96 protein-coding genes and 2 pseudogenes are annotated in these 115,343 nt (G+C 43.2%); 43 read left to right on the top strand and 55 right to left on the bottom strand.

The window, feature by feature from the left end; all coding sequences use genetic code 11:
* Positions 1-3 precede the first annotated feature (3 nt).
* From pstB to M2444_RS03660, 7 genes are all read left to right on the top strand, one after another.
* Positions 4-780: a phosphate ABC transporter ATP-binding protein PstB gene (gene pstB / locus M2444_RS03690; protein ID WP_094875773.1), complete on the top strand. Its 777-nt coding sequence runs from the start codon at positions 4-6 to the stop codon at positions 778-780.
* 118 nt (positions 781-898) lie between these two features.
* The gene (locus M2444_RS03685; RefSeq protein ID WP_094869099.1) at positions 899-1,501 is read left to right on the top strand and encodes a nitroreductase family protein; all 603 of its coding nucleotides are present in this window, start codon (positions 899-901) and stop codon (positions 1,499-1,501) included.
* 270 nt (positions 1,502-1,771) lie between these two features.
* A complete protein-coding gene (locus tag M2444_RS03680) occupies positions 1,772-1,951 on the top strand; it encodes a helix-turn-helix transcriptional regulator (RefSeq protein WP_094875826.1) in 180 nt (59 codons plus the stop codon).
* Between the two features lies 1 nt (position 1,952).
* Positions 1,953-2,420 carry a DUF6773 family protein gene (locus tag M2444_RS03675; RefSeq protein WP_094875775.1) on the top strand — a complete coding sequence of 156 codons (468 nt, stop codon included), beginning with the start codon at positions 1,953-1,955 and terminating at the stop codon, positions 2,418-2,420.
* Positions 2,421-2,503: 83 nt separating this feature from the next.
* Positions 2,504-3,220 (top strand): MBL fold metallo-hydrolase, encoded by a 717-nt coding sequence (locus tag M2444_RS03670; protein ID WP_094875777.1) that lies wholly within the window; start codon positions 2,504-2,506, stop codon positions 3,218-3,220.
* Positions 3,221-3,793, top strand: a complete 573-nt coding sequence (locus tag M2444_RS03665; protein WP_280786308.1) for a TetR/AcrR family transcriptional regulator — start codon at positions 3,221-3,223, stop codon at positions 3,791-3,793.
* Positions 3,794-3,820: 27 nt separating this feature from the next.
* Entirely contained in the window at positions 3,821-4,513 is a 693-nt protein-coding gene (locus M2444_RS03660) for an AlkZ-related protein (protein ID WP_280786340.1), read from the top strand.
* Between the two features lie 71 nt (positions 4,514-4,584).
* On the opposite strand, the gene M2444_RS03655 is transcribed toward M2444_RS03660, so the two are convergent.
* The 3 genes from M2444_RS03655 to M2444_RS03645 form a co-directional block, all read right to left on the bottom strand.
* Positions 4,585-4,767 (bottom strand): hypothetical protein, encoded by a 183-nt coding sequence (locus M2444_RS03655; RefSeq protein WP_042128123.1) that lies wholly within the window; start codon positions 4,765-4,767, stop codon positions 4,585-4,587.
* A 222-nt stretch (positions 4,768-4,989) separates the two neighbouring features.
* Positions 4,990-6,219, bottom strand: a complete 1,230-nt coding sequence (locus M2444_RS03650) for an aminopeptidase (protein WP_280786307.1) — start codon at positions 6,217-6,219, stop codon at positions 4,990-4,992.
* 50 nt (positions 6,220-6,269) lie between these two features.
* Complete coding sequence (locus M2444_RS03645; RefSeq protein WP_094875786.1) at positions 6,270-7,502, bottom strand: aminopeptidase; 1,233 nt, start codon at positions 7,500-7,502, stop codon at positions 6,270-6,272.
* Between the two features lie 177 nt (positions 7,503-7,679).
* Here M2444_RS03645 and M2444_RS03640 point away from each other — a divergent pair, with 177 nt between their 5' ends.
* Positions 7,680-7,955 (top strand): hypothetical protein, encoded by a 276-nt coding sequence (locus tag M2444_RS03640; protein ID WP_280786306.1) that lies wholly within the window; start codon positions 7,680-7,682, stop codon positions 7,953-7,955.
* 61 nt (positions 7,956-8,016) lie between these two features.
* Here M2444_RS03640 and M2444_RS03635 read toward each other — a convergent pair whose 3' ends face one another.
* Positions 8,017-9,363, bottom strand: a complete 1,347-nt coding sequence (locus M2444_RS03635; protein ID WP_280786305.1) for a TrkH family potassium uptake protein — start codon at positions 9,361-9,363, stop codon at positions 8,017-8,019.
* Between the two features lie 161 nt (positions 9,364-9,524).
* On the opposite strand from M2444_RS03635, the gene M2444_RS03630 reads away from it, so the two are divergent.
* The 3 genes from M2444_RS03630 to M2444_RS03620 are packed head-to-tail and all read left to right on the top strand — an operon-like array spanning position 9,525 to position 10,896.
* Positions 9,525-9,878: a VOC family protein gene (locus tag M2444_RS03630; protein ID WP_094869173.1), complete on the top strand. Its 354-nt coding sequence runs from the start codon at positions 9,525-9,527 to the stop codon at positions 9,876-9,878.
* 25 nt (positions 9,879-9,903) lie between these two features.
* Positions 9,904-10,332 (top strand): GNAT family N-acetyltransferase, encoded by a 429-nt coding sequence (locus tag M2444_RS03625; RefSeq protein WP_094869091.1) that lies wholly within the window; start codon positions 9,904-9,906, stop codon positions 10,330-10,332.
* Positions 10,333-10,356: 24 nt separating this feature from the next.
* A complete protein-coding gene (locus M2444_RS03620; RefSeq protein ID WP_280786304.1) occupies positions 10,357-10,896 on the top strand; it encodes a GNAT family N-acetyltransferase in 540 nt (179 codons plus the stop codon).
* A 30-nt stretch (positions 10,897-10,926) separates the two neighbouring features.
* Here M2444_RS03620 and M2444_RS03615 read toward each other — a convergent pair whose 3' ends face one another.
* Positions 10,927-12,252 carry a hemolysin family protein gene (locus M2444_RS03615; RefSeq protein ID WP_094869089.1) on the bottom strand — a complete coding sequence of 442 codons (1,326 nt, stop codon included), beginning with the start codon at positions 12,250-12,252 and terminating at the stop codon, positions 10,927-10,929.
* 113 nt (positions 12,253-12,365) lie between these two features.
* On the opposite strand from M2444_RS03615, the gene M2444_RS03610 reads away from it, so the two are divergent.
* From M2444_RS03610 to M2444_RS03550, 13 genes are all read left to right on the top strand, one after another.
* Positions 12,366-13,133, top strand: a complete 768-nt coding sequence (locus M2444_RS03610; RefSeq protein ID WP_280786303.1) for a DUF1836 domain-containing protein — start codon at positions 12,366-12,368, stop codon at positions 13,131-13,133.
* 91 nt (positions 13,134-13,224) lie between these two features.
* Positions 13,225-14,427, top strand: a complete 1,203-nt coding sequence (locus tag M2444_RS03605; RefSeq protein ID WP_179281530.1) for an MFS transporter — start codon at positions 13,225-13,227, stop codon at positions 14,425-14,427.
* A 142-nt stretch (positions 14,428-14,569) separates the two neighbouring features.
* Complete coding sequence (locus M2444_RS03600; protein WP_280786302.1) at positions 14,570-16,174, top strand: TerB N-terminal domain-containing protein; 1,605 nt, start codon at positions 14,570-14,572, stop codon at positions 16,172-16,174.
* 15 nt (positions 16,175-16,189) lie between these two features.
* Positions 16,190-17,509, top strand: coding sequence for an ATP-binding protein (locus tag M2444_RS03595; RefSeq protein WP_280786301.1), 1,320 nt, complete (start codon positions 16,190-16,192; stop codon positions 17,507-17,509).
* The gene (locus M2444_RS03590; RefSeq protein ID WP_280786300.1) at positions 17,506-19,704 is read left to right on the top strand and encodes a DEAD/DEAH box helicase; all 2,199 of its coding nucleotides are present in this window, start codon (positions 17,506-17,508) and stop codon (positions 19,702-19,704) included. The genes M2444_RS03595 and M2444_RS03590 overlap by 4 nt, the downstream gene beginning before the upstream one ends.
* Positions 19,705-19,883: 179 nt before the next feature.
* A complete protein-coding gene (locus M2444_RS03585; protein ID WP_094875797.1) occupies positions 19,884-21,575 on the top strand; it encodes a spore germination protein in 1,692 nt (563 codons plus the stop codon).
* A gap of 34 nt (positions 21,576-21,609) precedes the next feature.
* Positions 21,610-22,713: a GerAB/ArcD/ProY family transporter gene (locus M2444_RS03580; RefSeq protein WP_094875798.1), complete on the top strand. Its 1,104-nt coding sequence runs from the start codon at positions 21,610-21,612 to the stop codon at positions 22,711-22,713.
* Positions 22,706-23,896 (top strand): Ger(x)C family spore germination protein, encoded by a 1,191-nt coding sequence (locus tag M2444_RS03575; RefSeq protein WP_280786299.1) that lies wholly within the window; start codon positions 22,706-22,708, stop codon positions 23,894-23,896. The genes M2444_RS03580 and M2444_RS03575 overlap by 8 nt, the downstream gene beginning before the upstream one ends.
* 180 nt (positions 23,897-24,076) lie before the next feature.
* On the top strand, positions 24,077-25,450 hold the full coding sequence (locus tag M2444_RS03570) for an extracellular solute-binding protein (protein ID WP_094869080.1): 1,374 nt from the start codon (positions 24,077-24,079) through the stop codon (positions 25,448-25,450).
* Between the two features lie 76 nt (positions 25,451-25,526).
* Positions 25,527-26,417, top strand: coding sequence for a carbohydrate ABC transporter permease (locus M2444_RS03565; protein ID WP_094869079.1), 891 nt, complete (start codon positions 25,527-25,529; stop codon positions 26,415-26,417).
* 17 nt (positions 26,418-26,434) lie between these two features.
* On the top strand, positions 26,435-27,358 hold the full coding sequence (locus M2444_RS03560; RefSeq protein ID WP_256989727.1) for a carbohydrate ABC transporter permease: 924 nt from the start codon (positions 26,435-26,437) through the stop codon (positions 27,356-27,358).
* A gap of 77 nt (positions 27,359-27,435) precedes the next feature.
* Positions 27,436-29,217 carry a cache domain-containing sensor histidine kinase gene (locus M2444_RS03555; RefSeq protein ID WP_280786298.1) on the top strand — a complete coding sequence of 594 codons (1,782 nt, stop codon included), beginning with the start codon at positions 27,436-27,438 and terminating at the stop codon, positions 29,215-29,217.
* Positions 29,198-30,382, top strand: coding sequence for a response regulator (locus M2444_RS03550; RefSeq protein ID WP_280786297.1), 1,185 nt, complete (start codon positions 29,198-29,200; stop codon positions 30,380-30,382). The genes M2444_RS03555 and M2444_RS03550 overlap by 20 nt, the downstream gene beginning before the upstream one ends.
* Before the next feature lie 72 nt (positions 30,383-30,454).
* On the opposite strand, the gene M2444_RS03545 is transcribed toward M2444_RS03550, so the two are convergent.
* Complete coding sequence (locus M2444_RS03545; protein WP_280786296.1) at positions 30,455-30,772, bottom strand: DUF4190 domain-containing protein; 318 nt, start codon at positions 30,770-30,772, stop codon at positions 30,455-30,457.
* 24 nt (positions 30,773-30,796) lie between these two features.
* Positions 30,797-31,576 (bottom strand): GNAT family N-acetyltransferase, encoded by a 780-nt coding sequence (locus M2444_RS03540; RefSeq protein ID WP_280786295.1) that lies wholly within the window; start codon positions 31,574-31,576, stop codon positions 30,797-30,799.
* Between the two features lie 177 nt (positions 31,577-31,753).
* On the opposite strand from M2444_RS03540, the gene M2444_RS03535 reads away from it, so the two are divergent.
* The 3 genes from M2444_RS03535 to M2444_RS03525 are packed head-to-tail and all read left to right on the top strand — an operon-like array spanning position 31,754 to position 33,274.
* Positions 31,754-32,977 (top strand): MFS transporter, encoded by a 1,224-nt coding sequence (locus M2444_RS03535; protein WP_094869074.1) that lies wholly within the window; start codon positions 31,754-31,756, stop codon positions 32,975-32,977.
* Positions 32,974-33,129: a GrpB family protein gene (locus M2444_RS03530; RefSeq protein WP_256990370.1), complete on the top strand. Its 156-nt coding sequence runs from the start codon at positions 32,974-32,976 to the stop codon at positions 33,127-33,129. Before M2444_RS03535 ends, M2444_RS03530 begins: the two co-directional genes overlap by 4 nt.
* On the top strand, positions 33,119-33,274 hold the full coding sequence (locus M2444_RS03525; protein WP_280786294.1) for a GrpB family protein: 156 nt from the start codon (positions 33,119-33,121) through the stop codon (positions 33,272-33,274). Before M2444_RS03530 ends, M2444_RS03525 begins: the two co-directional genes overlap by 11 nt.
* Positions 33,275-33,285: 11 nt before the next feature.
* Here M2444_RS03525 and M2444_RS03520 read toward each other — a convergent pair whose 3' ends face one another.
* A complete protein-coding gene (locus M2444_RS03520; RefSeq protein ID WP_280786293.1) occupies positions 33,286-34,149 on the bottom strand; it encodes an AraC family transcriptional regulator in 864 nt (287 codons plus the stop codon).
* A gap of 253 nt (positions 34,150-34,402) precedes the next feature.
* On the opposite strand from M2444_RS03520, the gene melA reads away from it, so the two are divergent.
* From melA to asnB, 11 genes are all read left to right on the top strand, one after another.
* A complete protein-coding gene (gene melA / locus M2444_RS03515; protein ID WP_280786292.1) occupies positions 34,403-35,701 on the top strand; it encodes an alpha-glucosidase/alpha-galactosidase in 1,299 nt (432 codons plus the stop codon).
* A gap of 133 nt (positions 35,702-35,834) precedes the next feature.
* Positions 35,835-36,512 carry a M14 family metallopeptidase gene (locus tag M2444_RS03510; protein ID WP_280786339.1) on the top strand — a complete coding sequence of 226 codons (678 nt, stop codon included), beginning with the start codon at positions 35,835-35,837 and terminating at the stop codon, positions 36,510-36,512.
* 161 nt (positions 36,513-36,673) lie between these two features.
* On the top strand, positions 36,674-37,054 hold the full coding sequence (locus M2444_RS03505; RefSeq protein WP_094869071.1) for a GntR family transcriptional regulator: 381 nt from the start codon (positions 36,674-36,676) through the stop codon (positions 37,052-37,054).
* Positions 37,051-37,920, top strand: a complete 870-nt coding sequence (locus M2444_RS03500) for an ABC transporter ATP-binding protein (protein ID WP_094869070.1) — start codon at positions 37,051-37,053, stop codon at positions 37,918-37,920. The genes M2444_RS03505 and M2444_RS03500 overlap by 4 nt, the downstream gene beginning before the upstream one ends.
* Positions 37,913-38,548 (top strand): ABC-2 transporter permease, encoded by a 636-nt coding sequence (locus M2444_RS03495; protein ID WP_280786291.1) that lies wholly within the window; start codon positions 37,913-37,915, stop codon positions 38,546-38,548. The genes M2444_RS03500 and M2444_RS03495 overlap by 8 nt, the downstream gene beginning before the upstream one ends.
* Before the next feature lie 17 nt (positions 38,549-38,565).
* A complete protein-coding gene (locus M2444_RS03490) occupies positions 38,566-39,204 on the top strand; it encodes an ABC-2 transporter permease (RefSeq protein ID WP_280786290.1) in 639 nt (212 codons plus the stop codon).
* A gap of 83 nt (positions 39,205-39,287) precedes the next feature.
* Entirely contained in the window at positions 39,288-40,385 is a 1,098-nt protein-coding gene (locus M2444_RS03485) for a sensor histidine kinase (protein WP_280786289.1), read from the top strand.
* 146 nt (positions 40,386-40,531) lie between these two features.
* Positions 40,532-40,948: a MarR family winged helix-turn-helix transcriptional regulator gene (locus tag M2444_RS03480; protein WP_256989724.1), complete on the top strand. Its 417-nt coding sequence runs from the start codon at positions 40,532-40,534 to the stop codon at positions 40,946-40,948.
* A gap of 62 nt (positions 40,949-41,010) precedes the next feature.
* Positions 41,011-41,235 carry a DUF896 domain-containing protein gene (locus M2444_RS03475; protein WP_042188496.1) on the top strand — a complete coding sequence of 75 codons (225 nt, stop codon included), beginning with the start codon at positions 41,011-41,013 and terminating at the stop codon, positions 41,233-41,235.
* Between the two features lie 280 nt (positions 41,236-41,515).
* A complete protein-coding gene (locus M2444_RS03470) occupies positions 41,516-42,451 on the top strand; it encodes an alpha/beta fold hydrolase (protein WP_280786288.1) in 936 nt (311 codons plus the stop codon).
* A gap of 145 nt (positions 42,452-42,596) precedes the next feature.
* Positions 42,597-44,474, top strand: coding sequence for an asparagine synthase (glutamine-hydrolyzing) (asnB, locus tag M2444_RS03465; RefSeq protein ID WP_280786287.1), 1,878 nt, complete (start codon positions 42,597-42,599; stop codon positions 44,472-44,474).
* Between the two features lie 1,299 nt (positions 44,475-45,773).
* Here asnB and M2444_RS03460 read toward each other — a convergent pair.
* From M2444_RS03460 to M2444_RS03440, 5 genes and pseudogenes are all read right to left on the bottom strand, one after another.
* Complete coding sequence (locus M2444_RS03460; RefSeq protein WP_094877886.1) at positions 45,774-46,604, bottom strand: hypothetical protein; 831 nt, start codon at positions 46,602-46,604, stop codon at positions 45,774-45,776.
* A 467-nt stretch (positions 46,605-47,071) separates the two neighbouring features.
* Positions 47,072-47,245 (bottom strand): annotated as a pseudogene (locus M2444_RS03455) (S-layer homology domain-containing protein); the annotation flags it as partial.
* Between the two features lie 12 nt (positions 47,246-47,257).
* Positions 47,258-47,791 (bottom strand): hypothetical protein, encoded by a 534-nt coding sequence (locus tag M2444_RS03450; protein WP_094877884.1) that lies wholly within the window; start codon positions 47,789-47,791, stop codon positions 47,258-47,260.
* 784 nt (positions 47,792-48,575) lie between these two features.
* Complete coding sequence (locus M2444_RS03445; RefSeq protein WP_094877883.1) at positions 48,576-49,046, bottom strand: immunity protein YezG family protein; 471 nt, start codon at positions 49,044-49,046, stop codon at positions 48,576-48,578.
* Between the two features lies 1 nt (position 49,047).
* On the bottom strand, positions 49,048-49,389 hold the full coding sequence (locus M2444_RS03440; protein ID WP_280786286.1) for a DNA/RNA non-specific endonuclease: 342 nt from the start codon (positions 49,387-49,389) through the stop codon (positions 49,048-49,050).
* Between the two features lie 9 nt (positions 49,390-49,398).
* On the opposite strand from M2444_RS03440, the gene M2444_RS03435 reads away from it, so the two are divergent.
* Both M2444_RS03435 and M2444_RS03430 read left to right on the top strand, forming a co-directional pair.
* Positions 49,399-49,731 carry a hypothetical protein gene (locus tag M2444_RS03435; RefSeq protein WP_280786285.1) on the top strand — a complete coding sequence of 111 codons (333 nt, stop codon included), beginning with the start codon at positions 49,399-49,401 and terminating at the stop codon, positions 49,729-49,731.
* A gap of 1,736 nt (positions 49,732-51,467) precedes the next feature.
* Entirely contained in the window at positions 51,468-52,199 is a 732-nt protein-coding gene (locus M2444_RS03430) for a hypothetical protein (protein WP_280786284.1), read from the top strand.
* 802 nt (positions 52,200-53,001) lie between these two features.
* On the opposite strand, the gene M2444_RS03425 is transcribed toward M2444_RS03430, so the two are convergent.
* From M2444_RS03425 to M2444_RS03305, 25 genes are all read right to left on the bottom strand, one after another.
* Positions 53,002-53,712, bottom strand: a complete 711-nt coding sequence (locus M2444_RS03425; protein WP_280786283.1) for a dihydropteridine reductase — start codon at positions 53,710-53,712, stop codon at positions 53,002-53,004.
* Positions 53,713-53,942: 230 nt separating this feature from the next.
* Positions 53,943-54,470 (bottom strand): redoxin domain-containing protein, encoded by a 528-nt coding sequence (locus tag M2444_RS03420; RefSeq protein WP_280786282.1) that lies wholly within the window; start codon positions 54,468-54,470, stop codon positions 53,943-53,945.
* Positions 54,467-55,186 carry an ABC transporter ATP-binding protein gene (locus tag M2444_RS03415; RefSeq protein WP_280786281.1) on the bottom strand — a complete coding sequence of 240 codons (720 nt, stop codon included), beginning with the start codon at positions 55,184-55,186 and terminating at the stop codon, positions 54,467-54,469. Before M2444_RS03415 ends, M2444_RS03420 begins: the two co-directional genes overlap by 4 nt.
* Entirely contained in the window at positions 55,179-56,000 is an 822-nt protein-coding gene (locus M2444_RS03410) for an ABC transporter permease (protein WP_094877877.1), read from the bottom strand. Before M2444_RS03410 ends, M2444_RS03415 begins: the two co-directional genes overlap by 8 nt.
* Positions 56,001-56,002: 2 nt before the next feature.
* The gene (locus tag M2444_RS03405) at positions 56,003-56,560 is read right to left on the bottom strand and encodes a nitrous oxide reductase accessory protein NosL (protein ID WP_280786280.1); all 558 of its coding nucleotides are present in this window, start codon (positions 56,558-56,560) and stop codon (positions 56,003-56,005) included.
* The gene (locus M2444_RS03400) at positions 56,557-57,918 is read right to left on the bottom strand and encodes a right-handed parallel beta-helix repeat-containing protein (RefSeq protein ID WP_280786279.1); all 1,362 of its coding nucleotides are present in this window, start codon (positions 57,916-57,918) and stop codon (positions 56,557-56,559) included. Before M2444_RS03400 ends, M2444_RS03405 begins: the two co-directional genes overlap by 4 nt.
* Positions 57,919-58,492: 574 nt before the next feature.
* Entirely contained in the window at positions 58,493-65,281 is a 6,789-nt protein-coding gene (locus M2444_RS03395; RefSeq protein ID WP_280786278.1) for a stalk domain-containing protein, read from the bottom strand.
* Between the two features lie 109 nt (positions 65,282-65,390).
* Positions 65,391-66,332: a hypothetical protein gene (locus tag M2444_RS03390; protein WP_280786277.1), complete on the bottom strand. Its 942-nt coding sequence runs from the start codon at positions 66,330-66,332 to the stop codon at positions 65,391-65,393.
* A gap of 416 nt (positions 66,333-66,748) precedes the next feature.
* Positions 66,749-67,507 carry an ABC transporter permease gene (locus M2444_RS03385; protein WP_280786276.1) on the bottom strand — a complete coding sequence of 253 codons (759 nt, stop codon included), beginning with the start codon at positions 67,505-67,507 and terminating at the stop codon, positions 66,749-66,751.
* Complete coding sequence (locus tag M2444_RS03380; protein ID WP_280786275.1) at positions 67,504-68,247, bottom strand: ABC transporter permease; 744 nt, start codon at positions 68,245-68,247, stop codon at positions 67,504-67,506. Before M2444_RS03380 ends, M2444_RS03385 begins: the two co-directional genes overlap by 4 nt.
* A complete protein-coding gene (locus M2444_RS03375; protein ID WP_341109051.1) occupies positions 68,244-68,966 on the bottom strand; it encodes an ABC transporter ATP-binding protein in 723 nt (240 codons plus the stop codon). Before M2444_RS03375 ends, M2444_RS03380 begins: the two co-directional genes overlap by 4 nt.
* Before the next feature lie 83 nt (positions 68,967-69,049).
* Positions 69,050-70,054 (bottom strand): sensor histidine kinase, encoded by a 1,005-nt coding sequence (locus M2444_RS03370; RefSeq protein ID WP_280786273.1) that lies wholly within the window; start codon positions 70,052-70,054, stop codon positions 69,050-69,052.
* Positions 70,051-70,728, bottom strand: coding sequence for a response regulator transcription factor (locus tag M2444_RS03365; protein WP_280786272.1), 678 nt, complete (start codon positions 70,726-70,728; stop codon positions 70,051-70,053). Before M2444_RS03365 ends, M2444_RS03370 begins: the two co-directional genes overlap by 4 nt.
* A 160-nt stretch (positions 70,729-70,888) precedes the next feature.
* Positions 70,889-75,994 (bottom strand): golvesin C-terminal-like domain-containing protein, encoded by a 5,106-nt coding sequence (locus M2444_RS03360; RefSeq protein ID WP_280786271.1) that lies wholly within the window; start codon positions 75,992-75,994, stop codon positions 70,889-70,891.
* A 266-nt stretch (positions 75,995-76,260) separates the two neighbouring features.
* Positions 76,261-77,469: an SGNH/GDSL hydrolase family protein gene (locus M2444_RS03355; protein WP_280786270.1), complete on the bottom strand. Its 1,209-nt coding sequence runs from the start codon at positions 77,467-77,469 to the stop codon at positions 76,261-76,263.
* Positions 77,470-77,486: 17 nt separating this feature from the next.
* The gene (locus M2444_RS03350) at positions 77,487-79,718 is read right to left on the bottom strand and encodes an FAD-dependent oxidoreductase (protein WP_280786269.1); all 2,232 of its coding nucleotides are present in this window, start codon (positions 79,716-79,718) and stop codon (positions 77,487-77,489) included.
* An 87-nt stretch (positions 79,719-79,805) separates the two neighbouring features.
* A complete protein-coding gene (locus M2444_RS03345; protein WP_280786268.1) occupies positions 79,806-81,428 on the bottom strand; it encodes a response regulator transcription factor in 1,623 nt (540 codons plus the stop codon).
* Positions 81,425-83,164, bottom strand: coding sequence for a sensor histidine kinase (locus M2444_RS03340; RefSeq protein WP_280786267.1), 1,740 nt, complete (start codon positions 83,162-83,164; stop codon positions 81,425-81,427). Before M2444_RS03340 ends, M2444_RS03345 begins: the two co-directional genes overlap by 4 nt.
* Positions 83,165-83,451: 287 nt before the next feature.
* Complete coding sequence (locus M2444_RS03335) at positions 83,452-85,038, bottom strand: extracellular solute-binding protein (RefSeq protein WP_280786266.1); 1,587 nt, start codon at positions 85,036-85,038, stop codon at positions 83,452-83,454.
* Between the two features lie 66 nt (positions 85,039-85,104).
* Positions 85,105-85,974, bottom strand: a complete 870-nt coding sequence (locus tag M2444_RS03330; protein WP_094874417.1) for a carbohydrate ABC transporter permease — start codon at positions 85,972-85,974, stop codon at positions 85,105-85,107.
* Between the two features lie 13 nt (positions 85,975-85,987).
* A complete protein-coding gene (locus tag M2444_RS03325; protein WP_094874416.1) occupies positions 85,988-86,935 on the bottom strand; it encodes an ABC transporter permease in 948 nt (315 codons plus the stop codon).
* Between the two features lie 291 nt (positions 86,936-87,226).
* Positions 87,227-87,436, bottom strand: coding sequence for a hypothetical protein (locus M2444_RS03320; RefSeq protein ID WP_280786265.1), 210 nt, complete (start codon positions 87,434-87,436; stop codon positions 87,227-87,229).
* A gap of 18 nt (positions 87,437-87,454) precedes the next feature.
* Positions 87,455-88,036, bottom strand: coding sequence for a TetR/AcrR family transcriptional regulator (locus M2444_RS03315; RefSeq protein ID WP_094868944.1), 582 nt, complete (start codon positions 88,034-88,036; stop codon positions 87,455-87,457).
* A gap of 87 nt (positions 88,037-88,123) precedes the next feature.
* Entirely contained in the window at positions 88,124-88,531 is a 408-nt protein-coding gene (locus M2444_RS03310) for a fumarylacetoacetate hydrolase family protein (RefSeq protein ID WP_280786338.1), read from the bottom strand.
* Positions 88,532-88,595: 64 nt separating this feature from the next.
* A complete protein-coding gene (locus M2444_RS03305) occupies positions 88,596-88,826 on the bottom strand; it encodes a hypothetical protein (RefSeq protein ID WP_280786264.1) in 231 nt (76 codons plus the stop codon).
* A gap of 161 nt (positions 88,827-88,987) precedes the next feature.
* Between M2444_RS03305 and M2444_RS03300 the strand changes: the two genes are divergently transcribed.
* Entirely contained in the window at positions 88,988-90,010 is a 1,023-nt protein-coding gene (locus M2444_RS03300; RefSeq protein ID WP_280786263.1) for an MBL fold metallo-hydrolase, read from the top strand.
* A 306-nt stretch (positions 90,011-90,316) separates the two neighbouring features.
* Here M2444_RS03300 and cydC read toward each other — a convergent pair whose 3' ends face one another.
* From cydC to M2444_RS03270, 6 genes are all read right to left on the bottom strand, one after another.
* Positions 90,317-92,047, bottom strand: coding sequence for a thiol reductant ABC exporter subunit CydC (cydC, locus tag M2444_RS03295; RefSeq protein WP_280786262.1), 1,731 nt, complete (start codon positions 92,045-92,047; stop codon positions 90,317-90,319).
* Complete coding sequence (gene cydD, locus M2444_RS03290; protein WP_094878746.1) at positions 92,044-93,831, bottom strand: thiol reductant ABC exporter subunit CydD; 1,788 nt, start codon at positions 93,829-93,831, stop codon at positions 92,044-92,046. Before cydD ends, cydC begins: the two co-directional genes overlap by 4 nt.
* A 68-nt stretch (positions 93,832-93,899) precedes the next feature.
* Positions 93,900-94,916: a cytochrome d ubiquinol oxidase subunit II gene (locus tag M2444_RS03285; RefSeq protein WP_094868949.1), complete on the bottom strand. Its 1,017-nt coding sequence runs from the start codon at positions 94,914-94,916 to the stop codon at positions 93,900-93,902.
* Positions 94,913-96,280 carry a cytochrome ubiquinol oxidase subunit I gene (locus M2444_RS03280; protein WP_094868950.1) on the bottom strand — a complete coding sequence of 456 codons (1,368 nt, stop codon included), beginning with the start codon at positions 96,278-96,280 and terminating at the stop codon, positions 94,913-94,915. Before M2444_RS03280 ends, M2444_RS03285 begins: the two co-directional genes overlap by 4 nt.
* A gap of 537 nt (positions 96,281-96,817) precedes the next feature.
* Positions 96,818-97,669 (bottom strand): GNAT family N-acetyltransferase, encoded by an 852-nt coding sequence (locus M2444_RS03275; RefSeq protein ID WP_094878745.1) that lies wholly within the window; start codon positions 97,667-97,669, stop codon positions 96,818-96,820.
* A 39-nt stretch (positions 97,670-97,708) separates the two neighbouring features.
* A complete protein-coding gene (locus tag M2444_RS03270) occupies positions 97,709-99,556 on the bottom strand; it encodes a zinc-binding metallopeptidase family protein (RefSeq protein ID WP_094878744.1) in 1,848 nt (615 codons plus the stop codon).
* Positions 99,557-99,636: 80 nt separating this feature from the next.
* Between M2444_RS03270 and M2444_RS03265 the strand changes: the two genes are divergently transcribed.
* Complete coding sequence (locus M2444_RS03265; protein WP_179283793.1) at positions 99,637-100,272, top strand: TetR/AcrR family transcriptional regulator; 636 nt, start codon at positions 99,637-99,639, stop codon at positions 100,270-100,272.
* Positions 100,273-100,368: 96 nt separating this feature from the next.
* Here M2444_RS03265 and M2444_RS03260 read toward each other — a convergent pair whose 3' ends face one another.
* The 8 genes and pseudogenes from M2444_RS03260 to M2444_RS03225 all read right to left on the bottom strand — a co-directional run bounded on the left by M2444_RS03260 (position 100,369) and on the right by M2444_RS03225 (position 110,411).
* Positions 100,369-101,355 carry an alpha/beta fold hydrolase gene (locus M2444_RS03260; protein ID WP_280786261.1) on the bottom strand — a complete coding sequence of 329 codons (987 nt, stop codon included), beginning with the start codon at positions 101,353-101,355 and terminating at the stop codon, positions 100,369-100,371.
* A 295-nt stretch (positions 101,356-101,650) separates the two neighbouring features.
* The gene (locus M2444_RS03255) at positions 101,651-104,944 is read right to left on the bottom strand and encodes a chitinase N-terminal domain-containing protein (RefSeq protein WP_280786260.1); all 3,294 of its coding nucleotides are present in this window, start codon (positions 104,942-104,944) and stop codon (positions 101,651-101,653) included.
* Between the two features lie 379 nt (positions 104,945-105,323).
* Positions 105,324-106,592 carry a cytosine deaminase gene (locus M2444_RS03250; RefSeq protein ID WP_280786259.1) on the bottom strand — a complete coding sequence of 423 codons (1,269 nt, stop codon included), beginning with the start codon at positions 106,590-106,592 and terminating at the stop codon, positions 105,324-105,326.
* Complete coding sequence (gene codB, locus M2444_RS03245; protein ID WP_280786258.1) at positions 106,561-107,838, bottom strand: cytosine permease; 1,278 nt, start codon at positions 107,836-107,838, stop codon at positions 106,561-106,563. Before codB ends, M2444_RS03250 begins: the two co-directional genes overlap by 32 nt.
* Positions 107,839-108,474: 636 nt before the next feature.
* Positions 108,475-108,888 carry an alpha/beta fold hydrolase gene (locus M2444_RS03240; RefSeq protein ID WP_280786257.1) on the bottom strand — a complete coding sequence of 138 codons (414 nt, stop codon included), beginning with the start codon at positions 108,886-108,888 and terminating at the stop codon, positions 108,475-108,477.
* On the bottom strand, positions 108,878-109,258 hold the full coding sequence (locus M2444_RS03235) for an alpha/beta fold hydrolase (protein ID WP_280786256.1): 381 nt from the start codon (positions 109,256-109,258) through the stop codon (positions 108,878-108,880). The genes M2444_RS03240 and M2444_RS03235 overlap by 11 nt, the downstream gene beginning before the upstream one ends.
* 116 nt (positions 109,259-109,374) lie before the next feature.
* Positions 109,375-109,725, bottom strand: a complete 351-nt coding sequence (locus M2444_RS03230; protein ID WP_280786255.1) for a DUF1330 domain-containing protein — start codon at positions 109,723-109,725, stop codon at positions 109,375-109,377.
* A gap of 81 nt (positions 109,726-109,806) precedes the next feature.
* Positions 109,807-110,411: pseudogene (locus M2444_RS03225) on the bottom strand (DUF2239 family protein).
* Positions 110,412-111,090: 679 nt separating this feature from the next.
* Between M2444_RS03225 and M2444_RS03215 the strand changes: the two are divergent.
* Positions 111,091-111,666 (top strand): dihydrofolate reductase family protein, encoded by a 576-nt coding sequence (locus M2444_RS03215; RefSeq protein ID WP_280786254.1) that lies wholly within the window; start codon positions 111,091-111,093, stop codon positions 111,664-111,666.
* Positions 111,667-111,826: 160 nt separating this feature from the next.
* Here the strand turns inward: M2444_RS03215 and M2444_RS03210 are convergent, their stop codons facing one another.
* Genes M2444_RS03210 through M2444_RS03200 form a run of 3 tightly spaced genes read right to left on the bottom strand, consistent with a single transcriptional unit; the run spans position 111,827 to position 115,180 of the window.
* A complete protein-coding gene (locus M2444_RS03210) occupies positions 111,827-112,774 on the bottom strand; it encodes an ABC transporter substrate-binding protein (RefSeq protein ID WP_280786253.1) in 948 nt (315 codons plus the stop codon).
* A gap of 28 nt (positions 112,775-112,802) precedes the next feature.
* Positions 112,803-113,849, bottom strand: a complete 1,047-nt coding sequence (locus M2444_RS03205; protein WP_280786252.1) for an NAD(P)/FAD-dependent oxidoreductase — start codon at positions 113,847-113,849, stop codon at positions 112,803-112,805.
* Between the two features lie 26 nt (positions 113,850-113,875).
* Positions 113,876-115,180, bottom strand: coding sequence for an NtaA/DmoA family FMN-dependent monooxygenase (locus M2444_RS03200; protein WP_280786251.1), 1,305 nt, complete (start codon positions 115,178-115,180; stop codon positions 113,876-113,878).
* Positions 115,181-115,343 lie beyond the last annotated feature (163 nt).

Here is a 115,343-nt window from a genome sequence, read left to right as displayed (position 1 = left end):
TCGATGGGAACGTCGGCAACAGCAGTGCGAGAATCTTTTCAAACCGAGGACCTGAGTATTTTTTATGGAACATATGAGGCAGTAAAGGGGATTAGTCTTCCTTTTGCTGAAAATACGGTTACTGCACTGATCGGCCCATCCGGCTGCGGTAAATCAACCTTTCTTCGTTCACTGAATCGGATGAATGACGAAATCTCCGGATCAAACACCAAAGGAAGCATCTGGATTGATGGAGTGGATATTAATGCTCCGGGCACAGACGTTATCAAACTGCGTCAGAAGATTGGTATGGTGTGGCAGAAGCCGAATCCGTTCTACAAATCCATTTATGATAACATCGCTTTTGGTCCTAAGTATCATGGAATTAAAGGGAAAAAAGCACTCGATGAGATCGTAGAGAGCAGCCTTCGCAAAGCTGCCTTGTGGGACGAAGTGAAGGACCGGTTAAAAGATTCAGCATTAGCTCTATCCGGTGGACAACAGCAGCGCTTATGTATTGCAAGGGCGTTGTCGGTTAACCCACAAATTCTGCTCTTGGACGAACCCGCATCCGCACTAGATCCGGTTTCCACTGGTAAAGTAGAGGAGCTCATCAAGGAGTTAAAAGAAGAGCTTCGCATCGTAATCGTAACGCACAACATGCAGCAGGCTGCACGGATCTCTGATTATACGGCCTATTTTTATCTTGGATCCCTTATAGAATATGATAAAACGGATAAGGTCTTTACTAATCCTGAGAATCAAATGACACAAGAATACATCATGGGCCGTTTCGGCTGAAGCCTTTTAACATCGTTCTTTAGGGAACGGTGTTTTTTTTCTATTATTTGCAAAAGGCAGATCGATACTGTATCATTAATGATAATGATTATCATTATTACTATAGGGAGTGGATCTTATGACACAAACTCAATCGACTCAAAAGAATAGCGTAGCAGAACTAATTAAAGAACGGCGCTCTATTAAACTTTTTCAAAAAGATCCACTGCCACAAGGACTATTAGAGGAATTGTTAAATGTAGCGGTATGGGCGCCTAATCATGGGGTTCGTGAGCCGTGGAGATTCATTGCTTTTCAAGGTGAAGGTACAAAGTTCTTGGCTGAAGCAGCATTTGCCTTCGTGAAACGTGCCATAGCTGATCCTGAAGTGGCTGCCAAGCGCAAAGAATATATCTCAAATATTCCCTTAACGTTAATTGTGGTGATGCCTGAAGATCCTCGGCAGAGAGAGTGGGATGAGGATTTTGCAGCAGCGTCAGCACTTGTGCAGAACTTCCAGCTAGCAGCTTGGGAGCAAGGCGTGGGAACGATTTGGAAGACCGATCCTTATATCAATAATCCTGAATTCCGTAACAAAATTGGTGTGAAGCCAGGAGAGAAGATCATAGCTATGATTCATGCTGGATACCCGGAGACTGTGCCAGACAGCCGTCCACGCACGGATGCTTCTGAACTACTGAAGATCGTTGATAGCTATCCAGAGAACGATGTAGTGGAATAGAGAAGACTATAAGGGATTTGAATAGTAATCATTTAAAGCATCCATTGGGGTGCTTTTTTTCTTGCTTAGAATCTCTAGGAAAGAGGCAGGGAAAAGATAAGGAAAGTCGAGTAAAGATGAATCGAGGATGAGTAAAGTTGAGTTGAAGAAGTTTCGAAAATGTTTATAGCAATATATATTGTGCATAATGATTAGTATAGATTACAATTTAGTGTAATGAAACAATCTGTATAAGGAGGGAAAAGCGTGGGGGAGAACAAGAACATCAAGATGAAACTGGCTCGTGTAGAAAAAGATCTTTCCCAAGAACAGTTAGCGGAATTAGTAGGAGTTACAAGGCAGACGATTGGCCTAATTGAAGCGGGAAACTATAACCCGACACTTAAGTTATGCTTAGCGATCTGTAAGGCATTAGATAGATCATTAGACGATATTTTTTGGGGGGATTAAGGTGAGAGGGACAAGGATTAAGGATGAGCGGATTATCACAGAAGTTCAGAAGATTAGTACATACGGGTTTATGATAGTGCTTGTGGGCTTATTGGTTAGTCTCTTTGTAAAAGTGTTTATCCTACAATGGGACTTTAAGTATTGGTGGGATTCTTTCGTGATTGTGATGGTAGCGTGCTCGTATATTACTGTTCGTTGCGTCAAAGATGGAATATACCTGCTACCGAGTAATGAGGGGGCTGTCAGACAGTATAAGAAAAACAATTTTATAGGGGGAGTCGTCAGCACAATCATATGGGCTGCATTAATGATCTTATCTGATCTAAAAGAAGCGGGGGATTTGCAGATTGCTAAAAGTATCATGAGTACTCTTGTGGGTTCCGTCTTATTTTTTATTGGGATTACATGGATTCAGTGGTTCATCATCAAACGATCCAATAGAAATGCGGACAAAAAACTAGAGGGATAGAGGAATGGATAAATCGCTATTGCAAAACTAATACCATTAGTTTATATTTAAGCTAATACCATTAGTTTTGTGGAGGGATAATGATGAGAGTAACTCGTGAAGGTCATTTATTACAGCTGACTTGGATGCCAAAAGTGTTTCCTGTGAATTGTTACATCATAGAGGAAGAAAATGAATTAACTTTGATCGATGCGGCCATGCCGTTTAGTGTAAAGGGAATTATGGATACTTCAGCAAAGTTAAATAAGAAGATTACTCGTATTGTATTAACGCATGCTCATGGTGATCATGTTGGTGCACTGGATGAACTAAAAAAGCAGCTTCCAGAGGCTCAGGTGTACATTTCAGAAAGGGATTCCTCTTTATTAAGCGGAGATCGTTCCCTTCGTGAGGGAGAACCTCAGACCCCTATTAAGGGAAGTGTACCCGATAAGGTAACAACAAGACCAGATGTATTACTCTATGATGGCGATGTCATTGGTTCGTTGACAGCCATTCTAACTCCCGGTCATACCCCTGGCTCTATGTCTTTTATTGATTCACGAAGCAAAGCTGTTATTGTTGGCGATGCTTTTCAAACCTTCCGGGGAACCGCAGTTTCAGGAACCGTAATTCCTTGGTTTCCGTTTCCGGCTATGGCCACCTGGAATAAAGATCAAGCCTTAAAAAGTGCCATTAAGCTTCTAGAGGCTTCTCCGACTATACTGGCCACTGGACATGGCGACTTGCTTAGAAATCCAGTTCAAACCATGGAGAATGCCATACACAAAGCACAAATGAATCAAGGAAGGAGGAATTAAATGTCACCTAGAGCGGGATTAGATCGTCGTATGCTAGTTATTGCAGCAGCAGAAATTGCCGATCATGAAGGAATCGAGACCATAACTTTAGCTGCATTGGCTAATAAACTAGGTGTTCGATCTCCGTCGCTATACAATCACATTAACGGGCTACAGGATTTGCGTACACAACTAGCAATTTATGGACTAGGTGAGCTTTCTACGGTCATGATTAGCGCAGCTAAAGGACTTAGTAGAGATGATGCTGTACAGGCGATGGGGCGAGCGTACGTGGACTTTGCTAGAAGTCGCCCTGGTTTATATGAGACCACGCTGCGAGCGCCTGAACAGGCCAATACGGAGCTAGAAGCAGCAAGTGAACATATACTGAAGCTTATCATTCAAGTGATGAAGGATTATCAGTTAGGTGAGGAGGGTGAAATTCATGCAGTCCGCGGGTTACGAAGCATTTTGCATGGCTTCGCCTCTTTGGAACAAAAAGGCGGTTTCGGAATGGCGCTTGATACTAATGTAAGTTTATCTCGCCTCATCGGTACATTCATTGCTGGGATTGGAAATATGAAATCAAAATAATGGAGTACATAAGGAGATGATGTAGTGATGCATGAGGGATATGAAGAAGGTAGTGTCACCACTTTTGAGGAAGCTGTAGGCATTGTTGCCAAGGTTGGGATTTTACCGCTTGCAAACTTGATTCCTGATCACCCATCTTTAAACGGATTAACGAAAGCAGAAAATTGGCATACAGGAACAGAGCTAGATCCTTGGTCATGGCGTGTAAGGTTTCCCGGGGAAGGACTGGCTGGATACGGCAAGTTTATTAAGAAAAAAGCGATCTTGGTCTCTAGCGGGTGGTTTCCAGCATTTGTGGCAGCTGTTGGAAGTACAAAATCTATAGAAGAACGTTATAATGACGGATTGGCCAGCAGAGAAGCAGTAACTTTACTGCAAATTATCCGTGAACGTCAAGGGATTGATACACGCATCCTTCGTGCTGAAGCTGATATGAAGGCTAAGGAAAAGAAGACGGCATTCGATAATGCAGTTACGGAGCTTCAGGCATCGCTGGACATCGTTATTTCAGGTGTAAAAGAACGCCAAAATGCAGAAGGTGAGAAAAATGGCTGGAGCAGTACCTCGTTTGAGACTGTAAGCCACTGGACGGAAGATAACGGTCTTTCCTCATTTGAAGGCGATAGAGAAGAGGCCATAGCTTGGCTACATTCCAAAATGAATGGCATATGGTCGCCTACAGCAATAGCCTGGACGAACAAAGCACTCTCATGGAAATAAAAACGGCTAATCACTACTCCCATGAGAGTGATTAGCCGTAAGCGTTTTCTAATAAAATCATATCCATCACATTATTGTTCCAACATAGGTGCCAAGTAAGCAATCAGGAAATACAAGAATCCGAAAAACAGCATAACATAGGCGGTATATTTGATTGCATTAGATGCAACAATTCTTGAATCCACCGGTGCTTGAATTTCGAGCTGTTCTTCTTCAACGCTGTCAATTTCATTGGATATTGGGTCTCTCAACATGATAATCCCCTCCTTGGAAATTAGATCCTTAACTGTATTGTGACATATTTGTGAACGGAAATCAACAATAGTGTGAACAAATATTGAACTTTTATTCAAATTTGGACTATTTATTTACTGGATATTCTAGTGTGCAATAAAAAACAACCTGCTTGTGTCCCCGGAAGAGGAACCAAGCAGGTTGTTTGGCATTTTATTTATTCAATAATTTAAGCGAACAATTTAAGCCCAATCTCCATCACGGAAGATAGGTACGGTTGTTCCATCATCCTTAATACCATCAATGCTCATTTCAGGTGAGCCCATCATAAAATCAACATGTGTATGGCTTTGGTTCATTCCTTTTTCCTGCAATTGTTCTTTCGTCATTGTCGTACCCTCTTGAAGGGTAAAGGCATAAGCTGCACCTAATGCCAAATGGCAGGAGGCATTCTCATCATATAATGTGGTGTAATATAGAATTCCGCTCTCGGAGATCGGAGAGTGGAAAGGCACCAAAGCGACTTCTCCAAGATAAGCAGAGCCTTCATCTAACGCGATAAGGGAAGCAAGCGTTTCTGAACCTTTTTCAGCGGTGAAATCCGTTACTTTGCCGTTCTCAAAGGTGAGGGTGAAATTGTCAATCAGATTACCCCCATAGCTAAGCGGCTTCGAGCTGCTTACCTTACCATTCACACCAGACTTCAGTGGGGCAGTAAATACTTCTTCTGTAGGAATATTGGCTAGGAAAGGGTCTCCCTTGCCATTGACAGCTCCTGCTTGACACCAAATATGCCCGTCTGGCAGCTCAATCGTCAAATCGGTTCCAGGTCCTGTATAGTGCAGCTTGCGGAACTTATTATCATTCAAAGCAGTACAACGTGCTTTCAGACCATCTAAATGTTGACTCCATGCTTGAATAGGGTCAGCTTGATCCGCACGTGTGGCTTTAAAGATAGCATCCCATAGCAAATCAATTTGCTGATCAGGTGATGCTTCAGGGAATACCTTTGCCGCCCACGATGCTGACGGGAAGGCTACAATACTCCAGCTTACGTGATTCCCCATTAACAACTCACGATATGGAGCTAACGTCTGTCCAGAGATCCGCTGATTATCCGCAATTCTTTTGGACTCAACACCGCTCAATAGATCTGGATTCGTTGAAGTTATCGATAGAAATGCTGCACCTTTTTTAGCCAGGTCTTCCAATTCATCTGCTTGCCATTGTGGCGGTTCCAAAAAGGAATCGGATGGAGCGAGGTCATAACGAGTACGTGTAACAACCTCATCACTATAATTAACCTTGACGAGCTTCGCACCCGCTTCATAAGCTTTACGTACTACAAGACGCACTAGCTCTGCGGAAACGATGTCGGCATTTACAACAAGGGTCTGCCCAGGTTGGATATTAACCCCAATCTTTACTGCCAGCAATGCATAATTCTCCAGTTTTTGCTTGAAATCCAACATAGTTCCTACTCCTTTCAATATCTCTAGTCTTTATTTCAAATATGCAGTTATTAGAACGCCCAGTTTCCATTAATAAATACAGGTTCTTCTGTTCCATCAGCAGTAATTCCGTAAATATTCATCTCCGCAGAACCGATCATGAAATCCACATGGGTAACGCTATTATTCAATCCATGAGCAATCAGTTCGTCCGGAGTCATATCTTTACCACCTTCTAAACAGAAAGCATAAGCCATACCTATAGCTAGGTGATTGGAAGCATTCTCATCAAATAAGGTATTGTAATAAAGAATATTGGATTCTGAGATAGGGGACTTATGTGGAACTAATGCAACTTCACCGAGGTATTTTGCGCCTTCATCCATACTAATGAGGTGCTCTAGTGCTTCTTGTCCCTGTTCTGCACTAACACTAACAATTCGTCCGTTCTCAAAAGTAATAGAGAAGCCATCGATAATGTTGCCGCCATGGCTAAGTGGTTTGGTGCTTCGTACGGTACCATGTACACCAGTTTTTAGAGGGGCGGTAAATACTTCCTCGGTAGGCATATTGGCTACAAAAGAATGGCCTTTCGCATTAATGCTGTCTCCTTGTGCCCAAATATGACCTTCTGGAAGCTCGATGCTTAGGTCCGTACCAGGTGCTATGTAATGCAGTTTCTTATATTTTTTTGCGTTGAGTACATTTGCTTTTTGATCTAAGGTGTCGAGATGTTCTTGCCATGCAGCTACTGGATCTTCACGATCAAGGCGTACGGTGTGGAAAATAGCTTCCCAAAGCTTACTTACACGTTCTTCAGCTGGAACATCCGGAAATACTTTATCCGCCCAAGCCTGACAAGGTACAGCAACAATACTCCAGCTAACTTTGTCGGACATTTGCATTTCACGATATTTGGTGAGTGCGGCTCCCCGTACTTTTTGAAAATTTGAAATACGTACAGGATCAATACCTTTAAGTGCATCAGGATCTTCCGCAATCACGTTAAGAATAGCTGCACCCTTCTCGGCGAGTTCGGTCATTTCACCGGCGTACCAAGTAGGAGGCTCAGTGAACACTTCTGGAGCAGCATGTTCAAACTGCTGGCGTGTAATGCTCGCATCACTCCAGTTCACCTTCACTAAGCTTGCTCCAATCGCATATGCCTTGGCGGTAATCATACGAACGAAATCAGCTGCAAGAATCGGTGCATTCACCACCAGAATTTGCCCTGGCTGAACGTTAACCCCAATTTGCACAGCTAAATCTGCATATTTACTAAGCTTTGCCTCGAAATCAGTCATCGATATTTCCTCCAATTACTAATAGTTTGGTACTTTACAAGTATTGTACTAAATTATTAACCGCCGGATGAAAAAAGTCAATTACATGGAATTTACAGTGTAAATTGAGGAATTACATTCATTTCAATGCTATACTGAAAGGGGAAATGATTTGATGAATGGAAGGAAGATTAGCGGATGAATTTAGAGATCGTAAGTGCTGAAATGAGCCGTAAAGAGGATAAAAGCTATGTAGGGAGGACGATATTTACTCTCGAAAACCATAAGGCTCCATATGAGATTACTTTTTTCAGTACAAGAGGAACGGAATGGGATTACAGCCTAAGCTTTGCTGGTGAGCCTGGAAGTGAAGAGCAGTTCTTAGAAACTGATGCACTACTTGAAAATGATGACGATATATACAATCAATTGCTGGATGCCGCACTAGATAAACAAGAGATCGATGAAGAGTAAAACATACAAGTGTTGATTGATTACCAGCGGCAATATTCATTGCCGCTGGATACATCTCAACTTATCCGATGGTAATCTTACCTTCAGGATAGCGGTAAAGTTCCTTACTACCCCTAGGCTTGAGTGCATAAGCTAGAGTAAGCGGACCTGTCCGACCCAGAAACATTAGAATAATAATGAGCACTTTACCCGCAGTAGTTAGTTCTGGAGTAAGCCCCAGGGAGAGACCAGAAGTCCCGAATGCGGATACGGATTCAAAGAGTACAGCAAGAAAGTCAGCTTTTTCTGTCACGGATAACAACATCGTAGCGATGACCACTAACATTAGAGACATTAATGTCATCGTCACCGCTCTATAGACATCTTCTTTGGCGATCCGATGACGAAACATTACAATATCCTCTTTACCCCTTAGTCTTGCGGAAACCGCAGCCACTAGAACAGCGAATGTAGTAATCTTAATTCCCCCACCAGTAGATCCAGGCGCAGCCCCTATGAACATCAGGAGGATCATTAGAAATTGCGTTGATTCCCGCATAAGTGGAATTTCAATCGTAGTGACACCGCCTGAACGTGGTGTTATCGCTTGTAAAAATGTAGCCATCATCTTTCCACCTGCACTCAAGGGCTTCAGCGTAGAATTAAATTCTAGTAAGAAAAATAGAGCAGCTCCAATGACAATTAATATCACAGAGGTCGAAAGAACTACTTTAGAATGCAGAGTAAACTTTTTGCGTTTTGGAAAGTCAAAAACATCAGATAGGACAATAAAACCGACCCCTCCTAGAAAGATAAGGATCATGGAGGTGAAATTCACTATAGGATCATTTACAAAACGAGTAAGTCCACTAAAGGGTCCATGAATATCACCGAATAAATCAAAGCCTGCATTATTAAAAATAGATATACTGTGAAATATTCCATAATATACAGCTTTTCCGAAAGGCATATCCATCATAAACCTACCGGCAAACAAGATGGCACCTGTGAGCTGAATAACAAGGGAATAGATCAGGACTCTGCGGATTAACTGGACAATACCTTGCATGGAATTCTGGTTCATAGATTCTTGCATAAGAATTCGTTCTTTAAAGGATATTCGTTTATTAAGGACCAAAGTAATCAAGGTGGCCATCGTAATAAAACCCAACCCCCCAAACTGAAATAATACGAGTAGAACGACTTGTCCAAAAGTTGTTAACTGTGTGCCCGTATCAATGACTGCCAAACCTGTAACACAGGTTGCCGATGTAGCCATGAATAATGCATCAATAAAAGAAATATGCCCTTCTACGGAGGCTACCGGCAAACTAAGTAAAAAGGTTCCGGCAGTGATAAGTATTACAAATCCTAGTGATAAGACTTTAGGTGGTGTTAATTTCAATCCACCGAAGTTCAGATTAGCCAATTCAATTCTCCTGTCATACGTGAAATTAGATTAGTGCTCACAAAATTATAACATAACTTGCCAGACCTTCCCTAAGTGGAGGGAGGTAATTGACATATTTTATCGAATTATTCTAGAATAACACCCTATTCTGCAACTTTAAAGAGGAGGCTTTCTTAATGGTGATAAGTCCGATTCTGAATCAGATTGGTGCAGTTTTTATTCCGGTAAAGGATATTGAGAAATCAAAAGAATGGTATTGCCAATTGCTTGGTTTGCCTTTGGATGGTGAAGTATTATTCGGGCATTTATACGTCATCCCCATGCAGGGACCAGAAATCGTATTAGACAGCAAAATTTACACCTCTGAGTCTGTTCTTAATATCCCCTCTTTTCATCTAAATACCGAAGATATTGATGCTGCTTACGATTATGTGAAAGCAAATGGCGGAGAGATTCTTACGGATATCGAGCATGATCATTGGTTTAATTTTAAAGATCCGAATGGTAATGTTATCATGGTCTGTCGTTGTTAAGAATGATTAAGAAAGGAATAAACTAATGATAAGAGAGGCTGTTCCTGAAGACGCATTGTATATTGAAAATTTATATCGAATGTTGTTGCCTGAGCAAACAGCTATACAAGTGTCACCGGAACGACTGAAGCGGATAGCTGACAATACGGATAGTTTTCTTTATGTGTACGAAGAAGAAGGGACTATTGTTGGGACGCTCCATCTCCATCTGTGTATGGATGCTTTATGTGACGATCGACCCTTTGCTGTCATTGAAAGAGTCATCATATCACAAGAGGTGAGAGGGAAAGGTTACGGAGCGAAATTAATGAGATATGCTGAGCACGCAGCCACCTCTAGGGGCGCCCTTAAGATCATGTTATCGAGTGCAGTCAGTAGAGAGGATGCACATCAATTTTACGAACATCTTGGATACAATAGCAGCTCCAGTAAGCTGTTCAAAAAGTACTTATAGCTATTTACGATGGGAAGTGGGAATATGAGGGTTACATTGAGGGAGCTGGTGCCGGAGGATGCAGGTGAATTGCTTCGCCTTCAGCATCAGTTAGACCAGGAATCCAAATTCATGTTACTGGAACCGGATGAACGGCAATCCAGTCTAAATCAGGTCAAAGAGATGATCGAAAGCTTCGCTTCAGCCGATACTTCAATCCTTATTGGTGCAGAGGTTGATAACCAATTGATAGGTTTTATGTCGGTTAGAGGTGGAAGTGTTAGACGCAATCACCATAATGCGTACATAGTCATTGGCATCCTAAGACAATATCAAGGTAAGGGGATTGGTGCAGGTCTGTTCCGAGAGATGGATGTTTGGGCTAGGAATACTGAAATTGTTCGACTGGAGCTAACCGTCATGACACATAATGAACCGGCTGTGGCGCTATATATCAAAAATGGGTTTGAAGTCGAAGGGACGAAAAGAAAATCACTTGTGATCGATGGCCAATGGGTAGATGAATATTACATGAGTAAGATTTTGAAAAAAGAAAAAAGGACAGAGGATCAGATTTTAATCTGATAACTCTATCCTTTTTTTATGATTAAAAGCTTATGAATTCTCAAGCTCTGACGATTCAGTATCACCAGTAGACTCAATGATGACCTCAACCTTGCGTACACGGTATCTGTTCATTTCACGAATGATTAAGGTTACGTTATCATGTACAATGCTTTTGCCAACGGCCGGATCTGGGATATGACTGTATAACCAGCCTCCAATCGTTGTCACTTCCTCATGTTCGAAATCAAGACCGGTAAGCTCCTTGACCTCAATTAAAGATACCTTACCATCGAACAGATAATTTGTATCGCTTAGTTTCTCAATTTCTCTGCGCTCATCACCGTCAAATTCATCTCGAATTTCACCAACGATTTCTTCCAAAATATCTTCTATCGTGATGAGGCCAGATGTTCCACCATATTCATCAAGCAGCAGGGCGATATGCACCCGCTCCAATTGCATACGGGTTAAAAGATTCTTAACAGGTGTTACTTCAGATACAGTTAGGACAGGCTGAATCAAGCCTTTGAAATCAAAATCTGGGTTATTGTCATATTGCAAATAAAGCTGTTTGGTATTAATCATTCCGATGATATTATCCTTGCTGCCTTCTGCAACCGGGAAGCGAGTATATTGCTCCTTACGGATAATCTCGAAATTTTCTTTCAATGAATGATTGGTGAAAAGACATACCATATCGGTTCTTGGAACCATGATTTCTTTGGCCAACATCTCATCAAAAGTAAAGATACGGTTTACATAGCCATATTCAGCTTTATTGATTTTTCCACTTTCATAGCTTTCGGATAAGATCAAACGAATCTCATCTTCACTATGTGCGTCTCCATGCTCACTGGCAGGCTTCATCCCAAAAAGGCGAACAAGCAGATTTGCGGAACCATTCATAAACCAAATGAGTGGGTACAAAATTCTGTAGAACCAAATAATCAGCGGTGATGTAATTTGACCGATTTTTTCCGGAATGTTTATAGCTACTGTCTTCGGAGCAAGTTCCCCGACAACGACGTGTAGGAATGTTGCAATGACGAATGCGAATAAAAACGCAAGAGGGTGACTCACACTTGAACTAATGTTAGCCCAGTCGAATACCGGAAGGAGCAGCTGCTCAAACGCCGGCTCTGCTAACGCACCAATACCCAGCGCAGTGATTGTAATTCCGAGCTGACAAGCAGATAAGTACCCGTCAAGATTAGCAGACACTCGTTGTACAGCTAGCGCGTTCTTCTTTCCCTCGATCACCATTTGACTGATCTGGCTACCTCTAAGTCTCACCAATGCAAATTCCGTTGCTACAAAAAAAGCGGTTAAAATAATCAAAATAGCCACCAACGTCAAACTAAGTCCTATACCCATATAATCTTTACCATCCCTTTCGTTCCTAAAATAGGTTATACTCATATTATGAGTTCTTATGAACTATTCTACGAACTTTTCAGAAAAATATCAAATGGTGGAGGGAAACAGATATGGAATCATTTGCATTGACTCGTGTGGAGATGTCCAGTCTTCTGCTCTCATTGACCGGATTATCAGACCGGAAACCGCTGAATATCCTCCAAGAGGCATGGACCAAATTTCATCTTGATCAAATTCAAAAGGGGACTTCGTTACCCGCTTTTTTATCTACAGATGTTCCACCCATTTTACAAAAGATCATTAAGGGCGATAATGTTAAAGGCTTTTCACTTGGTGAAATTGCTTCATTAGGCCATCTTATAGAGTATTCCACGTTGACTGTGACTACTATGCAAAACTGGGTGAAGCGCGACTTTAAGGAGTACCTCGGTTCTCCAAGAGAGGGAAAAAAGTATTCAGTCAATCAGGCAGCACTTCTGTTTATGATTGATGATCTCAAATCGGCCCTGAATTTCGAAAGTATTCGTCAGCTATTCCAACTGATGTTCTTAAAGCCAGATCGCGACGATGATGATCTCATAGAACCGGCAAAACTGTATTTCGCATACGCTGGACTTTTTGAAGAGATCAAGAGCAATCCCACGATACAGACGCAATGTAAAGTAGATCAACTTTTACATAAGGAGTTCTCCTGGAAAGAAGAATCCCTGCTTAGAAGTTCTACAGATCGTGTGATCAATCGGCTGACGCATCTTACAAGATCTCAGAGAGAATCTGTGCGCAACATACTGCTGATCGCCACGATAGCTGTTCAGACCTGTTATTTTCAATCACTTGCCAGACAATACTTTAATGCGGCTTTATTTCTTGATTTTTGAACGCTTCAATTTTAAAATGTATGAGTGAAACAATCAAAAGTAAGTTTCATAAGATATATGTTGGATATAAGGGGGCTTAGAAGTGAATCAAATGACACTGCTGCGGAATCCGAAGCAGAGGAAATTACTCTTCAGTGCAGGCTTAAGCTGGATGTTCGACGCGATGGACGTCGGGATGATTTCTTTTGTTGTAGCGGCTTTAGCCAAGGATTGGAATCTGGGACCGGAGCAGATAGGCATATTAACAAGTATTAACTCCGTGGGCATGGCCGTGGGCGCTGCGGCGGCAGGGATATTAGCAGATCGATTCGGACGTAAACCGATCCTTCTATGGACACTCCTGATTTTCTCGGCTGCGAGTGGGTTATCGGCTTTTGCAACAGGCTTCGGGATACTCTGCGTGCTTAGATTTATCGCTGGATTTGGACTAGGTGGGGAGCTGCCTGTTGCCTCAACTTTAGTGTCTGAGAGTATGCCTGCCCGTGAGAGAGGCCGCGCGGTTGTGCTGCTGGAGAGCTTTTGGGCGGTTGGGTGGATTGCTTCTGCGTTAATTGCATTCTTCGTCATTCCTGATTATGGCTGGCGTGTAGCATTCGGCATTGGTGCTGTTCCCGCTCTATATGCTTTATATTTAAGACGCGCTATAGATGATTCGCCGAAGTTTGCAGAGATTAAGAAGGCACCTGTCTCCTTAAAAAAACGTATCGCAACTGTATGGTCACCAGAGTATCGCCGTTCTACGATTATGCTGTGGATTTTATGGTTTACCGTAGTGTTTTCGTATTATGGCATGTTTTTATGGCTTCCTACAGTTATGGTACTTAAAGGGTTCAGTTTAGTTAAGAGCTTCGAGTATGTGCTAATCATGACACTCGCCCAGCTCCCAGGTTACTTTACTGCCGCTTACTTCATCGAGAAGTTCGGACGTAAGTTTGTCCTGGTCATCTATATGCTGTTCACTGCCGTTAGTGCGGCATGGTTCGGAAATGCGACGACTGAAGGCATGCTGATGGCTGCTGGTATTTGCTTGTCGTTCTTCAATCTTGGAGCATGGGGTGGCATGTACGCATATACACCAGAGCTATATCCAACATCTATTCGTTCAACAGGTGCTGGTTTAGCGACTTCTTTTGGCCGGATTGGTGGCATCATCGCTCCTTTACTAGTAGGTGTGCTGGTAGGTAAATCTATAGCAATTGGCTCGATCTTCATGTTATTTTTTGTAACGATTATTATCGGTGCGTTAGCGGTGCTCTTCCTAGGAAAAGAGACAAAGGGAACGGAGCTACTGTAAAGGATAATTCTTCATTACATACTTGATGTTAATCTATCAACAATGCTAAAATTTAATAAGAACAAAACGGTTCCTTCACAATTGTGAACAGGGCCGTTTTTTTTAAATTAGTCCTTCTTTTATAAGAACGGAGCGATCGAACATGAATAAGGATGGAAAGCAGCCTCATTTCACGGAATTAGTCTGGGAAAGTACGGAGCAAAATGTTCCTATTCCCCCGCGAAATTCATCAGAACCAGTGCTGCCTAAGATATCTACTGCAAATGTAGGGAAGTCTAAAGCATCGTCAGAACCTTCTCTACAGCTTCAGCTTTGGGATCTGGAGACGGACACCCCAGAACCTGTGACAACAACAGAAAGCCAGTTTGTAACTAGAGCGAAGGAATTGGAGCATAGAACTGAGGATTCAGCACTCTTTGTTCCTTTTAAGAGCTACTGGCCCACGTATGGCCATATGACAGGCACGCAAAGTAGATGGTATTTTTATTGGCGCTATGAAGTTAGACAGGGTAGATATCCGAAAACGGATCTTTCATATATTTTTCTGCATGTGTATGAGCTTATTAATGGTGTAGGCTGGCAAGATCCTTATGATGGCTATAAGCAGCTCAGTCAAATCTGGGAAGCTTATCGAGAAAATTATAAACGTCTGGATCAATATTTGGGTGGTTGGATCGCGGACTTCTCGTTTGTTCATCATTTGGATGTGCCACTATCGCTAATCGTTGCTCGTTCACGCGGCCTTGCTGGAGATCTGGCTGAGCTAGAGTTAGAGAGATGTCTTACTGTATCTCCTGAGCAGTTAACCTTTACGGTATTAACAGCGATGTCGGACTACGATATTAGTAAATCGAAGTTTTATATGGGGGAAGGTAAAGAAGCCCTCGAACGATATATTCCACAGATAGTGGCATTAATCAACGCTTATGTCAGTCGGAAACACGGCTCGAATTTGGTTGAAATGTTCCCACCAGGCCCATCAGTTATGCGGGAGCGTTATTTATTCCGTAGCGCCGTATATGATATTTCGCTATATGGTTATTCTGTACTTATACCGGTTGTACGTATCAGTAAATCTCCACCGCTTCGCAGTTTGATTACAAGGCTGTTCCGTTTGACTGAGAATAAATTACGGGAACTGCTGGGTTATCGTGGTCGGCTCAAAGGGGTTAACGTGGATGCTGATATGGATGATCTTATCACTCGTTTTCTGAAGCGGGAATTTGAGAAAGAGAAACAGGAAGACAAGGGGCCGGCAGTAGTCATTGATCGTGAGAAGCTTGAAAGGCTGCAGAGTGATTCCGAGATTGTACGAACCATGCTTACGGTTGAGGAAATGATTGAGCCGGAAGAGCCTGAGGATAGCGGTTTTGAGATTACTAATGAGGAATCCATGCTTGAAGAAGTAGTAGAAAAAGAAGAATTTGAAGAGATTGAAGATGAAATCATTGTACCGCTTCTGTCTCTTGAGCCTGAATTAACTATAGAAGAAATTCAATCTGCTAACGTAGGATCGGAGTGGGAGAAGTTCTCTAAAGCTTTAAGTCCACTCCAACACGAAGCTCTTTTTGCGCTTATGAACGAGGATGGAACACAAGCCATACAGAAGCTAGCGGCTGCAAACGGCACGATGTCAGAGCTCTTGATTGATGAGATCAATGATATGGCAATGGACATTCTAGGTGATTTGATCATAGATGGTGAAGAAATTGCAGAAGAATATAAAATTTATCTGCTTAATATTTAATGAGGTGAACTTTGGATGAATGTTTTAAAAATACCTAAACGCATGACGACAGCGCTAGTCAATTCACTGACAGCCGGTGTGGTTCCGCGTATCGGACTAGAGCATATAGCCGTTGGTCGCCGGCCAGAGATTGAAGCGATATTGAGAGATATGGATAACATTGCGGAGGGTGGAGCTGCTTTTAAGCTGATTACAGGCAAATTTGGTAGCGGCAAAAGCTTTCTTTTGCAGATGATACGTAATTATGCGATGGATCGGGATTTTGTAGTAGCTGATGCGGATCTATCCCCTGAACGAAGATTAGTGGGAACGAAAGGACAAGGTCTTGCTACATATCGAGAGCTGATGAGTCACTTGTCTACCCGGACGCGTCCAGATGGAGGCGCTCTGGAGATTATTTTGCAAAAATGGATCATTACGCTTCAGCAGTCTGTGATGCAAGAGAATGAATATGGCCCTGATCACCCCCAGCTTGGAGAAGAAGTTGAGAAACGAATCTATGCTGTAGCCTCCGAAATGCGCGGGTTGGTGCATGGATTTGATTTTGCCAAAGTACTGGCTTCTTATTGGAATGCCCATAAGCTCGCTGACGATGAACTGAAGCAGGATTCCCTTCGCTGGCTCAGAGGTGAATTCGCCACTCGAACGGAAGCACGAAAAGCACTTGGTGTTGGCGTGATTATTGATGATGATAATTGGTATGATTATATGAAGCTGTGGGCGGAATTCACTTCTGCTATTGGTTATAAGGGACTGCTGCTGTTCATAGACGAAGGCGTCAATCTCTACAAAATCACCAACAGCATCTCACGTCAGAGTAACTATGAAAAGCTGCTTACGATGTTCAATGATACGATGCAGGGCAAGGCAGAGAGCCTGGGAATTTTTATAGGGGGGACTCCGCAATTTGTGGAAGATAGTCGACGTGGATTATTTAGCTATGAAGCGCTGCGTTCTAGATTAGTTGCAGGAAGATACGGCGCAGCAGGTCTGAACAATTATACCGGGCCTGTTATTGCACTAGACATGCTCTCACATGAAGAAATTTTGATCCTTTTGCAAAAGCTTAGAGATATCCATGCCCTTCATTATGGTTACGAAGCACAGTTAACACAGGAACAATTGGTTCATTTTATGGAAGAAGCAGTGGGCAGATTAGGGGCAGACGAGCTCTTGACTCCACGTGAAGTGGTGCGTGATTTTATGGATCTGTTACACACCTTGCACCAGCATCCGGAAATCTCTTTCGAGAAGCTAGTGGGCGAACGAGCCTCTAAACCTGCTGAAACTGAACAAAACGAGTTAGATGGATTCCTCGCGGAGTTTGAATTATGAGTGATAATCCGTTTTACAGGCTGGCTCCCTTCATTAAAGAGTTTATCTATAAGAACCGATGGGAGACCTTGCGCGAGGCGCAGGTAGATGCCTGTCGTGTGCTGTTTGATACGCCAAATCACTTACTGATTGCTTCGGGTACAGCTTCTGGTAAGACAGAGGCGGCTTTTTTTCCAGCGCTTACTGAGCTGTATGAACGTCCATCCGGTTCGGTCGGTATTCTGTATATCGCTCCGCTGAAAGCTTTGATTAACGATCAATTTACACGGCTGAACGATTTACTACGTGAAGGCAATATTCCGGTGTGGCACTGGCATGGGGATGTCCCGCAAGCAGATAAGACGAAACTGGTGCAGAATCCTTCCGGCGTGCTGCAGATTACTCCTGAATCGCTTGAGGGACTATTGATGAACCGTCCGAATGCTATTCCGGCTCTGTTCCATGATCTTCGTTTTATTGTTATAGACGAGGTTCATGCCTTCATGGGCGCTGATCGGGGGATTCAGGTCTTAAGTCAGTTGGCGAGAATCTCACGAATGGCGGGATGTCATCCGCGCAGAATCGGTCTATCGGCCACGCTTAGCGAATATGCTTCGGTGACGGAATGGCTGGCGGCTGGTACGCGGGAGAGCGTAGAGGTGTCCGCTCCACAGGGCGGGCGTAAGCTCCGATTAAGTGTGGAGCATTTCTCTTTTCCGGATGCACGGGATGAAGTGCAGGCGGAGCATTTAGAACGCGCGAAGCAGTCTTACTACGATTTCATTTACGATCATACGCATCTTAAGAAAGCGTTGATCTTCACGAATAGCCGCTCGGATGCGGAGACGGCGACCCTTGAGCTGCGAAGAACGGCCGCGAAGCGTGGAGAACGGGATGTTTTTCACGTTCACCATGGCAGTATCTCCGCGATGCTCCGCGAAGAGACGGAAGCCGCGCTGCGGCAAGGCTCCGGACCTGCCGTTGCGGCAGCGACATTGACGCTGGAGCTGGGCATTGATCTGGGAGAGCTGGAGCGGGTGCTCCAGGTCGGCGCTCCTTATAGCTGCGCAAGCTTTGTGCAGCGGCTCGGTCGCTCGGGCAGGCGCGGGGACGCCGCATCCGAGATGATCTTTGTCACGCCCGAGGAAGAGGATGAGGAAGCGCAGCTTCCGGCACGAATGCCTTGGACATTGCTTCGAGCGATTGCGGTGATAGAGCTCTATGTGCGCGAGAAGTGGGTTGAACCACTGGTGGTGCGCCAGTTGCCCGTTGGTCTGCTATACCATCAGACGATGAGCGTATTGAAAAGTATGGGGGAGGCGGAGCCGGAGGAATTAAAAGAGGCTGTACTTAGCTTACCTTCCTTCAATAGCATTGATCCTGTGGACTACGATACTTTCATGACTTATATGCTGGGTATGGGACAAATCGAGAAGATGGATGAAGGCAGCCTGATTATCGGGATGGCAGGGGAGAAGATCGTGAACAACTTCCGCTTCTATGCAGTCTTCAAAGACGATGAAGAGCATGTTGTCTATAACGGGACGGAAGAGATCGGTTCGATCACAACGGTACCACCACCGGGTTACTGTTTTACTCTGGCAGGAAAGCTCTGGAAGGTAGAAGAGGTCGATAATCGCCATAAAGCTGTTTATGTAAAAACCTCACGCGGAAAAGTGGATACGTTGTGGCTTGGAGCGGGTGGGGATGTGCATACACGCATTATGATAAAGATTCGTGAAGTGTTAGGCGCAACATCCTTGTATCCGTATCTTGCTCCGAGTGCGGCCGCGCGGCTTGAACGAGCACGCCGTTTAGCGAAGGAAAGTGGAATGCTTGAACGTTCCGTTATGCCGGCAGGTGGAGATTCGATGTTTATCTTACCGTGGGCGGGTAGTCGGCAATTCCGCACACTAGAGCGCCTTCTCAAGAACAATTTAAAGAGCTCACAGGGACTTAGATCTATCGTACCGATGGAACCTTATTATATGGTGGTTGCAGGCAAAACAGATGCAGATACACTGGAAGCAGAAATTATCGCTGAAAGCATGGCTGCAAGTGACCCTTTATCCTTGTTATCACCAGATGAGGCGCCTTATCTCGGGAAATACGACGAGTTCATCCCGCATGAGCTGCTGCGCAAAGCTTTTTCTTTGGATGGATTAGATGTTCCGGGGTTGCTTGAAGTGCTAAAACAATGGCGGCAACCACAATAACTATTTTAAACATTTTTAATCGAGACGCCCGCTTATGCGGGCGTCTCTTTATGTTCGGACGCACAGCAACATGTATGTCCTTACGCCAATCTAGAGTTTCCTCCTATTCCAAAAGCTGCATAAAAATAGGGCAGGCGGAGAATAGTATCTAGAAGATTCCTATTAAGAGGATGATTGCGATGTGGTCTAAAATAGTCTCTTATATTCCCGATTGGACAGTTTTTATACAGGCGGCGATAACGTTGCTCTTTCCCATAGCGGTTTATTATCTTTATAAGCATCTATATTTCTACGTTGGAAGCGGACGCTCCAAGAATTCAGGGGCTAAATCTCAGGATGCAGAACCGAAGAATTCGGACAATCATGCAGCAAATCAACAGGAAACTGAAGCCGATCATCCGCCTTCTAAGTCTACAGGGTTTACTCAAGACTATGATGACAATTTAGCAGCGATAAGAACGGCATTAGAAGGAAATAGTGATGTGTGTTTTCGTGAATTCACAGTCAAAGGTATTCAGGCACGTGCCGCTTTGGTCTATGTTGAGGGCATGCAGAATGAACTGCTAATCAACCAACAGGTGCTGCAGAATCTGATGTTTGCCAGTGAAATGCAGGCTTCCGAAGGAATATACACCTATATGAAACAGAATATGCTACCGCTGGCTCAGCTAAACGAAACTAGAGATTTGGATCATCTGCAGGAGTCAGTCCTGTTTGGATACACCGCACTGATTGTAGAAGGCATGCGTGAGATGCTGCTGGTTGGCTTTCCACATGGAGCAGTGCGCTCTATTACTGAGCCGACTTCAGAAGCTTTACTGCGGGGACCAAGGATTGGATTTACCGAAGTGCTCAGTGAGAATACCTCTATGCTTCGCCGCCAAGGGCTCAATAAGCATCTGGAAATGCAAAGGTTTGAAGTGGGTAGCGAAATCAAGAAGAACCTGGTTATCGCTTATATGAAAAACATTGTAAATCCAGATCTGCTACAGGAAGTGAAAGACCGGATCTCCAAAATTGATATGGATTTCATTCTGGAATCTGGTTATGTGGAACAGTTAATCGAAGATGATTATTTAAGCCCGTTTCAACAAACACAGAATACAGAAAGACCCGATCGTGTGATTGCCTCCTTATTAGAGGGGAGAATCGCTATCCTGCTGGATGGCACACCGTTTGCCCTCATTGTTCCAGTTACGTTCAGTATGCTATTGCAGTCACCTGAGGACTACTATGAGCGTTGGTTTCCAGGTACACTTTTGCGGGTGCTACGGTTTGGCGCAGCATTTCTGGCTCTGTTAGCCCCAGCTCTGTACATTTCCTTCATTTCCTTTCATCCGGGGCTGATTCCTACGCAGCTGGCGATTTCGATTATCGAAACACGCCAAGGTGTACCCTTTCCTTCATTGATTGAAGTGTTGATTCTGGAGATTTCCATTGAAATCTTGCGTGAAGCTGGGATTCGTCTGCCAAAGCCCATAGGCCCGGCAATGGGGATTGTTGGAGGTCTGATCATTGGAGATGCCGCGGTACGAGCCGGTATTGTAAGTCCCTTTCTGGTAATTGTCGTAGCCGTGACAGCGATCTCTTCTTTTTCCATACCGATGTACAGTGCTGGCATTACCCTCCGGATCTTACGATTCGCAGGCATGTTATTTGCGGCGGTTCTGGGTATGTACGGAACCATCCTATTCTTCCTGCTGATTTGCAGTCATCTGACTCGACTTTCTAGCTTCGGGGTTCCTTACGTCACCCCAATCTCGCCATTTCGGGTTAGTGACTGGAAGGATTTGTTCGTCCGTGCCCCGTTATCCATCATGAAGCGAAGACCGGAGATGCTGAAGACCCAGAAGAAAAAACGCAAGTCCTAGAGAATGAATCTAGCAAGGCAGAAGGGAGAGCGCAGTGTTCAAACGTACGGATGACAAGATTTCAACCTCGCAGGCTACCATAGTATTGACCAATTCAATGCTGGGTGCTGGAATTTTAACCATGCCGAAAAGTGTTGTCAAGGCTGTGCAGACTCCCGATGCGTGGCTTTCAGTGGCGCTGGGTGGTATCGTCGTGTTTATGGTGATCATGGTAATGGTGAAGCTTAGCCAACAATTTCCGGGTAAAACGGTCTTTCAGTATTCTAAAAAAATTGTTGGAAATTTCCCAGGCAGTGTGCTGAGTTCACTATTGATTCTCTACTTCATTGTCATTGCGGGCTTCGAAATCCGCGTACTGGCAGAAGTAACGTTGTTCTTTCTTCTGGAAGGCACGCCGATCTGGGCGATTGTGATGCCTTTCATCTGGGTGGGGACTTATCTGGTGTACGGTGGGATTAATGCCATTGCCCGCGTGTTTCAGATTGTATTTCCAATCAGTATTTTCATCTTGATCATTTGCTTTATATTAAGCTCCAGAATATTTGATATTCATCATTTACGTCCTCTTCTGAGTGAAGGCATGATGCCGGTCATCCGCGGGATGAAGTCGAGCATCCTAATCTTTACTGGTTGTGAGGTTGTAATGACGATGACGGCCTTTATGCAGCATCCGCAGGAAGCGGTTAAAGCGATGACAGTCGGCTTATGCATCCCGCTGGTGCTGTATCTGGTGACTATTGTGATGGTTATTGGTGGTTTGTCCATCAATTCTGTAATCACTAGTACTTGGCCAACGATAGATTTAGTACGAAGCTTTGAAATTTCAGGTTTCTTTTTTGAACGATTTGAATTCCCGCTGCTGGTCATCTGGCTGATGCAGATGTTTTGTAATTTTTGCAGCTTTTTCTTTAATGCTTCACTTGGAATCTCGCAAGTGTTCAACGTGAAGATTCACCCGGTGATGATCGCCTTAATGCCCATCATCTTCATCTGCACGATGATCCCTCAACGCCTTAATGACGTCCTCAAACTTGGTGATTCCATTGGTTATATGGGTGTGATGATCTTTGTATTGTTGCCAGTGTTATTGTCGATTGTATTACTGATCAGGAAGAAAGGACTCAAGCAGAATGTTTAGACAGAGGGTTATACACATTCTATTAATATTTATGATTCTGATTACGCAGCCTGGCTGTTGGAGCAGTAAAGAGATTGAAGACCTGAGTATTTTTACGGGATTGGCGCTTGACAAGGGGGAACCTAAAGCGATCGAGCGGGAATTCGAGGAACATGGAGGAAGCTACCAAAAGCATAATAAAGTTACGGCAACCGTACAAATTGTGCCAGAAAGAACAATCGGAAACTCCGGTAAAAGCGGTGAAACACCCAAAACCCACTATAACAATATTTCCGAAACAGGGGATTCTCTGCTTGAAATATTCCGTCAGTACTCCATTCGGCAGAACCGTCCGATTATAGGCCATCACCTCAAGGTTATAGTCATATCAGAGGATCTAGTGCAACAGGAGAAGATCAGAAGGTTAATGGACTTTGTACTGCGAGATAACGATATCCGTCCCAGTTGTCTCATATTTCTTAGCAAAGGTCGTGCATCCGATACACTTGTGACGAAAGAGGAGGAGATTCCTTCCTTTCGACTGGCGGAGATGGTCCGTAACAACTTCAGAACCAGTAAAGTTATGAAGGGCATAACGTTATCACATCTAGATGCACTGATGTACTCCAAGCAAAGTTTTGTGTTGCAGAACATTGTGGAGGCACAAGGTGAGGTCAAATTTTCCGGAGCCGGTATTATCAAGGGAGATACAGGACATTGGATCGGCAATCTCGACCAACATGATGTGGAGAGTATTGCTTGGATTAAGGGGGATATACAAGGCGGGAATATCAAAGCCTATGATCGGTCGAATGACACCGTTACTTATGAGATTAAATCAGTGAAGAGCAAGATTACGCTGAAGGAGGGTGATGATAAGGCGATGTCATTTCATGTTGTGATTGAGTCCACTGGACGCCTAATTGAGGATTGGAATGTGGATGAGGATTCCTCGAATGTTCCTTATTTCGAAGAATTAGAGAAGATATTCGAAGATGAATTAACCCAACATATCAATGATCTTATCTACAAAATGCAGTCCACCTACAAAGTGGATGTAGCAGGATTCGGTGATCGGCTCAGCATTGAAAAGCCGCTAGTCTGGAAACAGATGAAGGATCATTGGGACGAGGAATTTACTCGGATTCCATTGACCTTTGATATAAAACTTAAAATCACCGATTTTGGTTCCACATCTAAATGATCGCCTCACGTCGAAAATATGGTTCATGGAAGCACCCGAATTAGCGGGTGTTTCGTTATGTTCGGACATATATTGTATTTTTCTAGAAAAAACAAACCATTTATCTTAAATTTGACACCTTGTTGAAAGCGCTTAACAGTACAATAATTAGCCTATAACGAAAATAGGGGGCGTCAAACAATGGTCAGCAAAAAAATGAAGGCAACTTCAACAATTGCGTTATCAGCAGCTTTGGTTTTAAGTATGGCAGCGTGTGGAAATTCAAACAACAATGAGAGTAAAGGCGCTACAGAGTCGAAAGGGAATACAGCTACGAATGCTCCAGATGCCGGAACTACTAAAACCGAAAGCGGTAAGAAGGTCACGATTACTTTTCAAAATATTTATCCGGATCCAGCAACACCTGCTTATAAGATGCTTCATGAATTAGTTGACCAATATGAAAAAGAAAACCCTAACATTCACATCGAACTAGATACTTTGAATACAGACCAACAAAAAGTCAAACTGAAGACACAAGCTGCTTCCAAAGAAGTTCCTGATATTACGATTGTTAACCCGGCTGCACAAATGAAACCCTTCGTTGATGCTAAGCTGTTTGCTCCCCTGAATGATATGCTGGATCAAAATGGACTGAAGGACACTTATCAATCCGGTCTGCTTGATTACTACAGCTTCGATGGCAATGTTTATGCGCTGCCAGATGGTAATAACATCGAGGTAGTCTATTATAATAAAGAACTTTTCGAGCAAGCGGGAATCACAGACACTCCTAAAACATTCGATGAATTACTCCAAGATGTAAAAACCTTGAAAGCAAAGGGCATTACGCCAATCGCGATCGGTGAAAAAGATTCCTGGACGGGTTCATTCTTGTTCATGAATATCCTGCTTCGCACCAATGGGGGACCTGGTTTCCTTCAAGATGTGCTGGATGGCAAAAAAACATTTGAAGATCCTGCTTTCATAGAAGCTGTTGACCGTTTCCAAGATCTCGTGCAAGCAGGTGCATTTCCAGATGGAGCTACTTCCATCGATGCTAACGCAGGTGGTAATATCTTTAAATCCGGTAAAGCTGCTATGTGGGTTATCGGTTCTTGGGAAACAGGTGCAATTGACGCATCCTCAGTGGCTGGTAAAGCAGGAGCCTTCCAATTCCCAAGTGTGAATGGTAAAGGTGATCCAAATGAATTCATGCTCGCACCAGGTAGCGCCTTTGCAATTTCTGCAAACAGTGAGCATTTACAAGAAACCAAAGACTTCTTAAACTTCTTTACACTCAACTATCCTAAAAAGCAATTTGAACTCAAAAATGCTGTAGGGATTGGTCAAAAAGTGGATGGAGACCTGAAAGCCGCAGGTTACTCTGATCTGGCGATCAACGTTTCAGGATTATTCAATCAGGTTAAAGGTGGCGACTTGGCCTTTGACAACACTATGAACCCAGCTACGGCACAAGTCCATCTCAGCAGTATCCAAAATCTTTTTGTTCAAAAAGTGGATTCCGCTCAAGTAGCTAAAGAACATCAAACCGCATTTGAAGCAAATAAATAAGAAGGTTTCCAAAACGCGATGCGAGGGTGCTTAAACGCTTCTTCGCATCGTGTTTACATTCTAGGGGGCGGAAATAATGAAGGTACTAAAGGTTCCAGCGCGCACAATCGCCGTCTTCGTGTTACCTTGCCTGCTTTTGTATGTGTGCTTGGTGTTTGCTCCTATTCTAGTATCCTTTTATACAGGATTGCTAAAATGGGACGGAATTACGACTGCGAAGTTTGCTGGACTTGCTAATTTCAAAGATATGTTTTTTCATGATCCGGTATTTTGGCCCTCTGTAAGGAGAACATTACTCTATGCTGTGGCTTCCATGGTGGAAATTCCATTTTGTTTGTTGATGGCTGTCCTTCTAAACCGGTACGTGAGAAAAGGAAACACTTTAGTTTCTATTTACTTTACGCCGGTTATTTTGTCGGTGGTTATCATTGGACAGCTCTGGAAAACGATTTATGACCCGGTATCCATGGGAGGGATGTTGAACGGTGTCCTGATCTCTCTTGGGCTGGATAGCTGGACTCACAATTGGATCACAGAACCTAAAATTGCGATGTTCGCTCTTTATGCAGTTTCTCTATGGCAATATTTCGGCTACCATTTGCTGATTCAATATACCGGTGTTCAGAATATTCCGGATGAGCTGTATGAAGCGGCAAAGATTGATGGGGCTGACGGATTCAAAGCCGATCGATACATTACTTTTCCGCTGATTATTCCAATCTTTAAAATATCTATCGTACTCGCCTTTATAGGGTCTTTGCAGGCTTTTGATCTCGTAATGGTCATGACAGCCGGTGGACCCGCTCATGCTACAGATGTTATCTCCACACATATGTACAACAGTTCATTCTTATCCTTTAAATATGGCTATGGTAGCGCTATCGCATCTTTCTTGGTCATACTGTGCCTAGTGTTTACTGCTAGCATAAATACGATCTTTAATAAGCTTGAGAAAAAATTCAGTTAGCAAAGGAGTGCGCGATCATGCGGAATGTCAAGCATAAACGCCCAAAGCGTCCTTACAAGGACGGTAAGCGTTTAAGCGAGAAATATAAGGATAATGTATTAAGTGGAACTCATACGTTCTTATATTTCAAGAAAGGACTCGTGTATCTTCTCTTTGCGATTCCTGTCGTTACCCAGCTATATCCTCTTCTATGGCTAATGCTTTATTCCTTGAAGACCAATGAGGAGATTTTGGGAGGACGTTTTTTCTCATTTCCTAAAGTATTTCAGTGGCATAACTATAGCGAGGCTTATAAGTCAGGTAGTTACCTAAAGTATTTATCAAATAGTGTATTGGTTACTGGTGTAACGATGATCTTCGTTATCCTGCTTAGCTCCATGGTAGCTTACGCGATTTCTCGATTCCGTTGGCGTTACGGCAACTTGGTCATGACGATTTTCTTAATGGGGATGATGATTCCCATGCAGGCCACTTTGCTACCACTGATGATCATTTTCAAAAATATGCATATTCTGAATACGCATTTATCGCTCATATTACCTTATGTAGCTTTTTCTACTCCTATAGCGGTGTTTATATTAAGTGGCTTTATGAAGAGCATTCCGCATGAAATCGAAGAATCGGCCTTTATAGATGGGGCGAGCGTATATCGGATCTTCCGCGCGATCATTCTTCCTGTATCCGTGCCACCGGTAATGACTGTGTGTATTCTAACGTTCATCAACATTTGGAATGAGTATATCTTAGCGGCCACCTTCATTTCCTCTGAGAAATTGAAGACCTTGCCCTTTGGCGTGTACACATTCGTTAGTCAGTATTCTGTAAACTATGGAAATATCGGTGCATTTCTAGTGATGGGTGCGTTACCCGTCATTTTAATCTATTTCTTCTTATCCAATCAGATTACAAAAGGAATGGTGGCGGGAGCAGTAAAAGGATAACTCTATATTGCAAATTACAATAATGGAATTATAATGAAGAAGCAGCAGGACAGATGAGTTTGAGGAGGGAAGCCTTTTTGAGAAACAGCTTTCATTCCATCCACCATCGATTGTTTTTGCTGTTTCTTTTTTGTATGTCTAGCATTCTATTAATTGTGAGTCTGCTCTATTACAACCGGACAACCGTACAGTTTCATGAGAAAATAAGTGATTTGTCGCAGAAGAATGTCGCCCAGACGGCGGATCTATTCAGCTTATTGTACAAAGGGTATGATAGTCTCTCTAAATCACTCAGCAATAACTTTGAACTGATACGTTTGATTAATGAGACAAGCACTGAGCCGGCGGTAGCTTACATCAATGAACAGACAATTACTAATATTCTAGGAGCTATATTTTATTCTCGGGATGATCTCGTAGGTATTCATGTCATTACAGATAAAGGTAAGATTTATAATTACGGAAATTATATGAATGTGGTTGATCCCGATTATATGAAGGAAGATTGGTACCATCAGCTGCAAGCTTCCTCCGGTAAAATGGTCTGGCTCGGCGTCTATGAACATTCTCTTATCGATCAAGTAGAGGATAGTCCTGTGTTTGCCTTTGGCCGTCAGATTTACGATCTCAATGAACACAAACCGATTGGCATTGTTCTGTACGAGACGAATCCGAAGCCTGTTCTGGATGCGCTAGATAATGTGAAGCTGGGTGAGCATAGCCAGGTGTATTTAATGTCGCAGGATGGACGATTCGTATCCTCTGCCGAAGATCAGGAACCTGATTTAACTCAGCTCCCGTCTTTACAGAACTCCCAGAATGTTGTGGTCGAACAGACAGCAAGTCGTCTGCTTGTCGCTTCTAAACTGTCCTTCTCTGGTTGGTGGGTGCTTAGTATCACTCCTAATCGCGACCTAAATGTAGAGTTGGTAGAGATGAAACGTTATCTGTTCATTGTATTTTCGATTCTTGTACTCGTCTCTACTTTAATAGCTTCTATGGTTTCACGAACGATTTCTTTGCCGCTTAAAAAGGTGATTCGAGAGATGAAGCAAGTGGAGATCGGGAATTTTCGGGGAATGGTGAATGTTTCTTCTTATCAAGAGATTAATATTCTTGTTGCTTCATTTAATCGGATGGTTCGCCGAATCGAAGAACTGATCGAGCGGGTGAAACTTTCTTCCGTCAGTGAGAAGAATGCTGAGCTTCATGCCTTGCAATCTCAAGTGAACCCACATTTTCTATACAATACTTTGGATATGATTTATTGGATGCTGGACGAGGAAGGGAATGAGCAGCTGGGTGAACTTGTTCTCTCGCTATCTTCGATGTTCCGGTACAGCAGTCATTGGGAAGCTGATGTAGAAGTCACGCTACGAGAAGAACTGGAACAAATCGGGCACTATCTAAATATTATTTCCATCCGACTGGAAGGTCGTTTACGGATTGAGATCAATATAGATGAACGATGGCTTGAGGTTCGCCTCCCCAAGATGACGGTGCAACCAGTCATTGAAAATGCTGTAAAACATGGCTTGGAATCGCTAGACCGTCAAGGTGTTCTGAAGGTGAGTATGCTTGAAGAAGCTGGAGTACTAAACATTGTCGTAACAGATAATGGTAAAGGTATGGATGCAGAGAAACTGAATGCGCTGTTAGAATCTTTGGATCGGCCAACAACAAAAGAAAATGGAAAAATGGGGATAGGTCTTCAAAATCTGCACCGGCGGCTCCAGCATATGTTCGGAGAATCCTATGGTCTTGTGATTCGAAGCTTACCTGGAGAAGGAACTGAGGTTGCTATCATGCTGCCGATTCCGCAGGAAGGAGAGCATAGTCTTGAACATTCTCATAGCTGATGATGAACGAGTGATCCGAGAAGGCATTAAGCGCACTATAAGAAGTATCTATCCATATTATTGTGTACATGTGGCTGCGTCCACAGAAGAAGCTGTCAAGATTATGGAGGAACAGTCCATCCATATGGTCTTAACTGATATTCTTATGCCCGGTATGAATGGCCTAGAGTTCATGAGGATTTCTAAGCGGCGGTATCCTTATGTCAAATGGGTTGTCATCTCTGCACACAGTGAGTTTGCCTATGCACAGGAGGCTGTTCGTCTTGGAGCGAGAGATTATCTGCTTAAGCCGATCGGTAAAAGTAAGCTACTTGAGATTATAAGTAACTTATCGCTAGAAATAGAGCAGGATCATAAATTTATTAAAGATGAAGACCGATTAAGGTCAAGTCTCAAATATTTAAGAGAAGGTGTATTTCAGAGGCTCGCTTCTGGTTTTAATCTCGGTAATTTAGACATCAGCCAATTAATAGAAGATCATCAATGTTTCTATTTGATTTTGCTCCAAATGGATGCGGGTGATAAAAACATTCGGATAGAACATTTTATTGTAGAAAATGTGTTAACTGAGCTGATAGATCGGGACGGGAGCGGGTTTGTAGTCAGCTATGACCGCCAGAGTCTGCTGGGATTAATCACCTTAAGAGAAGAAGCACGATTAGAAACTTTTCTGGAAGATGGGCGTACCTATTTGAAGCAATATTTAAAAACACCCTTCCAAATGATCCATTCCGGACTTAGCTACGATATAAATACTGTACCTCAGATCGTAACGAGCTTAAGAGAGGCAGTGAATTCGCAAGTGTTGGATTTAACACCAGCGAAAGGTAGTGGCGAAAAAGCCATCGACATCGCATTGCAATATGTAAAAGAACACTATTTCGAAGACCTTACTTTAGAAAAGATTGCCTCCGTTGTATTTCTGAATCCGGTTTACTTCAGTCAATTATTTAAACAGAAGACGGGTCAAGGCTATAAGGAATACGTGACATCCTTACGTTTGGAACAAGCAAAGCTACTGCTTGTAAACTCGAAGCTTAAGGTGGCAGAAATCGCCGAACGTATTGGATATCAGGACATGCGGCATTTTACACAGATGTTCCGCAAGCGGTTCCTAGTAACTCCGACGGAGTATCGCCAGCAGCTTAATAATGGAACCTACTGAATGGTTCATAGGATTGGAAAAAGGATCTCTGCAGCCATTAGGGTGGCTATAGAGATCCTTTTCTTCTGTGGATCAGTAATGGGGGTAATTTGCTGCTGCATATATAAAAATAACGAAAAATAAAATGAATATGGCGTAAAGTAGAGTGCCGACAATCCCGCATACCAGACCCGCAATAGCTAAGCCTCTTCCTTGCTCATACCGAATCCGTATTTCTTTAAGGGATAGGGCAGACAGAATAACCGCTACAATCCCTAACAAAAATCCGATATAAGGAACAATTATGGAAAGTACTCCTAAAACGAAACCAGCAATTGATTTGCCATTCATCGGTGTTGGTGGGGGCGGGGGAGGATAATAGTTTTGATTCTCGTTCGGCACATAACTCATTCAAATCACCTCCTATCAAGCGTGTTATTGGATGTAGTTAATCCAGTGTTCAAGCTGTACACAAGGAATGAGTCCAATAGATTCAGCTAGTCTGATGGACGCTTGATTTGTTTCAAGCACATGATAGCGTGGAATAAACCCTCGTTCTAACGTTTCTTGTATGGCGGTTTGGACCACCTTTTTCGCATACCCGTTTCTTTGTGAGGATTCTAATGTATGTAGAGCGCCGATTTCCCAGATGGTTTCTTCATTACGGAACGCTAGGCAGGTACTGACCGGATTGCCGTCTAGGAAAATTGACACGGAAAAAGCACTATTTTGAAAATAGTCTTCTATTTCATCTTTCGTGTAATGATTAGCGGCCCATAGCGGAATTAATCTGTCGTCAACCACATGACTGATAACAATTTCTTCGTCCTTCGGAAAGATTTGCCCCTCAACTGTACTGTATGAGTAGAACCCCCGGACTTTCTCCATTGAAAATTGTGATGATAAGGCCTCTGTGTAGTTCACGTCTTGCAGTTTAAAAACAAATTTTGCTTGCGGAGGCAGCAATTGAAACAGAGCCGGAAATACATCTGGGCTGCTGTAATCCATAAATACGATGTAATCCGCTTGAGGATATACTCTATGATCATATGCGTAGGCTGAGCCAGGAAGAAGCAATAAAACACCCCATTGACTTCCTTGCTCCACAAGATGAGACGCCATGACTTTCTGGAATGAGGTTAGCATTTTTAATAAACTGACATTCTTCAAGGGTTCCTTGCGCAATTTGGTCATAATTCGGTCATTCTGGTGCATGTTATTAACTCCTCGCTAAATAGAATCAAATATAAATTGTACTTATGTAGATCATATATATTTGGATGATTATTATATCGCAGAAATACGTAAGCTTGACAGTGACTGCTATAATGTATTAGGAAAATAAAGCTTGCTGTTTGATGCAGCATACGTAATCGGAGGCACAGAAATTTCATGACACAATCTATCACACCCGCTGCAGTTCGTGTAGGAGGAGGCCTAACTAAGCAATTCATACTTATATTAGCTATTGCATCAGGATTAAGCGTGGCAAATATGTATTACAATCAGCCCCTTCTGGCCGATATTGGACGAACCTTCCATGCATCCTCTAACGCAGTAGGATATGTATCGATGCTTACTCAGATCGGTTATGCGCTTGGGATGTTATTGTTTGTTCCGTTGGGCGACATTCGTGAACGAAGAACACTAATATCCGGACTTCTTATTGCCGTATCATTATCACTCGTTGGTTTTGCTACAGCTCAGAACCTTATTTGGATGTATATTGCCAGTTTTGCTATTGGCATAACTACGGTGGTGCCGCAGGTTATCATTCCTCTCTCCGCAGAGCTCGCTCTGCCAGAAGAACGAGGTAAGGTTATTGGAACCGTAATGAGCGGGCTGTTTTTTGGTATTTTGCTGGCAAGAACGATATCCGGAATTATAGGAGATATGTTCGGCTGGAGAGCGATGTACTGGATTGCTGCAGTTATAATGCTATTGTTATCCCTTATCTTATACCAACTAATTCCAAAGACGAAACCAGAAAATAATTCATCCTATACGGATCTACTGAAATCAATGGGGAATTTGATTCGCAGATATTCGACGCTTCGTGAAGCATCACTGATTGGGGCTTGTATGTTTGGTGGCTTCAGCGTGTTCTGGACTTCACTGGCTTTCTTTTTAGAAGGTGAACCTTACCACTATAGTAGCTCTATCACAGGCTTGTTTGGGTTGATCGGTGTAGCAGGTGCTGCGGGTGCTCCATTTATCGGGAGGTTAGCTGACAGGATCGCACCGAAAAAGATAGTAGGTATACTACTGTTGCTGACATTGATTGCTTATGGCTTCTTCGGTTTAGCTGGATTTACAATCTGGAGCCTGATTGCCGGTGTTATTATTCTGGATCTTGGCGTACAAGGGTCACAGGTTAGTAACCAAACACGGATCTATGCACTTGAGCCGGCGGCCCGCAGCCGAATAAATACTGTGTTTATGGTCAGCACTTTTACAGGTGGCGCAATTGGATCAACACTTGGAAGCTTTGCATGGCAGCATTGGGGCTGGAATGGCGTCTGTCTGATGGGTGGAATGCTAATTGTGGCCGCTATATGCATATGGATAGTCTATAGAGGAATTGAGAAGAAGGCATTAAACGCAGGAGGTGCATGAGCATCAATCTGAAGGCGGAAATGGTAAGAGTTGTCCCGTATGACCCCGAGTGGAAGGTAGAATTCAATAGAATTAGAGTTCAGTTGTTATCTTATGTTGGCGACCTCATTGTTACGATAGAGCATGTGGGGAGTACTTCCATTGAAGGCTGACTATCTCCGTTTAAATGCGGTAGCGCGTCAAGCATATGCAGAAGTCAAACAGCGTCTGGCGGAACAACACCGCTACGATAGGGATGCTTACTGTGAAGGAAAAACAACGTTTGTCACCTCGATTTTATCAAAAACCATGAAATAACCTATAAGCAATCATGTGCCCGATCGAAGATGGCTTCGATATTCACTGGGGGACATACCGCTCCACTTACGGAACTGCTTGGAGAAATATAACGCATCATTGAAACCGACCGATGAGGATACCTGGTCGATGGTGAGCGTTCCTCCAAGCAGTTCCTTTGCTTTATCCATGCGAACCTTTAACAAATATTGCTTGGGTGACATTCCGATCTTTTGCTTAAAGGCTTTAGAGAGGTGAGCCCTATGATAACCAAGCGAGGATGCCATGTGGTCGATACTGATCTGTTGATGAAATTGGAGAGAGATCCAGCGGATCGCTTGATTGATCTGGCGGTCGATAACATCCGGTAAATGTGCGGAATTAGGGGTTAGCGAACCTATGTTCGCAAGGCCGAATTTGTGCACCAAAAGGCGCATCCACCCAGAAGCCTCCAAACTTTCCAACCTTGGATAAGCAGACTGCTGGAAGGAAAAACGAATATGTTCATACAAGTTATGTATCTCTAAAAGATTATCTAAGTGTATTAACGGCTTGTCCGGTGTAATCCCCACTTCTTTAAATAGCTGCTGAACGGCTTCTCCTTGCAAGGCTACCCATACATAAGTCCAAGGCTGTTCCATGTCTGCCTGATAGCTGAATAATGCCCCTGGGAATATAACAAAGGTATCTCCTGCACCACATACCTGAGAGTTACTTTCACTCTGAAACACTCCCTTACCATCCATTACGGTATGTATAAGGTAGTAATCGTGAACAGAAGGCCCCATCTTATGTCCTGGGACCGGTTTACCTTCTCCGCTGAACAATATAGTCAGGTCGATTTCATCTGGAGCAAGATTAAACCCTGCTGTGAAATGATAATGCTCTGAAGCCATTTGCTTCTGACCTCCTATACGTGATTTGAATTACATATAGATTATAGGACATACCACATAAATGCAACAAACATCCATATATGAATTGTATTTATCCATACTCATTGAGATCGCTCTCATTTATAGTGAATAGTGAAGAGAGAGACGGATACCCTCTGATATTCTAGTGTTTATAAGGAAAATTATCGATATTTTCTGTGTCGTTAACGATGTCGGGACCGTAGAGCTCACTATTTAAGGAGGAATATTTCACATGTCCAAAATTACATTTATCGGAGCGGGAAGTACTGTATTTGCAAAAAACGTTTTAGGAGATTGCATGAGAACTCCAGCCCTTCAAGGCTTTGAGCTTGCCCTATATGATATTGATCTTCAGCGCCTAAAAGATTCTGAGAATATGTTGAGTAATATAAAAGCAAGTAGTGGCAGTACTTGTATCGTGAAATCTTATACGGATCGCAAGGAAGCTTTACGTGGAGCTAAGTATGTGGTTAATGCGATCCAGGTCGGGGGGTACGATCCTTGTACCATTACAGACTTTGAAATTCCGAAGAAATATGGCTTACGTCAGACGATTGCGGACACGGTTGGTATCGGTGGCATTTTCCGCAACTTACGTACGATTCCTGTCATGCTTGATTTTGCCGCAGAAGTGAGAGAGGTTTGTCCAGATGCACTCTTTATGAACTATACGAATCCAATGGCCGTATTGACGAATGTGATGAACACTTATGGTGGTGTGAAGACCGTAGGATTATGTCATAGCGTACAGCATTGTATTCCAGGCTTATTCGAGCATCTGGGAATGGATCAGACAGGTGTACAAGCTAAGATCGCCGGTATTAACCATATGGCTTGGCTACTCGAGGTTACGAAGGATGGAGAGGACTTATATCCGGAAATCAAACGTCGCGCTGCCGAGAAGCAGAAAGAACATCATGGGGATATGGTTCGTTATGAAATGATGCTTAAATTTGGTTACTATATTACGGAGTCTTCAGAACATAACGCAGAGTATCATCCTTATTTTATCAAACGTAATTATCCTGAACTCATCGAACGGTTTCAAATTCCACTCGACGAGTACCCCCGCCGCTGTGTAGAACAAATTGAACGGTGGCAGCAAATGCGTGAAGAATTAGTAAATAACAAAGAGCTTGTACATGAACGTTCGCATGAATATGCGTCCTACATTATGGAAGCCATCGAAACGAATGTACCTTTTAAAATAGGTGGTAATGTTATGAATACAGGTCTTATCACCAATCTTCCGAAAGAAGCATGTGTAGAAGTTCCGTGCCTTGTAGACCGCAGTGGCGTGACTCCAACCTTTGTGGGAGATCTGCCTCCGCAGTGTGCTGCACTGAATCGTACGAACATTAATACACAATTGTTAACAATTGAAGCAGCGATTACTCATAAGAGAGAGCATATTTATCACGCAGCTATGCTCGATCCGCACACTGCCGCCGAACTGTCGATGGATGACATTACGAATATGTGTGATGAGCTGATCACAGCCCATGGAGACTGGTTGCCCGCGTATAAATAATGCGGTCTAATCTTTCATTGTATAAACACAAAAAGAGCCTGAGAAATCAGGCTTTTTTTGCTTATCTGTCTAGGACAACTGGGGTCTTACAGAATACACATATATGGACACCTAAATGCGGAGGTGAAGCATGATGATCGTTGAGAATTATACTTTAGCATCGTCTACAACCCATGCCACTCCTTATTACGTGATCAGAGGCGGGCTCCCAGGTCCTGTGTTTATGGTGGTGTCCGGCATACACGGGAATGAAACGGCAAGCATTCGTGCGGCGAAAAACATCGTGAATCACTTAAGACAAGGAGAATTAAATATTTACTGTGGTACGCTTATTATTGTGCCTCTCATGAATCAAAAAGCTTATCGCAAACGAATTCGGGGCGTGCCAGATTTGAATCGGACGTTTCCACGTACTCGGAATGGATCTGCCAAACATCCGTTATCCGTAGCCTTGCTTCAATTAATAAGACGTTATCGCCCCAGCTGGTACCTTGATCTCCATGAAGCGAACGGTTTGTCTCAAAGAAATCCTAAACGCCTTGGTCAGTCTATTATCATTAAGCCTGGGAGCCAAGGTACGGTTACGGCTAGGCGTATCATAAAAGACATTAACCGTACAATCGCAAATACTTCTTATCATTTTAATATCCGTTTACGAGAGCGCCCCGGGTCGTCACGTGCGGCCGTCTCCCGTATCATAGGAGCGAAGGCATTTACTGTGGAAACCTGCTGGAGTCTTGATCGTGACCTTCGTATTCGTTATCAGATAGACATTGTTAGTCGCTTTTTAAGAAGTGCTGGATTGATGTGATGATAATTAGATATGCTGTATGCCAAGCAAGCTGACCCTAAGTTCAATAGGAATCGGCTTGTTTTGTGTGGATTTAAAAGATCATTGACAACAATGGGTATAGTGTATATATTACATATATACATCGAATACACATAAACTAGGAGTGAGGGCACGCGTTCATGAACATATTGATATCCAACACTTCCGGTGAACCCATCTATGCACAGATTGTAAGTCAGATCCGCCAGATGATCCTACAAGGAGAGTTAGTTTCAGGTACGCCTTTACCTTCTATTCGACTGTTAGCCAAAGAGCTGCAGATTAGCGTAATTACAACAAAACGAGCTTACGAAGAACTGGAGAGAGAAGGCCTTATTAATTCCATTGTGGGAAAAGGTTCCTTTGTTTCTGGTGCAGATCAGGAGTTTATTCGTGAGCAACGGCTACGGATCATGGAGAACAAGATGAAGGAGATTATTGACGAGAGTAAGCTGTTGGGGATTGATTTTGCTGAGTTCAGTGAGATGTTGAAATTGCTGTATGAGGAGGAGACAGAATGAACGATGTCATTCAATTGAATCAAATATCTAAAAAATATGGCCATTTTAGCCTATGCGAACTTACGTTCGGTATTAAGGAAGGGTATATAACGGGGTTAATAGGACCCAATGGGGCAGGGAAAACAACTTTAATTAAAATGATGATGGGTATGGTACAACCCGACCAAGGAAGTATCGAGATTTTTGGCAAAGAAACATCCATAAAGAATGCAAAGTACAAAGATCGAATTGGGTATGTTTCCGATGAGAACTATTTTTACGATCCATTAACCATCGATCAGATGAGTAAGATGATTGCTCCCTTTTATAGCCAGTGGGATAAAGAGACTTATAGGAAATACATAGAGATGTTTAAGCTTTCCCCGCGGAAAAAGATTAAAGAGCTCTCCAAAGGAATGAAGATGAAGTATTCGCTCGCTATTGCCTTATCGCATGGTGCAGATCTGCTCATCATGGACGAACCTACTGCAGGTCTTGATCCCATATTCCGGAGAGAACTGCTTGATTTGCTTAGTGAGCATATCCAGGATGAGAAGAAATCTATTCTTTTCTCCACGCATAACACGACTGATTTAGACCGGATAGCGGATTATATTGTTTTTGTGAATGAGGGGCGGTTAGTTTTTAATGAGATGAAAGAATCACTACCTAATAAATATATGCTGGTAAAAGGCAACAAGGAGCTGCTTGATCGGGATGTGCGAAAATGGTTCATCGGGCTTAGAGAGACGGAAGTTGGTTTTGAGGGTCTTCTGAACAATCGCTCTGAGGGTGAACGATTCTTTAGAGATCATGCTATATGCGAGACACCTACTCTGGAAGAAATTATGTATTTTACGGTAAAGGGAAACGCTTTGTATGTTTAATCTCTTGCTGTTGATTCGGAAAGACATTATTCTCCTGCGGAATTTTATCCCTTTATTTCTCTTGAGTATTTTGTTTGTTGCCTATGTGCAAAAGGATAGCTCCAGTATGTTTGCTGCCTTTCAATCCTTACTGTTGCTCGTATACTCCTGTTCAATGGATGCACAGAATAACAACACAAAGTTTGTTATAGGATTGCCAGTAAGTCGGCAAGAGATTGTCTTGGCTAAATACTTATCACTGATTCCTTATAATTTCATCGGTTTGGTTTGCTCATTAGTTTTGTTTCTAATTTCTTTTTCATTTGGCTATTCCATAAGTCCAGTGTATTGGATAGGGGTATATTTAACGTTACTTATGATTCCTTTGACTGCGTCTATTTATCTGCCGATTCATTATTGGCTTGGTTACAAAAACTTTTACTTCAATACCTTTTTTAATGTAGTTGTAACGATAACCACGATAAGTGCTGGAGCTTCACTCACCAATTCATCAGTTTTCTCAAAAATAACCCATTTAAAGCTGCAAGATCATCTGGTGCAGATAGGTTTGATAGGGATCGTTTATCTATTCATCTTGTACTTCTCATATAAGATTTCACTACGATTGTTCAGCAGGGAAGAGTTATAAGCTAAGGAGGACTTATAGTGTATCATTCATTTTATCTTATTCAAAAAGACTTCATTCTTCTGCGTAAATTTCTGATGCTGCTATTCCCTTTCTTTATTTTTATAGCTTACTCGAACTATCATAGCTTCAGTTTATTTACGGTGATGCCACCCATGCTGTTATTGATAAGCTCCTGTTCTATGGATACTCAGCAGATGACGCAACGGTTTCTCGTTAATCTCCCTGTACGGAGACAAGAGCTTGTCCGTGCCAAATACTTCTCAATCCTTCCATATGCGCTTGTTGGGCTGGCAGCAACTGCTTTTACCTATCTCCTGATTATTATGACAGGTAAAGAGGTAACCCCTTATTTTTGGCAAGAGGTTGGTATTGCGATATCTATTTTCCCACTCCTTGCTATGCTTTATTTACCGATTCATTACTGGTTAGGGGCTAAAGGAACGCAAGTGGTTAATCTCGTTTTTATGATGATTATAATGGTTGGTCCGAATGTGATCGGTAGTTTGCTTCAATGGTTTCCTGACCTAGAGAACTGGCAGAGCTATGGCGTGAAATCTAGCTTTATTCCTTATATCATACTAGGACTCGCTTACGTGTTTTTACTCAGCTGTTCTTATCTCATTTCATTGCGGATTTTTGAGAAAAAGGATCTGTGATTTTAATAATTTGAGATTTAGATTGAATTCATATACCATTATCACTACAAAGATAAATACTGTAGGGGAAGGGTATACATCCAATGCCTAAAATGATTTATAGTTTTCGTACAAAAATGATTATGCTGCTGATGGCCAGTATGCTAGTATCCGGTGGGATAACCTTTTTAATCTATAAGGCGCTCCAGCGATATTATCACTCTGAGGTGAAGTTTGAGAATCCACTTACCCAAGTTCGCTATGTAATAAGAGATATTGGAGATGTGAATACATTTTTAATTATCTTTATACCACTCGCCATTCTATTTTTCTTCTTATTCACTAAGCCGTATGCAAAATACTTCAAAGAAATATCAAAGGGGATTCATCAGCTAGCATCAGGTGATTTCTCTGAACGAGTAGATATACCTTCCAAAGATGAATTTGGAATCATTGGTCATGATCTCAATCTAGCCATAGAGAATATGCAAGAGGCCATTGAGCGGGGAGATATTGCCGAGAGCAGTAAAGATCAACTCGTGTTGAACCTGGCGCATGATTTGCGTACACCCCTAACCTCGGTTATTGGCTATTTGGATTTTATTTTGAAAGACAATCAATTAACGCCTGAACAGTCCAGGCATTACACGACGATTGCTTATACCAAATCTCAACGTTTAGAAAAATTGATCGATGAGCTGTTTGAAATTACAAGAATGAACTATGGCAAGCTTAAGCTTGAGAAATCCTCGATTGATCTAAGTGAGCTTCTTTTACAATTAAATGAAGAATTATATCCAGTCTTTGAGAAAAATGGTCTAATCTCCAGAATGGATATGACACAACCTCTGATGATATATGGCGACGGGGAATTGTTAGCACGTGTATTTGAGAACCTTCTTATGAATGCGGCCCGATACGGAAGCGATGGTCAATTTATTGATATTCACGGTTACTTGGACGCTAACGAGGTAGTCGTAGAAGTGATTAACTATGGGAATTGTATTGAGCCGGAAGAGTTGCCACGTATTTTTGATATGTTTTACACGGGTGATCGTGCACGAACACATCCAACTGGAAGTACGGGACTTGGCTTGTTTATTACTAAAAATATAGTAGAGCAGCATCATGGAACCGTATCTGCGCAAAGCTGTGTGGTGCGGACAATCTTTGAAGTGAGACTCCCGAGAAACAATAATTGAAGACCATTTCTATAAGATGAAGTACCAACCTAAAGAGGATTCGTTGGTGGATGATATCTAAAGATCGTCAACCTTTGAAATCCTCTTAAAAACATGATATAATTAGCTTGCTAATTAATTTGTAAGGTGGTCCGGAGGAACAAGCTGTGATTGAAGATGAGATAAGAGAACTACTGGACAGAATTTCTGCGGAAATGCGTAGAGATTATGCAGCATTGCTTAGAGAATTTAATCTTCATGTGGGCCAAGAACAGTTATTATGCCGGTTATGGAGATCAGATGGAATGACCCAGATCCAGTTAAGCGAAAGTCTGAATTGTGAGCCGCCAACGATTACGAATATGGTGAAATCACTTGAGAGTCATGGGTTTGTTGTTCGAAAAAGAGATCCTGAAGATGGCAGAGTAAGCCGAGTGTATCTTACTTCAGCCGGACGTAATCTTTGTGAACCTGTGGAACGTATATGGAATAAACAACTGGATAAATTATTAACAGGAATTTTACCCGAAGAACGTTTATTATTAAGAAGGCTTATGAAACAGATGGCGGATAATTTATCTTGAATCTGGCATAGCTCAGCACATCCATTAGCAAGCTAACCAACACTTAGAAAAGAGGAACATAGATGATTACCAGTTTAACTCGTATTAATGAACTAGCCAGGAAAGAACGTGAAGAAGGCCTGACAAAAAGTGAATGGGTGGAGCAGATCGCTTTGCGTGAAGATTACCTACGTGAAATTCGTGGACAAGTTCGTAACAGTCTGTCGGGAGTGACGATTGTAGATCCTGAGGGAAATGATGTTACGCCTGAAAAGATTCGGTTGTCGCGTAAAGAAACCTTGAACTAATTTATAGTTAATAAAATGGATGAGCACCTTTAGAATATCGTTGAATAGCCCTAAGGCTTAATCAGCGAATATCTAAAGGTGTTTTTTTATGATATCAATTGGACGAAAGTGGAATCATATTTATAAAAGTTATCTTAACGGAAGCTTAATTCTATTTCTTTAGTTGTGGTTGAGAATTAAGACTGAATTAATCTTGTGTTACACAGGATCTAAGACTGGATGGTTAGAATGAAATGGACAGAAGATAAGATATAAACATATGGGGAGCGGGAGATGACAGATGAAAAAAGCATTGTTCTTGTTACTTAAAGTAGTAGTAGTTATTATCGTACTAATCGCAGTATTTCTAGCCACTGTATTTACAGTTAATGTGGTCAGCAACAAATTAGAGAAAGGCAAAATTGAATCCTACGGCCAGCTAATACCTGTAGACGGAAAAAACATGAATGTCATGATTCAAGGTCAAGGCGAAGAAACGGTAGTGTTACTACCAGGTTTCGGAACGGCAGCGCCAGGAATTGATTTTAAACCGCTTGTTGACGAGCTATCTCCATTCTACAAAGTGGTAGTAATTGAGCCATTTGGGTATGGGTTAAGTGATATCACTGAAAAAGAACGAACGGTCGATAATATAGTGAGTGAACTTCATGAAGCTTTACAACAATTAAAAATAGACCGTTATATTCTGATGGGGCATTCTATTTCTGGAATTTATGGTCTGGACTATGTGAACAAATACAAAAACGAAGTCAGTGCATTCGTGGGGATCGACAGCAGTGTACCGGCACAAGGAGCAGGCGAGGCGCTTCCAACTGCAGCCTTAAAATCACTTAAACAATCAGGATTCTTCAGATTGCTGGTTAAAATCGATCCTAACCAAATCCTCTCACCAAATGTGGATGATAAAACGAAAGAACAAAATAGAATGATTACGCTTAAAAACATGATGAACCCAAACATCATTAACGAAGCAGAGCATTTCCCTAGTAATTTTAAAGCTACCGAAACATTGAAGTTTCCTAAAGATCTTCCTGTACTTTTCTTCTTAGTGAAAGATACTACGGATGTTGAGGGCTGGGAAGCTTTACATGAAGATCAGATTAAAGATTCCTTACAGGGGAAGATGATTCTGCTTGAAGGCGATCATTATTTACACCATACCCGATCAAAAGAAATCGTCCAGAATTTCAGAAGCTTCATGAATGAAACCAAATAAGTATAAATGAGAAAGCGTCGAACGATTCGTTTAGTGAATCCTTCGGCGTTTTTTTATATGAATGATAAGCAACAAAAAATGATTGATCAACGCATTTGTGGGCACTCTAAACCTTAATCTTTATTATAGGAAGGACTAACATAGCATGTGCGGAATAGCAGGAATATTAAAATGTAATGGACACCCCCCGCAAGAAGAAACCTTAAAACAAATGACAGGTGCAATGAATCATCGAGGTCCTAATCATGAGGGAGTATGGCTTGATTCTCGCATTGGACTCGGTTTTCGGAGGTTGTCCATTATAGACCTACGTGATGGGAATCAGCCGATGACGAATGAAGATCAGTCCCTGTGGATTGTTTTTAATGGTGAGATCTATAATTATAAAACACTAAGAGATCAGCTGAAGCTAAAGGGACATCATTTTCAAACACAATCAGATACAGAGGTTATTTTGCATTTATTTGAGGAATACGGCAAGGACTGTGTTCATCATCTACGTGGAATGTTTAGTTTTGCGATTTGGGATCGTAAGGAACAAACGCTTTTTGCTGCTAGAGATCATTTTGGTATTAAGCCTTTTTATTATTACAAAGATGAGAATAATCTTTTATTTGCTTCAGAAATCAAAAGCATTCTTGCCGTGCAAGGAGTGCCTAGAAAGCTTCAGTATCAAAGCTTATTTAGCTACTTAACTTTTCAGTATGTACCGCAACCCGATACGATGTTTGAACATATTCATAAATTAGGCCCTGCAGAGCGTATTTTTGTTAACCCGAATGGTGAAATGAAGATCGAGAAATATTGGGAACCCCATTTTCATCCGGTAAAACGATCCTTAGCAGACTATGCGGAAGAAATTCAATGGAAATTGAAAGAGTCTGTAAATCTTCATTTACAAAGTGATGTGAATAGAGGGTGTTTTTTGTCCAGTGGAATTGACTCCACAGCTATAGCTGCAATGATGAAAGCAGAAGAATCAACAAAGACTTTTTCGATTGGATTTGAAGGGGTGAACAATGAAACTATCATTGCAAATCAAACGGCAGCCAAACTGGGGACGGATCATTATTTTCACATTTTATCTACAGAAGACTTTTTTGAGAGTATACCGAAAACGGTATGGCATCTAGATGAGCCTGTTGCGGACCCTTCCGCTATTGCGCTCTATCATCTTAATCAGCTTGCCAAAGAGCATGTCACGGTTGTCCTATCGGGGGAAGGCGCTGATGAATTATTCGGAGGATACCGAATCTATAGAGAGCCGGATGCATTAAGACCCATTACATGGATGCCTAACTTCATAAAGGATACGTTACGAAAATCTTTAACCGTATATCCTTATCATTTTTATGGAAAAAATTATTTACTTCGGGGGCTGACACCTTTAGAGGAACGCTTTTTCGGTAATGCTAATATCTTTAACAAAAGCGGAAAGATGAACTTACTTCACGAATCGGTACACGCTCAAAATAGCTTTTTACATCCGACCGATATCGTTAAGCCTTTTTATGATAAGACAGTGCACCTTGATCCTACGACAAGAATGCAGTTTATTGATATGAACTTTTGGTTACCTGGCGATATTTTGTCAAAAGCAGATAAGCTCTCTATGGCACATTCATTGGAATTAAGAGTCCCGTTTTTAGATAAAGAGGTTTTTGAAACGGCCAGTAAAATTCCAGTCGACAATCGGATTGGCAAAAACACAACAAAACTTGCTTTGCGTAAAGCTATGGAAGGAATTGTTCCGGACGCAATTGTGAATCGCCCCAAATTAGGATTTCCCGTACCGATTCGTGATTGGCTTAAGACCCCGATTTCAGATATAATGTTTGAGCAAATACGCTATAGTGGTATTGAAGAAATATTCAATATGAATATCATCGAAGAAATGTTTATCCAGCATCGGAGTAATAAAGGTGATTATTCGCGTAGAATCTGGCTAATTTACATTTTTTCAGTGTGGTACACACTTTTTATGAAAGAAGATCTGAAGCAATTAAAGAGTGCCGTGCTGTAATGGGGGAGTGATCGCTTGAACATTGAGGAATATGCATGTAAACATGAGCAGCAAATTGTAGACAATAATGAATTAAGAAATCAACTTAAAGAGACACTTGAAAAATTACCACAGAAGTTCCTGGCCTAATGGGCTTTGAGCGTTGCTGTTGAACATCTGGATCATCTGGATCAACATCTTATAAATTGACCCGAGCGTTCTAACTGGACATATGAGAGGACATACTATAGTAAGCAGTGACTATGTCGTTGAAATGGTAAACATATCCAATTGTTCTTTAGTGGCCGAGGCTGCCACTAAAGAACGGGAAAGACAATTAGGGGTAGCTGAAGAATTGTTTTAAAATTAAGCTATAAGACCGAACATGTGTGAAGATACTGATATAAGTTGATTGATGGTAATAATTAGCTTTTTTATTTAAGAGGTACTTAAAAAAATAACCAACAATAAACATATAAATATAACCACACAGAGTTAAATCCGAGATTCTGATACACTTTAAAATTTAATACTCGTTAGCGACAAATTGATCTCTATAAAAAAGAAAAGATGAAGATAATGTTCATACAAGGAACGTTCATTTGAACGTTGTATCGATAACCATTAATAGACAGCTGATTAGCAGTATTTATAGATCAAATTGGCTTACTCCATTAATTTATATACTACTTCATCACAAAACCCGTATTTTGTACATATGTCTATGAGTTGGAAAACGCCCTGTTTGGTTCTTATTGTCTGTGTGTCCTGTGTGTCCGGTGTGGACAAGAACTTAGTCCCTTGTAGGACAAGAACTTAGTCCCTTTGCCGACAAAGCCCCTATTCTGGCCATAAAAAAACAACTCAACTGGAGCAGTTTTCAATAATCATGCTTCTTTATATAAGAACTTACGTAATTAATCAGTTCATAATTTTTTGGATAATCAATGGATATCCGTGCTGGTACATAGGATTTCATTTTTTAAATAGCTTTCTTTTTTCTTAAGCTATGATTGGGGCATTGATATTCAGTGATTCTTGTGTTGATTGTATTCTCATAATACATCTTAAAGTTTATACTTTCAGCGCTCTTACCTTTAACCTCTTGGTACTTAAAAGCCATTTTGAAGTTAGCTTTTGTGCTGATGTGAGAATTTATAAGAACTTTATCTTTAAGACATAATCTACATTCTTGAAGCATTCGTGCCCCAGCTCCCTGCCGGCATGCCTTAATGGTCTATATATTTGGCACAGGCCCCTCAAAAAAAATAACAGAACCCTTAACTTAAAGCACTTTAAGGGTTCTGTTTATTATTTTATTTATTTGACATATTTAATTGCATACTTGTCAAGAAGCATTTCGGATTTGTTCAATTGCTTAATTCCTTCTGCCCCCTTCTTTTCACCTGCATTGAATTTGGACCAATTTATTTTGGTCGTCTTCAAGCTGTCCCGCATTATAGTGAACCCTTCCAACTGGAGTTTTGCTCCTGCCAGATAGTAGGTATGTATTTCTTTCAACTCTACATTATTAGCTTTGAGGTTTTTCAACCCGGATACAAATTTAGTATAATTGGGCAATACAGTATTGTTTAAAGTAAGAAAGAGTGTTTTTCTTGTTGAATCGTTCAGGAGTCTATTTTGATTTAACGTAGTTATGGCTTTCTTTTCATAGCTTCCTAATGGCTGCAACTGCTCAATGTAATCTTCAAGATCCTGTAACATAATTTCTTCGTGTGTAGGTTCCTTTATAACTACCGGCTTAGTTGGTTCAGGAATGACTGTATAATCATCCACCACTTGAACATTGAATACATAAGGTTCAAACTTTTCTCCAATATTGACAGTTAAGGTAGCATTCCCTTTATTTATTGCATGAAGTTCAGAAACCCATTGCGTTTTTCGTACGACCTTGACAACATTCTCATCTGAAGAGATTGGAGTGAAGTCATGTTCCGTAACGTCTGCATCGGTCCAGTCAGTGATGGCTATTTCGTATGATTTCCACTCCCCAACTTTTATCTCAGCAGGTTTGGTCACTTTGACAATGTCGGTGATGTTCCGTGCAGCCGCATAAATACTGCCAACCCCGAATACAACCGATACTATAATTGCTAGCATTAGCGAATAAATCCAACTCTTTCGTTTCATATAGCCTTATCCCCGCTTAATTATTAATAGTAAAGCATCTACCAATTTTGCTAAGACATTTCAAGAATAGGTCGCAGGTAGCAAAAGCAGCATATTACTTTCCTCTTATATTATATAACTTAGCAGGAATAATTGTCCTATGTTTTTGGGTTTGCTTCCCGTTTCGGGGCACCCTCTTTAACTGATTCGTTCCATAAATGGAAAAGGGGCAATCATCTTAGTCCGGTTTCCGGCATTGTCATACTCATAAAAGGATTGGTTTTACGTCCGGGTCTATTCTGATCTACTCACACAAATAGCCGTCCGCCAGCAGATTCCTGGCGGACGGCTATTCAGCTTGTTATTTAATGCAATTATATACAATCTGTGCTGCCTCTTCCCGGGTGCGGCAGCCCTTGGGCTCAGCTCCTTACCAAGCCCGTGAGTATTCCCGCTTCTACAAACTGCTTCATTGCTGTCCGGGCATATCAGGCTACCGCACTGACATCTTTGAAGCTGTCGTAGCTCTGACCGTTGCTGCCATCCGGCAGCCGGTTCAACTGCTTCATGATATTATACAGAAAGTCAGCCCGCTTCACCTGGGCCTCAGGTGCAAACACATAGCTGCTTACCCCCTTTACCACCTCTCTCGCCGCCAAGTAGTCAACGGCACCTCAATACCAGTTGCCCGGTGCAACATCATTGAATTTGATTTCGTTATACCCTAAAGCATAATTTGAAAAATGGGAGGTCTGGAAGTTAACCTTTTCGGCTGCTGCATCGTAGCCCCCGTTAACCAACTGAAGGTTTCCTGTCTGATCGCTATAATACACCACAATGGCTTTTGACTTTTCATTTGCTTTTGGCGTATAAGGTACACTGATCTTAACTATTTCACCGTTGAATGCTGTAATTTCAGCATTTCCGGCTGTTACAGAGAAGTTTACAACCGGTCTGTCTCCAAGCTTGCTCCGGGCTTTGTCCGGCAAGCTTAATGAAGCAAGGATTGTGCTATCCTCTGCTGCATTTCCAATAGCAGCTACTGCGTTGGACGTAAAGGTAATAGCAGCAATGCCTGTATTCAGCTTCAGCTCTGCCCTGGCGGCTTCGGCTTGCTTGACCTTGCGGACCAGATCACTGATTACAGTGGAATCCAACTTGACGATGGCAGCTCCTGCTTCCTTGCCTGCCGTTGCTTGGATCTTCACACTATAAGTAGTGGTGCCGTCAGCAGCAGTCCAGAGGTCACGGCTGCCGGAGTGAGTGACGCTTCTTTGTCTGTGTAAGCATTGATCTGGAAATGTCGAATCGGTTCGCCTCGTCTGAGACAGCCAAGGTGTTTTTGGACACCTAGCCCCCTGCCATACGAGTAAAGAGTATTCAATTAAGCTTCACTAAGGAGAAAGTGTGCGGCTACCTCCCGCGAGGTCGGCAGCTCCAGCACTTGGCTGAACAACGCTTCCTTGTTTCCGAACGCGAGTATAGGCGAGCATTCGACTCCTGTGGCCTGCGTCAAGTCGGTGTAAGACATACATTAGATAATCATCAAATCGGCAATAGTAACATGTTGTTGTCCAATTTCGGAAAAGGGACTATGTTCTTGTCCACCTACAACAAGAACATAGTCCCTTGTAGGACAAGAACTTGGTTCCTTTGCCGAATCCCCCCTTCTAATGCAAAAAAACAACCGGTTAATCACGGTTGTTTACAGTCGTTAAATAGTGTTCTTACAGCAATTTGGTTGGAGTTTAGTCATGTTTTTTTACAAAGGAATCTACATAATCCTTTAAGGCCTTGTTTCTTAGTGCATACTGAAGAGGCAGAATAAATGAGAAACTCTCAGAAGAGTGGTTGTTTAGCAGCATTGTATTCGGATCCCTAATTCGGTCTCTGTGAGGATGTGCACGGTCTTAGTGTTTACATAAATCTTATAAAAATAACGAAAGGTGCCCCAAACAACCATATAATGGCTTTCGGGACACCGCAAGAGAATTAATCAATCTTTTGTTTTAGATATTCATCTAAGTACGATTGGTGAAATGCATCTGTAGGAAGTAATCCTAGAACTTTATATTTCCAGATCGTTCGTTGTTTAGAAGGATTGAAAACAACCTCATCATAATTATAATCGATATTAAACTTACCTGAAGAATCCAAATACATCGTCAGATTTGTCCAAGCTTGATCAAGTGTGCTTCTAGAACCCTCATTTAATTCAACGAAATATTCTTGTAACTCCCTACATAACCGATCATATATAAGTTCATCTACTCCATAAACTTTAGGGATACTATGACTATAAATTAGCTCCTTTTTTGTAGTTGATTCGAAGTAAAAATAGATAATTCTTGAACCAGGTAATATTTCTGCGTAAAGATAAATCTTACTCCACTCATCAGGGATTATTCCTATTAGCTTATTTCCGATAAGTTGATATAGTTCTTCCGTTTTTTTCACTGACATGTTAACCTCCAACTTGATTTAATATAGTTACAATTTCAGGTTCGCCATTGTTAATAGTGTATTTCACATTAAAAGAAGATGGTCTTTGTGACACTCCAGAATATACTGGTTCTATCTTAACATTTACACTTTTGTGATTTTGAAGCGCGTTTCTCCACACTTCCTCCATTTGATACCATTTCCCGCCAGATCCATTAATTTGAGCGTTCATAGCAACCAAATTATCTAAATCTCCAGATCCATTAAATGAAGATGCTATTAAATGTCCACCAACATCTGGATTTTGTAAGTCTCTAATGCGATCTTGATTTGTATTATATTGCCAAAAGATCGTTCGTGTCATTAAGAGAAAATGTCGAATATTAAGTGTTTGAACACATTCGTTGCCAAATGTAATATTTTAGCCATAATTGCTATGATACTGTTACATCGAAAAGAGAAGCTGCCGAGTAATGTGGTTAGCCATTCACCTCCTCTCTTTCAGGAGGAAGTATTTTACCGGGATGGCCAACTATTCTTTGGGATTGTAAATGGTGTGTTTGCTGCGCTTCCGATTTTTGTAATGAAGTATAAGCTAAGTCCGGATAATTATATCGTCTATTCCTCGATGATTACCTTTTTTCTTGGCATCGGCTTACTGCTGGGCAGCATTCTCGGTCCTCGTCTCATCGGACGCGCCCTATAAATTTCTTATTTAATTAGACATTTATCAAATCGGCAATAGTACCATGTTCTTGTCCATTTTCGGCAATGGGATCAAGTTCTTGTCCTGAGCAAAGGACAAGAACTTGATCCCATAAAACAGAAAACCCGCGCTGGACGCGAGCTCATATGGGACTATATTGTTGTCCTCTTACATGTGTCCTGTGTGGACAAGAACTTAGTCCCATTGCCGCCCCCCTATTCTGGCCATACCCTAATGAGTTGGTTTTTGAATAAATGCTTCTTTATAAAGGAACTCACGTAATTAAGTAGTTCATAATTTTTTGAATAATCCGTACAACAGGCCCATTTGGAGAACTAACTTCGGTCGGGTCTGTTCTTCATCAGCTGCTGGTAGACGATGAACAATCTATATCTATTGGACCTGCTTCACCGGCGAACTGAGTGGCCAACTGCACAACGGATTCTACAGCTCGTGCACCTTGTCTTATAGATGCACCAAGGCTGGGCTGCTATCCTTCCCCAAAGACAATTTGTCTTAGGGAGTTATGAGTACGCGCTTCGTATCCATGTAGCGATCGCTGAGCTTGACCGTCTTCAAATTTAACCCCCAATGAATTACTTACGTCTTCAATCAAGCCCTAACTCCGAGGAAGACCGGCACCGTCTAGGTATTCCAAAAAGGGAGTCCTGAACACCCAACTGGAAACAATTTCCACTCCTCGCACTGTGCTTTCCATTAGAAGAGTTCGTCGCAATTCCTTTCTACACCATTTATAGAGACTCAACGGCTTCGTACTCTGTTTATGCTTGATGCCATGCATCAGTTCCTTGAATTAACAGCAGCCGAACCCCGACTTTATCCTTTTCTATTTGAGCCAAAAACGGTTCTTATGCTGGAGGAGAGCAGCTCCTCTGCTAAGAAATTTTCCATTGTGAAACATCAAAAAAAACGCTACGCTATACCGATTTCAAAAAAAAATCGCTTCAAATTTATGGAACACTTCCAACTTAGTTGGGAAAAAGCGATGCGAAAAGAATATTAAGACTTACCGGTACGCCCGACCGGGATGGCGGCAGCCGTCGTCGTATGAAACGTCTGGTAACGACCACCAAGTCCCCGCGGTTAGCCGATGATAAAAAAAGGACCATCTGGCCGGCCCCTTTGGCGGCGGTCGCCACACACCGCCCTTCCCTGTTACCTCGCACCGGCTATGCCCGACTTTCTTCCTTTACTCCCAGTACGTGCTACCCTGGTGGCTGCAGCAACCGGATGGGAATTCACCGATGCTGCGACTACCGCCGTCGTCCGGAACGTCTGATACCGCAGCCGCTCAGGCCAAAGAGGTAGGTCGACCCTTTCCCCGGCTGCGGCCGGCGAGCAGCCACCGACTCCCATCGCACCATCTGGTTTCCCTTTGCCGATTCCCCCACTTTTTCCGGCATTTAAAATCCACCCATATAAATGACTTGATCAATAACCATGTTTTCTTGCAAAATTAACGAGATGGGTCACTGACTTCGGTCGTTCCACCCACCTATGTGTCCGAAGCAACCAGGTGTGCTGCGCACAGCAGCTGGCCACGCCGCCGGCACCGATTCACGCAGCTCACGGTAAATGTAGATTTCCCCGTTAAAAATAGTGATACTTCGCCCGGCTCATTGTGCATCGGCTGCGAACCTTGAATCCATACGGTTTATTTAGGAAGGGTGTCACTTCAACTCATCCATGAATAGGCTGTTGTAATAAATTGATTAATGGAGGTATCCCAGATGACCTTTGGGAACGAATATCCAAACAGCCAGGCTAATCCATCCGTATACCCTTACTTTACCCGTTACGATCCTTTCCCTTACTCTCATTACTACCATCTCTTCCGTTCAGAAAGCAGTCTATCAGATCAACCCTCAGACAGCGAAAATACCAAAAAAGAACTTTTAAAAGGTTATATGAACGAAAATGTATGCAGCGGGCAGGGGATTAAGCTAAATACCGGAGGAGAAGTAGGCGGTAAACACGGCATTGGTTTAAACGCTGGCGGGAATTTAGCCTTAGGTAGCATGGGTATGTATGCGGGCGGCCATATGGGCACTCCTTCATATGGAATCCATGCGCAAGGCAATACTCATCTGGACAGCAGCCAGGGTCTAGGGCTCAATGCCGAAGCCCAGGCCTTCGGCAAGTACGGGATTGCGGCTCAGGTAAAAACCCAAATAGGTGGCGGTCAAGAGGCAGGTTTTCATACGGGGGCGCAGGTCGGAGGAGAGTACGGTATGAGTGCTGATACAGAAGGACACTTGGGGTTCACTCAAGGCGCGGGACTGCAAACCCATTTGCAGCTTGGTGGCGAAAATGGTCTCGGCGCCAAGGCCAAGGCACAACTCGGCGGCGGTCAAGGAGCAGGCTTAGGAGTTGCCGGACAGGTAGGCAAATATAACGGAAAATTAGGATTTAATATCGGCGGCAAGGACAAAGAAACCAAGGAGTAAAAGTTGCCTTAACGTTAAGTATTTAACCTTTCATTAGACATCCATTTAATCGTCAATGCGACTATATACTTGTCCTTGAGGAAATAGTTAATTAATTCCAATCTTAATTGATGAATATCAAATCGGTAATAGGGCCATGTTCCTGTCCATTAACGGCTAAGGGATCAAGTTCTTGTCTGGAGTAAAGGACAAGAACTTGATCCCTAAAATACAAAAACCGCTTTGGACGCGGGTTCTAATAGGACTATGTTCTTGTCTCCTGACAGTAATAGTTAGTTCGTAACTTCATCCAGCTCCTTCTACAGTCTATATGTCGGTCTTTACTTCCATATACAGCTATTGCGTGGCATAAAAAAACTGTGGTTTTGCATCTTATGATTATTTCATTAATCAACTTAAATAAAGTTCTTCTCTCTACGATTTTTCGAATGTCTGTTTATTTAAAATAAGAACCGCGACTACATATTGTAATTCGGTTCATCGTGAAATGTGTTGCGTACTATTTACTGTTGTCTTTTACTGTGATTGCAAAGTTAATTTTCATGGGAGTTTAACAGTCTGCCGATCCCGAACAAATCGGCTAAGGATGCGAGTTTTTGTCCTCTGACAGTAATAACAAGTAATCGGAAATTTATCTTTACTAAAAAAACTGACCTTCATTAAGTAAGGTCAGATCTGAGTTATTAATTTACTCTTTTTATTAATATCATTGAATGTGTAAGTTGAATCAATTGAAGTTGTAATATTCCCATTTCCAATAAGACTATTTTCATAGTCATCTGATCGAAACACTTACTTAAAATTACAAATCAAATGATAAAAACTCAGGTAGTTGTTGTTCACGCTTGTCGAGCATAATCTGATCCGGCTTGATGCCCTGCTCACGCAGTACTTCAATGTTCTGAACGAGGAATTCGTCACTACCGACAACATAGAAAAGTCCATCCTTGTCTGTAGCAAGATTTTTCACTTCTTCATAGTAGTCTTTACGATTATCGACGAACTGTGATGTGAACTTCTTGTCAGGAATGGATTCGAAAATATTAGTGAATAAGAAATTTTTTGATGAATCTATGTTCAGGGAATGAATTTGATTGACATTGTCAGTACGTTCGAAATAATCCAGAACAAGAGGTCTGAAAGTTGCCAGTCCGACACCTGATGACAGCAGGTAAACATTTTTATCTTCTCTTTTAAGCGGTAGATTCGAATGAGTTTTGAATATTGCAACTTCATTGCCGATTTTAAGAGTTCTTAAAATCGTTTTAAACTCAGAGCACTGCTCTCTGATTCGTGTTGTGATACCGATTGATTTTTCGTGTGGTAAAGTAGAGATTGACATATGGCGAATCAGGCCACGATTTGGTTTATCTCCGGCATTAAAACCTTCCAGTGCGAAGTGGGTGTGGGATCCTTCTTCCCATGTAAAGTCTTTCGGACAGTCTAGCAGGTACGTTTTAACTTCAGGTGTTTCTTCAATAATCTTATTTATTTTAGTCCAATATATTTGCATTATATATCCTCCACTCAATTATATGTATCGTTCTTAATATACAACAATTGATAATAATTCTCAATCAAAAGGATCGCAGACTCGATGATTTAATTCTTTGCAAAGCTACTATTAATGTCATTAAAAGATGGATTCACCGGATTTCCCGCGCTTCACTCACTTAACTGGCTAAAGCCATAGTAAAAAAGATAGCTATAACAGCCATCTTTTTAATCTTTGGAGCAACCTCTTCATTTTCTGTTTTTCGCATCCTCCAGCCATTGCTGCAGCAACGTGTAATCTTCGATTTCGCCCAGCCTAATCTTTGCAATCTCTCCATCTTCATTAATAATGAAGGTTGAAGGAAGCGCAGTAATTCCAAAGGCGATAGAGATTTTTCCGGTAACATCAATAGTAACAGGAAACGAAAACTGGTGTCCTTTCAGATATTCTGATACCGTCCCTTTAGATTCTCCAACATTAATAAACAACGTTTCAACCTGATCCCCCGAAGACATGTGAATATCATTCAGCAGAGGCATTTCCTGCATGCAAGGCTTGCACCATGAGGCCCAGAAATTAAGCAGCACTCTTTTCCCCTTGTAATCCTTCAAGGTAATTTTTTCGCCGGTTAGTGTAGTAGCTTCAAAGTCAGGAGCGGCAGCCCCCACTTGAATCCTTTCAGATGGAACCTTGTTTTCATTATCTATAAATGCCCATACGACGGCCCAAATAGCCCCGACAACGACTAGCAAGGCAATGATTCGGGTTATCCTCATCTCAGACCCAGACTATGATTAAAGGCTGCGTATAAAGAACCGAATTCTGATTGAAAACCTTCAGTCGGACCTGAACCAACACATTTTCCATGGTTGAGAAAAACAATTTGATCGGCTACCTTATCTGCTATTTCCAGTTGATGAGTTGAGAACACCACCGTATATCCTTCTGCCTTTATGCCTTGTAGCAGATTAACGAATTCATTCATCCAGAAAGGGTCGAGACCGTTGGTAGGCTCATCCATAATCAACAATGGCGGTTTGGCTATCAACGCTTGACCGAACAAGATACGCTGACGCATTCCTTTGGAGAAAGTGTTTACCAGAAGATTACGTTTGTCCTCTAGTCCTACTAAGACGAGTATTTCTTCGACTCTTGCTTTCCGTTTAGGAACTTTACGAAGCGCTGCCCAAAAAGTTAGAATTTCTGCAGCAGACAGACCATGTGTAAACTGATAATCATCAGGCATATATCCGATCTGCGTCGAGAATTGTTTGCGTGAATCACTCCAGCGAAGACCATTTACGGAAATTTCACCTGCTGTTGGCTGAAGAATACCTGCAATCATCCGCAGAACTGTGCTTTTTCCTGCCCCGTTTCCGCCACATAGCGCTAATATACTTCCACGAGGAATTTGAAAACTGATTTCCTCTACTAATGTTTTCTTTTTTATAATCTTAGAGATTCCCTTCACATTTACAAATAAATTATCCACGGGAACGCCCCCTTTCCCAAATCCAATAAACGAATAGAATCGAGGTTAGTATCCAAATCAGGCATACTCCCACAAACAACAAAGTACCGTTAGATCCTCTAATCCACTCTACCCACTGGTAGTACTCAGGTCCCAGTACTGAGCCTCCACCTAGCTTTATCACAACGAATAAACGTACTAGCTCCGCAGGATTCAGAATGGTGAGTGCCACGAGCAGAGGCTTTATCCAGAGATAAGGTAGTAAACCTAAACCAGCTATCAGAAAAGTCGGCCAGCCAATGACCAAGAAGAACCATACTGCGACGGACACCGTCAGGGCTTGCCAGCGGTTACCGGACAATGAACCAATCAATAAAGCAATCGTCAAGAATAATATAACCAGACCGGCTGAAAAAGCCAGAAAAAGAAAGTACGTACTGGAATCGAAGGCCATGCCCATCAATCCAGACATCATCCCCATCAACCCATAACCAAAAGCCACAATGATGAGCAGCACAGAGGCCAGTCCCATATACTTGCCCAGAATAAAAGAGAACGTTCCAATTGGGTAAGTAGACAGCAGTTGCCAGCTACCCTCCTCCTTTTCCGAGGTCAATGAGAAAGAACCTAAAAACAAGGTCATTAGAGGCAAAAGATAAACAATAAGACTTAACATGGAACCCGTGACAGCTGTATACCCTTCGACCACATTTTGTGAATTAATTAGCAAAAGGCCTAAACTAAATGTACAGAATAGGCCCAAAAAAGAATAAGCCCAAGGATTGCGAAATCCCATTTTAATTTCTCTACGGGCCACTTGCAGCATGTCAGCCATAATTACATGCCCGTCTCTTGGTCATTATGCATACCATCCTGATCCTCAGACATATGGTCGTCCATATGACCTTCTTCACCATGCATATCCATATTCATATTATCCGTATTTTGTTTCCATTCATGGGATGCCAAATCTCCGGCAGTCAGTACTGTACCTACCCCTTGCTCCTTTACAAAATCTTCAGCAGCAGTGCTATCCTTAAAGCTAATTACACCATAGGCCATAGGTGTACGCAGAGACTCATCATAGACATAGCTCGCTTTGCTAAATTCAATCCACTCTTTGTCGTTGTAATCCCTGACATAGTCCATTCCAATGTCCTTGGTCCCGTTCTTTTCCTTCCATTCGTTCATACAACCAATATCATCAAACTTATAATTTTTACCATCTTTGGTCGTCAATTGAGTGGCATAAGCATCATCCTTAACCTGCATGTTGCAAATCACACAAATATCTACCGCTTCATTTATAGCCAAAGGTTTGTACTTCTTGACTCCACAAGCTGACAAGACTAACAAACTCAGGACAAATATTAAACCTACATTCCAATTTTTCATAATCGTAATACCCCCAAGTATATTATTAAAATCACTGAAAAAAACATAAGCAGCCAACCTACTATCATTACTGATCCTTGGCCTCCACTTGTCTGCCCTTCAGCGGCCGCACCTATCTCCAATTGCATTAGCGGAGTCGAGTCAGTAGACCACTGTGCTTTACCGTCTGCATACATATCGCTTAAAAATGTCATGCCTGGTGATTGGAAAAAAATCTGATAAGCAGCAGTTTTGGAGATTAATTGCTGGTAAAAGGGATTAATTGCATAAGAAAGATCGCTCACGCCATCCCCAGTAAGATCAAGACCCTCGAATGAATCCCAAAAATTACCGTTCATCTCATTATTCCTGCTTCCTGTCGCTTGTGCCTCAATGACATTAGCAACAAAACCATTGCGTTGAAAACGATTACCTTCTGCTTCTTCAAACTGAATTCCAATATAGTTCCGGAGCACAAGGTTATTCTGGAGGTTGTTGTCTGAAGACTGCTGCATATAGATCCCCACACGATTTCCTTCCACCACGTTGTTCACAATTTTTGAGGTATGCACATCATATAGCAAAATCCCTTGGGAATGGACATTCTGTCTCTGCTTGCGAAAAGAATTGCCTGAAACCAGAACATCTTTTACTCCCATTATCATTGCTCCCGTCACATTGTATTCCCCAATGTTGTTGGTGACCGAAGAGCCATTGATATACATACAATGAACACCATAGCGTAAATACGAAAGCTTGTTCTGGTCAACTACTGTATTGCGACTGTTCTCCAGATAGATGCCATCCCGCAAGTAAGAGATTTCATTCTCACTTATGTTTGTTCCGTGAGAGTTATATAGGTCAATCCCATTGCCCCTTGTTCCCGGAGCAGTCCCTTTTGGAATAAACCAGCGGATTTTATTATTTGCAATAATGCCACCGTCAGCCTCACGTAATACAATTCCAAATCCCGCAGTATGGATCGTCAAATTCCTCAATATAAACCTATCTGCTTCCACCTGAACCGCTGCCGCATCCTCGTCGTTGTCTTGTTGAATATTCAGATTTTCCAACTGTACGCCTTCAGAGAGAATAAGGACAGCAATCTTAGCGTCTGGAGAAGAGTTTACTAATGTTGCTCTTCCCTCTCCACTGATGGTCAGCCTTTTGTCAATGCGAACCGGTCCCAGGTAAGTTCCCGGAGCGAGGGAAATTGAATCTCCGCTGCGAGCCGCATCAATAATCGGCTGCAGTGGAATCGCTTCCGGATTCGTATTAGTTGCATTACAATAGGTTGGTGTGATAAAGAAGAGAGTAGCTAATATCGTGACCAGAATTCTCAGAATGCCTGAATGATAGTTTCTCTTGGCTATAACCACTGCCCCCTTTTTTTACGATCCTTGGATACCTCCGAAGCTTGCATCAGTTTCATCATAAATGGTTCATACCGATTCAGCCTCCCGTTTCTCTGCGAAGCAGTTGAAGAAGTGCACGAAAAAGTTGTTTTACCTGCGCTATTTTCGCCTAGAATTGCTACTGACTCACCTAATAATGAATGAAAGCTTAATTCCTTCAAAATATTGGATTGATTGTACCCCCCACTATATCGCGAGATTTCTATTGCTAGAGACGTTTTGTGCACACTAGTTTCAGTATCGTGAGCGCTCCTTTATGAATACGCTTTAAGTGTAAATAAAAGGAAGATAACTGCCTATAGCTCAATGTAGCTATACTCGTCAAAAAGATGTGTCTTTTTTATGATTTATGTCATATCTCTTTGTAAAGTATCTGACAATCGATTTCAAAAAAACGGTATATGTGATTTATCGAAATGAGTTACTTAAAAATAGTAGCTTGAATGCTATAAATCCTCGAAATTGCAAAAAAAAGTCCTGATAAAGTTATCATCAGGACTTTTTTAATAGCTATGAAAATAAATTTTGTTAGCGAATACTATTTCATGATACGAATGGATTTTGTAGTATTATCGAAGAATACATCTGCACCAAAATACTCAGCAACGAAGCGTAATGGGAGCATAGTACGTCCGTTTACAATTTCAGCAGCTACATCCATTCCTGGTGCAAGTTCACCGATCGCAATCGACAAAGTCTTTCCTTCCAAGGTAATCAGTACGGTTTTCGTAATGTTATCCCAGCCTACTTTTGCTCCTAAGCTCTCGGCTACGAAGCGTAGTGGTACTAACGTTCTTCCTTTAACGACCATCGACGCAACGTCCATACTCATTTCGTTTCCGTTTAATTTATACCCTGTCTTACCTAGCGTAAATTCCAATATCACAGGTTCAGGCTTCGTTGTAACGAAGATATAGCCTAGCCCTTTTGCTGTGAAGGTAAATTTACCTGTCTTATGGTCATAGTTACCACCTAAACGTTCCATGCTACCGTCTAACCGAAGAATGACACCGCATAACATGCTGATATCGTTATTCAACAACTTCTCTTTTGTCAGATCGAAGGTTACGGGTATAAGCCCTTTATACTCCTTTATTTCCCGGTCATCCGCGAAGATCTTCAACTCATAACCCCCCCCTATTACTAAGTCTCCTTCATCTACAGGTTTAATGACAACCTTCATTTTCTTGCCTGTATTCAATTGCTTCAACAATTCAGGTGATAATTCAACCGAAACGGTGTCATTCGTAACGATTAGTGGTTTGTCAGCTTTAATAATTGCACCGATCGTATCGCTATGAATCTCAAGCTCGTCTATTCCGGCTGACAACGTCAATTCTATGGAATCGCCCTTCTTCAGCTGCTCTTTGATTGTAGCATCCATACGATCCGCTACTGATGGTTCTGGCGAAGGCGTCGGCGTACTGCTTGGGCCACCTGAACTTTCGCCATTGTTATTACCGCCGTTGTCATTGGCAGTAATTACGATAGTTAACTCTGTCGTATCCCTGCCAGCATGATTGGAAGCCGTAACAGTAAATTTGTACGTTCCCGCTTCAGTAGGCACCCCTGATATTACACCCGAAGCTTCTTCTAAATTCAACCCAACAGGTAAATAATTATCACTCACTGTCCAAGTAACCGGTTCGTCGCCGTATACCGCTAATGTTACCGTATACGGTTGTCCAGCTTTGCCGTTTGGCAGATTCTTAGTGATAATCTCTGGAGCTGTATCTACTGGCTTATCCTCTTTAATCTCGATGCTTAATACCCGCTCATCTTTACCAAAGTCATTCATTGCTGCAACATTAAATTCGTAATACCCTGCCTCTTGAGGTGTACCCGAGATAACGCCGGTTGTTTCATCTAGGTTAAAATCTGCTGGCAAAGCTCCTCCCTGGATCTTCCAAGTCATCGGTTGGCTGCCATATACCGCTAAAGTTGCCGTATACGGTTGTCCTACTTTGCCGCTTGGCAAGTTCTTAGTTATAATTTCCGGAGCTGTGTCACCGGAGACGTCTTCAGTGATCACGATATTGAACCGTTTCGTGTCACTGCCTGCTTCATTATTAGCTTGAACTTTGAACGTAAATTGACCCCATTGATCCGGTGTACCAGATATAATACCTGCATCTTCATCCAAGCTTAATCCTGATGGCAATTGACCCTCTACAATGGCCCATTTGATCGGTTTATCGCCGACAGTGGTAAAGACTGCCGTATACGGTTGTCCAACTTTGCCATCCGCAAGCGAATTCGTCGTAATCGTTGGCGCCGTACCTGCGCCTTCAGCCCATTTCGCATATAATTCAATATTCCTTGTAACAGGATCAGCAACGAAATCCCAGGCATCGTTTAATCCTGCATCTTGATACCAACCGTCGAAAACCGTTTTTTCTTTTGTCGGCGCTGTTGGCTCGGTAATTGTCCCGCCCTGATCAGCGAACTTCATTGCAACATCGCTGCCACCATTAGAATCAAAAGTCACCGCATAAGGGTTGTGTGCACCGATGGAAGGTGTTCTGCCGCTAAGTGGGTTGCCGAAGAAGTCTGTTCTCTCCGTCATATGAGGTAGAGCGTTCGCGCGATCCACATATGGGCTCACAATTTCGGCACCTGTACCAAAGGCCAGGTTATTACCGTCAGCAAGACGGAACCCGTTCATCGCACTATAATCAAGCTTGGCATCAACTGTTCCACTGTTAGTAATCCAATGTTCCGGTGTAGATTTATAATCATTTAATATAGAATTTAGTTCCTCTTCTGTTACATAGCGGTTGTCTGTTGCAGTTACGCCTGCACCTAGATACCCGCCCCCGCCTGCGTACATGCTACCAAAAAGATTAGCCGGATACACAATGTTGTTCGTAAACCGTCCGGCTGCAAATGGAGCTGATGTTCCCCCGCCTTTCAGACCAACATGGTTGTTTTCCCCAGTGTAGGCAAAAATATTATTCTGGAAATAAATGTTCAAGTTGGAGGCTGTCGGGTCAAACACTAACGAACTGCTATTCTTTAATGGCGTGACGATAACATTGTTATAGTATAAGCCGCTTAATTCCTCGCTCGTTGAAGAACCTCCCGCTAGTAATATAAGACTATTAAAGCTCTTGTTAAAATCCGGGCTGCGACCATCATTCACGCTAATGTTATACCGAACGATATTGCCCTTGGCAGCATTCATCTGTAAATACCAACCGCCATAGTTATTTCGGCTGTAATTGTATTCATACACATTGTCCTGACAATAGTTGTCTATGTCCCAAGCCATACCGTCATTGCTAGCATGATAAGGGTTATCGACAGCTTCATTATAGCGGAAGATCGTACCTTTACTTGCCATAATCCACGCGGCCGCATAGTTTTGCGAACCTAGATATGTTGGGTTTGTATTATTTGGTCCCCAGTTCGTAACCAGGTTGCCGCTCTTATCGCTTAGATAGCTGTAACCGTTGTCTGTGACCACATTTCTTTCCACAAGGGAGTTGTTCCCCCCGGACATGACAATACCATCTCCAACCGAACTAGAAACCCAGTTGTTTCTAAACACAGCTTTTGATGCCCAAGGATAGCTTGAGTTACTCCAAGTAATACCTGTGTTATTGGTCCCTGGATTGCTTGGTCCATAGGCATTATTGCGAATACCTTCATTATCGCAGCGAAGGGTTTTGTTGCCTTCAACTAATATATCTACATAACCATTAATAATGATGCCGCCGGACACCTTATTTGCTCCATTTGCTTGGTGCAGCCCATTAACATCATGAACATAGTTATCTCGAATAACGATTCCTTGCATACGAGCATCAGCATACTCTTGAATATTAAACTGACCTTGACTCAGCTTGGAAATCCGCGACATTACAGCGATACCGGAACGTCCGTCACCTGCTGCATTGCCGATGTTCGTGACTTCAATTCCACTGACTACCCAATAGTTAACGTCATATAACTCAATGGTACCGTTTAAGGAAATCCCTGATGGGCTCGACGCTGTTCCACCACCATTAATGATCGGTCGTTGGTTAGGATCGGTCGTATTATATTTTGTAAGCGTAATCGGATTTCCTTCCTCACCATTGCCACGCAGTCTGATTTGTTCATTCCATACGCTATTCGCATCCAGATAAATGGTTGAACCCGGCATAAATACATATTCATTAATCTTGGAGATTGATTTCCAAGCCGTAGCCGGAGTGAGTCCATCTTCCTGATCGTCACCGTTATTGGAGAAATAATAATCACGGACTTCAAGGGGTACAATGTTCAACTCGAATGTGATTTCGGCAGGATGCAGATTAAGTCTAACCGTATATTTTCCCGGTACGATATTATTTCTTGCGAATGATTCTTTGTTAATCTTCAATACATCACCGCTAATCGTATAATCCACATCCCGGAGTAAAGTTACAGTGCCGATTTCCACTCCAGCTAGATCCGCCAAATCAGGCTTTACGGTGATATTATAGTCATCCAGACCCATAACATATGTGCTGTCTTCCAAGTGACTATACTCTTTAGGCAACAGCTTTAGCGTAATAGAAGCTGTCCCGGTTTGGGCTGTTTTTCCACTATCGATAACATATACGTCATCGATAAAATGTTTGTTCTGTATATCCTTAACCGTTCCAGCCTTGTTGCCCCAGTTTGTAGCAAGCTGCAATGCATCGATCTTGGAAATATTATTCTTAACTTGGGTATCAAAATTGCCACCATCTGTTGATTGCCTTTGAAGGTCTTGTCCATCGATTTTATAGGTCGTTCCCGTTGATGTAACGAACCATTGGAATTTATGCCAGCCTTCGCTTCGCTTGACATCTACAGGATAGAATCTTCCAGATGAACCGGGTCTGACTGCGTAATGGGTCAGATTTTCCGCCCAATCACCATCTCCATTGCCATAATTGATGGCGATATGTTCATTGGACGATGGGGTTAAGCCAAAGACAGCATGGTCATTGGAACCCGCTCTGCCATCATCATAGTACCAAGCAGTAACGATTGTTGTCTTACCGGTTGCAGGGGCGTAATTATAGGTACCTGGAACAGTAGCCACCTGACCGGCGCCGCTTGATGTCGCGGCCTTTCCTCCGGTACGGGACATCACATCGCTGTGAACATATCCGTTCGCACCATTTGAAAATTTCTTCTCCCCTTCAAACCCATCGTAAAACATAGTTTCAGCCTTATTGAAGTAATCAACGCTCACTTGAACAGTGACCTCTTCGTTCCCTGTCGGAACATAACCTTTCTTAACCGTCACGAATCCGGCATCATCTACTTCAATCTTATCCTTGTCTTGATCCGCTGGGCTGAAGCTGATGTTATCAGCAACGAACACATCAGCAGTGTCAACGATTAACCGCGTTTTATCTCCTGCACGCAGAGTATCGTTCTGGCGAATTAACGCAATGTTAGCTGAATATTGGGTACTCTCCCCTGATTCAGCAGAGTCTAAGAATCGTGATGTTGCGTTGCCGTTTGCTGTTACTTTAAATGTATCATTTAAAGTCGGGGACAAAGCCACATCACTGGTTGTTGCTGCAATCGGGCTTCCATTAGCCACTCCATTCCTGAAGAGTTGAACCGAATAGGCAGCTGCGTTAGCGACACGGTCCCATGTAGCGTATGTGCCGTTCCATCTGACATTTACCGGTACAGGCAATTTCTCGACCTTTAATATTCCGGATGCTGCAACTTCTTCACTGATGTCCCCCGCATTATTAATAACAATGGCTGTAACAGTGTAGTTGCCCACTCCCAGTACCCTAGCATAGGGCAGAACATGATGCCTTTCATGATTGTTAGGCTGGTCGGGTCCCCCATTTTTCGATAAATAATAACCAACAGGTCCACCGTCTTTGAACAGTGTTACAAGGGTATCTCCGTAATTGGAAGCACCACTATAAATGCCCGTATCTGAGTCAAGCATCGGGTTAATTGGCGCATTCACCTGTGTATTGGTGGTTATCAATAACGGTACAGCATTGGATTTCACCATAACTCCCTCTGCCGAGGACACTTCGCAATAATAGAAATTGCCTTGTTGTGAAGCTGAGTCCACATTGGGAAGCGTTAATAGCGCCTTATCAGCTCCACTGACTTTTGTCCCGTTCAAGCCAGTCTCGTCATCAGATACATACCACTGATAGGCTGAAGCAGCGGCTGATGCCGCAACGCTAAATGTTGCTGTCTCACCTTGTTTCACTTCTGCTGCTGTTGGCTGAGTGATTATTTCTAAATTTGGCAATCCACCGGGTGGTACCAAATTTAATGTTAATGTTCTGGTTCCTGTTGTTGTAGCCACATCTTTAACAACATAAAAATCGTCGATTAGATGTTTATTTTTAATATAAGCTTTGTTGCCTGACTGGTTGTTCCATCCTCCAGCTATTTTAGGCTGAATGGTTGTACCGCTCTTCATAGCTTTGTAAATATTACTTTGCGCTGAATCGGATATTAATGTTCCGTCTATTTGTAAAGTCGCACCATTCGGTGTAATGAGCCACTCGAATTTATGCCAGCCTGTGGAACGTAAAGCCCCGCTATCTTTCCAACGGTTGCCTGCTGTACCCGCTGATGATGGTGCATATGCCCAAGTATATCTAGTCGGGTTATGAATAACATCAGCCTCTGAGCTTTGATAGAATGTCCCGGCAAAGGTGGCATTTTTGCCATCTACAATAGCAAATTGAGTTCTATCCGTCGCTGTCTTCTCCTCATCAGGATACGGGTCAAAATACCATGCCGTCATCTTGTAATTGCTGCCTGCCGGCAATGCCACGTCTTGGGCTACATTTTCATTATTCGTATCATTCGAAGGTGTAATCGCTTTCAATCCAGAACGGGACTGAGCATCGGACAGCGTATATGACGAGCCTAATTTGCCCGTTGATGTCATCGGACCATTGTTGTTCTCGAAGTCCTCCATGAACAACACATCGGAGTCATGGTAATAACTCGCCGCGGCCGTGATTGTCACCGGGATGCCCGGAGCGCCTTGCGACGCAAAGGTATAACCGCTAGCTAAAGTAATGTTCCCCTGATTATTAACAGTTAAAAGATTTGTATTGCTGGAATCGTAATTAACCTCGTCAATAACCGGTCCTTTCACCAGACTGCTTAAAGGCGAACCTTTATAGGTAAGATTCACCCTGCCCGCCTGACCTGCCGCTTGTGTCAATTCTAGTACAACAGAGTCAAAAGATTCGCCCCCTCCCGCAGCTGACACTTCAGATAAAGGCGCCAAGCCGAACAGACCAGGGAATACCAACGAAGATGCCGTAATCATCGATAAAGCTTTTTGCATCCATTTCGATCGTATCATCCAAACACTTCCTCCCTTTGAAATTAATAAATGAATACTTTATAAAAAATCTGCATCTATAGAAGTCTCAATAGACATAGATTCTTATAAACTTAAAAACATAACTATTCTAGTTCACTACTAATTCACTGAATTGATTAGCGTTATACACGATCTTCAACTTATTGGTATTTGCAATTAACGCTCGTAAGTCAGATTCCGCCCATCCGTATAGAATGGAATCCTTCACTTCTTCCAGTTTAAGCTTGGAGATTTCCGGTTTTGTGATTAATGTGGCAATGACATCTTCACCCATATATTTACCGATTACTGTCTCGCCTACAGAAGCAGCAGCTAATGACTCCCAGAACTTAAGAGATTCGGTATCTTCTTTAGATATGTCCAAACGATTTAGCACTTTCTCTTCCTTAGCCTGCCCCGCTATCGCTAACGTGGCCGTTAATTCATCAGCAATACGAACATATTCCGCACTTTTTGAAGCATACTCAACTTGCAACTCGGATTCGCTCATTTTCGTTTTTTTAAGCTGGGTTTCTACCAAATCCGGCCAACGGGCGCCACTTAAATATTGCATGTATTGATATAAGTCAAACTGAGGCAACCCATAGTAAGTCCCTCCTGAATCATCCATCTTTGTTCGCTTAACATTTTCATCTTCCATGTCGGATTTTAGCTCATCGAAGCTTTTGTATGGGGCGACCCCCCGCTCATCTGCAATTAATTGTTCCTGTTTGGTCTTTAGCAATGCAGACATCGCAGATTTTTTGGCGTATTCAGATGGGGTTTCATGATTTTCGCCGTATTGACGTGTCCAGAAGCCCTCATCTACTTGGGCCCCATAAGTTTTGAAGAAATAGTCTGTCGTTATAGATCTTTGCTCTTTGACATAAAATTGAAATTCTTCTTCTGTTACGGCGTATCCGCCTACTGTGAATATCCAATTTTCAGGTAGTCCCGCTTTTTTGTTAGTTAAGCTCAACACGAGTAAAATAAGAACAATCAGAGCGATAAATAAGATAATCACTGTTGGTTTTCGTCTTTTAATCCCCATGACGCCTCCTTTTCCAATATTCAATCTAGCTTTGCAAGAAAGCCTATGACAGTATAATTCGTCGCCGTTATAGGAGAAGTTCCCAAATTTAATGCTTAGACATCATTGTAAGTTTAGCCGCCCCCTAATGTAAGCGCTTATTTAGACTGGATTTGAACAAATTTGACTTATAAAAATTGTCCTAGTTCGCAATTATGCGTGTGATAGGGGATCAATTTCCACAAGAAGGACCATAGCGAGCTGTTCGCTATAACACCAAAAAACACAAATGGCTTCGTCCTCTGAAAACAAAGGACGAAGCCATTAGATATTAACGTTTAAATGCAATTATAGATGATCATAAATTTATGATAGCAACAGCTGTAGCTCGAAATCAATCCATAAGAGAATTTACAACCTTATAATGAAACCTGAAATTAGGCATCCCGTTTACGGTAAAATACAATAGCAACTGTAATAAAGACCAATGTCCATAACATTGAAATACCCGTCCCTTGCATTGATGTAAGGATATTTATCTCCTCAGAGGAGCGCGGCATATACATATAATACCCTGCCATATCCGGAAAATAATTTGTAATACTAGGCAGAAAATTTCTCAGCAGTGGACTTACAATGAAATAATAACCAAGCAGTAACACTAAAGCAGGCGTGGTTCGCCTTAATAAAGCACCTATAGCTGCACTGAGAAGTGTAGTTAATGTTAGATAGCCTGTTGCACCTGTTAATGTTGTTATCATAGTGTCTATTGTAATCACTTCTGCTGTATCTTCCATCCTAATAAAAGTATATAGTACACCTGATCCAGCAATAATAAACGCCACGGGAATAGTGATGATTGCCAACGCAAAATGCTTCGTGCATAATTGAAGCCCGCGCCAAGGTATCGTAGTTAAAGTAGTTCTAATCTGCCCGCCAGTATACTCTGAACATGTAGCTAAAATACCAAGAATAATGAACCCTGCTTGAATATATCTCATAGAAGCGAGTCCTATACTCAGTATACTTTGCGTCCCTGCTTCCCCTTGTAGACCAATAGAAGTAAAAGCTGCGGCTAAAACTAAATTAAAAATGAACGTCCCCATAAGCGTGAGCCATATCAATGGTAAGGTAACTAGTTTATCCAGTTCAGCACCAAGCATTTGTGTTAGCTTTCTACTAGATGAGACACTCATGCTGCAACGTCCCTTCTATGGAACACAATACATGCAACAATGAAAAGAACGGCTACCCAGGTAGACATGATTAAACCGCCTGTGAATGGGGTGTTAAATCCAAGGCTCATAAACATATCAGCGCCAGCTATATCAGGTAAGTAAAACGCTAACTTTGTAACCTTAGAAAGCAGGAAACTAAATGACACAAATGATGAATTTATGATGAGCACAGTAAGCGGGATAATACCATTTTTAGTAAGTATAGTAATCCCAAATGCTAAAAGAGCAGTAAATGTCCAGTAACAAACTGCACCGATAAGTTTAGACCATTCCAATGCAGGGGTATATTCACCAAGAATAAGATGGGTTGCTGACACAGTTGTCATAATAGCAACAATACACAGCAGTATACTAATCACTGTCACAGCCCCTGCTTTTGCCAGCAAAAAATGAAGTCGGGATGAAACAACAGTTAAACTTGTTATAATCTGTTGTCCTCCACCCGATTCACTGCTCTCTGTCATATACTCACTACTAACAGCAAGCACGCCAAGAAGAATGACACCTTGCACACCATAAACTAATCCAATATAGCCAACTTCCGCTAGCCTTGTGCTAACACCAGCAATAATCTCCTCTTTTTGTGCGGTACTGTCCAAGGCAGCAATGACCGCTGGGGCAAATGCTCCAATGAAAGAGGCAAGCCAAATGCCCGGCAGGGAGAACAATTTTGATAGTTCCGCCTTGAATGCTCTCATACAACAACACCTGTATTCTCATTTGTCAGGGCAAAATAGGCATCCTCCAGCGTGGAATGGTTACCTTTTACTTCTTCCAATGTTCCATCTGCAACGATTGTTCCATGCTTAATAATCACCACATCATCAACAGTCGCTGCAAGCTCTCCCATTAGATGACTGGATAGTAAGACCGTGTTTCCTGACTCAGCACGTTCACGTAAAAATGTCCGAATCCAGCGAATTCCTTCGGGGTCAAGCCCGTTTACGGGTTCATCTAAAACCAATATTTTGGGGTCACCAAGCAGTGCAGCCGCCATTCCAAGTCTTCTCCCCATGCCAAGAGAATAATTGCCAACTCTTTTCCCAGCTGCATTAGTAAGGCCTACGATTTCCAGAACCTCCTCGACACGTGAGCTAGGCAATCCTGCGGCACGAGCAATCCAACGCAAGTGTGCCCGTCCGGTCCGCATACGATGAGCTCCAAAGCCATCAAGTGCAGCACCTACGGTTGCTAGAGGATTATGTAATTCTGCGAATGGCTTTCCATTAATGAATGCACTCCCTGAGGTGGCACGATCTAATCCAAGCAGGATGCGGAGTGTAGAACTTTTACCTGCCCCATTGGGACCTAGAAACCCAGTTACCCTACCGGGTCTAGCATTAAAACTGATACCAGATAAGATTACTTGTTTTCCGCGATGTTTGACTAAGTTATTAATGGTAAGCAACCATAACACTTCCTTTCTGTTATGGTTCTTATTATAAAGAAGCAAAGTTACATCCCGGCTATCAGCCCGTTTAATTCTGGGTTAACTTTAGGTTAAGCTCGGCCAATAGCTACTTTTGTACCATTTTCATTTGATGTAAAGTCAGCTTTCAGCTTCATTTTTTGCAGCATATAATTTGAAGCCGATAAACCAATCCCTGCTCCACGCTCATAGGAGAAGTTATCCATACCTGGACCTTTGTCTGCAACGATGATCTGTTCTTTTACTACATCAACCACAATGTTTGCATATTCCCCCTCTGCTGCATGGCGAAGAATATTCTGAAATAGATTGTCCAGAACCCGTGTCATCCATTGTGGATCGGCCTCCCAATAAAAAGTCTCCTCTGCCGGTAAATCCACATCGATCTGAATTTCTTTTTCTTCAAATACAGGATACCATGCTGCAACAGATGCTCTTACTAAACGTCCAATATCTGTTGAAATGGGTACAAAAGGATGTTTCCCTGATGTAAGCAAAGTGTAGGAAAGTAAATCATCCATCAGATCTCCGACTCTGGTAATCGTATGATTCATCTCTGTTAAGGAGTTTTGTCCTTCTAAACTTACTGCTTCTTTATTTAATCTGGTGACATGTCCTCTCAATATGGTAAGTGGTGTTCGTAAATCGTGAGATAAATTCGCAATGAGCCGATGCCGTAATAATTCTTCTTCATATTCCCGCTTGCGACTGTCTTCAAGCTGCTGAATCATCCAATTAAAAGAACTTCCCAACTGGTCTATTTCATCCATACGATCACTTTGAACAGAAATCGGTTTAGGAAAGGAGTTATGATTAGCTGAAAATGACATGACTTCCTGTAAGCAGGTAAGACGTTTACGAAGTCTCAAGAAGAACAGCCAAGAGGAGACAATAAATGCGACAATAATAAAACCAAACAAAAATAGTGTAATGTAAAATGGATTTAACGTCAGAGGTTCTTCATTGACAGAAAACCCAAAGAAGGTAAAGAAGAAAATAAGCACAATTGGAGGAAGGAAGATAAATAGAAAATGCACTTTTAGAAAACGGCGAAATAATGATCTGCTGTGTTTCATAGCTTCACCCGATAGCCTATTCCTTTTAACGTTTCAATAATCTCTTGTGAATCTGGATGACGTTCCAACTTCTGACGTAGTCGATGGATATGTACCATTAGTGTCTTATCACCGGTTATGTACGTTTCTTCCCAAATGGCTTCATAAATTTGTTCTTTTGGTAAAACTTGATTAGGGTGGCGTAAGAAGTACATTAAAATTTGATGTTGTTTCCCTGTCAGTATAATTTCTTCTCCTGTGCGCTTGTCATATACCATTTGGAGTCCTGGATCTACTTCAATATGATTACCTAATGAAATGCGTCCAGAATGTGTTCTGCCACTTCGGCGGATTAATACTTCTAATCTCGCAACTAATTCATCCGTATGAAATGGTTTCGTTAAATAATCATCAGCAAACTGTAACCCATCTACCTTATCATTTATCGATGTTCGAGCAGATAACAGCAAAATAGGAACAGCAGGAGCTGCCTTTTTTAATCGTTTTCCTACAGTAAATCCGTCTAACCCAGGTAACATGATATCCAAAATAACGATTTCATGCTGATTCACTTCTTTTTCGGCTCCTTCACCAGAAAGCAGCCACTGAACTGAAAACCCCCGCTGCTCCAATTCTTCTTTTACCCATTGGCCTATTTTCTCATTATCTTCAATATATAATATGTTTCTTTTCAAGTAACAACCCTCTCTCTAATGGAGTTCACTATTAGACAGATTAACACAATCTAAAGAATCGTTTCCAGTTAAGACCATTTTATCGTTTGTTAATATAGTTTCATAAAAAAGCCGAATGGATCGGTTTCATCCACTCAGCTCAAAGGATTATTTTACGATATCACTTATCACTTACCGTTGTTCCGCTTCCATTCAGAAACTCACTGCTATTATTCGAAAGTTTCGGTTTACCTGGCAGACCAAACAATACCGGACTAACGGAATGCCGTTCGAACTTGACTGCATCAGCCCTCGTATAGATCATATCAGCAGGCAGAGTTGGGGGATCTACCGTTGTCGGAGTAACCCTGGTTAAACGAACATACTCGCTGCCGTCTCCTGTAAAGTCGAACGTTCCTAGATTAACCCAACCCGACGAGCCGACGGTTGCATCGATATACGTGACCTCGGTAACCGACTGATGCTTCACTTCCACTTTGACATAATTATCGTTTGCTGTCGTATGGACGAGCTTGTAGATGGAGACCGTATATTTCCCCTCTGGAAACTGGCCTTTCCACGTCGCTGATGATCCTTGAACGGTAGAGTAACGGGACTTAACCCCAATTTTGTATCCGGCTAAATTACTTTGGCTCCAAGACCCTTCTGTCGTGTACAACCCAGTCGTATTCGTACTGTCGACAATAACCGTTAAGTCCCTGATCGTAATTATCAAAGGCGATGTTGTTAAGGTCACCCCGTCAATCGTTACAGTGGCCCATACCTCAATGTGATCCTTTTCCCCGTCGAGACTTAGAAGAGTCAACAAACCGCTACTGTCCACTTCAGCCAGATCGGTTCGATCAACGAAATACTGCACATTTGCCTGTGATAGATCACCAATCAGACCGTTATCCAAATAGCCGGTTACGCTCAGTTGTGCGGTTTGAGTCATCTGCAGTTCGTTCCGATCCGACAGGATCACCGCAGACTCCAATTGCGGCAGCTTGTTCGGGTCCACCCACATCATGGCATCGGCAACTACCCGTGACTTATTGGCCTTATTGGTTAATTCCACATACCCGATATCGCCTGCTGCAAAAGGATAAGCACCCAGATGCACCCAAGTCCCATTGGCAGCTGTTTCATCAACGGTAACCGTCTCGGAGCCTCCGCTATAATGAACGGTAAATGTGGCATTCGTTGCCCAATTTTCACCGGCAGCGGTTATTTGCGGAAGCTTGTAATACACACTGTAAGTAACAGTTTCCGGCAGCTCAGGCCGCCATACTATCCTGCTTGTCGCTGTGCCTGCAGTCGATTTGGAATACACATAGTTATCATAGTAATAGTCGTTAGCCGTAGTATCCCGTATCCAGACGCCTTCTGTCTCTGCCTCTGTATTATCCACAATGATAGATGAAGCCTCCTGCCAATCCGGTTGAACTGGAGTTTCGGTTACCTGATCAGGCAGATAGAGTGTCCGTTTGCGAGTCTGTTTCCCGTCCGATTCCACATAATAAGTGAAGGTTTGGGATAAGTCGTTCACCCGTATCGACCATTCCATCGGATAGATCGTATCTGGAATGGTCGTATACGTAGCTCCGCCATCCAAGGAATAATGGATCGTCGCTGGTTTCGTAGTTTTTGCCTGCACATAAGCATCGTAGGCCGTTTTGTCGGGCTTGACGATCAGCATGCCTTTAACCGCATCTATTGGACTGTGGATATCGAAGAAATAGCTTGCATCCGATAGATCAGCAGTTCTGATCTGGTGCAGCGGCACCTCAATGTTGAGTCCTTCTACAATGATAGCGGTTATTCCCTTGCTTGAAACCTTGGCTTGAATGATTCCGCCACTCATAACCGCTTGCTCTGGTGAGCCATTGTCGCGGATGATGGTTACGGTATAATCTTGTGCCGGGTTGAACCCAATGATTTGCGAATTTAACTCAATCGGAGTCTGAACTTCAGCTGACGATTCGTTGCTTAACCCGATGTAGAATTTATTCCCGCTCTCTCCCGTTATCCAGTTCAATTGAGGGTGGTTGGTCTGAATAATCCCCTTGGGCATCCAGAGCCAAACGTCGGAGTTACCATAAAAATGACCTGGTTTATTTCCATAGAGGTGATATTTGAACCATAAAAAATTAGTTTCAAATACAGAAGGAAATGTAATACTACCATTCGATTTCAAAGATTGCTCGCTGATCAAATAATCCATCGTTTGCCCGAGCTGTCCCGGTATATGGTGATAATAGATAGATGTAGCGCCGCTTGGACCTTCCAGAGGGAAATTTGGCTCCAATTGACTAATGGCGAAGCCCTTATAGTAATAACCTGGATAGCTGGAATATCGTCCGATGACCGCATTATGAGCAATATCCTGCAGCAGTTTATCACCTGTATAGAGCGACAATCTCAGCATGAATGGAGCTTCCTGCGCATTCATCCGATAATAGCCAGTTGTACTTCCCGCTTCAAACGTCAATCCATTGGGAGAAACAAGCCAACTATCCGCTTGTACGCCTCCGGCTACATCTTCTGGGAGCTTGATCCGAGGATATTGATATTTACCACTTTCCGGCCAATGGAACGACTCCGCGTAATTATACGTCTCAGGCTGCGGAATCGTAACGGCACCTTCTGGAACCGGACGAGCAACGAACATCGTTGCATACCGTTTGGCTTCTTTATAAGCAGCATTCAAGTATTTGGGTTCCTGAGTTTCCTCGTAAAGCTCCAAGATCTCCATCCACAGCTTGCTATAATAATAAATGAACTCATTTTTACTCACATTTACGGATGCAGGCGTATCAATATGCTGCATGATATAGCTGTCGGCTGCAGCCTTGGCAGCCTGTAAATACTGCGCATCTCCCGTCATACGATACATCATCAGGGGCTGAATGACAGGACCCCGGTCTTTCTGGTCAGGATCACGCACGAGGTACTCTTCCTGCGCCAGCGCCCCAATTCCTGCCGAAGTCCCCATCATCTGATGGACAGCGGCTACGCTTGAAAAATCAAACGGCAAGGTTGCCATTTTCCATAACGACGGCACACCGTATACTGGTTTCTGCGTCGGTGACCATCCAATTCCATTTCGCGATACACCGTTCTGGATGGACGGCAGCGCTCTCGTATCGTAAAGCTGGTCGTCTCCGGTCAAATAGTAGGCTCCCAGAAGAACTGCATTCGAGGTGGTTCGAATGCTATCCTCGTTCTCAATATCAATAAATCCCTTGGCTCGATTCCACCAGCCGCTTGGCGACGGGACATAATTAACAGAGTCGTCCCCTTGCGGCTCTATCTTAAGTAAATCGATCATATTGAACATCGCGTCAGTAAGCGACTGATCGGATACATTTTCCCGGTATGCGGAATAACCATACTCATTGCGAAGAACATCCGCGTAGGACACATACAATTTGCCTTTTTGAGCGATTAGTCCCATATGAAATTGATAAGTGCTTTCTGCGGCCATTTTCGAATAAGTCCCTAATTGAGGAGCATACAAGATTGGCTGCACGCTGCCTTCATTGTTGACAAGGCTCATGCCAAGCCTTTGTTTCGTAACACCTCCCGTAGGTTCAAATTCCACCGGAAGCTCATCCGAAGGTACAAATACCCCATACGTCAATGGATTCCCCGAACCGTCATTCTTTTCCACCAGACTCATCGGAGCGCTCAGCTCCCTTAAGCTTGTTGATTCGACTGAACCTACCATTTTTGCATGTGACCTGAAACCATTTAACACTTCATTGACGCCTGAGATTTGCTCTGTTGTGAAAGACTGATAGCCGATCACATAATTGCCATCCCGGCGGGGTGTAAAGGTGAAGGAAACATCAGGTTTGTCCCCTGACATGGACCAGTTCACTTGTAAATCGTAATCACTTCCATGTGAAGAATCGGTTAATATCGCCGTGTGACTGTCAGGGAATTCGATCTGGTCGAATGTAATCCAGCGTTTGTTCATCGTATCGTAGTAATTGGTTAGACTCCCGGCATTCCCATCTAATATGACCCACTGCTCTTCAAGTCTTTCCGCCACATTATTGACAGGCACCCAGTTCCCCGTATCCGTGTCCTTGTAGAACAAATCACGAACGATGGATTTGCCACCATCCCAAGCTGCTTCATAGAAGGTTGCTTTATAGCTGGCATTCTCGATACTGCCTTTTTCCGTGTAACTGAGATTCGCCAATGTACGGCTGCGCAGCGGAGGCAACGGCGGAGCTTGCTGCCGGATGTTCCCTTCAAACTTGACCGCATCGGCCCGCGTAATGATCTTTCCGGTCGTAGGTTGCGTTCGAGTCAGTCTGACAAATTCGCTATCATTACCACTGAAATAATATTCGCCCAAATCCACCCATCCGGCCGATGGGCCCGACGAAGGCCTCAGATCCATAAACATGACATCCGTGATCCCATTGTGAACAATTTCAATTTTAACATTACTGTCTGCTTTATCCGCCCAATCAAGCTTGTTGAATGATATTTTCGCCGTCCCTGCTTCCAATCGCGGATTCCATGTGATGCTTCTTCCTACTGCATCGGTAAATTTGGAACTGGAATTATGATAACCCTTCACTCCTGTACTTGTAGTCCAATAAGGAGCGGAGAACCCGTTATTTGCGTTATCTGCATCAGTGGTGACGACATCATCAATCGTGATGCTTCCATCATCAATGATGATCGTCTTATGCGGCTCTTTTTGCTGAATATTCCCTTCGAACTTGACCGCATCTGCACGAGTAATTATCGTGCTGGTTGTACTGGTAGACCGAGTTAATCTAACGAATTCTTTACCAACTCCGGAAAAATAGTACTCTCCCAAATCCACCCATCCCGCAGGGGCACCAAATGAAGGTCGCAAATCCACAAAGAAAACATCCGTCGTTCCATTATGAACGATTTCGATTTTTACATTGCTATCTGCTTTATCTTCCCAGTTAAGCTTGTATAATGAAATTTTCGCCGTTCCCGCTTCCAATCGAGGATTCCAGGATATCGTTCTGCCTGCTGTACTCGTATATTTAGAACTGGAGTTATCATATCCCTTCACCCCTGTACTTGTGGTCCAATTTGGAGCCGAATAGCCGTTGTTCTCGTTATCCTCATCAGGTGTCACAACATCATTGATCGTGATGCTCCCGTCATCGATGATAATCGTCTTATACGGTAAAGGCTCTGCGTAAGCGGTCCTTATCCCGACTAGGCTGAAAGGAACTACTATCGTCACAATGAAAACGATTAAGAAAAACAGCTTCCTTTTTATCATACAACTCACAGCCTCCCTTATGTTGATAACGCTTTCAAAATAATGGTGCCCTCCTTTGTTCGAAGATCGTAAAGAAGCAATTAGCCTTATCCTTCTGGCTAATCCTCTCGTTTTTATCATAGCATGTCACATCACTGTGAAATTTCTTTGATTTCAAGAATTTCTTATAAGATTTTAAGCAAAAAAGAAACCTATATCATAACTGACCGCTCAACTGCAGTCAGTTATGATATAGGTTTACCAATTGTAAAATGCCTAATGATTAATTATAATGGCGGCTGCACCAATAACAACTTCCCAAGCTGAATCACCGTTTGATCATACCAATCTGGATGCTGCCTAACGTGCTCCCTGCTTCGTTCATTGCCGCATGCTTCAAACACGGCCGCTTTGTCTGTTTTCTCGGTATCGATTTCAAAGCGAACTGTATGTTTCCCATTCGGGAGTTCCGGTAAGAATACATACTGATTTCGATTATGATCGTTGTGTAATGTGAATCGATCAACAAGAAAGGGTTCCCCACCATCCACTGACACCTTCAATCTGCCAGAATCAGGCCCCCCGATATCGAATAACCCGATATGGGTTCCCTCGAACTGCACTGTGATAGCCTCTCCAGGATCGACTGCTCGCCATAGACCGGGGAACAACCAATTGTACTCACGCACCAAAGCAAAATCATCGGGCGTCATGTATGACCATCCTGCGGAAAAAGTAGTAAGACTATCCAGTGACAGCATGGTTGCATACTCCCAAGGATTAGCTGGAACCAACGGATTCTGAGGGAAGTGATGTACTAACCTTCCCAAATGATCTTGAAGTTCTCTAATTTTCTCAAATGACCGGGTGATCGTATCCGTGTAGATCTGGTGTCCTTCGGGAATAGTCGGATGGATCGAATCATGCGTAAAAACAACGGCTCCGGCAATGGACACGTCTTCCCTTGAGGTAAAAACGAGTTTTCCCTCCGACACCAAGTGACTGACCGCTACGCCCAGATGAATTGAAGGAATACCATAATATTCGGCCACTTCCTCTTGCATCAGAGCCCCCTTCTGGTATTCCCCAGACTGAAATAAGGCCACATCCCGCTCCTTCAGCGTATAAACGAATAAGATATCGGTAAACCGGCTCCGTTTGCGGATCTGGCGGACAATCCCTTCGATCCGCGCCTTGGATTCGGGATCTCCGCCATCGTTACCGACAAATTCAACAAATACTAGATCAGGCCGATGACGCAGTACATCTGTCTCCAAACGGGCACAGCCCAAATCCGATCCTGTCCCATTAATGCCTGCATTCACAGAGCGGATCTCCGCCTTAGGATATTTCTCACGAAGCCAATCCGCCGTCATGACCCTGTAGCCTTCAGAACGGGTATTACTACCGCCGAAATAGACGATTGTTACGGTATCCCCATTTTCCAATTTCTGAATTATATTGGGGAGTCCTTTACGAGGGAATAATTCTTTCATCGCGACCTCACCTGACCTCATTTATCAAATTTAGGAGAAAACCATTTTACAGCAAACACTTCAAAATAAGACGAACCATAAGTTGCACAGAAATCGAAGCGGATTCGGGTTACATCTTTCGCTTTCACCTTATGTTTATTCAGCGTGAGATAATTTCCACGAGTTATGATTGTCCTCTCTGTTCCGTCTTCTAAGGTCAAGGTCATATCATAGTCTTGAATAAGGGACTCGATCGGGTCGTTGAAATGCTCCAAATCCAACTGTGAATTGAAGACGAGATGGATTTCGTCTACCTTTTTGGGGCTTGAAAAACAGAATTCCAACCATTCCTGTTCTTTCGTACGTTCAGAAATCCAGCCGTTCGGTAGACCATAAGGTCTGGAGAAGCCGTTGACGACATTCTCGGGATTATACATATTCTGGGTTGGCAATAGCTCCTTAAAGCAAATGCTCTTATTGAATTTCTTCAGCCTGGAAGGTTCTTCCGGTCTATAATAGAAGCTAACCGCTCCTGTCAATTTCTCTTCATTGACGTAGACGGCAAGGCTTGCCGTACCTTCCAATACGATGTAGATTTTATCGTCAGCCGGTCTCTTGCAGCCCAAGTTAAGCGTAATCCAGTCGTCATGACCGGCTGCAATAACCAAGCGGTAATCTTTTAACTCGCTGGTCGGAATATAATTTTCTTTCCGTTCCCCGCCAAACAGCTTCACCTGCAAAGTTTCCGAATGCTCGGACCTGTTTTTAATTTTGATGCGTACACTTTTCGCCATGGATGTCTGAATCGGCAAGACTAAACATAACCCTTTCTCCAAGGAAATCTCTTCGGTTGGATGAACATTGTCATAGCTGCGCTGAGACGAGGCACGAATAGTTAATCCATCAGCAAAATAAGGATTCAATTCCTCTTGAAGCCCTACAATCGTTTGCCCGTCTCGAAGCAACAGCTCTTGCAGTTCTCCCATATGAGCTTCGACTATCGTTGCGGGGTCCACCTCATATTTCAAACATAACGAAGCAGCTGTTCCAACCGCCTGACCCATACAACCACAGGTTGCCATTACCCTCGTAGATCCGAATGCCACATGGGTAGCACTTATATTGCGGCCAGCGAACATTAGATTAGGAATATTTTGTGAATATAAACTGCGGAAAGGGATATTGTACAAGCCAGGCACGAAATTCCAAGCTGTAGCCGGCCCCTCATCATAGATGCCTTTAGCAGCATGTATATCCATATACCATCCCCCGACGGATACGGCATCTTCGAAATGCGGCTTCGCGGCGAGATCGTTCTGAGACAACATGTGATCCCCAATGAACCGCCTCGACTCCCGTTTTCCCGGGATTGGGCATACATAATCCAAGATGAGATTGTCCACATCATCAAATTCGCCGCTATTTTTGATATAATCCCAAATTCCGTACACCAATTTCCGCAGTTCCAATGCGATGTCTTCATTATTCTTGATAATATCCATATGTCCGCCGTATTCCAGCCACCACAATCCGCCAAGCCCGTTGATTTTTCTAGGTAAAGACCGATGGTTTAAGCCTTTTCTGATACTATCAAAAAAGGCCAACTTCGTAATATCATATGCAAAGCCTGGTCTTTTGTATGGAACGGAATATTCTACGTCACGGGCTTGAAACAGGATCGTATCGCCCATGGTGAAATGGTCCGCCACTTCAGGAGCCAATTCTTCCTTATATTCATGCTTCGCTTCTCTCCCCCAGCGGAAGAGAGCACCTGCTTGATATCCGACAACTCCATCCCCGGAGCAATCGATGTAGGTTCGGCTTTCGAAACGGAATTTTCTTTCGGAAGCCAATTGAAGGCCCTCCACCCATTTAATTCTGCCGTTCGCCATGCCCGTTTCATGCACGCATGTATTCAGAAATAGAGAAATGTTAGGTTCAGCATAAACCATATCCAACAAGACCGTATCCGAAAGCGAAAGCATCAGCTTCTTGTTGTATAACGGATTATAGTGAAAAATCTTCAACTTGAGTTCTTCCACCAATCCGCCCTCGCGTGCATAATAGGATGGACTGTTTCCAAGATATGCTGACCCGTTGATATGAACTCTGACCTCGCTGCTCGCATTTCCCCCAAGAACCGGCCGATCATTAATAAGTGAAACCTGCAGCCCTTGGCGTGCGGCAGCAATGGCAGCGCATATCCCAGCAATACCTCCGCCTACGACAGTTACATCTGCTTTAATAAGCTCCATTTTGATAACCTCCATGATTAGATCCTTCTATCATGGTAAGCTTTTTGATGACTTTTTTTTTACATGATTTCGCGAGAAATTTATACATTTTTTGCAACCTTATTAGGATTCATACCGTGTCATTTTTATCCGGTATTGCTTAGGCGTATCACCCGTATATTCTTTAAATAATTTGCAAAAATAACCTTCATTCACAATTCCTACTTCCTCGCACAATTCCAATAAAGAATAATCCTGAACATTTAACAGCTCGAGAGCTAAGTGGATTTTTTTGCGGTTGATGTAGCTGATAACGCCCTCGTTCATTGTTTTTTTGAATAAGCTGCTAAAATACGATGGAGCTAAATTCACTTCCTCGGCAATCGCCTCCAGCGTTAATCTCTGTTTCAGGTTTTTCTCTATAAATCGCATAGCACTCATGATTTCTATACGATGTAAAAGTTGGCCAGCGTGTACATATTCGAATGTGAAGTCGCCAATATAGGCAAGCTGCTCCCGAAATGTCATGAATTTTATAGGAAACTCTGATACATCCGTGGTCAACGATTTCCCCGATTTAAATTTCGCAGTAATGTCTCTGTACAAGTCTTGAAGCATAGGTGCCATGATAGACTTATGAATTTTATAATTCGTCACAAATTGATTTAAATCAGAGAGTTCTTTCTCCAGCTCTTCCTTGGAAACTTTCCTTTGTACCCATGTGAGAAAATCAGCCAATTTCAGCTGAAAGGCCTCCTTTTTGTCATTACGGTATTGGAACCGATGCATGGGGGTTTTGACTACTTTCTCTTCATGATAATAGAAATCCTCACTCACGTTATTAGCTTCCATGTAAGCTTGTTTGATGGATTCCCAGCCTCGGTGCGGACCTCCAAAAGCGACGGATACCCTTTGATTCAGATATTGATGTAAATGGGAGACGATCTGACTGCCCAATGAATGGCAAGCATATTCCGTGTCCATATCACTGCGATTATTTTCCCAGGAAAGAAAGCCAATAAAACGATTATCGGATAGATCTACAGCTACACCCCTGCCACCATTCACCACAGTTTCTTCGATTATATTCGTAATCGCATATTTCAAAATGTGTTGATCTGACGCTGAATAATCGTTCCGGAAACTTTCATACAAATTCATTTCAACAATGAAGCAGCAATAGTTGGCTTGAAAGAAATGGAATTGCATACGATTGGCAAAATCCGATGCCCGATGAGAAGGGATTTCACCTCTGATAAGCTCGTTAAAAAATTGCTTGCGGACTCTATATTTATTCTCAAGCACGGATACGTTTAACGATTGAATTTCCGCTTCTTTTTTCTTAACCTCATTTAAAATCCCGGCTGCCTTATCTAAAGCGCGAACTAAATCCGCTTCCCTGAGCGGAACCTTAACAATGTACTCCAATACGTTGGCTTGAATAGCTCTCTGGGCGTATTCAAAAGATGAATAAGCGGTCAAAAGAATGTATTGGGTATGGGGAAGCTTTGGTTTTAGCTGCTCAATCATGGAAATTCCATCCATCCGCGGCATAACAATATCAGATATCACGATATCCGGTTTAAGCTTTGCGATCTCCTCTATCCCTTTCAGCCCATTATTCGCTTTTCCCACTAAATGAAATCGCTTATCTCTATGGGAGAGCTCGTTAAAAAACAATTCCAATCTCTGAATGATTAGATCTTCATCGTCAACAATGAAGCAGGTGTAGTCTCTCACCATCATGCATCTCCTTTAAACGAGCCTGCTGGGAATAAGGCTTGAACACGGGTTATTTCCTTAGGTATGCTTATGATTTGGAGCCCGAACTGTTCACCATAGTGAAGTCTTATTCGGTCATGAATATTATTTAACCCGATTCTTTTCCTTTTCACTTCCACATCACTCGGTTCTGAAATCAAAACATGCTTTATTTTATCAGTTGGAATTCCCTCGCCTTGATCCACTACTTCTATGATGACGTTGCTGCCCTCCCTGTACGCATGAATAGTAATAGGGCCTACGATCCCCCCTCCGTTATAACCATGGAAGATACTATTCTCCACAAGGGGCTGCAGCAGCATTCTAAAAACTGGGAAGTCTATTAAATCTGCTTCGATATTTTCAATCAAGTGAAAGTTCCTGTTATAGCGGATGTTCTGGATCGCGATATAGTCCGATACATTTTGCAATTCCTGACGCAGTGATACCTTCTCCGAAGCATCAGCTATCCCATATTCCAATATTGAAATGAGAGACTCGATCACCACATCTACTTTCTCTATTTGTCCGAGTCGTATGACATTGCTTATAGAACCAAGCGTGTTATACAGAAAATGAGGGTTTATTTGAGACTGAAGCACTTGGATCTCCAGCTTCCGCTCAAGTTCATTATGTAGCTCTGCTCCCCGTATCAGTTCCACAATTTGCTGCAGCATACGATCGAATGCTCGGGAGAGATCTCCAAACTCATCGTTTCGGTTAATCGATATTGTAGTTGTGAGGAGGCCTTGCTCCACCCGCTTCATTTTTGTTTTGAGCGCATAGAGAGGGGTCCTTATATATTTGGCAATAAAAAAGGAAATGAACAGACTTAAGAGAAGACCAGCAGCTAGAAGCCCGATATAATAGGTTTCTAATCTGGACAAAGCAGCTTTCAAGCGGGATTCATCGTTGATCGAGATGAGGGTCCAGTTGAATTTCTCAGTCGGTTTTTTCAGAAGGGAGACCGCAATGCCATCCTTGGTATGCAGTTGAAGGCTTGTTTCTGTAGTCTCCAGAATTTGTTTCGCTGACGTTTCACCGATTGAAAAAGTATGATCTTGAATATTTAAGGGTCCTTTATTTTCCGGAAATCCGGCAATGATTTTTCCTGATGCGGTGATTAGAGCCAAATCCATTTGTTCTTTTTTATTAATCTTGAACAAGGTCTCTTCAATGGCATTTAGATCCAAATCTACCGCAATGGCCATAGGAAACGGAGCACTGTTCAGATATCGAACCATCGTAACGGTCCAGCCGGAATATTTAGATTTGTAAGGATCACTGACAAATGTAGTCCTTCTGTTCTTGTCAGCCGCATCAAACAAAGGTTCTCTTTCAGCTAAAGGTTCATCGAATATTCGGGTAGGTGTACTCCCGCCTAGAATGGATAAATCGCTTTTGATCAAATAAATATTACTGACGTAATTACTGTTGAGTTCATACAGCTCTCTTAATTGCTTTTTAATCACTTCTGTATTCTCAATGTTGGCTTTCACCGATGTTTCGACCGAGAACAGGATCGTCTGGAAGGAGGAAAAATTAACTGTGAAATACTGATCTACCTTGTCAAGGATTTGGTTGGTGTAATAAATGTCAGTGGTTCTTATTTCCTTTTGGACATAGTGATAAGACAATTGGCTTATTAAGATTATGCAGCTTAATACAAATGCAAACACGATAAAAAATAACTTTAAAGGCAAGCTGATTCTTCTTCGCATCGATCATCTTCCTTTTAAATCTGTTTTAAACAAATAATAGCATATGATAAGAAGAAACGCCTTCGGCGTCCTTTTTAAGGACGATAAGCGTTTCTTCGAGAAATAGAAGGATAAAGTATAAAGTAAAACTTATACTTTCTTATATTTCAATAAAGAGAGGGGCTATTTATAGCCACTCTCTTTGTTTAAAAGATAAGAATTTATATGCTTCGCGCAAATTGTTCCTTATCTTTCTCGCTGAAACGGTACCGTCCTTTAAAAGGACGGCGAAGCCGTTTCTACTTGATTTACTTGATTAAGCCCGCTTCTTTAAATTGCTTGATTACTGTGTCCTTATATTTCTGCATATCAAACTTGGTCTCCAACGTATTGAGGAAATTGTCCCAGTTAGAAAGAGGATCTTTGCCGGTCATAAATTTAACCAGACTTTCATTAATGAAACGTTGGCGGTCAGCTGCCAATGTATCGTTCGGGTCTTCGGTCAATAAATTCCCGGGTAAAGTAGGCGCTACGTATTTCTGATTGTTCTTAAAAGCTTCTGCCGTCTTAGGATTCTGGAAGCTGAAGTATTCAGCATCATCACCGCGACGCGGCATTCTATAATGGTCAACCCATAGGTACTTTTCTTTCATTTCCTTTGATAATTCGGAGGTTTTATTCTTAATCTTGCCGTCCACTACATCCCAATGAATACCTTTGATTCCGTATGCAAAATTCGGATATGCTTCTTCGTCTGTAAAGAGATAATTCAGCATGGACAAGATCCGAATGATTTTATCCTTATCCGCTTTCTTGGATATGGCCCATGAATTGCCTTGGAACGATTTTCTCTCTACTATTTGATCACCATAAGGACCTATCATAGGAGGAATGACGATCCATTCCGGCACCTCTCCACTGATTTCTTTCATTTTCTGCTGATAATCTGGTTCCAGCCTGCGGGCATCTCTTATCATGAAGCCAACTTTACCCTTAAATAACTTTTGGTCCAACAAATCGGGAGTATTCATCGTCACCCAGTCTGGATCTACAACTTTAGCTTCCATCATTTTATTGATATAAGCGAGTGCTTCTTTCATTTTTGGGTCGGTAAACAGGAACACCGGTTTATTGTCTTTCACATCAATGGCTGAAGGAGGATTGACGCCAAACATCCACATCAAACTATCGAAGCCGTAGGTTTGCAGATTGCCTTCTTTATTCATGCCGCCTATGAATCCGTACGTATCGTTTTTGCCATTACCGTCCGGGTCTTTCTCTGTAAAGGCTTTCATAACTTCGAATAACTCGTCAGGTGTCGTGGGCACTTCCATATTCAGTTTTTTCAGCCAATCATTGCGAATGAAGAAGCTTCGACTGATTCCGTTTACATTATCATAACCTGGAACTCCAATGGTTTTTCCTTGATAGGACATCGCCTCCCAGGAGTCGTTGCTAAAACGTTTCTGCAATTCAGGAAATTGATCCAGATACGGTGTCAAATCCGCAAGAACGCCTTGATCATAATATTGCGCGAGATCAGCCCGGCTCTTCAAGAAGATCAAATCTGGAATATCTCCTCCAGCTATGAGGGTATTTAATTTAGTCGTTGCTTGCCCGGATTGAGGAATCATCATTTCCAAGTCGATATTCACTGCTTTTTCTAACATTTGGCGTTGGATATCTTCTTCACGAGGAGGAATCGGAGCAGCAGCGTTGAAAGTGCCTTGGTTAAACATCGAGATTTTCAATTTGGTTTCAGACTTATTTGGCTCGCCTTGCGAATTACTCGAAGCTGTCGATTTAACCTCTTTTTTGTCCCCGCATCCTGACAATACCGTTCCCACACCGACCATTGCTGTCAGAATAGCCAATGTAATCGCTTTACGTTGCATAATGACCTCTCCTTTGCTTCTATATTATCACGGTTTCCCCGTAACAACTCAGGTTGGAATAGCTTTTTAACCTTTAACCGATCCCAAGAGTACACCTTTGGTAAAATGCTTTTGCATAAATGGGTAAACGATCAAAATCGGAACTGTAGTCACGACAACTGCTGCCATTTGTATAGCGAACGTACTAACAGCTCCGGTATTGGCAAGCGAATCAGCACTTTGTGTTGCGACGTTAAGCAGGATGTTGCGCAAGATCACTTGAAGCGGCATTAAGTTGGAATCATTGATATAAACAATAGCATCAAAATAACTGTTCCAATGCCCGACTGCGTAAAATAAGGAAATTGTGGAAAGGACGGGCAAGGACAGGGGTAAAATGATCCGCCATAACGACTGAAGCTCACTTGCACCGTCTACCCTCGCTGATTCCTCGATTTCAGCAGGCAATTGCTCAAAAAAGCCTTTAATGATCACCAGATTAAATGCACTAATGAGCTGTGGAATAATCAATACCCACGGACTGTTTAGCAATCCCAGAGAGCGGACTAGTAAATAAGTCGGAATTAATCCTCCCCCAAACATCATGGTAAAGACAATGAATAGTAAAAATGGGCTTCGACCCGGCAAATATTTTTTGGATAACGGATATGCCGCTATTACCGTAAAGAACACATTGAGAGCAGTGCCTACTATCGTTCGAAACAATGTAATTTTATACGCCTGACCGATACCATGAGAAATGAATACTTCTTTGTAGGCTAGAAAGGTAAAGGTTTCTGGTATAATAACAATTCCTCTTCTTAACACTTCCGATTCTGGCGTCACTGAAACAGCAACCACATATAGAAAGGGTAGTAAGCAAAGTAGCGCTAGCAAAATAAGAATAAAATAAACGACTGCTTGCCAGACTTTCTCTCCGATTGTCAAATTGATCATATTGATAACCACCTCACCAAATTTGCCCATCGAATTTTTTGGCGAGCTTATTCGCTGCCAACACTAAAACAAATCCGATGACCGCTTTAAACAATCCCACAGCAGTAGCCAAGCCAATCCTAAGTCGCTCGAGCCCTTCACGGTATACCCATGTGTCGATAATGTCGATCTTCTCTTGATTAAAGCTGTTGGCAAACATAAATATTTGGTCAAAACCAGCATCCAGAATATGGCTTAATTTAAGGATCAGCATCAGAATCATCACGCCTCGAATGCCGGGAAGTGTTACATGCCAAAGCTGTCTCCACTTGGAAGCGCCATCAATTCTTGCCGCTTCATATAAGCTTGGATCGATTCCTGCTAATGCTGCAAGGTACAATATAGCTCCCCAACCAATATCCTTCCATATTTCAGATAAGATGATCAGCAGTCTGCCCCAGGCAGGTTCCGTTAGAAATGAGATGGGCTCAACACCAATTTCCTTAAAAATCATATTAAAAAGACCATCCCCTGGGGCTAATAATGCCACCATCATTCCATAAACAATGACCCATGATAGAAAGTGGGGTAAATAAGTGATCGTTTGTACGATTTTCTTAAACCATTGGGTATAAACCTCATTGAGCAGCAAAGCAAGTATGATAGGAGCTGAGAAACCGAACAATAGCTTATAAAGGGATATGATAATCGTATTTCTCATGATGTCCCAGAAATAAACGCCGTTCATAAAATCTGTGAAATTTCTAAATCCCACCCATGGACTATCCCATAGTCCCAATGCTAGGTTATAGTTTTTAAAAGCAATAATGATTCCCGCCATAGGAATGTATTTGAATACGGCAAAGTAAACTAATGCCGGGAACAAGAGAGCGTACATCACTTTATACTTTTTTATCGTTCTTATCCATGAATTCCGCTTTTTGGTGAGGGGAATGGCGTCCGCTGCCAATTTTGCTTGCATATCATCACCTCGTCTTTATTTATATTTGTATAATAGCATCCCACTACCCGGATAAATTTCTGTGATTTCAAGAATTTCTTATAAGATATTAAGTAAGTACAACCTTGGAAAATCCCCATCCAATAGGCATGATTGTCTTGCATTAAAGTTCGTACAATAAAACTGACCCGAAAGTTTAAGTATAGACCAAACACAATCCTGAGGTCCCAAACAAAAAAAGCCCTAGAAAAAATTGGGCTTAATTGAGTCATGTTTTTTATATAATGCATCCACGTATTTTATTTTCCATTACTAAAAACTACAATATGAGCAAAAAGGCGTCCTCCAGCGTGAGAGGGTTACCTTTTGCTTCTCCAATGTTCCATCTGCAACGATTGTTCCATGCTTAATAATCACCACATCATCAACTGTTGCTGTTGCTGCAAGCTCTTCCATTAGATGAATGGATAGAAACACCGTGTTTCCAGACTCAGCCCGTTGACTTAAGTGTTGACTTCTCATTAAATAATTTAATAATGCTTATGACTGAGCCAAAATTCCTTTAACAAACAATGAGACACTATGCTTGTAGAACTCTTCCTCGGTGACAAATTGGGATTGATATTGCCGGTGAATCAGCTCGCTCATCTGAAATCCGTAGCACATCGAGAGAAAAGACATTGCGACAAGACGCTCATTCTGTCTGGCTATAACTTTTTTCTTCTGCAAGCGTTCAAAATATTCAACCAGCAAGGAGTGAAGCTTCGCCGGCGGATCGGCCAGCACTCTGTCTAATTCGGGAAGCATTCCTTTGTCGCGGATGCCAATTAAAATGATGTCCGCATTTTTATGGAAAAATAAACGGTATTGCTGACTTACATTCAGCAGATCGACTTCCGGGTTATCGGTCGCTTCCTCTTTTAACAGCTTCTCAAACTGCGGGATATCCGAATGTCTTTCAATGATGGCTTCCAATATGCCTTGCTTGTTTCCAAATTGCCGGAAAATCGTAGATTCATTAACTTTAGCTTCCATTGCAATGGCTTTGGTGCTTACTCCCCGATAGCCATTCTTTTTGATGAGACGTGTCGCGGCTTCAATAATTCTGTCTGAAGTTTGCATTGTACTTCTCCTTTAACATATGTTAAACCCATTCTACTACAAGTATTGCACATGCAGCAGGATCGGGGTCATCATTTTCATAAATGTTTATTTAAAGCGTATCGTCCCCATTCCAATAATCGTGCCCGGGAGCGGCGTGAAAACTTTGAGAACCTCCTCCATCACTTTTGCAGGGTGTGCAGAATACTCAGATGTGCTACCCTTCCAGTGCAGTCTTTCCCCGATGTATACATCCACATCCAGTCCCATCGGATTTTCGATTTCATCCGGCGTAACCAGAAATGGTCCTATTCCTTTGCTGTGATCAAAATCTTTGCAGCGCGTCGGTCCGGTCAGCGCCAGGAAATCCGGCCATTGCACATCGCGGACAGTACTGTCGTTAAAAATAACATAACCTGCAATGCAGTTCTCCATTCCTGTAACAAAGGCCAGCTCTGGCTCGATATCCAGGTAGGAAGAGTACGAAGGCCAATGAATCGTATCCCCATCGCCAATTAATGCATTATGGTTACATTTGTAATAACTGAAAGTTACTTTATTCGAATCTTGCTGGAATTTTTCAGCAATTTTTTGTTTGAGCTCTTCTCTTTCTGGCCCTGTATATCAATTCCTTAGCGGCATCATAACTTGCCGGCAAATAATGAAGATAGCGGTCCATACTTTCAAGACTGTCAACGAATGTTCCCTGCTTTTTCATGATTGCGGCAAAAGACACGACAAATTTCTCGTTAATTACAAGCCCAAACAAAGGTTCCTGGGATGTCTTGGTTCGAAAGGTTACTAGCTTCATGTTGCTCACCTCCACCTAGTGTGATGTTGTTCTGTTACTATCTTATCGCATAGAATAAATGCATGCAAGTGCTTGCTTGCATTTCTGTTTTCCATTCTCTATAATAAAGCCATAGTTAATATGCCTTACCCCAAAAACATATACGAAAAAGGAGAATTTTCATGAAGTATGGACGTATTATCCAAAAACCTCGCGTTAAATTTATTGAAGTCGCAGATGGCGTCTTTGCCGGTATTTCGCCGTATCGCGGGATTAGTTGGGCCAATGCCGGCTTCATCAATAAGGGTGAAGGACTGGTGTATGACACGTTCTTCGATTTGTTCCATGCGCGGGAAATGCGGGAGACTTTTATGGAAGTAAGCAACGGCGGCTCTCCCGCTTATGTGGTGAACTCGCACTATAACAGTGACCATGCTTGGGGAAACAAAGCGTTTGAAGATGCTTGTATTATTATGCACAAGGAAGCCTCCAGAGAGCGTCTCACCGAAAATATCGCCTGGATGGACAGCGTCATCAGAAGAGGAAAGGATTCTACGGAATCGACTCCGGGTGAGCGGTTTTTTGCAGCGGAATTTGAAGGATTCGACCTGGAGGGCGTAGAATGGGTACTCCCGAATATTGAGATAAAGGACGATATCAACATCCGTCTTGGCGATACGGAAGTTATGATTTACAATGTAGCTCCAGCCCACTCTGACAGTGACTTGCTGTTGTGGATGCCAAAAGAAAAAGTGCTGTTCGCCGGCGATGTCGTGTTTAACGGTTGTACGGCATACAGCGAAGAGGGAACCCTCAATTGGGTTAAAGTGCTTGATCGCATTATTGATGAAATTAAACCCGAAATCGTTGTTCCAGGACATGGCGCCATTTGCAGCTTGAACTTCGTGAGGGAGCAGAGAGATTACCTCCTGAACCTGATCAGCGAGTTCAACAAGCATTACAATGATGAAATTGATTCCTTGTCCCTGACCAAGCAAATGGATATTTCCCGCTTCCTTCATTGGATTCAGCCAGAACGCTTATATGTTACAGTGGATATCTTATTGAAAAGCAAACGAGGGTTACCCCCCCTTCCAATTTGGAACGAGGTGCCTGCTAAGCTGGAAGACATGAAAGCTTTTTTGGCTGAAAAATATGACAATCAGATCAAGCCATGGGACCCTATGAGTGTTTGGCAAGAATAGCAATTTAAAGCTAGCCTACGAAAAACAAAAGAACGGCCCTGTCGCAAACGATGCGAACAGCGGCCGTTCTTTTGAATTGTTCCACGGAATTAAAATCGGTGCTTAGAAACGATTATGATAAAAAATGGAGAAGGACTTATGACTTACTAGTAGCACTCTCCTAAAAGGATATAAGAAAAATTTGTTGTTAAGTGTATTATTGTGCTATCGTGTCGTTTAGCATACTACGTATCATGCCAAAAGGGGAATCCTCCTTTAAGTAATCTAGTTAAAGGAGCTGGAGTTTGGGGAGTTGAGGTCACTAAATCAACATCCGCCAACTTCTCCGATCATTTGCTGTTCGATTTTTTTCATTTCATAAAAATAGCCTTTTTGCTCCATCAACTCCGAATAGGAACCCGTTTCGACTACCTTACCTTGGTCCATGACCACAATTTGGTCCATCTCTTCCAATCCGGTAAGCCGATGACAAATCAGGAGAAGCGTGTCATTAGCTGCTTGTGCGAAGAGATGCTTCAAAACCTGTTGCTCTGTCACATAATCCAGCGATGAAGTTGGTTCGTCCAGAAGCCATACGCGTCCTTTGCGGAGCATCGCTCGCGCCAGAGCCAGTCGCTGCTTCTCGCCGTCTGAGAGATTCTCCCCTTTTTCATACACACTATCGGTCAACGATGTATTGGGCAGCTGCACTTTAGCCAGCACATCAGACAATTGTTCGTCCGTATGTTCTTCTCCATTCAGCAGCAGATTGTCCCGAATCGTGCCCCTGAAGAAATGGCTTTGCTGCAACACCACATTAGCCGTCTGCCAAATGCTCGACTCATCCAGTTCCTTTACCGAAATGTCGTTTAAACGGATATCGCCAGCCGTTGGTGTTCGCAGCTTGAGCAGTAATTCGATAATCGTTGATTTTCCTGACCCACTCGGCCCGACAATCGCCGTTTTGGAGCCCGGTAAAATGTGCAGAGAGATATCCCTGAGTGCCGGTCTCCACTCCCCTTCATATTGAAACGTAACATCGGATAGTTCCATCGTAACAGCATGATTAACAGACATTGTGCCACTTGGCTGCGAGAACTGCTCATCAAAGGTCTGAACGGTTTCCGTCAGTCGGTTGGCTGCGTGTTCGCTATCCTCTTTATACGCGGGTAATGTGGCCATAGCTGTCGCTTCTTCAAATACGGTTTGTGATGCCATGACCAGCATGGCAAGAAATACGCCTGCAAGTGCACCTTCCATAATTAAATAGGCGCCAAGCGTCAGCACTCCCCAGGAAACGAGAAACGTAACAAAAGTGTGCATCGATTGCCCGCGCAGCAAGTGCCCGGAAGCTCGTTGCTGTTCAGCTGCCAATACAGCGGAAGCATGCTGAAGATGCTCCTCCCGCTGTGCCAATTGACCATATACTTTCAAATCCCGGAAACCGTACAACACTTCGGTAACTTCCGTGGACAGCTGCGCCCTCTGCTCACGAACGCGTCCATGTATTCTCCGCTGCCCGAGTAACACAATTCCCGGTACAACGAATGCCGTTATCAGCATACCTAGTACAAATAAAACGGCAATCCAGATCGAAAAGGTAGAAGTAAACAGCACCGTAGCCAAAAATACCATGACGACCATGATCGGAGGATAAGCGACTCGCAAAAAATAATTTTGCAAACTTTCCACATCCCCAACGATCCGCGCAAGCAGATCCCCGCTTCGATTTTTGTTCAATATACCAGGCGTTAAAGGAATAAGCTTGGCAAAAAAGGATGTACGTAAACGGCTAAGCATGGAGAATGTCGCTCGGTGAGAATACAAGCGTTCTCCATAACGACTCGCCGCCCGAAGCAGACCGAGCAGTTTGACCATCGAGGTGAGTACAATCAAAGTATAAAGCGGCGGCGCAAACACTGTTTGCGAGATCAGATACCCGCTCGCGGAAAAGAGTGCCACTCCGGCAATTCCGGCGATAAATCCACACAAAATCGAAAGAACGATATCCTTGCGCTCCTGAAACATCGCCTTTGATAGAACAGCCAGCTCATTCATGATGATACCCTCCCTTTCCGCTCTATATTAACCATCTCGGCATACTCGGGCAGGCGCTTCATGAGCTCGTCATGTCGTCCGGAGTCCACCAATACTCCATTGTCCATAAACAAAATCTTGTCGGCTTGTTGAATCGTATATAATCGGTGAGCCACCGTAATCATCGTAGCCGTTTTTGCCAGTTTGGCAATGGAGCGTTGCAGTACCTGCTCGGTATGCAAATCCAGCCCAACTGTAGGTTCGTCAAACAGAATGACAGCAGGTCGCTTCAAAAAAGCGCGTGCCAAGGCAAGCCGTTGCTTCTCCCCGCCAGACAGTCCCCGGCCTCCTTCACCCACAAAGGTATCCAATCCATGCTCCAATTGGCCTGTAAGCGCAGTAAGGCCAGCTTCCTCTCCCGCCCGCTCCATTTCAGCTCTGGAGATGTTTCCGCCAGCACCAATCGCAATATTTTCAGAAAATGTGCCTGCAAAAATATACGGATGCTGCGTAATGTAGCTAACATGTTCGAACCATACGGCCTCATCGTATTGCGAAAGTGGGTTTCCATTTACCAGAAGCGTTCCAGATTCTGGTTTCAGCAAACCGGCAATAAGATGAAGCAAAGTCGTTTTGCCGGAACCGCTTTTGCCAACGATGGCGATGTGTTCTCCTGGACTAAGCTGGATCAGACCCGTCTTAAGCTCGAATGAATCTGGAGCATACTGAAACCGTAGATGGTCAATTTCTATGGATGGCGGCATTGAAAGGTTATCATTGTCGATCTCGTCGATTTCATTGGATGTTTCTACCTCTTCATTGCCATTCGCCTCCCTGCTCACCCCTGCCGTCTCCACAAGCATCTGTTCCACCTTACGAACCGCTCCCATACTTGTTCGGCCGCTGTGAAAGGCTGTTCCTGTATTTTTTAACAGGTTGTAAAATTCGGGAACGAGCAACAAAACAAGAAAGGCGGTGTGGAAGGTCATAGATTTGAAAACGAGCAACTGGATGGCCAGTTCGAGAGCGACAATGCCGATGCTTAACATCACGATCGATTCCAGCATGAAGGTATTCGTAAATGCAATCTTCAAAATTCCCATCGTAGCATCCCGATAACCCAGACTGCTGCGTTCAATCTCCTGCTGCTGACGGTTAGCCCGTCCAAATATTTTCAACGTCACCAGCCCTTGAAGAGAATCCAGAAATGTCCCTGAAAACTCAGCCAGTTGCGCATATTTTTCTTCGGATTTGTTCTTTGTTTTCAGCCCTACCAAAATCATGAACAGCGGGATAAACGGAGCTGTAAACAAGAGAATGAAACCTGTGTTGGCATGTTGAGTAAATGTAACGACCAAAATCAGAATCGGGATGATAGCTGCTTCCATCATACGTGGCATGTACTGACTGAAATAACTGTCAGCCTCATCCACAGCATCCAGAGCAATGCTGACCTTCCCTCCCGTCTGCCCACTAAGAGTTTCGGGCATGGAAGCATGGGTCAAGTTTTGCAATACGGCTGCGCGCATATTTGTTTTGGCAGTGGCAGCCATTTGCAAGCCGACTTTACCGTTTCCATACGACAACAGTGTGCGTACAGCCATAACTGCCAGAAGTATGCCGAGTAACAGGATAACCGATGAGAACGAAGCCCTCTCCACAAAAATCCGCTGGACTGCTTCAGCAAGCAATCCAGCCTGACTCACAATAGCTACGCCAAGCGCGAGTGAAATAACCGCGAGGAGGGCCATATTTTTCCTTTGTAAAGACATTTGTTGAGAAATCAGACTGGATTTCCTCTTCACAGATCACACTTCCTTTATATACAGGCTTGTAGAGAAACCTCAAACACGCCGTAATAGATCAATCAGCTTTATTTTTTCCCTTTTACATAATCCGCATCAAACAGGAAGAGTTTGAAGACCAGAATAAGGGATGGGATCAACAGACATAGACCACCGATAAACACAATAACTAACGCTAAGCCCATTGCTGGCGAAGTTGCACTGCTCTGAATCGTGATGAACGGATCAAGAATATAAGGGTATTGCCCAATTCCATATGCGAAAAAGGCACAGAAAAATTGTAACATGATGCATATAAAAGCTAATCCGTAACGGCGTCCGTTATATAACAGCCACATCGCGATCATGAAGAAAGCAACGGAAAGTCCCAGCAGCCACCATAAATCCATCATATTTTGAAAATGCCGCTCATTGTGTTGACCCAAATAAATAAATGCTGTCAGTGCAAGAATTATTGTCGGTGTACTCCAAAACAGGGCGTAGTTACGCATCAGCTTCAACGCAGAATGATCCTCTGCCCGAGATGCGTAAAATGTCAGAAAGGAGCCGCTTATGAACAAAACGGACACGATTGCCAGTCCAACGATGCTCCACGATAACGGATTGGTAAACAGCTCCCAGTAATCCAGAGAAACCGTCTCCCCCTGCTTCACGATAAAGCCGCCTTCAGATAAGGTTAGCGCCACTGACAACGAAGCCGGAATAAGTAAACCTGTAGCTCCATATAAAAAAAGATACACAATGTTTTTCTTTGAGCCGTAATTTTCAAATGCATAGAACGAACCGCGAATCGCAAGAAGAATTACTGCAATGGTTCCCGGAACAAGTAGCGCGGAGCCATAATAATAGGCTGTGTCTGGAAAAAATCCGACAATGCCAATGTAGAAAAAGATAAAAAATACATTTGTGATCTCCCAAACGGGTGATAAATAACGGGAAATTAGACGATTAATCAAATGATCCTGCTTCGTCAAACGTGCATAAAAGGCGAAGAAGCCCGCTCCGAAATCAATAGAAGCTATAATTAAATAGCCGTACAAGAACAGCCAGAGCACCGAGATGCCAATCAATTCGTAACTCATCATGCAGTGCCCCCCTTTTCTGTAGTAGATTGATCAGGATGATCCTTCATATATTTCTCCAGCTCAACTTCTGCCGGATTATTGTTGAACAAGCGTCTTAGCACGATTACACACATACTGCCGAGTACGATGTACAGGAGCAATAAGCCGAAGAAAATAATTCTTACATTCGGAGAAGTCGTGGCTGCTTCCTCTACACGCATATATCCACGGATAATCCAAGGCTGTCGCCCAACTTCTGCATAAAACCAGCCCAGCTCAACAGCCAGAAAAGCGAGCGGCGCAATCAGTGCGAGGATGCTTAGCATCCACTTGTTAAGCGCATTACGTTTTTTCCAGAACACAAACAGGAAATACAGGACCGCTATCGCGAGTAAGGCAAATCCAATTCCGGCCATTAAATCAAACAGATAATGAACGAGAAGCGGCGGCCATTCATCTTTGGGGAATTCCTCCAGTCCCGTTACCTCTGCATTAAAGTCTCCAAAGGCCAGGAAGCTGAGCACCTTCGGCAGATGAAGAGCCCCTAGAACTTCATGCTCTGCATTCAGCCATCCCATTAGAACCAAATCCACACCGCTACCCGTCTCAAAATGCCATTCTGCCGCTGCAAGCTTCTCCGGCTGATGTTCGGCCAAAAACTTGGCGGACACATCTCCAGCTAATGTGTTTAGCAAGCCGAACAGCAAAACAACCGCCATCATGAGATTCAAGGATTTTTTGTGGTATGCGGATACCCCTTTTCTCAGCATTGCAAAGGCTGCAATTCCGGCTAATAGGGCAGCACCTGTTAAATAGGCCGAGCTTAATACATGGAACACCTTGGAGAACGTCGCTGTATTCAGCATCGCTTGCACTGGGTCAATCGCTGTGAATTGGCCTGCTTCCATGACAAAGCCTCCAGGCTGGTTCATGAATCCGTTCACCGTCGTAATAAAAACGGCAGACATCCCTGCACCGGCGACAATCGGAATCGTCAGCAGCCAATGGATATACGGATTTTTGAACCGATCCCACGTATACAAATAAATGCCTAGGAAGATGGCTTCAAAAAAGAAAGCGAACACTTCCATGAATAACGGAAGTGCAATAACATTCCCCGCCAGTTTCATAAAATTCGGCCATACCAGGGCCAGTTGTAGTGAAATCGCTGTACCGGTCACGACACCAACCGCTACAGAAATGACAAATCCTCGAGACCATCTTTTTGCCATAAGGGTATAATGGGGGTCCTTCTTTCGGATTCCTATGAACTCTGCTATAGCGATCATTAGCGGTATACCGACGCCAATCGTCGCAAAAATAACGTGGAACCCAAGAGTCAAGCCTGTAACCAGCCTGCTCCATAGCACCGTATCAATTTCCATTCTTTACTGCTCCCTTCAAACTCTGTTCATTTTTCGTCATTTGATGCTTATGATTAGGCCAGCTAACTGTAGGCTGCATTCAATATCAGATTAAACAAGGCTCAGAGATATCATTGCCTGTTCGTTTTAGTATGACGTTCCTCGTTGTTTGCTATGTAAAAAGAGAAAAATTTCACAAAGCAAGAGATGGCGAGACCTATTTACCTGATACTGAAGCAATCCGATTAATATAGTGGCCTAATGATTAAAATTATCATATCTTAAATTTTTAGTAATTCAATCACTGAGACCTCTTCATCTCTAAACGTTCAAGAAAGGGACAAATCTTTTTAACAACTCGGTGAATAACACAAAAAGCATCCGAAGGAGCTATTGATTCATTAGCTTATATGTGATGCTACAAGTATTCTCGTATTTCGATGTTAGAGAAACACGATATTTTCTCATTCCAATCCTTTATATATACCCTTTTTTGGCAACAAAAAAACACTGACTCAACTCATCAGTGTTTTTGAATTAAAGCGAATATCATCTTCGTTATGACAAATCTTTTTTCATCTTATATTGCTCTATAAATACGTCAAGACCAACTTCTTTAAGGAAACGTATAGAATTTATATCTCTTTTGTCTACATTATTGACGGTGATGAGTGCATGTCTCTCTCCAATCCAATGAAATAAGGAACGTCCCAATCCCTGATTTCTTTTTTCTCGCAAAACGCCGAACTGTAGAACAGCTCCATTGGCTGATTTTATTACCGCGTATCCACAAATCTTGTTGTCTTCCATTATGGTGACCACATCGTACAGATGCGGGTTTCGTAAAATTGCCTCAGCGGATTGTTCCCAAGAAGGTTCGAAATTCCAATAAGCATGTACCGATGTCCAATCGAATTCTTCCAGTCGAACCATAGAAATGAATGTACGTCTATGATCGGCCGGAAGGTTTACATTAATACGACCCTTGAAGCAAACTAATTCTCTATGGATTTGAAATCCTAAAGCACTATACGCTTTTATAGCTTTAACATTGGTTTGGATGACTTCAAGCAAACATTTTTGAATATTGGCTTCTTTGAGGATGGGAAAAGCATGACGATAAATTTGTGCGACCAGCCGTTTTCCTCTATATAAAGGAACGACTCCGGTACCGGTATTAAAGGCAGTTCTTTCGCCGTTACGCTCACCGATGCCATGCATAACAAATGCAACCTGCTTATCTTGATCAAAAGCACCGAATGACATCTGATAATTAACACCCGCACCTGCAAATTTATCAGCTAAATGCTGCTCAGAAACTTGAAATGGAATGACATAATCGGAGAAGGCATCGTTAAAGCAAGTTGTAAACTCTTGTAATTCAATATCCTCAACATTTTTGATTAACATATAGTTCTTTCTCCTTTTCTTCTAACACTATTACCACCATCATTTCGTACGACCATAGAAGAAAGAATACCCATCTGACTTCCCAAGCTTAGTCGTCTGCGTTGCGTCCACTAGCTTGACCGCTTTCAGCAACGATACAATTTGCGTATGCATAAGCTTTGCATCAAATTTGTCCATCTCTCTGTTTTCACTATCTACGAGCAGATAGTCTGGCATTGGAATGAAGCCAATCACGGGTATCCCTGCTTCAAATAAGGGCTGACTCTCTCCAAACTCAAACTTGTTATGTCCACGTAATAATACAGTCCGTGTGCCGTCTGTCTTTTCAATAGCCTTCAGCCAAATGGCTGCCATCATTTCATTGCCCGCATAGGTATATTCTGTACTTATTTGTCCAGTTGGACCATATTTACCTGTATCATCGTCCTTCCACTCCATGCTGCCTAAATGCTCAACCGTAATTCCAGCTACAGCTTTCATATGGCCGTTCGCGCCATCCCAGAGCTCACGATGCCCCTCCATCCAAGTGGAAGTCGCCTGAGAGGATCCTTTGAATTCCGGTAATCTAAAATGCCCTGTTACAAAAGCGAAAATCATCGTACGTTCCGGCTGCTCCTGCTGCAAGTAACGAATCATGGACAGCATGCCCACAGCGCCATTCTCTTCCACCACATTAATCCCATCTGTATGGGTATTTACGATAATTGCTTCGTCTTTATTTTTACCGTCAATTTTCACATAAAAGGATTCTGTTGGGGCATTTTTTTGTATTTCCGCTTCTAAAATAACCGTACCTTCTTTGTGCTCATGAGCTGCGCTGATCACCTTTTGCCCTTCCGTTTCATTGACCCAGATCGCAGGGATTCCAGCATAATCGGTGGTAAAAGGTACATATTGCTTTTCTATCTTATCATCGGATACTCCTTTCCAGACTAAAATAACTGCTTTTACACCCATTTCCTTCGCATGCTCCAATTTAGCTTCTTTTAAAGCCGTAGTGAGCACTAGATCCCCTTCATTTGGGGCAATTTGGTTTTTCATTGGAGATGAATCCCGCATGTTCATTACGATTCCACTAGGAAAATTTTTAAAATTTTCAATTTCAATGACAGCAATTTTTCCGCTAGCCTGATCATATGCACCACGCTTCGTATATACCAGTTCCCCTGTTACACCTTTTTCGTCAGTTCCCCCGGAGTAGGGAAAAGCTGAAGAGACATGAATGGGCTGCTGATCAATCCTTAACGAACTGCTCTTTTCTTCCCATCGGTCAAAAGAATAGCGATCACGATAGACTTGCAGCCCCATATCCGTTACCTGCTGCTCCAGCCATGCAATAAATTGATTGTGACCCTCAGAACCGGTTGTACGGCTTCCAAAAGAATTCATCACTTCAATATCCTTCAGCATCACTGCTGCAGAATCCAATGTACGTTCATCGATCGTCACAGCCGCTTCAGTTGCTAATTCCACAGGCGTTGTAATAGGTTTTGCATAGATTCCAATCCCCCAAAATGCAGTAACGGTAAGAACTGCAATGCTGAATAACACTTTTCGAACCACTAGAAACGGAGTGACTCTTCTGCTCACCGTTTGCCCATAGAGTCCTCTCCATGAACCCGCTACGATCAGCAGTAGGATGGAAAGCGCAAGCAGCCAATATTCTTTTGTTAGTAAGAATAACCCTTCTGCCACCATTGCACTAATAAATACGAACTGTAACTTCTCACGCTTCTTTAATAGTAAAAGGGAGATGCCTAATTCCGCTAACAAAAGGATAATGGTCACTATCGAGATTACCGTTTCTTTACCAATAAATACCGCAGCACAGAGTGCTAGGATCAATAGCAGCACCGCTGACAATCGTCTATATAAGCTCTCTAACATGACGCCCTCCCATTTTATCTAACTCCTATTTTGACATTACATTTGTAATGCCTTATGGTTTTAGCATATTGAAAAGACTCATGAAAAACAATAAAACGAACACTAGAATGTACAAACGGAGGGGAAATGTCATCCCAAATCATGAATTATACAGCCCAAATACCTCTCAGCATCAGTCCAATAAAGAAACCAACCGTTTGACAAGAGAAGCCATTTGCACGGCTTTAGTCTTCTTGATCCAGGAACAGCCTTTTAACAAAATTACCATCACCGATATTGTGAAGCGCGCAGGGGTCTCTCGAACGGCTTATTACAACAACTATTCATCCAAGCAAGAGATTCTGGTGGATTTGGTCGATTCGCTTATTTTCGAGATTAATCAAAAACTTTTGCCTTACACCAATGAATTAACAGGCAAAGCCAAAGAACCTCAAAAATTTATCAAAGTGCTTTTTGAAGTTATTTATCAGCAGCGTAACATCTACAAAGCACTTCAAAGCGCGAAGTTTGATGATGTGATTCTGGATTGCTTGAATGAAATGATGCTCTCAACTGCTCATGACAAAAGCGATGAGAATGTGTACCGAATTTACTTTAAAGCGGGGGCCCTCTATAATGTTCTTCTCAAATGGATACAATCCGATTTTGCAAAATCCATTGATGAAATGACCAAGATTTGTCTTGAAGTGTACCATACTCCAATGTCTCAGGAATAAAGTTGATAACTACATTGGCTGGGCTGAGTGTACAGACGAAGCGAAAAACAAAGAAACCACGGAGCCAATTTCGGCACCGCGGTTTAATTATCAACTCTACAATTGGATTTGCTTCATGTACTCTTTGAATGCCTCGGCGATTTCTTTGTATTTTGTATGATGCAGGTAATGAGAACCTTCCATCGGGATCATTTTTCCCTGTGCGGATTGTTTGACTTGCTCCTCATGTAGCGGAATCCACTGTTTATTGTGCTCATTATTCGATTGAACGAAGAGAAGCAACGGCAACTCATTTGGCATTGTGAGTTTTTCTCCATTTTTGAAATTGGAACCGAGATGGCTCAATTCATTCATCAGCGTTGGATTGCCACCGACTTGATTCGAAAACAAATGCATCTGTTCTTTGGTATGCTCATCAAATGCGAGCGATTTATACGGATCTCCGCTCACTTTTTGGAACAATCTCATCAAACCTGATTTTTGAAGAAACTGCATGGATTTCAAAGGCAATTTGACATCCATGCCGGGTTGATTGGGAACGCTGCTATCGATGCCGACAAAAGCAAGAACCTCATCCGGGTAGGTGTTCACATAGGTTGCTCCGTAAAGTCCTGCGATCGAATGTCCCATTAGAATATAACGGTTAATCTCCAGTTGCTGCAGCGCTTCGTGAACCTCACTTACAATATTCTCCGTTGTTCTTTCTTTCTCGGTTTCATCGCTCAATCCATAACCGAAAGGCTCTACCACCACGACCTTATAATTGGGAGAAATTTCATCGATCAGCAATTTGAAATCAAGTGCAGGTGTTGGGGTTCCTTGTCCCGGAAGCAATACAACAGTTTGATCTCCGCTGCCTTGAATGTACACATTCATCTTTTTGCCATCTACATTGACATACTGACCATACGATTCTATTTTCTTTTTCTCGACCCCGTTGCAGATTACATTAACGATAAAAACAATGCCCATAAACAGTACGAGCACCCCGACAATACCTCCGAATATTTTTAACCACAATTTTCGTCTCTTGTGGTTTTTAGTTCCAGTGGTTTTTATTTCTACTAATTCTGCCACGTTCATCTCTTCCCTTCCTTGTCCTTGTATCTTAAAGCCGCTGTGGCGACTTATTCAAAGTGTAACTAAGCAAGATGTCCTCTTCGTGACGACAATATGAACGGAATATGAACAAGCCAAAAAAAACGTTACATCTGAAAGATATAAGCACCTTTCTTTTGTCCAAGCTCTAAATATATTGATATCAAAACTAAAAAACCTAAGGTATGAACCCTAGGTTGTTTTGATCGTATGATTCTATAAGTGTTATAACATTGCAGCATATTGGTATATTACGCGTAAAATTTAGAAACTCATCTTATTAATTGCTGACAGTTACCTTAATAGTATCACTTAAGGTCTCTCCCGCTGCATTGACCAGCTCTGCTCGGTATTCATATATGCCGGAAGCTCGGCCAGTGACGTCAGTCGTAGCGATCTGCGCCGAAGGGGTGTTGGCGTTTAGCGCTTGTGTGTCGATCAGCTGCCCGTTCTCATAAAGGCGGTACTCTGTGGCGTTAGTGCCCCACCACAGATTCATTGTTACTTTATAAGAGCCGTCTCCGTCCCAGTTGTCATGGGCCAAGACTGGCTTGCCCGGAGCGGCGTCGCGGATCGTCACCGTGAGCGGCTGGCTCTTCGTTGTTCCGTATTTGTTGGTAAGCTCCACTGTGTATACATAAGTGCCGTTCGGTTTACCGTGAAGCGCTGTGCTTGCCGTCTGGGCGGACGGAGATACATCCTTCAGCGACTTGGAATCGATTAGCGTGCCATTCTCATAAAGCTTGTAGCTGGTAGCATTATTGCCCCACCAGAGGTTCATGGTGACGGTAAAGTTGCCGTCACTGAGTCCATAACCGTAGCCGCTGTTCGAGGACAACACTGGTTGTCCAGGTTTGTCAGTTGCGAGTGCGGCTCCACCTGTAATTTGGAATGTGTAGCTCTTTTCTGCAGTGTTGCCAGCGGCGTCGATCACTACATATTTTACAGTATGGGACCCGGCACCCAGCTCCGCAGCATTCAGGGTCTGTCCTTCGGCAATGGGTTGTCCATCGAGCATAAGCTGCTTGGAGGCTACGCCGGACAGGTTATCTTCGGCAACCAATACAAACTTAAGCTGGGCTTCCTCCTCCACATCGACGACTGCATGACCGGACTCCGTCAGCTCCGCTGTCGGTGAAACCGTGTCGATATTAAGGCTCAGTGTCTTGGTTTCTTCGATCTTGCCCTTACCCGAAACTGCATGGTATGTCAGCGTATTTCGTCCGTCTTTACTTACGGACAACGGAGTGCTGTATACAGCTTCCACGCCGCCATTTAGCGAGTAATAAACCTTAGCTGTACCGGAGTTGGCTTTCAGAGTCACTTCGGCGGGCTGGTTCAACCAGCCGGCAGCATTCGGATTCGTCGACAGCGTTGCCGTCGTTACCGGAGCTGCCTCTTCTTCCACAACGCTGAAATCTCCGAGACTTCTAGGCTTGAGTTGGTATACTTCTTTGAAGATCGCGGCTACGCCTGTAATATCGAGCTTCTGTCCTTCCGCATAAGGGAAACTGTCCTTCGTGATGCCCGTCCGGACATCCACCCGGATGTGATTGCTTGTCCCGCCTTCGGCGATAGCGTCAAATTCAAAGGAACCGCTTGGAGTGGCGGTGATAATATTCGTCACTTTCACGTCTTTAAGCTTGAGCAGCTGACCTTGATTGGCATCGTTCACCGCCGGCACGACAACGGGCTCTGACAGCTCCGCTGTGCCGGTTTTCTCAATCTTCACAACTTCGGTCAATTCTAGCTCCGAATTGTACAGCGCCGTGGAAGCTGTTACCTTAACCGTATCACCGGCATGGAAGCCACTTTGGCTCTGGAAGATATAAAGACCACCGGTCTTATCTTGCAGGTAAAAGGCTTGCCCACCGAAAATACCCGGCTCAGTCGTTACGATACCCTCAACCGTCACCAAGGATCCAACGATCTTGGTCCGGGCTTCGCCGATGGAGACGGTCGCCGGAATCGGATCTTCCTCATCTGGTAGCGGTTCTGCTGGGACGTTACCGAGTGTTACCGATTCTGTCTTCAGGTTCGTTCCGTTCTGGCGCAGCCGAAGGTTGGATGCAGCTGTGGTGCCAGGTTTGATCTGCACAGTCAGATCTTTGTAAGCATGGCCGTTCAGATCTGATGTCAGGCTAAAGTTGGCGCTGTAAGCATAGCTGCTTGGCCAAGTGCCGTCACTGTTCTGGATCTTGGCGATCTGGGCGCCGCTGCTCACCTGGTAAATGCCCAATTGGAAACCTGATACGCTGGTGTTAGCAGGTAGATTATCTGCACTGACGCGAATCTGGAAATCCTGCGCGTTCGGCAGCACCGTCTGGTGCGTCAAATTATACACCGCACTTGCAGTAGCCGCCGGACCGCCGTAGGAGCCTGCCTTGAAGGTAGTGCGGTCAAACCATTTGTAGCCGGCATTCGGCGCGGCCCATGGCTCTGGCTGCGGCTCGGTGGAAAGTGCCGGCTCTTCGAACGGCAGCAGCTGCGTTGGCTGATCCAACGTCAACCCACTTACCTGGGTGAAATTTGTATAACTCTCCTGTTCGGCAAGCCAGTTAACGGTGTTTACCAGAAGCTCAGCATCGTCAGCCTCCTTGAAGCCGTCGTAAGTCGTTTTCTTGGCACCGGTATCCTCGCGCAAATACTTCGGCGTTGCATCTTCGACCGGGGAGGAGTCACCAATAAAGGCGGCTTTGCCCGCGCCTTTTTTCGCTACGGCCACGTAAGGACCTTCCGCTACGCCGCCGCCATTGTAGACGCCTTGGTCCACCGCGTTGCCCCATGCGTTGTTGGTTTTCGGCAGATAGACGATGCCCTTCGCCCGGGTCGGGTCGAGGATTGCCAGCGTGGAGCCGGCATGCATGGCTACACTTGATACTCCTGATGTAATACCGAAGGCCTGTGCGGGAGCCACGATGTTGTTTGCGTTAATATCACCGAGGGCATTGAAGCGGAATCGGACGCCGAATTCTTCTGCCAGCCAATCGGAGCTAACTACGCCTTGCATTGCCGCGGAGCCAGCCTCTTCGGCGCTCATGCCTTTAGCTGGATTATCCCAAGCTCCACGGCGGTAGCCGTTGAATGCCTCGCTTCCGTCCCAGCGGTTCTTATTGCGGTCCGCATTGTAATGATCGCCAATGAAGAAGATACTGCCGCCGTTCTCCACGTATTCCGCCATTGCTGCCTGCTCGCTGGATTTATATGGAATATTTGATTCAGCTACGACGTAGACGTCATAGATGGAAAGATCGCCCAGCGTAATTGGAGTGGTCTTACGAAGCTCCTTGACGTAATAGCCTTCCTGCGCAAGCGCATTGCCAAAGTCGGAAAAAGCACCGTCGATAACCCAGTCAGCCGCTCCGGCAGTCTGTGCGTGGGTATTGTCGAACAGTATTTTCTGGCCTGCATGCTCGTTAACCACTTTGGCTTCAATGAATGGTGCGGGATCGCTTGCCCCCTCAGCGTGTACCGCCGTATCGGCTCCGAATGCGAACAAATGCAGAGGTACGGCAACAGATGCAACCAGCATGCAATTTAGCAGCCTTTTTTTCCAACCTGAATGCTTCTCCATTATTTCCTTCCTCCTCGAGATATAGATCGGCGGATTTCCCCATAGTTGTCCACCGCTTTCGTCTAATATGCTATCTCATAAGGATTAGGAAAAACATAGATTTATGTAAAGTGTTGTAAATTTATACTTTCGGCCTATACTGTGGGTGAAAACAAGGTCGAATCTTGGAAATAAGCTATGAAAAAAGTCTTAGTAATGATAGCGTTTTGTTCCGGAATGTCCTGGAATAGAAAAATGGTCAAACATAAGAATCAAAAAAAATCCCCCCATGGATGCAGGAAGAGTTCACGATCATGTGATCTCTTATATACCTGTCTAACATAAGGGGATTGTTGACTTAAACGCAGGCTCTGCTTGATACAGCGCATGCTTCATCCGATTATTTATTGAAAGTAATTTTCTCCAAACCGTTCTCAAGAATGATCGAAGTGTTCCGCGGCTGTGTTTCCGCGATTTTGCGGCCGCCTCTGAACGAATAAAGCACTCCGGCCTGTTTGCGAATGGTCTCGTACTCGTTCTCTGCTTCAAGAACGATGAAGTTGGCTGGTTTACCTTCTTCAATGCCATACATATCCTCGATATTCAACGTTCTTGCGCTATTTTTCGTAATAAGATCGATTGAATTTACGATTTGATCGTATCCGAGCAACTGGGAAGCATGAATACCCATGTGCAGTACTTGAAGCATATTACCTGTGCCTAGCGGATACCATGGATCAAAGATGTCATCGTGACCGAAGCATACATTAAGTCCGGCTTCCAGCAGTTCTTTGACGCGAGTTAATCCTCTTCTTTTCGGATACGTGTCGAAGCGTCCCTGCAGATGGATGTTAACCAGAGGATTGGAGACGAAATTTAGGTCAGCCATCTTCAGTAATCTAAACAGTTTGTACGTGTATGCATCATTGTATGACCCCATCGCCGTCGTATGGCTTGCAGTCGTGCGGGAGCCAAGCCCGCGTTCGTAGGCTTCTTTGGCTACGACTTCCAAGAAACGGGATTGCTCGTCATCGATTTCGTCGCAATGGATGTCGATCAGGCGGTCGTATTTTTCAGCGAGGTCAAACGCAACTTTCATCGAATCGACGCCATATTCTCTTGTGAATTCGAAGTGTGGAATACCACCCACAACGTCAACACCCATTTTCAACGACTCTTCCAATAATTCCACGCCGTTCGGGAAGGAGTGAATACCTTCCTGCGGAAAAGCGACAAGCTGGATGTCAATGAATGGTGCCATTTCTTCTTTCACTTCAAGCATTGCTTTAACAGCAGTCAAGCTTGGGTCAGTGACGTCTACATGTGTTCGTACATGCTGGATACCCTGCGCGATCTGCCATTTCAGTGCAGTTTTGGAACGTGTTTTAACGTCATCATGTGTCAGGAAGGCTTTGCGCTCTGACCAACGCTGGATGCCTTCAAATAGTGTTCCGCTCAAATTCCATTCCGGCTCACCTGCCGTTAACGTTGTATCCAAGTGAATATGAGGTTCAATGAACGGTGGCAGCACAAGGGAGCCGCCCACATCAATGACTTCCTCATTCGTAGTTGATTCCAGGGACTGTGTGATAAGATCAAACTTCCCATCTTTCACAACAATATTCCATAAACCTTCTTTACCCCGCAATTTTGCGTTTTGTATAATCATTTGTATTCCCCATTTCTTTGGTTTTTTTTGTAGGTACGATCAGCATCAATACGGTGTATACAACCGCTGTTCCGATAAGTGCGTTGAGTGGTGTTATTCCTGGGGCTAGCTGGGCAAAGGCCACACCTATTGCCCAAGCAACCATCGCTATCCAGTTTACATTCTTGAAAGTCATGTCGGCAAATGGTTTATAGTTTCTACGCTTCACAATAAAATAGTCTGCGATGATTATGGCCCCGATGGAAGGTATCGCCGCGCCCAGCACATTCAGGAAACCGACGAAATTGTTGTACATCCACATGGCAAATACGGTACCCACAATGCCGTTAACGATGACGAAAAACTTTTTAGAGATTTTTGTGATATTTGCGAAGCCCAGCCCTGAAGCGTAAAGTGCGTTATCGTTGGTCGTCCAGATGTTCAGCCCCAGAACGACGATTGCAGGAATGAGCAATCCTTGCAAGAACATAACCTCTGAGATATCTGCCAGATTATAAGCCATTGCGCCGACTGCGCCGAATAGGAACATAAGTGAGTTCCCCAGAAAGAACGAAATGACTGTTGCAGTAACCGCCTGCCGGGACGTCTTGGCAAACCGGGCAAAATCGGGCGTCAGCGTTCCGCCGCTAATGAATGACCCAATACAAATGGTCAAAGCTGCTGCTGTGGTGAGCGACTGAGTCGGTGTGTAATCAAGCAACCCTTGCAGACCTCCCAGCGTGTCTACTCCTTCGAACACGGAGTAACCACCAAGAATAGCAATAGCCGGAACCGCTACATAGCCCAGAATGACGAGCGACTTCATGCCGAAGATGGCTGATGCCGTCATTGCGAGACCAAATACGAAGATCAACAGGTACACATTCCAATCCATCGCTCTGGCGACGGGTACTGCGAACATGGCCACGCCGACACCGAACCATCCGACCTGTGTGAAGCCGAGCAGGAAAGAAGGAAGGTAGGACCCTTTTTCACCGAACGCATATTTTGCAAGCAAATGCGTGGAAAGCCCTGTTTTGGCAGCGATATGTGCCAGTGCTCCCGTATAGATGCCTAGTGCAAGATTACCTGCAAGCACGATTCCTATGAACTCCATGAATGTCAAGCTGACACCTAACGTCCCCCCTGCCAGCATGCTTGCCGAAAAGAAAGTGAATGCCAACATGACTGAAAATGTCTTCCCAAAATGATTTCTCTGCGTTTTTGGCACTGCTTGCCACGAAAACTCTTGATCTTGTTTACTCATCAGAATACCCCCAGTATAAAGTGTCCTGATACCAAAAAAGCAGAAACAAAAGAGGCTACTTGTCAAGTTAAACTGACAAGTAGCCTCTTTTGTTCATCATAACCCGCGCCAAGACACAGAGCATCCCTTGACGGAATATGCCCTGCTTCTTGCGTGATTATAAAAATCCGCTGTCCTTGTCAGCCTCTCTGGACTGAATTAAAGGTACCAGTATTCAATTACATTCTATTATTTTAGAAAAACCTATGGATGTCAATGTCATTAATATCCATAGGTTTAAATTCTCTTTTAAATGCTGCACATGGAATTTTTATGGGGCGGATGTTGAACATGGCACTTGCTCCTAGCGCAAAGCCTTATGTGGTAAAGGATAACCTCACTTTTGGAGTGTCTCCTCTTCGAATCAGAAACGCCCTGATCCATAGTCCAAACGGAGGGGTATTTAATTAATAAATTCACAATTGTATCAAGCTGAAGCTCTAATGAAAAAGGGTCCTCCATTACGAAATCATCATGAAAGTTATCACCATTGCCATTATATACAAAACATAATCCCCTGAAAGCACTTCAAGTGAAATCGATTCAAACTCCTCCGCCATATTTTTCGCACTTTCTGTTGGTGGCAGCTGCAGCGTGTCAATTGCGACGAGCCGTTCGCTCTATACCATCAGCGATTACTTTGTACAGTTGGTGCGGTAAGTCGTGTCCCATGCCGTCAATCAACATTAGCTCAGCGCCCGGAATGGCAGAAGCCGTGTCCTCGCTACACGCCGGGACGAATAGGGGATCGTCCACCCCATGAATGACAAGTGTTGGTACTTTTATGGTCGCCAGCTGCGGACGACGGTCACCGTAGACAGCGATCGCAGCAATTTGTCGTCCAATACTGCCTGGATCGTAGGCTCGCTGGACTTCCTCCAGAATGAGTGCTCGATAAGCGTCCTCTTCAAACGGATAGCCGGTGCCGGCGATACGTTTAGCAAAAGAGACGCTGTGCGCCAAAAATCCTGCTTCATCCTCAAATGGGTTCGGCGCTGGTTTAGTCATCATCGCCGTGACATCCGGGGAGTTTGCGGAAGTGTTGGATTACCGGAACTGGACATAATGGTGATAAAACCCGTTCAGGGTACTCACTGGCAGCAATATGGGCAATCATTCCTCCCATCGACCTGCCAACGAAATGTGCCCGGTCAATTGAAAGGGCATCGAGTAGTCCGATAGCGTCGTTGGACATGTCATCGAGAGTGTAAGGGATGTCCGGTCGCTTTCCCGACATGAGAGCCGTCGCCAGTGCGTCAAAATCCAGCGTCGGATATTGGCTAAAATGCGTCGAGCAACCTACGTCGCGATTGTCAAAACGGATTACGTGAAAGCCCCGCACTGCTAATATCCGACAAGACGAATCCGTCCATCGGATCATCTGGGTTCCAAGCCCGGCGATTAGGATAATAGCTTCGTCATTTTCGTTACCAAAACTGTCATAGGCAATGCGACGCTTTTGACTTTCAGAATGTTCATGATTATGTTCTCCTCCAATTAATTCGGTATTGTAAGTTCTGTCATAGGCAGAAGGCGTGAATCTTCGATCGCGGCAGTCCGATGCCCGATACCGGCCATGTAGTCTTGATGACTTGAAAAAGCAAGAAACGACTGCGCGCTGCTCTGGCGGATCATCATGACAAGATCCCATCTTTCGTCTTCGGGTCCAATAAGAAACTCTCCGCCATCGCCAAGAAACATGATTTCACCTCCGCTTTCACGGAGAAATGGGAGGGTGTGCTCGATATAGCGGTTGAAAGCTTCGGCACCGCTGATTGGAACCTCCGGTGTTAGTTCAGGATTGGCTGTGTAATCGGCAACATCACGAATACGCATAAGGTTCAACATGACGATGCTGCCCTCGATACCTCGCTCCTTTCATCGTTCCTTTTTTTATTCTAAATTCCTTACGCCTACTCATTTTTTCGTTCATTTGTTCCCTTCGGGGAATGCATCAGCGGCTAATTTTTTGATATGGTTTCTGATATCAGGTGCCCAGTTATCGATCAAGTGGTAAAAACGATCCGAATCATCAGCATACAGTGCCCGCAGAGCTTCTTCGTATTGATGGAAGTTCCCGGCCATAGCTGTCATAAAGTAATATGTTGCTTCTTGTGACTCTCGTATCTTGCTCTGTTTTCCTCCAGCACGGCGAGCATCACCAACGAGTTTTCGTAATGTTACCGACGCCCCTCCAGATTGCTTTTCAGCCATTCCCAATCTTTTGGTAATAATGTAACCTCACCAGATACAACCCCCAGCTTGGGTCGACCGACCCGCCGTGTAGGCTGGTTATTCATTTCCATATCGGGCAAATCACCAAACTGTTCTCCTAATCGTTTGAGCACGTCATCTGTCTTCCCACGGAAATCAATATCTATTTGCTTCCCAGTGGTATCGTCAAATATAAGCAGCTGTGTGAGGTCTCTGTCATCCAGAGCATCCTTCACTGTAGTAACAACGTGCTGTAACGAACCACTGGCGACGACTCCCACACCCAAAAAATGCTGTGCAGCAAAAGCGCGTTTGATCATCTCTCATTCTATAGATCCTCCTCTGAATACTTCACTAATATTACCCGGGTAAAATATATTTTGTCGTTGGTTATGGAGGGATTAAATGCAAAAGGCGCGGCCTAAGAGAAACCGCGCTGTTGAGGGTTAGTGTTTGCTTTATGTTGTTCATGCAGTGTTTTGATGTTGCGTTTTAACATTTCGATGAGTATATCCTTATTCGCATCATTTACCTCACGCTTTGTTTGCTTTGGAGTGGGTGCTTGTGATTGTTGACGGCGTAAGGAATTCGATCCTCTCGCAGATGGCTGTACGGTCATAATTAACCATTTCCAGCACTCACCTTTCTTTTTATAAGGTCTTGTCTACCGAAAATGTTGTTGCCTTCTTGAAGGTTAGTTAGTATCCCCTGATAACGTAGTAGATTTTTCTCGTTCTTCTCAGCCATATCTTCACGACCATGTTGTTTTGCTGCCACAATAGCTTTTGATGTGGTTTAAATATGCAGTTCACTTTTTTTCAAATAAGACTTGGATTAGAAACTGATCTCTGATATTTGTTGTTGCGTATCAACATGTAACGTTTGTGTTATCCTGTAGGATAACTTCTTGTACTCGCATCGACCTTCCCTTCCAATATTCTGCTAAAATGTAGTTAATGTATAATGCAAATATCCCTCATGAACAAAGGAGAATTGAAAATGAGAAAACTCGTTCTATTTCTTCACGCATCGCTTGACGGTTTTGTAGAAGGGCCGGATGGTGAAATGGACATTGGCTGGGTTTCCTACGATGCTGATTTGGAGAAACATGCGAAAGAAATTCTGAGTACTGCTGACACTGTCATTTGGGGACGTGGGACTTATCAGATGATGCACAGTTACTGGCCATCTGTGCCTTCGAACCCATCAGCTTCGCAGCATGAACGGAATCATGCCGAGTGGATCGAAAAGACAGCCAAAATCGTTTTTTCCACGACGCTGGAGAAAGTCGAATGGAATAATTCGAGACTCATCAAAGAAGATGTCGAGGATGAGATCAATAACCTCAAACAACAGCCAGGCAAGGATATGGTCATCCTCGGCAGTCCTAGATTCGCACACCAGCTTATGCAGCTTGATTTAATTGATGAGTATAAAATCACAGTTTCTCCCGTTCTGATCGGTAAGGGATTGCCGTTATTCCAAGGTCTCAAGGAGAAGATCAATCTCAAGCTAACCGAAAACAAGACCTATGATTCTGGAGCCATAGGCCTCGTTTACCAGACGGTAAGATGACCTTCTCACTTAAGGTGATTACCTTAACGTGGAACGTTATTGGAACGACAACTGCGGCAGTCTAATACTTTATTTTCACCAAACAACTGGACAAGATATTTATCTGAATAACAACAATCCGATCACCCTACAGGGAGCAATCGGATTGTTGTATAATAAATTATTGTTCAGCCGCCAATTGCAGAAAATGATCTGCAGCCAAACGGACAGCCAGAATACTTGCGCTGTTTAGTGAATTATCAAAGATAAGAACATGATTGTTTTTCACAGCTTCCAGTGAGTTCCATGCCTTTGAAGTTTCCTTCTCCTTGATGGCCGCCTTTGCGATATCCATATCATGCTGAATAATAATATAATCGGGATTCATGATGTATAGCCCCTCCAGAGAAAGCGCTCCGCCCTCCTCGGGATATCCCTTTGGTGGCAACAACCCAAAGCCCGCTGTTTGATTGTAGTACATCGTGTTTTTAGAGCCTTGAGCATTGAAATTGGCTTTTCCATCGACCCGTAGCAAGGCAAAGGTCTTATTTTCAAGACTATTTAACTGTTTTTTCGTATTGGCAATCATTTCTTGGGTTTCCTTAATGGCTTGTTCCGCTAACGTTTCTTTTCCAACGATCTGAGCACACAGCATCGTCGTTTTTTCCCAGGTATCGGTGTAGTCAATTAAGATAACTGGTGCAATCTTATTCAACTCATCATAATTGCTATCAACAGAACCCTTGAAGGTTACAATCACATCAGGCTTTGCATCCATGATCATTTCCAGATTCGCATTGCTGTTGCCTAAATCAATAATCTCAGCAGTTCCGGCATAAGGCTGTAAAGTAGCGAAATCTTTCATTGCTTCCACTGCGTTAGTTGATGCGATTGGTGGAGTATCTAGAGCAAAAAAATAATCTAAATACAAAGGATGAAGAACCGCTATCCGCTCAGGCCGTGTTTTGAGCACCACTCCATTGTCGCTCGCATCTGCAATTGTTCTTGGCCATCCCGCTTCCTCGATCTTGCCGACTACAGGTGCAGGTGTGACTGAAGTTTCGGAACATCCAGCCAGTAATCCTGCAAGTATAATGAAGGATGCAATCCATCCAAATAATCTATTCATTTGACTCCTCCTTGAGTTGTTATCATTACTATCTGTATAAATGTTTCATTAAATCACGGTTTTTCTGTATGAACAGGTCATTGTGTGAAGACACCATCCCGGTCGAATTTGCCTCCGGCGTGATGTATTGTTTGGCCTGGTTTACCGCATTGGCAGAATCCTGGAACGCTCCCGCTATCAGGTGCAGCTTTCCTTCATGATGCTGAACATCACCTGCCGCATAAATGCCAGGCACGGATGTCCCGCTCATTGCTGATCCTGAAATCCGATGTTCCCACAGATCTAATTTAATTTCACTGTTCAACAGCAGTTCTTTGTCGCGTTCATAACCGTGATTAATGATGACCTCATCAACGGACAGCTCAAATCCTTCTCCGTTGTCATTGCTTTTTAGCAGAACAGTCCCTATTCTTTCGTGATCCGGCGTGGCAATCAATTTTTCGATTGAAGTATTTAACAAGCACACTACGCCATTGTTCGCCAAACGCGAAATATCGGCTTCATGCCCCTTTAAGTTCTCTTTCCGGTACGTTAAATACACTTTCTTGGCAATCGGAGCCAGTTCGTTCGCCCAGTCAACAGCAGAATGTCCGCCACCCGATATTAGAATAGTCTTCTCTTTGAAGCGGGCAAGTGACTTCACCGTATAATGCAAATTTGTGATTTCAAATCTTTCGGCACCCTCGATTTCAAGCTTGATTGGCTGCAGAATTCCTCCTCCAATGGCCAATATTACAGTTTTAGTGAAATGCTTCTGGTTTGCGGCCGTGTGCAATACGAAGTAACCTGCTGCATCTTTCGAGATGGATGTGACCTTTTCGCTATAAGCAACCTCCGGCTGGAACGTCATCCCTTGCGCAACCATTTGTTCAATAAGCTGTGAGCCAAGAATAGGTTGTATGCCTCCCACATCCCAGATCATCTTTTCCGGATAGACATGCACCTTGCCGCCAAGTACAGGCTGGAATTCAATGATTTTGGTCTTCATTTCGCGGAGTCCACTATAAAATGCTGCAAATAATCCGGCCGGACCACCGCCAATAATCGTAACATCAAACATTTCCTCTTCATGCATTGTTCAATCGCCTCAACTCTCTTTTTTTAAATCCCTAGATGCTCACGAAAAGTGCACCCCGTATATTCACTTCGGAACAAGCCTCTCTCAACCAGCTTCGGTACCAGTTTCGCAAAAAACAGTTCCATAGATTGTTCTGAACCGCCCGGCAAGGCAATGAAGCCATCCATAGCCCCCGCATCAAACCGCTCAATAATATCGTTCAGTACATCCTCGACTGTCCCGACAGATACCCAATGAGCAGATCCGACAACCTCCGGCCTGTCCAGGATCTCTTTCACTGTAGGCTGGTTTTTGATAATATACCGCCGCAATAGTTCGGCATGTGTCCGGCTGCGGACGGCTTGACTGGAATCGGGTAACATATCGGCAGTTACTTGCACACCTAAGGGATATCCGCTTAAATCAAGACCCAACACAGATTTAAGCGAAGCATGTCTGCGTTCAAGATGTAAATTCGCATGTGCAGCCTTATGTAATTCAAGGGCTTCTTCACGCGTATCGGCCAGGAAAAAATATAATCCCGGCAAAACTCTGATAGCATCCGGATCACGGCCCTGCTCAGCCGCTCTTCTTCTCAGATCATTCCTTAGCTCCACTCCTGATTCAATATCCGGCATTGCTGCAAAAATAGCATCTGCAACGGAAGAAGCGAAATTCCGTCCAATATCCGAAGCGCCGGCTTGAAATAGCGGAGGCGTTCCTGACCTGTGAGCAGGTAAAGTAAGCGGTCCTTTTACACTGAAAAATTCACCAGAATGATTTATAGCAGTCACTTTATCCTTATCCGAGAACATACCCGACTGACGATCGATAACAATTGCTTCATCCGGAAAACTCTCCCACAGCTTGCATACAACATCCGTGAACTCTTTTGCCTTGGCATATCTCTCTTCCGGTGAAGGCATAGGTGAATCGCTGAAATTATCGGCGCCTTCAATAGAAGTGACAATATTCCAGCCGGCACGTCCATTGCTCAGCCAGTGTAAAGACTGAAGCTGTCTTGCTACAACATAAGGTGGATTAAAAGTGGTAGAAATCGTCGTCACCAGTCCGATCCGTTTGGTTTCACGGGCTATCGCTGCAAAAAACAATGCAGGGTCCGGGCTGCCGAAATTAGAGGAATCCCCTAACATCTGCGGGCTAACATACAGATAATCAGCCCTGAATAGAAAATCGAGCTTAGAATTCTCCGCCATTTTTGCCAAATCAATATAATATTCGATAGACCCCATCTTTTCGACTCCGCTATCCGGGTGCCGCCAGCCGTCTCCTTTCATCCAGGTTGCATTTAAGGACAACCCAATACATAATTGTCTGTTTCGTGTCATATCTCCCAGCCTTTCATTTATAAAACAATTTACTGATAATGATTCTCAGTTACAAGGGTGAGTTTATCAAAAATTTAAATGAATTCAAATATACAAATCTCAAATTCTACATGCATCATTATTTAATCTAAATAAAAAAGTCTGCACTTCTGGTTCATCACCA

It is taken from the genome of Paenibacillus sp. PastF-3 (assembly GCF_029893135.1).
GTDB lineage: Bacteria > Bacillota > Bacilli > Paenibacillales > Paenibacillaceae > Paenibacillus_AQ > Paenibacillus_AQ nitricinens.
The sequence above is the reverse complement of the archived record's forward strand: the minus strand, read 5'-3'. Positions and strand labels throughout refer to the sequence as shown.

What these genes read in the sequence shown, in the direction of transcription:
- M2444_RS03420 (WP_280786282.1), bottom strand. Translation starts at nt 54,470, where the DNA reads ATGAGGATAACCCGAATCATTGCCTTGCTAGTCGTTGTCGGGGCTATT.
- M2444_RS03595 (WP_280786301.1), top strand. Translation starts at nt 16,190, where the DNA reads ATGAATGTTTTAAAAATACCTAAACGCATGACGACAGCGCTAGTCAAT.
- M2444_RS03485 (WP_280786289.1), top strand. Translation starts at nt 39,288, where the DNA reads ATGCCTAAAATGATTTATAGTTTTCGTACAAAAATGATTATGCTGCTG.
- M2444_RS03540 (WP_280786295.1), bottom strand. Translation starts at nt 31,576, where the DNA reads ATGCACCAGAATGACCGAATTATGACCAAATTGCGCAAGGAACCCTTG.
- M2444_RS03330 (WP_094874417.1), bottom strand. Translation starts at nt 85,974, where the DNA reads ATGATCAATTTGACAATCGGAGAGAAAGTCTGGCAAGCAGTCGTTTAT.
- M2444_RS03645 (WP_094875786.1), bottom strand. Translation starts at nt 7,502, where the DNA reads ATGACTGATTTCGAGGCAAAGCTTAGTAAATATGCAGATTTAGCTGTG.
- M2444_RS03350 (WP_280786269.1), bottom strand. Translation starts at nt 79,718, where the DNA reads ATGGAGGTTATCAAAATGGAGCTTATTAAAGCAGATGTAACTGTCGTA.
- M2444_RS03285 (WP_094868949.1), bottom strand. Translation starts at nt 94,916, where the DNA reads ATGATGAGTTACGAATTGATTGGCATCTCGGTGCTCTGGCTGTTCTTG.
- M2444_RS03560 (WP_256989727.1), top strand. Translation starts at nt 26,435, where the DNA reads ATGCGGAATGTCAAGCATAAACGCCCAAAGCGTCCTTACAAGGACGGT.
- M2444_RS03280 (WP_094868950.1), bottom strand. Translation starts at nt 96,280, where the DNA reads ATGGAAATTGATACGGTGCTATGGAGCAGGCTGGTTACAGGCTTGACT.
- M2444_RS03665 (WP_280786308.1), top strand. Translation starts at nt 3,221, where the DNA reads ATGTCACCTAGAGCGGGATTAGATCGTCGTATGCTAGTTATTGCAGCA.
- M2444_RS03435 (WP_280786285.1), top strand. Translation starts at nt 49,399, where the DNA reads ATGTCGAATATTAAGTGTTTGAACACATTCGTTGCCAAATGTAATATT.
- M2444_RS03640 (WP_280786306.1), top strand. Translation starts at nt 7,680, where the DNA reads ATGAATTTAGAGATCGTAAGTGCTGAAATGAGCCGTAAAGAGGATAAA.
- M2444_RS03440 (WP_280786286.1), bottom strand. Translation starts at nt 49,389, where the DNA reads ATGACACGAACGATCTTTTGGCAATATAATACAAATCAAGATCGCATT.
- M2444_RS03215 (WP_280786254.1), top strand. Translation starts at nt 111,091, where the DNA reads ATGAGAAAACTCGTTCTATTTCTTCACGCATCGCTTGACGGTTTTGTA.
- M2444_RS03565 (WP_094869079.1), top strand. Translation starts at nt 25,527, where the DNA reads ATGAAGGTACTAAAGGTTCCAGCGCGCACAATCGCCGTCTTCGTGTTA.
- melA (WP_280786292.1), top strand. Translation starts at nt 34,403, where the DNA reads ATGTCCAAAATTACATTTATCGGAGCGGGAAGTACTGTATTTGCAAAA.
- M2444_RS03470 (WP_280786288.1), top strand. Translation starts at nt 41,516, where the DNA reads ATGAAAAAAGCATTGTTCTTGTTACTTAAAGTAGTAGTAGTTATTATC.
- M2444_RS03385 (WP_280786276.1), bottom strand. Translation starts at nt 67,507, where the DNA reads ATGAGTGTCTCATCTAGTAGAAAGCTAACACAAATGCTTGGTGCTGAA.
- M2444_RS03300 (WP_280786263.1), top strand. Translation starts at nt 88,988, where the DNA reads ATGAAGTATGGACGTATTATCCAAAAACCTCGCGTTAAATTTATTGAA.
- M2444_RS03265 (WP_179283793.1), top strand. Translation starts at nt 99,637, where the DNA reads ATGAAAAACAATAAAACGAACACTAGAATGTACAAACGGAGGGGAAAT.
- M2444_RS03575 (WP_280786299.1), top strand. Translation starts at nt 22,706, where the DNA reads ATGTTTAGACAGAGGGTTATACACATTCTATTAATATTTATGATTCTG.
- M2444_RS03380 (WP_280786275.1), bottom strand. Translation starts at nt 68,247, where the DNA reads ATGAGAGCATTCAAGGCGGAACTATCAAAATTGTTCTCCCTGCCGGGC.
- M2444_RS03430 (WP_280786284.1), top strand. Translation starts at nt 51,468, where the DNA reads ATGGAGGTATCCCAGATGACCTTTGGGAACGAATATCCAAACAGCCAG.
- M2444_RS03600 (WP_280786302.1), top strand. Translation starts at nt 14,570, where the DNA reads ATGAATAAGGATGGAAAGCAGCCTCATTTCACGGAATTAGTCTGGGAA.
- M2444_RS03335 (WP_280786266.1), bottom strand. Translation starts at nt 85,038, where the DNA reads ATGCAACGTAAAGCGATTACATTGGCTATTCTGACAGCAATGGTCGGT.
- cydC (WP_280786262.1), bottom strand. Translation starts at nt 92,047, where the DNA reads ATGAATGAGCTGGCTGTTCTATCAAAGGCGATGTTTCAGGAGCGCAAG.
- M2444_RS03500 (WP_094869070.1), top strand. Translation starts at nt 37,051, where the DNA reads ATGAACGATGTCATTCAATTGAATCAAATATCTAAAAAATATGGCCAT.
- M2444_RS03530 (WP_256990370.1), top strand. Translation starts at nt 32,974, where the DNA reads ATGAGCATCAATCTGAAGGCGGAAATGGTAAGAGTTGTCCCGTATGAC.
- M2444_RS03505 (WP_094869071.1), top strand. Translation starts at nt 36,674, where the DNA reads ATGAACATATTGATATCCAACACTTCCGGTGAACCCATCTATGCACAG.
- asnB (WP_280786287.1), top strand. Translation starts at nt 42,597, where the DNA reads ATGTGCGGAATAGCAGGAATATTAAAATGTAATGGACACCCCCCGCAA.
- M2444_RS03545 (WP_280786296.1), bottom strand. Translation starts at nt 30,772, where the DNA reads ATGAGTTATGTGCCGAACGAGAATCAAAACTATTATCCTCCCCCGCCC.
- M2444_RS03340 (WP_280786267.1), bottom strand. Translation starts at nt 83,164, where the DNA reads ATGCGAAGAAGAATCAGCTTGCCTTTAAAGTTATTTTTTATCGTGTTT.
- M2444_RS03495 (WP_280786291.1), top strand. Translation starts at nt 37,913, where the DNA reads ATGTTTAATCTCTTGCTGTTGATTCGGAAAGACATTATTCTCCTGCGG.
- M2444_RS03360 (WP_280786271.1), bottom strand. Translation starts at nt 75,994, where the DNA reads ATGATAAAAAGGAAGCTGTTTTTCTTAATCGTTTTCATTGTGACGATA.
- M2444_RS03685 (WP_094869099.1), top strand. Translation starts at nt 899, where the DNA reads ATGACACAAACTCAATCGACTCAAAAGAATAGCGTAGCAGAACTAATT.
- M2444_RS03670 (WP_094875777.1), top strand. Translation starts at nt 2,504, where the DNA reads ATGAGAGTAACTCGTGAAGGTCATTTATTACAGCTGACTTGGATGCCA.
- pstB (WP_094875773.1), top strand. Translation starts at nt 4, where the DNA reads ATGGGAACGTCGGCAACAGCAGTGCGAGAATCTTTTCAAACCGAGGAC.
- M2444_RS03610 (WP_280786303.1), top strand. Translation starts at nt 12,366, where the DNA reads ATGGAATCATTTGCATTGACTCGTGTGGAGATGTCCAGTCTTCTGCTC.
- M2444_RS03305 (WP_280786264.1), bottom strand. Translation starts at nt 88,826, where the DNA reads ATGAAGCTAGTAACCTTTCGAACCAAGACATCCCAGGAACCTTTGTTT.
- M2444_RS03255 (WP_280786260.1), bottom strand. Translation starts at nt 104,944, where the DNA reads ATGGAGAAGCATTCAGGTTGGAAAAAAAGGCTGCTAAATTGCATGCTG.
- M2444_RS03535 (WP_094869074.1), top strand. Translation starts at nt 31,754, where the DNA reads ATGACACAATCTATCACACCCGCTGCAGTTCGTGTAGGAGGAGGCCTA.
- M2444_RS03680 (WP_094875826.1), top strand. Translation starts at nt 1,772, where the DNA reads ATGAAACTGGCTCGTGTAGAAAAAGATCTTTCCCAAGAACAGTTAGCG.
- M2444_RS03320 (WP_280786265.1), bottom strand. Translation starts at nt 87,436, where the DNA reads ATGAGAAGTCAACACTTAAGTCAACGGGCTGAGTCTGGAAACACGGTG.
- M2444_RS03345 (WP_280786268.1), bottom strand. Translation starts at nt 81,428, where the DNA reads ATGATGGTGAGAGACTACACCTGCTTCATTGTTGACGATGAAGATCTA.
- M2444_RS03625 (WP_094869091.1), top strand. Translation starts at nt 9,904, where the DNA reads ATGATAAGAGAGGCTGTTCCTGAAGACGCATTGTATATTGAAAATTTA.
- M2444_RS03510 (WP_280786339.1), top strand. Translation starts at nt 35,835, where the DNA reads ATGATCGTTGAGAATTATACTTTAGCATCGTCTACAACCCATGCCACT.
- M2444_RS03235 (WP_280786256.1), bottom strand. Translation starts at nt 109,258, where the DNA reads ATGATCCGATGGACGGATTCGTCTTGTCGGATATTAGCAGTGCGGGGC.
- M2444_RS03210 (WP_280786253.1), bottom strand. Translation starts at nt 112,774, where the DNA reads ATGAATAGATTATTTGGATGGATTGCATCCTTCATTATACTTGCAGGA.
- M2444_RS03655 (WP_042128123.1), bottom strand. Translation starts at nt 4,767, where the DNA reads ATGTTGAGAGACCCAATATCCAATGAAATTGACAGCGTTGAAGAAGAA.
- M2444_RS03475 (WP_042188496.1), top strand. Translation starts at nt 41,011, where the DNA reads ATGATTACCAGTTTAACTCGTATTAATGAACTAGCCAGGAAAGAACGT.
- M2444_RS03395 (WP_280786278.1), bottom strand. Translation starts at nt 65,281, where the DNA reads ATGATACGATCGAAATGGATGCAAAAAGCTTTATCGATGATTACGGCA.
- codB (WP_280786258.1), bottom strand. Translation starts at nt 107,838, where the DNA reads ATGAGTAAACAAGATCAAGAGTTTTCGTGGCAAGCAGTGCCAAAAACG.
- M2444_RS03405 (WP_280786280.1), bottom strand. Translation starts at nt 56,560, where the DNA reads ATGAAAAATTGGAATGTAGGTTTAATATTTGTCCTGAGTTTGTTAGTC.
- M2444_RS03660 (WP_280786340.1), top strand. Translation starts at nt 3,821, where the DNA reads ATGCATGAGGGATATGAAGAAGGTAGTGTCACCACTTTTGAGGAAGCT.
- M2444_RS03205 (WP_280786252.1), bottom strand. Translation starts at nt 113,849, where the DNA reads ATGCATGAAGAGGAAATGTTTGATGTTACGATTATTGGCGGTGGTCCG.
- M2444_RS03315 (WP_094868944.1), bottom strand. Translation starts at nt 88,036, where the DNA reads ATGCAAACTTCAGACAGAATTATTGAAGCCGCGACACGTCTCATCAAA.
- M2444_RS03520 (WP_280786293.1), bottom strand. Translation starts at nt 34,149, where the DNA reads ATGGCTTCAGAGCATTATCATTTCACAGCAGGGTTTAATCTTGCTCCA.
- M2444_RS03445 (WP_094877883.1), bottom strand. Translation starts at nt 49,046, where the DNA reads ATGTCAGTGAAAAAAACGGAAGAACTATATCAACTTATCGGAAATAAG.
- M2444_RS03260 (WP_280786261.1), bottom strand. Translation starts at nt 101,355, where the DNA reads ATGAACGTGGCAGAATTAGTAGAAATAAAAACCACTGGAACTAAAAAC.
- M2444_RS03240 (WP_280786257.1), bottom strand. Translation starts at nt 108,888, where the DNA reads ATGATGACTAAACCAGCGCCGAACCCATTTGAGGATGAAGCAGGATTT.
- M2444_RS03615 (WP_094869089.1), bottom strand. Translation starts at nt 12,252, where the DNA reads ATGGGTATAGGACTTAGTTTGACGTTGGTGGCTATTTTGATTATTTTA.
- M2444_RS03250 (WP_280786259.1), bottom strand. Translation starts at nt 106,592, where the DNA reads ATGATTATACAAAACGCAAAATTGCGGGGTAAAGAAGGTTTATGGAAT.
- M2444_RS03230 (WP_280786255.1), bottom strand. Translation starts at nt 109,725, where the DNA reads ATGTTGAACCTTATGCGTATTCGTGATGTTGCCGATTACACAGCCAAT.
- M2444_RS03200 (WP_280786251.1), bottom strand. Translation starts at nt 115,180, where the DNA reads ATGACACGAAACAGACAATTATGTATTGGGTTGTCCTTAAATGCAACC.
- M2444_RS03355 (WP_280786270.1), bottom strand. Translation starts at nt 77,469, where the DNA reads ATGAAAGAATTATTCCCTCGTAAAGGACTCCCCAATATAATTCAGAAA.
- M2444_RS03325 (WP_094874416.1), bottom strand. Translation starts at nt 86,935, where the DNA reads ATGCAAGCAAAATTGGCAGCGGACGCCATTCCCCTCACCAAAAAGCGG.
- M2444_RS03370 (WP_280786273.1), bottom strand. Translation starts at nt 70,054, where the DNA reads ATGAAACACAGCAGATCATTATTTCGCCGTTTTCTAAAAGTGCATTTT.
- M2444_RS03620 (WP_280786304.1), top strand. Translation starts at nt 10,357, where the DNA reads ATGAGGGTTACATTGAGGGAGCTGGTGCCGGAGGATGCAGGTGAATTG.
- M2444_RS03410 (WP_094877877.1), bottom strand. Translation starts at nt 56,000, where the DNA reads ATGGCTGACATGCTGCAAGTGGCCCGTAGAGAAATTAAAATGGGATTT.
- M2444_RS03390 (WP_280786277.1), bottom strand. Translation starts at nt 66,332, where the DNA reads ATGGGGATTAAAAGACGAAAACCAACAGTGATTATCTTATTTATCGCT.
- M2444_RS03585 (WP_094875797.1), top strand. Translation starts at nt 19,884, where the DNA reads ATGTGGTCTAAAATAGTCTCTTATATTCCCGATTGGACAGTTTTTATA.
- M2444_RS03425 (WP_280786283.1), bottom strand. Translation starts at nt 53,712, where the DNA reads ATGCAAATATATTGGACTAAAATAAATAAGATTATTGAAGAAACACCT.
- M2444_RS03590 (WP_280786300.1), top strand. Translation starts at nt 17,506, where the DNA reads ATGAGTGATAATCCGTTTTACAGGCTGGCTCCCTTCATTAAAGAGTTT.
- M2444_RS03605 (WP_179281530.1), top strand. Translation starts at nt 13,225, where the DNA reads ATGACACTGCTGCGGAATCCGAAGCAGAGGAAATTACTCTTCAGTGCA.
- M2444_RS03275 (WP_094878745.1), bottom strand. Translation starts at nt 97,669, where the DNA reads ATGTTAATCAAAAATGTTGAGGATATTGAATTACAAGAGTTTACAACT.
- M2444_RS03650 (WP_280786307.1), bottom strand. Translation starts at nt 6,219, where the DNA reads ATGTTGGATTTCAAGCAAAAACTGGAGAATTATGCATTGCTGGCAGTA.
- M2444_RS03570 (WP_094869080.1), top strand. Translation starts at nt 24,077, where the DNA reads ATGGTCAGCAAAAAAATGAAGGCAACTTCAACAATTGCGTTATCAGCA.
- M2444_RS03270 (WP_094878744.1), bottom strand. Translation starts at nt 99,556, where the DNA reads ATGTTAGAGAGCTTATATAGACGATTGTCAGCGGTGCTGCTATTGATC.
- M2444_RS03460 (WP_094877886.1), bottom strand. Translation starts at nt 46,604, where the DNA reads ATGAAACGAAAGAGTTGGATTTATTCGCTAATGCTAGCAATTATAGTA.